Raw genomic sequence first — 115,343 nt, 5'->3', positions numbered from 1 at the left:
GTCCGGCCGCTGCGAATCGCCGCCCCGAAAATACCGATCGCCAGCCCGCCGAGGGTTGCCATCACCGTCAGTTGAATGGTGACCCACAGCCCTGCCAGCAGCGACGGCCAGTACGGCCAGAGCGCAGAGAAATGGAGTTGCTCTGTCATCGCCTTACACGCCCAGGCTTGCCGGCAACGGCGCTTTCAGCCACTGCTCAGAGAGGCTATTCAGGGTGCCGTCTTTAATTCCCTGCTCGATCACCGCATCAACTTTCGCTTTCAGCGCCGGTTCGTTTTTCTTCAGCCCGATAAAGCACGGCGAGTCCTTCAGCATAAAGCTCGGAACCGGGGCTTTGGCGGCGTTCTGGCGGGAAATCGCCGCCACGACCAGATTGCCTGTCGCCACGTACTGGACCTGACCGGACAGGTAAGCCGACAGGGTGGTGTTATTGTCTTCGTAGCGTTTGACGTCTGCATCTTTCGGCGCAAGGCTGGTCAGCACCATGTCCTCCACCGCGCCGCGCGTCACGCCAATGGTTTTTCCACTCAGCTGAGCAGCATCTTTCAGTTCAGCCCCTTTCGGGCCGAACACGCCGAGGAAGAACGGCGCATAGGCACGGCTAAAATCGATCACCTTTTCACGCTCGGCGTTTTTACCGAGGCTTGAGATCACCAGATCCACCTTATCGGTTTGCAGATACGGCACGCGGTTGGCACTGGTCACCGGCACCAGCTGCAGCTTGAGCTTCATCTGTTTTGCCAGATAGCGCGCCATGTCGATGTCGTAGCCCTGCGGCTGGAGATCGGTCCCGACTGAACCAAACGGAGGAAAATCCTGCGGGACGGCGATACGAAGAGTGCCGCGTTTCTCAATATCCTGAAGCTGGTCAGCTTTTGCTGGCAGGTTTGCAAACAGACAGACGGCCCCGGTCAGTGCAATCAATAACTTTTTCATGGTGCTTCCCCGTAACGTTAACATGAAACAAAAGATTCTTTGAATTAGATTTTGCAACTAATGTGCCAGATGAAGCGAAACGGTAAATTTTCTCTGAAGGCCTGATAAAACGAGAGCGGGGCGGAAAAGACCTCCCTTTTCCGCCCCGCTCTGTTGCACTATTTTAATGCAAAGCACCAGCCTGATGCCCCATTATCGCTGTTCCAGTTCGTCCAGTTGCTGATAAAGGGAGGCGATATCGTGGATCCGGGGGCGGCCTTTATCGAGGATTTCATGCAGGAAGGCATTAGCCAGCAGGTTGATCAGACTGTTGACCGACGAGTAGCTGTCGTACGCCGAGACGCTGTCCAGCGGGGCACAGAGCTGCCAGCTGGTCAGCGGAAACAGGCTGTGTGCCTGCGGCTCACACATCAGCAGAACCGGAATACCGCTGTGCTGAAGCTGCTGCAACAGCGGCCGTACGATCCGCGGGCGACGGCGAAACGCCATCATAATCACCAGATCGTCGGGCGTGAGATCGACCAGTTCCTCGCTCAGGCTCTGCCCCGGCTGCGGCAGCAGCAGCACCTGTCCGCGCGCCTGCAACAGCTGCTGGCGCAGGTGCAGCGCCGCCGGATAGGCGTTGCGCATCCCGATAATCACAATCCGCCGCGCCTTCACCATTGAGGCCATGGCCTCGGCAAACTGCTGAGCATCCAGAGCGTTGACCCACTGGGTGAGGTTTGCCATCTCCTGCTTATAATGCCGCGCCAGCAGAGTGTTGCCCTGCACCGCATCGCGGTTATCGGTCAGCGGCATGCCGCTCTGGCGCAGCGTGCGCAGTTCGTCGCGCATCTCTTTATACTTCTCATAGCCCAGACGCTTAAACAGACGGCTCACCGTGGCTTTCGACACCCCGCTCAACTGCGCCAGCTCGGCGCTGTTATAACTAATGAGGTCGTCGAAATGATCAAAAATAAAATCAGCCACCCGTTGCTCCTGCGGTGACAACGACGCGTATTGCGCTTTCAGACGTTCATCAAGCTGTTCCATAAAGCCTCTGTAACTTTTGTTTCACCTCACTATACCTTTCATTAAGCATGCCAGCTTCTTAAAACGTTATGTTACGACTGACGTGAAACTTTTCATTCATAACTGGAACAGCTTTTGCAGCACCTTGTGACTTTTGGGTTATGAGGACTCTCCATGCAAAGTAATGTCTCCGTACACGGAATGGCCGTGGCGCCCCACCATCTTGCCAGCCAGAGCGCCCTGGCCATTCTGCGCGAAGGCGGTAGCGCGATTGAGGCAATGGTCGCCGCCGCCGCAACCATTGCCGTGGTTTACCCGCACATGAACGGTCTCGGTGGGGACGGTTTCTGGCTTATCGTGCCGCCCGATGGCGAACCGGTTGCCATTGACGCCAGCGGCGCAGCTGGCTCACTGGCGACGCTTGCCGCCTATGACGATGTCTCTCAGATCCCCCATCGCGGGCCTCGTGCGGCGCTGACCGTGGCGGGAACGGTGAGCGGCTGGGACGAAGCACTGAAGGTTTCGCGCACGCTGACGGGCACCGCTCTTCCCCTGAATCGCCTGCTGGCAGACGCCATTGACTATGCCCGAAACGGCACGCCGGTGACCGCGTCTCAGGCCGCCGCCACGGCCAGTAAGCTGGATGAACTGAAGGACCTGCCCGGCTTCGCGGAGACCTGGCTGGCTGATGGCAAACCGCCGCAGGTCGGCAGCCGGTTTTATCAACCGGCGCTGGCCTCCACGCTCTCGCACCTCGCAGAAGACGGTCTGGACAGTTTTTATCGCGGCCCGATGGCGGAGCGTCTGGCCCGGGGCATGGCAACGCTGGGGCTGCCCATCACCCTGGCTGACCTAAACGCGCATGTCGCCCGGCGCACCGCGCCGCTGAAATTACAGCATCAGCAGGGCGAAGTGTGGAACCTCGCGCCGCCAACGCAGGGGCTGGTGTCGCTGGCGATCCTCGGGATAACCGACCGCCTGTCCATGGCCGATGCTGACGAAGCGACCACCGTTCACCGCATTGTAGAGGCCACCAAGCTGGCGTTTGGTCTGCGCGATGCCCATATCACCGACCCGCGCGAGCTGAAAACCGATATCCAGGGTCTGCTGGATCCTGCCGCACTGGCCGCCCTCGCCGACCAGGTCGATGATAACCAGGCCGCACCGTGGGGCTGCGGCAAAGGCCCTGGTGATACGGTCTGGATGGGGGTGATGGATAACAGCGGTCTTGCCGTGTCGTTTATCCAGAGCATTTATCACGAGTTCGGCAGCGGCGTGGTCCTGCCTGATACCGGCATCGTCTGGCAAAACCGGGGAGCCTCATTCAGCCTCAATCCCCGTCACCTGCTGGCGCTTGCGCCAGGAAAACAACCGTTCCACACCCTGAACCCGGCAGCCGCGCGTCTGCATGACGGACGCGTCATGGTCTACGGCTCGATGGGCGGTGACGGCCAGCCGCAAACCCAGGCCGCACTGTTTACCCGCTATGTGGTGCAGGGGGTACCACTGCAGGAGAGCATCGCCCGCCCGCGCTGGTTACTGGGGCGCACCTGGGGACAGACGTCCGACACCCTGAAGGTGGAAGGCCGCTTTACGCCGCAGACCGTCGCGCGCCTGCAGGCGCTGGGCCACGACGTGGAGTGCTTCCCGGCATTCAGCGAAGCCATGGGCCACGCGGGTGCGATTGTTCGCCATCCTAACGGGCTGTTTGAAGGGGCATTTGACCCGCGCAGCAACGGCGCCGCCGCCGGATTTTAAGGAGAGACTGATGAATACCACACAACCTGACTGGCATGCCTATCTGGCGCAAATGGAGTCCGTGCTGGGCGTTGAGCTGGATGACGCCCGCCGGGCAGAACTCCATGTGCAGTTCTGCCGTATCGCGGCGATGGCCGCCCCGCTGATGGCGCTGCCGTTTGATGACCGTCTGGAGATCGCAGGAGTATACAAAGCATGACGCTACACGAGATGAGTATCAGTGAGATCCAGCAGGCGCTGAGTGCAGGCGACCTGAGCGCCCATGACATCGCCCGCCAGACCCTGGAAGCCATTACGCGCATCAATCCCCATATCAACGCCTGGACCACCGTCACGGAAGAACGCATGTTGGCCGAAGCCGAGAATATCGACACCCTGCGTCGGGAGAAACGCCCTCTGCCGCCGCTGGCAGGTATTCCCTACGCGGTGAAAAACCTGTTCGACGTCGCCGGGCATACGACCCTTGCCGGTGCAGAGCTGTTCAGCCAGCGCCCCCCCGCCACCGCTGACAGCTTTGCGGTACGCCAGCTGCGCAGTGCCGGTGGCTTATTGTCGGGGATGGTCAACATGGATGCCTACGCCTACGGCTTTACGACGGAAAACACTTACTACGGCGCAACGCGTAACCCGCACGATGTGACACGCATTGCCGGAGGATCGTCCGGCGGCTCTGCCGCCGCGGTCGCTGCCGGACTGGTCCATTTTTCGCTCGGTACCGACACCAACGGGTCGATTCGCGTACCGGCCTCCCTGTGCGGAATATACGGTCTTAAGCCCACTTTTGGTCGTCTGTCACGCGCCGGCAGCCATCCGTTTGTCGCCAGTCTGGATCACATCGGGCCGTTTGCCCGTCGCGTGAGCGATCTGGCGTCGGTGTACGATGCACTGCAGGGTCGGGATACCAGCGACGAATTTCAGGCGGAGAGCTCCCGGGAGCAGACCCGGCCCCTGCTCGACCGCGGTCTGGATGGTTTGCGCTGCGCGGTGCTCGGCGGCTATTTCAGTACCTGGTGCGACAGCGACATGCGGGACGCCGTGGCGCGGGTGGCAAAAGCCCTCGACGTGCAGGAAACGTTGCAATTCCCCGATGCCGAACTGGCCCGCTCCGCGGCGTTTATCATCAGCGCCTCGGAAGGCGGAAATCAGTACCTGCCCGCGCTTCGCCGCGAGCCCGGGCGTTTTGAACCGCACTCCCGCGAGCGACTGCTGGCCGGCGCGATGATCCCTTCTGCCTGGTATATTCAGGCCCAGCGTTTTCGCACGCAGGCCCGACAGGCGTTTAAAGCGCTGTTTGCGCAGGCCGACGTGCTGATCGCCCCGGCCACGCCGCGCAGTGCAACGCGGATTGGCGAAGAGATCATGGAGATCAACGGCCAGCCGTTACCGGTTCGCGCCAGCATGGGCATGCTGACGCAGCCGATTTCGTTTTTAGGTTTACCCGTTACCACCGTCCCGCTGCGCACCGCTCAGGGCGCACCTGTTGGCCTGCAGTTGATCGCCGCACCGTTTAACGAGCAAGCCTGCCTGCGCGTGGCGCGGGTGCTGGAAGCAAGCGGAATAACCGATGCCCGGCCAGCGGAGATGGCACCATGATAAATCACGATGACATTAACCTTCCGTGGGTCGTTGCAGAAGTGACCGCAGCCTTTTACCGCTATGAAGACGCGCTGGTAAGCAACAACATTCCGGTGCTGGATGAGCTGTTCTGGCACGACAAAAACACGGTGCGTCTCGGTGCGGGCGAAAACCTGTACGGCATTGAGGAAATCCGCGCCTTTCGGGCGGCGCGCCCGTCCGCGGGTCTGCAAAGGACGTTGCGCCATACGGTAATCACCACCTTCGGAGAGGATTACGCCGTGTGTAGCACCGAATTCACCCGCGAAGGAACGGAGCGGATTGGCCGCCAGCAGCAGACATGGGTACGCTTCCCGTACGGCTGGCGGATTGTGGCGGCGCAGGTGAGCGTGATGGCGTAATGTTAATAACCCTGCCCGGTGGCGCTTTTCCCCTCAGATAAGCAGCAGGCCGGGACAGGCGTCACCGCCCGCCCGGCGCACTGCTGGATCGTTATTGTTGAAACGGGTGCACTTCACGCCAGTGATCGGCTATCTGCTGGCGGGTACAGACCCATACCCGATCGTGCTGCGCAAGGTAATCGAGGAACCGCTGCAGAGCACGAAAACGCCCCGGACGCCCCAGCAGACGGCAATGCATGCCGATGGACATCATCTTCGGCGCACGTTCCCCTTCTTCGTACAACACGTCAAAGCTGTCTTTCAGGTAGGTATAAAACTGCTCGGCGGTGTTGAACCCCTGCGCGGTCGCGAAGCGCATGTCGTTGGCATCCAGCGTATACGGCACAATCAGGTGGGGTTTGCGCGTGCCGTCGCTGCACGCCACTTGCGTCCAGAACGGTAAATCGTCGCCATAGTAGTCGCTGTCATAGTCAAAGCCCCCATGCTCCACTACCAGCTGGCGGGTGTTTGGGCTGTCACGCCCGGTGTACCAGCCGGCAGGCGGTTTGCCAAACAGGTCAGTCAGGACATGCACCGCCTTGTGCAGGTGCTCGCGCTCCTGGTTGATATCCATACTTTGATAGTGGATCCAGCGCCAGCCGTGGCTGACCACGTCATAATCAGCCGCTTTGATGGCGTCAACGATATCGGGATGTCGCGCCAGCGCCATTGCCACGCCAAAGACCGTCAGCGGCAGGCCACGCTTGCAGAATTCGTTATGGATCCGCCAGAACCCAGCGCGGCTGCCGTATTCATAGAGGGAGTCCATCGACATGTGTCTGTCCGGATAACTGGCCGCACCGATGATGTCCGAGAGGAATTGTTCTGAGCCGGCATCACCGTGCAGAACGTGGTTTTCCGCCCCTTCTTCGTAATTGAGTACAAACTGCACGGCGATGCGCGCCTGGTTCGGCCACTGCGCGTGCGGCGGCTTGCCTGCATAGCCGCGTAAGTCCCGCGGATAATCTTCGTTAAAAAGCGCCATTATCACCCCCTCAATTAAAATGGATTCAGTGCCTGAAAGTGTCCGCTCAACGCTTTTTTCTCCGGGAAAGCCAGGTCCCCGTGCTTGCTGGTTGACAGCCCCAGCGCCACCAGCGACTCGACCATTTTCACCGCCGCGCTGACGCCGTCGATCACCGGCACGTGCAGCTCGCGCGTCAGCTCCTGCGCCAGCGTCGCCATTCCACCGCAGCCGAGCACAATCGCGCCGCAGCCATCTTCTTTCAGCGCCTGGATGCAGCGCGCGCGCACCTTCTCCTGAGCAAGGCCGCTACCGTCTTCCAGTGCCAGCACCGGCAGATCGATGGCATGCAGGGCTGCACAGTGGTCCTGGAAACCATACTGGTGCAACAGATGACGGGCGATAATCCGCGTGCGCGGCAGCGTAGTCACAACGGAAAAGCGTGTTGCCACCAGCGTGGCCATATGCATCGCAGCTTCTGCGATACCGATGACCGGCCCCTGCGCCAGCTCGCGCGCCGCCAGCAGGCCGGGGTCACCAAAGCAGGCAATCACGTGTCCATCCACGCCCTGTTGCCGTCCGCGTTTTATCTGTTCGAGAACGCCCACGGCGGCGATGGCCTCATCAAAATGACCTTCTATCGAGGGCACACCTGCGCTCGGGCAGACGGCGAGGATCTCCGTTCCCGGTGCTGCTACCGCGCGGGCTGCGGCGCCGATGGTTTCCGTCATCGCGAGGCTGGTGTTGGGGTTAATCACTTGTATACAAACAGACGACATTACGACTCCTTGTGGCTGGCGAACAGCCGGGCAAAATCAGGCAGGCACTCACCGGCCCGTTCGAAACAGAGGCTGGCGACAATATGTTCAAAATGGTGCATTAAGGCCTCACTCAGGGGCTGGAGCGCCTTCTGGCGCAAGAGTTCCACCAGTTGCTCGTGGTCATTGCAGCGGCAGCCCTGACGCCACGGCGCGCCCCAGGCTGCGATCACCAGCGACGACCGCTGGCTCAGTCCGGTCACCATCTCTGTCAGCACCTGATTGCCTGAAATGGCCTGAAGCTGAATATGGAAATTGGCGGAGTGGCGGATTGCGGCGGGACCGTCATACGCTTCGTGCGCCTGCTGCTCCTGGCGAATAATCCCTTCCAGTGCAGCCAGATGCGGCGGCTGACAGTGGGCCAGCACGTCTGGCAGGTTAGCCACCTCAAGCAGAGCGCGCGTGCGGAAGATCTGCTGCGCCTCTTCTACCGTCGGGCTGGCCACGTGTGCACCACGTTTGGGCGTTAAGGTGACCATTTGCACAGCGGCGAGTCGTTGCAGCACCTTGCGAATACCGGTGCGGCTCACGCCGAAGACCTCAGCCAGCGCCTCTTCAGGCAATTTACTTCCCGGGAGCAACTGATGTTCGACTATCGCGGTCATCAGCGCCTGAAAGATGGATTCATCTTTGTCATGCAGGTCTGGCGCGGTCTGCAGGCTGTTTATGTTGTTCATTAACCACTCCGATTTTTACTTTTCGCTATCGAATCGTATACATAAAAATAAAATATTGCATACAAGATTTATTATTTTGGCCTGGATCCTGCAACACCGTCTGCACTCCCACTTAACGGGTTTTCATTCACAGGAGCAGGTTTCATGCCAAACAGACAAAACGCGCAGCACGGTACGGCCGCTGATTCCGGTGCGGTTTACAGCCCACGGCTTTGCAATGAGGATCTGGCACCGACGCGTGACCAGAACTGGAGCTGGTACAACATCTTTTCTTTCTGGATGTCGGACGTCCACAGCATGGGGGGTTATGTTGTTGCCGCGAGCTTCTTTACGCTCGGGCTGGCAAGCTGGCAGGTCTTGCTCTGCCTGCTGATAGGGATTTGCATTGTGCAGTTGTGTGCCAACCTGGTGGCGAAACCGAGTCAGATGGCAGGCGTACCCTACGCGGTGATTTGCCGTCAGGCATTTGGCGTTTTCGGGGCCAATATTCCGGCGGTGATCCGCGGGCTGATTGCTTTCGCATGGTACGGCATTCAGACCTACCTGGCCGCCAACGCGCTGATGCTGGTGGCGCTTAAGTTCTGGCCTTCACTCGCGACGCTCACCACCGGTTCGTTCCTGGGCCTGTCGCATCTTGGCTGGATCTGTTTCGCTATCATGTGGGTGCTGCAGGCGATGGTCTTCTGGCACGGCATGAGCGCCATTAAGCGCTTTATTGATATCGCCGGTCCGGCGGTCTACGTAGTGATGCTGGCGCTGGCGGGATGGATTGTATACAAGACCGGTTTTGACGGCATCTCCTTTACCCTCGCCAGCAAATCCCTGAGCGCCGGTGAGCAGACCTGGCAGATGATCACCGCCACGGCGCTGGTGGTCTCTTACTTCTCCGGCCCGCTGCTCAATTTTGGTGACTTCTCCCGCTACGGTAAAAGCATGGGAGAGATCCGCCGCGGTAACCGCTGGGGTCTGCCGTTTAACTTCCTGCTGTTCTCCATCGTTACCGTGGTGATTGTGTCGGGTACGCAATCGCTGTTTGGCCGCATGATCACTGACCCGATTGAAACCGTCAGCCGTGTGGGCAACGATCTGGCCGTGGCCATTGGCTTGCTGACCATGATCACCGCCACCATCGGGATCAACATCGTGGCGAACTTCGTCTCCCCGGCGTTTGATTTCTCTAACTGTTCACCGCAAAAAATCAGCTTCCGCACCGGGGGGATGATCGCCGCCGTCGGCTCTATCCTGTTAACCCCGTGGAACCTGTTTAACTCGCCGGAGCTTATCCACTACACTCTGGACGTGCTCGGGGCATTTATTGGCCCGCTGTTCGGGATTCTGATTGCCGATTTTTACCTGATTAAGCGCGGCAAGGTCTCCGTAGACGATCTGTTTGATGACACGCCAAAAGGCAAATACTGGTATCGCAACGGTTTCAACCCGAAAGCCATCGGCGCGCTGGTCCCATCCGTTGCCGTTGGACTGGTGATAAGCTTTATTCCCTCCCTGCATGAAGTGGCAAACTTTAGCTGGTTTATCGGCGTCTTCCTGGGCGGGGTCACCTACCGCTGGCTGGCGCGGGAAGAGCGTGAAGCGGCAGGCGCCTCGTCGTACAGCCCCCGCGTGGCAACGCAAAAAGAGTAACCCTTCCTCCGGGCCGCAGTTCCTCTGCGGCCTTTTTCATTCTGGCACCGTTTTTGCTCAGTCTCATCACCCCGCTACGCAAACACTAAGGCAGGAATCATGATGGACTACCAGACTGCGATCCGCTGTGCATTTTTTGATATTGCCCAGGTCTGCGACAGTGCAGACGTTATCGCCCAACAGGCGCGCTACCTTGAAGACGGGCTGTTGTTCATCCATAACGGCAAAATTCTGGCGCAGATGGCCTGGCAGGAGGGCGAGCAGTATCTTGATCCCTACAAAGGGTACACCGACCTGCGCGGCAAACTGCTGCTCCCGGGTTTTGTCGATACCCACGTCCATTACCCGCAGACGGAGATGATTGGCGCTTTTGGTGAGCAGCTGCTGGAGTGGCTGACCACCTACACGTTCCCGGTAGAAAGCCAGTTTGCCGATGAGGCCTATGCGAAAGAGATTGCGGCGTTTTTCATCAACCAACTGGTCAGCCACGGCACCACCACCGCGCTGGTGTTTTGTACGCTGCATCCTGAATCGGTCGAGGCGCTGTTCACCGAGGCCCTGCGCCTTAACATGCGCCTTATCGCCGGCAAGGTGATGATGGACCGCCACACGCCTGACTACCTGAGTGAAACCGCGAAAGAGAGCTACCGGCAGACGCGCGAGTTGATCCAGCGCTGGCACCACCGTGGACGGTTGGGCTACGCCATTACGCCACGCTTTGCCCCGACCTCCTCACCGGAACTGCTGGCCGCGGTCAGCCTGCTCAGAGAGGAGTTTCCCGACACGTGGATGCAGACCCATCTGAGCGAAAACCCAAATGAAGTGGCCTGGGTAAGCGATCTGTGGCCGGAACATGAACGTTATCTGGATGTGTATCATCATTACGGGCTGACCGGCGAACGCAGCGTGTTTGCCCATGGGATCCACCTCCATGAGAGCGAATGGCGCTGTCTGCACGATACCGGCTCGGCGGTGGCGTTTTGCCCCACCTCGAACCTGTTTCTTGGCAGCGGACTGTTCCGCTTACCCGCCTGCTGGCAACACCAGGTACGTATGGGCATTGGCACCGATGTGGGTGCCGGAACCACCTTCAGCATGCTGCGCACCCTCGGGGAGGCGTACAAGGTGGGTCAGCTGCAGAGCTACCGCCTGCGCGCCAGCGAAGCGTTTTATCACGCCACGCTGGGCGGCGCTCACGCCCTGAGGCTGGACGATAAAATTGGCAATTTCGCCCCCGGCAAAGAGGCCGATTTTATCGTCATCGACCCGGCCGTTACGCCGCTACAGCGCCTGCGTAACCGGCGCTGTCAGGACATTTATGAGCAGCTGTTTGTGCTGATGACCCTGGGCGACGAGCGCAATATTAGCGAGACCTGGGTCAACGGTGTGCAGGTGTGGTCAACTGCCGCGGTAGGTTGACCACCCGCCCGGCGCAATCACAAACGGCAGGTGGAAGTGCTCGTCTGCCGTTTCTCCCGTCACAAAATCGATCTGTGCGCAGGGGTAAAGCGTGTCGCGGCCGGTTTCGGTGAACCAAGCCCCTATCTCGGCCACCAGCCGGTAACGTCCTGCAGGCAGGAAAGGGATAAACGCGGTGATGCGCCCCTGGGCGTTAGTAAAAGCAGTGGCCAATACGACGCCGTCCTGCTCAAGATAAACCCTTACGCCCTGCGCCGGTTTTCCCGTCGAAATATCAAGAATATGCGTGCTTAACGTACTCATTCGTCAATGACTCCTTCCAGCCGAAGCAGCGTAATTTCCCGCAGCTGTTCCAGTGCGGCCTGTACCTCCCGCGCATCGCTGTTTTCCAGCCGGGCGTTGAGGGCGCGTAAAATCTCCTCACCGCTACGGCCTTTCGCGCGGATCAAAAACACGCGTCCAAAACGGGCCTCGTAGCGAGCGTTCCCTTCCTGCAGTGCCTGTGCCAGCTGCCTGTCGCGGTTGTCGACGGCGCCCTGCTCCTGGCGCGAAAGCATCGCCTCCGCCCGGGCTCCCGTCGGTTTCTCACCAATACGCGGGTGCGCATTCAGGGCCTGCGTAAGCGCCGTTTCATCCCAAGTTTGTGCCAGCGCCCGGGCGGCGTCGAACAGTGCTTTGCGGTGTAAATAGGGCCGCCCCTGCACCAGCGCATCGGCCCAGTCGGGCAACGCCACGCAGGGCTGCAAATGCGCGAGCGCCTCTTCGTGGCTCAGTTGATTAAAAGTTTGCAGTGCAATCATACTCGCTCCCGTCATATCGTCGTTTTCTCGCTTTGCACAAACTACGCCACTCTTGCCATCCCCCATGAAACAGTCGATTCTGGATCGCACAACAGGAAATTATTGATTCATAAAAAGGCATTCTCACCGCGTTTGCGCACCTTAGCAGTGCAAAACCGCTTCAAACAACGCGCTTTTCGCCACTCTGCAGCCTGGTACGCAAATTGCTCTTCCCTTTTTACACCCTGCAAAAGGAGAGAAGCATGAGAGCAATCGTTATTGGCGCGGGCATTGGCGGCCTGAGCGCTGCTGTAGCGCTGAAGAAGGCGGGAATCGACTGTACCGTGTTTGAGGCCGTGAAAGAGATGAAGCCCGTCGGTGCGGCCATCTCCATCTGGCCCAATGGGGTGAAATGCATGCAGCACCTCGGGATGGGCGACATCATCGAGACCTACGGCGGCCCTATGCGCTTTATGGCCTATAAGGATCACCGGCGCGGCGATACCCTCACCCGCTTTAGCCTTGCCCCGCTGGTCGAGCGCACGGGCGGTCGCCCCTGCCCCGTGTCGCGTACGGAACTGCAGCGCGAAATGCTGAACTTCTGGGGGCACGAGAACGTTCAGTTCGGCAAACGCGTTGAAAGCGTCCGTGAGGACGCGGCTGGCGTCACCGTCACCTTCACCGACGGTACTACCGCGACGGGGGATTTCCTGATTGCCGCCGATGGCAGTCACTCCGCGGTTCGCCCGTACGTGCTGGGCTATACGCCCGAGCGCCGCTACGCCGGTTACGTCAACTGGAACGGGCTGGTGAAGATTGATGAAGAGATTGCCCCTGCGCACCAGTGGACCACCTTCGTCGGCGAGGGCAAGCGCGTTTCGCTGATGCCCGTCGCCGGCGGACGCTTCTATTTCTTTTTTGATGTTCCGCTCCCCCTCGGGCTGGCGGAAGATCGCACTACCCTTCGCGCCGATCTCACGGGCTATTTCCGCGGCTGGGCGCCACCGGTACAGAAGCTCATCGCCGCGCTGGATCCCGAGACCACAAACCGTATCGAAATCCACGACATTGAACCGTTCGACACCCTGGTGCGCGGCAACGTGGCGCTTCTTGGCGATGCCGCGCACAGCACCACGCCGGATATCGGCCAGGGCGGATGCGCGGCGATGGAGGACGCCGTGGTGCTGGGTGACTGCCTGCGCGAGAACCACAACATCGCACTGGCGTTGCGGCAGTACGAAGCGCTGCGCTGTGACCGGGTCCGCGACCTGGTGCTTAAGGCCCGTAAACGCTGTGATATCACGCATGGCAAAGACATGGCATTGACCCGGGCCTGGTACCAGGAGCTCAAAGAGGAGACCGGAGAGCGCATCATTAACGGTCTGTGCGACACCATTCAGGCCGGGCCTTTAGGCTGAACGCGAGAGGGACAACCATGAAAATACAACCGACTCCACCCGCCCATTGTACGTTTGAGCCAGAGGACTGGCTGCGTCTGGCAAAATGCTGGCATCCGGTTGCTCGCGCCTGCGACATCGGCGCGGCACCGGTCAAAGCCACCCTGCTCGACGAACAACTGGTTATCTACCGCGTCAAAGACCAGGTTGTGGTCGCCCGGGACGTTTGCCCGCACCGCGGCGTACCGCTGACGCTGGGCTTTCACGATGAACACGGGATAATCTGCCCTTATCATGGCTTACGCTTTGGTGAAGATGGACGCTGCAACCGCATTCCGTCCAGCCCTGACCAGCCGGTTCCCGCGAAGCTTAACCTGATTAACTATGCCGTGGAGGAGCGCTTTGGGTTGATCTGGACCTGCCTGGCGTTTGATCCCGATAACCCAATGCCGCTGCCCACCATGCCGCACTGGGATAACGACGGATTTCAGCAGATCAACTGCCCGGCGTTTGAAGTGAATGGCTTCGCCGGCCGTCAGGTGGAAGGCTTTCTGGACGTGGCGCATTTTGCCTGGATCCACACTGACACCTTTGCTGACCCCAATAATCCGCTGGTACCCCATTATCAGCCCCAGGAGACGCCGTTTGGCTTTGTTGCCGATTACTGGAGCTCGGTGAGCAACTACCCCGCCAGCTCCGATGTCCAGGCCCCAGAAGGCTTCCAGTGGCTGCGTCATTTTGAAATGCATTTACCGTTTACCGCCACGCTGACGATCCATTTTCCGGGGGAAGCCAGGCTGGTGATCATGAACGCCGCCTCGCCCGTCTCTTCACGGGTAACCCGCATGTTCGCCCCTATCGCGCGCAACTTTGACCTGCATATTCCGGTAGAGGAAGTGCACGCCTTCAATTTGCGTATTTTTGAAGAAGACCGCCTGATGGTTGAGACGCAGCGCCCGGAAAGCCTGCCACTGGATCTGACTCTGGAAGCCCATATCCCTGCGGATAAAAGCTCGATTGCCTACCGCCGGGGGCTGAAAAAAATGGGCTTCGGCGAGTTTTTCCTGGTGTGACGGAGGAACGTGATGAGCGAAATGTTAAGCGTTATTGTCGACGGTCTCTGGCGTGAGGGGGATAAGAGTCTCGCCATCAGGCTGGTGTCAGAATACGGTGAAGCCCTGCCGGGCTGGCAGCCCGGGGCGCACATTGACGTGCATCTGCCCTGCGGGCTGGTTCGCCAGTATTCGCTGACCGGCGCAAGCGACAGCGAGAGCTATCTTATTTGCGTAGGACGTGAAACCGCCTCGCGCGGCGGGTCACGCTATGTTCACGAGACGCTACGTCCGGGGCAGAAACTGCTTATCTCCTCACCGCGCAATCTGTTTGCGCTGCACGAGGCTGAACGCTTCTTGCTGCTGGCGGCAGGGATAGGCATAACGCCCTTGTATGCGATGGCCCGGCAGCTGGAGGCTTCCGGCACCCCGTTTACGCTGCACTATTACGTTAAAGAGCATGGCAACGCGGCGTTTGCACGTGAACTCATGCAATTTAAACACGGCGAGTGTGTCATCCATACCATCAGCCCGCGCACTGCGCTGGCAGAGCACATGCCCACGCCAGCGCCCGGTTTCCACGCCTGGGTCTGCGGGCCGGCAGGTTTTATGGAGAAAGTGTATCAGGTCGCCCTCGCGAAAGGCTGGGCGGAGAGCAATCTTCACAGCGAAGCATTCCAGCCCGTTATGCCCGCCGACTGTAATGAAACGGGCGAGATTTTTACAGTCAAGCTGGCATCAACCGGCGAGCGCTGGCCGGTGCCGGCGGACAAAACTATCGCGCAGGTGCTGCTGGAAAACGGCGTGGCGGTACCGCTCTCCTGTGAAATGGGGATTTGCGGCGCCTGTCTGACGCCGGTTATCGACGGCGTAGTGGATCACCGGGATAGCGTGCAGTCGGAGGCGGAGAAAAGCGCGGCAGACCAGCAGGTGGCGCTGTGCTGCTCGCGAAGCCATTCAGGGGAACTGGTGATTGGGTTGTAGAACGAAAAAACCCTGCGATATTGCTATCGCAGGGTGTTTAAATTTGGCGGGATCCACGGATAGTCAAAACAAATGGCATACAGGGTTTCGGAGAAAAAAGCATGTCCATAATCACCGATATCACCCCAAAAAACAGCAGACCAGACGATAAAACGATCCCTCATGGCAGCATAACTGGCCTGACGCTTCATCATCCTGGCAAGCAGTGGTGCCTGCTCTGCCTGACAGGTACTGAGTAAGGCATTTAGCGTGCTCATCAGTACACCTCTCCGTCGTCACTGGACACGTCTGCCACCGGGTCTGACGATGCGACACCGGTGGTACTGAAGATGGTTTCCGGCAGACGGAAATTACGCAGCTTCAGCAGTGCCAGCGGGCCTTCTCCCGCTTCGGTACGCAGGGTGTAATTGAGCGAGCGACCATCCTGTGCTTTCCAGCTCAGGCTGTAGCTGCTGCCCACGCCCGGATAGGCTTTAACGCTGGCTTCATCGAGCAGACGGATTAGGCCCCAGCGCCCCGGTATATCCGCGTACTGACGGGTCCCGGCCTGAGTACTAATCCAGCTCAGGTTCGCGCCGGGGGCTTCCGTATCTGCAGGCCACGTGAAGCGCTTCCACACCGGCATTTGATTCACGTAGGTCAGTTTCTGGCTGTCAATAATCATGTCGGTCTGCATCACGCCATCAGCGGTGCCCGGACGAAGCTCAAAGTTCATGCCAGCATTGCCTTCCGTGAAGGCCACATCCGAGATGTGGCTCAGGGTGTTGATGGCATTGAGGAATGCTGGATTAAACACCAGCCCCTGCGAATTGATGCTGTCCGGTACCCAGTGGTTGCCCTCTTTATGCAGCACGCCCTTAAGACGGGTCTGCAGGAATTGGGCGATACGCCCGGAATCGGCATTCAGATATTTAGCCAGCAGCGGCAGAGAAACATCACTGCTGGAGTTATTAAACGGATAACGGCCCCCAAATGCACTGTTCCACTCCGCCACCACCGCCTGCTGCCATTGGGTATTGAGGCTGTCGGCTGCCGGGGTCAGCACCTGCTGCCAGGCCTGCTCCATCGGGTTTACAAACACCGAGCGACCGAAGCCACTCCATTCCTGGCCCAGACCGGCGGCCATCAGGCTGCCGTAGTCACGGGTTTCGGTGAGGTCCACGGCTTTACCCTGGAATACGGTCTGGGCAATGGTCTGGGTCATTGCCTGCGGGTCGGCGGCATTGGTCACCTGCTGCAGGCGCAGACGCACCTGCGTCACGCGGGTCAGGAAGGACTGCAGACTTTGCCCCTGTACACCTGAACGGTTCTTGTCCATCAGCGCCAGTACCGGGCCAAAGGTCGCATCCAGCGGACCATGAACGCCGGCACTCTGGTCAATGGCATCATTGTTATCACCGCCGAGCAGATTTTTGGCCGATTTCACCAGGGAATCCGAAATGGCTTCGCCCGTCTGCCCGGTACGCCCCTGCACATTCAGGGTGTTCATCAGCGCAACCAGAGGTGACTGACGCACATCGGCCATCAGGGTGAGCTGGTCAATTGAATCAGACAGCGTGGTGGCCCGGTTCCATCGCAGGCTGTTCAGAAATGCCAGCCAGGCTCCGCCAAAGTCAGCAAAGTACCGCTCCGTCAGGCGCTTTTTCAGTGCTTCCGGGGAGGTTTCGTCCTGCGTTTTCGCCTGACGCCTGCCGTCAGTGAGCACCCAGTCGAGTTCGTCCCGGCGGGCCTTCACCACCTTCTCGATGGCAGGCTGCACCGCCTGCTCCCAGGCCTGGCGGATAAACATCCCCGGCACGACTTCATGAGTGCTGAACAGACGGGATGCATCGGTATCGCCGGTCATGTCTTCGAGGCGCATATCGACATACAGGTGTGCCACCCCGGAGAGCATCTTCTGGTACAGAGCCGATTCGCTGTTACGTACTCCCATCAGGCGAACCAGCAGGGAGCGGGCCTGGCTGACCATGTTTTCATCGGCACGGAGTTTCCACTCCGGGTGCGCGACCAGCTGCGCGCCCCAGAACGACAACAGAGACGGAGCCATCCCCAGCCAGACACCGTCTTTCACACCGTTACGCTTCGGCCAGTCATTCAGCAAAGCAGAGCTGAACCAGGCGGCATCCATATGCTCCGGACGCGCCAGCATCAGGTAGAGTTTGAGCTGGTCATACGTGCTTTTTGCCATCTGTTCACGCAGCGGGCTACCCGGCGGCAACGCATTAAAGGCACTGACCTGCATCTGCAAATGGTCAGCAGCCGCATCCCGCAACAGCGGCAGAGCGCTGTCCTGATAACGTGGCCAGAGGGCTGCCAGCAGGGCGTTATTCTGGCTCAGCCCAGCCTGCTCGTACCACGGCACGCCGTGTTCAGACCGGTATTGCAGACGGGCCAGCGTTTTCTGTAGCTCAGACAGCGCGTGCAGACGCTGTTCCAGCGGCTGGTTTTGTCGTGCGGCAAGTGCAGCCTGGGCATTCGCACCGTCAATCTGGCTGCGGTTGGTCACGTACGCTGTCCCCATCCACGCCGCCCAGCCCACCATTGCCACGGCGACAGCAGATGCCAACAGCTTACGCCATGGAATGCCTGGCTTGCGCGGACGCAGTCCGGCAGGAAGTGTCCGGACTGACTCCGGCAGAACCTCCCAGCGATTATCCATGCCCCAGTGATGCGCCACTGCGCGCTCAGCCCCCGCAGAAGGCTGGCTGAACACCACACCGGCCAGCGGCAGCGGTCGGTACGGATTGAGCATCACCGACAGCGGTGTGGTCACGCTCTGTGGCTCACGAATGAGCTGGTCGGCAAGCGCCAGTAAGAAGTTATGTTTCACTTCACCGCAGGTCTGCTGCAGGCCCAGTGAGGTCAGTTCCGGCGCCAGGGCGGAGAGTTGCTCTGCCAGTCCTTCGGTGCGACAACCGGCAGGCAACAGACAGCCGGCTGCCTGTACAACCCGTCCTTCCGGCTTACCTGCTCGCGGGTGCAGGGACCAGACATACAGCGGGATCTGCCAGCCAAGCGCTTCCATACGTGCGCTGATGGCGTGAGACAGGGAATCCATGGTGCTTTCAGACGGTACCGGCAGCGGCAGCTCCAGCCCAGGTGCTGACAGCTGGTCAAAGGCCGAGGTGACCCACACCATGCCATCCACCGGACGGCAGCGCAGTTTGCGCAGTGCGGTCAGCCAGGCACTGTCTGCTGGCGTGTTGAGGTCACCGCCCCACAGCAACAGCGTGCCACGGTCTTCCTGCCAGAGCTGAACTGTGAGATCCGGAGTCAGTTTCTCCACCTCAGTGACGGTGCCAGTGACCAGCAGGATGCGTGTTTTACGGCCCCAGCGTGGACCGTAGAGGTTACGCATGGCGTCACGGATGGTATCAACGGTGACATTGCGTGGTGGAGTCCGGGCAACTCTTGATTCATCAGAAGGCAATGCATTGTTCTTCTGTTCCCGCCAGCGATGATATCTTTCCTTCATAAACCGGAACATGAACGGCGTATAGAAAACAATCAGCAGGACTATCCATACGGCAACGAATGCAAGCACTTGCATTGGTCGGGTATCAAGGCCATGCGAGGGGCCGAAATGAAGGATCAAGGCCACTATAATCGCTGAGATGCAGGCTATTATGCCAGCAAGCCCTCCTCTGCTCCATGTACTACCCGGCATCATTATTTTCACTCCCTGAAGTAACAGTACTGACAAAACGATCAGCACCTGAGGTAAACAACCCTAAAACAGGTTTGTTGCTGACGGACACGATGTCGGCCAGTAATGTGGCTAGAAGCCACGCACTCCCGCCCCCTGGAATTCCGTTATATTTTTCCAGTACATCAATTTCCTGGGGCACCCACGGTGTCAGATGTGATTGAGACGCGGTCATTAGATCAGCAAACCCGTCATTCCAGTGCCCGTAATCACAGAACACGTTTGACGTCTGGCAGGCGATCGTTTGTGTTTCGAGGAACAACCCCATATCAGCCCTGAAATTTGTCATGTCCAGCGGCATCGGTCGCAATATGCGGGCGGAGTGTGAAAGCTGGTATTTTTCAGCAACATCATCGCTGGTAAGTACCATCGCTGCGAGTGCATCGGAATACTGTTCAGCCCCCTGATTCTGCAATATCAGGATCAAATCAATATCGAAAACGGGATTTTTAAGGCGCTCCTCGATCCAGACAAAAGAAAGGGCTTCAAAATATGAGATCGAACCTGTTAGCTCACGCCCAGGATAAATTTTTCCCCATGATTTGTGAAACCGGGTCTCGAAATCTGACGAAATCATGTCGCTCACAATGGTGACGTTGAATGGTACTGTCGCAGGCAACATTGATATCACCTCTTGTACACCGGCCAGCCCCATTTCGAGCAAAGAGGTGGAATTCACCGATTGCGCATCAAAATGGCAGGTCAGTGAAAGAAATTGCGGCGCATCTGTAGCATCTGATTTAGCAATGGCGTCAGAGGTCACTCCGGAAGGTAGCAGTATGCTGCTTCCAAGGACGGCCAGATAACGTCCAGCCCAGGCTTCCCACTGTTGCTGTCCGTATTCAGCTTCCTTCTGCAAAAACTGATGTTCATTGACTGTTCTGCCCCACAGCCATCCCCGCAAACAAAACAGAAAAAACCAGCCAAGAACCGGGCTGGATGCCAGCCACCAGATATTGAATGCAGCCAGAGCCTTAATCATGCCTGACGCATGCAGGATAAACAGCAAAACCCCCACAACTGCGGCAACACCTCCTGCTAACAGCCATCCAATAAATGATGGCTCAGGAGGCAACTCCATTGTTGTTGCTTTCGTCCTTTCCCAGCCCATTGCTTATCCTATTGTGCTGTTCTGAGCACTTGAAATGACAGTACAACCGCACTGACATTTACAGCCATCGACGACAACAGCGCGACCGTTAAAGGTGCGGTGCGGTGATCCTTCCACGATAGGATTAGTTCCATGCCCATCTACCGGACAACTCACCATATCACCCACTAATGCGGCTTTTTTTCCGTCGACAGTAATGTTGGAAGAGGCGGAGATCACTTTTCCGCCGTGAGAAGTTTTGTCACCAAGCAAAACCAAGCCTTTTGTCATGTTGAATCCTCGAAAAAAATAAACAAAAATCATTTAACTTTCATTTTATCGTTCTTATCAAAATCAGGGAAAAACGTTCTTCCAGGAGCAACACTTCTATCCGTACAAATAACATTTAGATATTCACCTTTCATTTTCTTTTCTAACCCAACAAACCTTGCTATTTCCCCCTTATCTATTTAAGGGGGGCTCATTGAACTAACATCACCAACACGCAATGATAGAAAGTCTCTCTTACCAAATAGCGATAAGCCATCCCCCCTCAACTTTTCTCTTTATATAAGGATAATGTTTAGGGGATAAATCTACATCCTCAATGACAAAGGTAAATTATCCATTACGAGAAGCATAATTATCAAAGGCGAGAGTCACACCAACCACCGTGCCAGTAACAAGAACTTTGCCAAGAAGTATCGCATCTATATACTCGATACCGAAATTGACCACACTCAACGTCCATTTACATGAACCACCACCAGCCATAGCAACTTTTGCTATCAAAATATCCCCGCTATCTTGCCGCATGAAGCCCCCAATAACGTTATAGCTTGGCTCTGTGATACTTGAGCCATCAAATCCACTGATTCTTTTTTTCATGCATTCATGCGAGATGTATCTGACCTCAAGCGGAAACTGTTTAGTGTAATGAGAGGGATTGTGAATTTCTATGGCTATAAAATTGGCATCTACAGGCGGCAAGAGTACTCAATTGATCACTCGGCCGCCCCCTCCAACCATAAAAACTGCCAGAAGCAGCATCATTAACTTTATCTTAGTAAGCAAAATCACGTCTCCCTCAAAGAGGGAAAACAAAGTTGATCAGCAGATTATTTCCCACCAGATCCGTTGACTTTGCTAAAATCAGGTGTTGTGTTTTTTGATGAAATGACGCTCCCATCTGGATAGACAAAAGAGTACATAGCTTCTTTCCCCTTCTTATTAGGGAATATCATCAATACTTTTTTACTTTCGTCTATAGAGGGAGTGTAATTTATTAAAACATTTTCGTTAGGTTTATAGTCCAACTTCACTTTCCAAAACGCATCTTCCTTACCGAAAAGGTATAATTTATCCCGCATAGTAGACTGTGGGCTATCATTCCATTTTTTTATAAAAGGATAGTATTTTGGAGTGTAATTCAAATCATTCCCCGCCACTGTGTCAAATTGTCCATTCCGCGCAGCATCAGCATCAAAAGCAATAGTTACACCAACCGCAGTTCCAGGTACTAAATCATTCCCAAGATGTGTAGCATCTATATATTCAATACCCACATTAATTGCGCTTAAGCTCCATACACACTCCCCCCCGCCAGTAATAGCGACTGTACCTTTCCATTTATCACCATTCTGCTGTTGTAAAGGTACTTTAATAACGTTATAGCTTAATTCCGCATCCACAGAACCATCAAATCCGTTCACTCTTTTTTTCTGGCATTCACGTGAAATATATCTAACTTCAAGAGGAAATGGTCTTGTGTATTTTGAAGGATTACTAACCTCAACAGTCACCCATTTGGTATCCGCTGGAGGGGAAATTGCATTGCTTGTGGCATGACTACAACCTCCGACTATAAAAAAGACAAGCGGTAAAAAAATTAATTTGTTTTTATTAAGCATTTTCAATCACCTCATCACCATAAATGGCAAATCGAACTAGCGCATCATTCCCATAAGATTCAGACAGAGTAGGCGATAGTGATGCCTTCAATAACCCTTCTATGCCAAGGAATATCTCATTTCTTTCATATTCCTTTTCAGGAATTTCATCTTTATGTTCCGACATTTGCTCTTTAAAACGATCTACATTATATAGATGCTCAGTAAAATTCCGGTTCTCAACCAATCCTTCGTTATCTATTAGTTCCAATAACTTATTATTCATGTAAGGCATATACGACGTCATGAAATGATCGCCAAATGTTAAATCTGCTCCACGGTCGGGGTTTTGTCCTTCAGGAAAAATCTCTTCCAGCTTGCTAGCCGTTAGTGACCCTCTGAACTCCTTTTGTTTACGGCCTGCAGTTTGCATCTCTTGGTCCGACAAAGAAGGAACAAGATATAATTTAGCTTTTATCGGAAGAAGCCTTTTTAAATTTATGCAACCAGCAGGTACGGGCAAACTTGTTTTACATTCTTGCCACTCACGACTTTGTGTCGCAGTTAGAAATACAACTGGATTACCATGGTGCCAAAAGCAATCCCCCCAAGATATAGCTTGGTAAGCCAGAAGTTCTCCAATAGACCACAGCATCCCTAAAGTTTTCCCAAGTGGTCCCCAGAGGTTATATAACGCATTATCTAGACTCGCTTCGGGTGGAACTGCTGGAACGGGATCATTATCATTTACATGACGGAAATGGGTGATTTCGGATAACTGCTGAACTGCCTCCTTGGTAAAGGTACGGGGCATACCATATGTGTAGAGCAAAGGTTTTTCAGACTTTAGTGCAGCAGAGTAAATTAATGCAAGCGCTCCCCCCAAACTATGGCCGCAAACAAATAAATTTCGTGCTCTAATTAAAGTTAAGAGCTCATCAAACTCAGAAGAAAAAAGCCTTTCAGATCTACTATATCCACTTAGGAATCCATCGTGCACTTTTCCAGCAGGACTCAAGTTTGTGCACATAGTTTTATTTACATCACATACCTCAGTGCTAACAGGACTAAATGCCAGATCCGTTCCGACATCATACAACCCTGCAGTCCCTCTCCATGCGACAATGACTTTATCTGTATTGTAAACATAATACAGTTGAGTATCGCCTTCTGGTTTTGCTGAGTTCCCCCCTCCAGAGGTGCTGCCACTTTTATTATCAGTCTTCGAGGTGTCTCTAGAGGTATCCATGAAAACAGGAGGATTATATCGCTCGCTAAATGGTACATCCTGCACTAGTGTATTGTAACTAAAACCGCCTTTATGGAGCTGAGGTAAACGCGATAAATCTTGGCACTGGTTTATATAAAATCGTGTTATTGATTCCGGCCGGAGTGCTTTATCATCGGCATAAGCTAGAGAGGCACTTGCTCCGAGGTTGATGGCATTTGCCATTGAATATTCATCCTGGTGATGTAATACCAACTCCCATGCTCTAAAAGGGCAAATTTCAATAATATGCCGCTTTTCAAGTTCATTTGTCCGGACGGTAAGCCCTTTGAAAGACTTGTTAGATGGAAAATGGAAGGATGGTAAGGTTTCGCCTTTATGCAATTCGATATTAGGATAACCTGAACTAAGTTCACCGACTACGGCGTAATGCCAGATATGACCGGCATCTACTGCAGGCTGTCTAACTAAAGAATCGGTTTCTGCATCTCTACCTGGGCGAAGCGCTCTCTTCTCCATTTCATTTACTAAAGCAGTCGATTCTAATTTCAGAGCTAATTCAAGTCCATGCGGCATATCAATGCGAATAAGCCCATCTGAGTCACTTTGACCTGTATACGTAAAGTTATCGACTGGCCCGGAAACAGGGTGTGAACTTTCAGCAGTCCATGGCATATTCGCCACAGGTTCGCCCTGCTCATCAACCAGTTGAAATTCTACCCAGTAGGGCTTCTGCTCTTCGCATGGAGCATGGGGGTTTTTACGGCAGAGTGAGGATACAGCTGTAGTCATTTTATTCGCCCTCCTGGCTATCAGCTATATTTCGCGGATATTCGATTTTTAACTGCGATGGCATAGACGTAAATATTGGAGAAGTCTCTCCTTCTGCACCGGAAATGCCCTCATAAACCTCCCCTTCAGCCGTTGTAATTTTATATGTGGTGAAAGGCTTGACTGCTCCGCTGGCCGATGATGTTGTGATAAACCCTTCACTGTACCCTTTAGGAAAAGTTACAGGTGGTGTATCTAAACTGGCAGGACCGGTCTGATTAACATTGGCCGCTTTCAGCAAAATATTTCCCGGACATCCCAGTTCAATATTCCCGCCGCTAAGCTTTATATAAGCGCCCCCACAACTTAAAACCAGCTCCTGGCTGGCATTCACCTTTACACTTCCCTGGCCACTGGTGATGGTGATGTCCTGTAGCGCCGAGACATTCATGGCATCCGCCTGCGCCTGAATATCAACCTTCCCTGCCCCGGCATACATTTTCATTCCTGCAGCCTGTGCAAACAAACTTACAGCTTCGCTTGCCGCAACAGTGAATGATTGCCCGGCGCTGATATCTGTGTTTTTACCTGACATGAGGCTAATACTTGCCCCGCCTGAAGCAAGCCGGACAGCCTCAGGACTGAGAATGCCTATTCCAGCGGGAGCACTGGCCAGCAATCCCGGCATTTTTAGATATTTCAGTGAGCTGTTTAGCGTCTTTTGACTGTCGATGTCAGATACTGTCGCCTGTGCCCCTTTCGCAGCAGCCTGGAGGCTTCTTGCCAGCGTGAGTGCCTGCTCCAGTTGTTCTACAGCCCTGTCCATTTCAAGCATTTTACTGCCGACGTCAGGCTGAGCATCTGCAGTAAGCAGAATGCCCTTACCACCACGAACGCTGACCCAGTCGTTAGTGCGCAACTCTGCCCCTTCACCACGAAGAACCCTGGAAGCATTGACGTTGTGCCCTAAATTAAGTTGGGTCTTACCTCCGTATTCTGTACTGAGCTTGACGTGCTCTTCGCCGCGCTTGTCCTCCATCCGCAGTTTGTTCAGGCCAGCTGTGCGGATAACGTTACGCGTGCTGTTGGCTTCAGTGACGTGGTCAACGTGGCGGGAGTCGTGGAGGGCGTGAGCGATGTATGGACGGTCCGGGTCACCTTCATGGAACGCAATGGCGACTTCAGTACCCTGTATCAGCGGAAAGTGAAAACCGTACTTGTCGCCTCCATAAGGTTTGGCAAAGCGTACCGGCATACTTTCCATGCCCTGACGTTTGTCGTCGCGGTCAGCGTCGAATTTCACCCGGTACATACCTGATGCATCCTGCCAGGCGTAGATATCGTTCTCTTTGGCGCTGGTCACTCGTGCCGTCAGGGTGCCGCTGACCACCGGGCGCTTTTTAGCAGCAGGACGCCAGCAGCGGTTCTCGTAGTAAGGCATCGCTACCCATGCCACCTTCAGGGCATTCTTACGGCTGGCAGAGTAGCCAGTGCGGATAATAACAATACCGTTCTCCGTTTCGCGGGGCAGTGTTGGTGGGATAGCCATTTCGGTGATGGTCAGCACCTGCGCCGGCCCCAGGGTGTGGTCGGTGCTGCTGCCGGTTACCGTGGTCTGGGTGGACAGAAAGCGCTCATGCTCCAGGCGCGCCCAGAAGTTACCGGTTTCTGCCGCTGGCGTGATTTTATCGCCACGTTCAAGGTGACGTGGCCGGTAGTGATACACATCACCGTAAGTATTCCCCTCCCCGTCGCCGCGGGTCATGTCAGCCGGTACTGAAGTCAGGATGTTCTGGGCTTCACGGTGGTTATAGTCACTGGCCGTGACAGAACGCTCCACCACGTTCTGTTGAACGTTAACGCCCCACACCGATTCGGCAGCATTATCATTCATTCCTGACGGGCTGCTGAGAGGTAGCGATTTGCCAAACGTCCAGGCGCTCTGCTTGTCAGCAAAGTGCACCACTTCAGTTTGCGTGTCCGGCTGCAGAGTGAAGAAGTAGAAAATCCCAACCTCGGCCAGCAGGCGTTCGATAAACTCCAGGTCACTTTCCTGGTACTGGTTTATCTGTTCCCGTTTTGGGTAAGTTTGTTTAAGCTTGAACTCATACTCCCATCCCTTCAAACCATGCTCGCCAAGAATTTGCTCTACCACTTCCGGCACTGATTTGTTGACGAAGAAACGGTGAGTACGAAACTGATTGCCCAACAGCGCCAGAAACGGCTCCAGCACGATGCAGTACTGCGCTTCATCCGCTGAACCGCCCGTACGCTCGAAATGCGTCACTACTCCGTGAACCACCTTGCGCGCCGTCAGGGAAAGCAGATTACCCGCACCCATGGTCAGCGTCGCTGGCTTGCTCAGCATCTGCCGGGCATCAATGTTCTTGTCGGCACTGGTGAAGTTGATGGTGTACTTGTACAGTGAACTCATCGCTTCTGAGCCGCTGAAACCTTCCACGTCAATATTTGCCGCACACGACGGAATATCCAGTTGGTAACGGTTTAGCGGGGTATAGATTAAACTGCTCAGTGTATCTGTCAGACTCACGCTCTTGACTCCGTGTAATATTTCTACATCCTTAATGACCAGTGACGGAAAGAAAGGCAACGGTATAAGGTTTAAATTATTTTTATTTAGCTACTCCACCGTATAGCCACGTTGTCTCTATGCCTGTTGGTGGGACGTTGTAAATATCTTCCTGATTGATTTTCAGGGGATGACAAAACCGTAAGGTTATTCATCATAAACATATGTATAAGCAAACCGATATATAAGATAGCCTGCAAAAAATTCTGCTATCGAAAACATACCCCAGATGTATCTGGATTCGCTTGAAGATAAGAAAAAAAACCAAATAGTAAATGCAATACCAGAAACACCCAGCCCCATCCCTGCCCCGCGAATTAATCGGGAAAGGATTACCAGAAGAATCACCTTGATTTTCATAAGCCTCCAAAAAAGTATTCGCATACTTTATCAAACTCGGCAGGATTTCTGTCTCCTATTTCACAAGCTGTTTCAAAAGGCTAAACGATATCTTCAACAATAAAATAAAGAAGATCCTGGTCACCCAGACGTTGGAGTTTATTGTGCAAAACAGGATTTCTGTCTTCGAGGTCTCTTGATGTATAAATTGCTCTGGATGTTTCAGCACCAACAGATAACAATAAGCCAGCCAAACTTCCTGCAAAAAAAGCTGATACACCTCTGGATACTATTGCTTTGCCCAGCTTTACCCCCGTTAGTTCAGTAAACGCCATTTTCCCCATGAACGAACCGGAAACATTTTTCACGATAGAAGATATCTTTTCGGCGTGAATGCGTGAAATAAAATCTTCGAGAGAGGTCTTGATGATTTGCTCAATAACCTGATGATTAAATACACCCTTTTTAACTAATCGCGCCAGCCTGAACTTATCATCCAGATTATCTCTGCGATGCTCAGTATCAATGAAATCATACCCCAGATAGGCAAGACTGACTGGAAATGAAATAAACCCTTTTCCTATTGCCCCCCAAAAACCGGACCCATCAATATTAATGGCCTCAAGCATATCTCTGGCAATCTCTTTTGCGCTGTCCATATCACTACCCATCAATTACAGAACCAGAGCGCACATCAAACTCCAGCCCGATACCCTCTTCCTCACTCCAACCCATCGTCAGAGACGTTGGTTTCTGTTTCGCGGCCATGTGAGTCAGCAGTTGTTGACTCAACACAGGCAGAAGTTGTTGATTGAGCAGGCTGTCGACGTTACACGCGCCGGTATCCGGCAGCAGGCAGGCAGCAGTCAGAGCGTCATACAGGCTCTCTTCAATATTCGTGGACAAGCCGTCATGACGATGCAGGCGCTTGCTCACCTGAGCGAGCTTCATTTCCACGATGGTGCGCATGGCAGCCTCATGTAGCGGGCGGTAAATCACCGTCTGGAAACGGGCCAGCAGCGCTGGCTGGAAGTGGTCACGTAAAATCGCAGCAGCTCCTGCAGATCGCCTTCGGTGGCGTCCGGCTGTTCATCCAGCAGTTGCATCAGGTGGTCGCTGCCGGTTTACATCATTCGATGGAAATTAACTCCCGGAATTAATAGCGGGCGCATTCCATTCACCAGCATGTCGACACAATATTTTTGAGCATTTATCTGAAATGAAAAAATTTCGGATAAGACCCAATGGCCGGAGTGTAGGAACGTTCCCCACCCGATCGGAAATCAAAAAATGTAACAAAATGTTTCCCATAGAAATCCTGATAGCCAAAGATAATCTTTCTGATTTATAAGAATTTTCTTGCATACCCCTTTAACCCTTATGAAATAAGGGTGTACAGTAAGTGATCAATTTAATTTAGGGACAATTTTGTATAAAATCTCATCAATCACATGAAATATCTGATTTTGTACTTTTATCAAAAAATGAAAGGCAGAACGTGCCTGCCTGTGTGAAAAATTGGCGACATTTACTGGTCTTCACCATTTTTATTATTTATTTAAATGGGTCTGATTATTTTCATCAGAAAAACAAATATCGCAGGGGATTTTTGCATGCCTCGCCCCAGTACTCGTGATATGTACATCTCAGGTATCGTTCGAGGAGTGGGTACGACCTTGAACAACAACCTGTTCTGTGTAGTTTGAAAAAATTCGGAAGGGTGTCGATCGTTCCGTAAGTTATATGCATAAGGGCGTACCTGTGAAGCTGATTCCCTTAGATCGCGTGGCTACATTCGATAACCATGAAAATGTAACCAGACGACTGAATGCTCTCATTGATGAAAACAGGCATTGCAATCGTTATGAAGATGAGATATTTGCGATTAACTATTTTCAGAAGGGAACGACTCACGTCATTAAACGACCAGAACGGGTGGATAACCCCAATGACATCATCGCTGGCATTATCCTGGAACACCAGGAGCAAGATGTAACAGATGCCGGTTACTAATCCGTCCGATGAATTCTTAGCCCCACCGACACAAGCCAGACGGCAATGGCATACTGAAAACCGACAAAAACAAAAAAACCAGGTCGCATAACGACCTGGGTTTCAAATTTGGCGGAAGCGTAGAGATTCGAACTCTAGAACCCTTTCGGGTCGCCGGTTTTCAAGACCGGTGCCTTCAACCGCTCGGCCACGCTTCCAAAGTGAGGCGCACTATAAACATCTATTAGCGCCTTGTAAAGCAGGAATTTTTCTATTTTTTTCTGCGGGTGCTATCCATGCCCCTTAAAAGCAAAAAGCCCCGCGATATGACTATCGCAGGGCTTTTATGTCTGGCGGAAGCGCAGAGATTCGAACTCTGGAACCCTTTCGGGTCGCCGGTTTTCAAGACCGGTGCCTTCAACCGCTCGGCCACACTTCCTAAGTGAGGCGAACTATAAACACCTCTCCGCATGCTGTAAAGAGTGACCGCATTCGTTCGCTTTAAAAATAGCCAAAATGCGTTTAATCGGTTGAATAGACAACGTATCGGCCATTTTATCAGCACAAAATTCAGCGTTCATGCTCAGTGTTTTTTGATATACATGTCCCTGGTGAAATAGTACCCCAGCTTGTCCGGCGTGAATCCTCCCACCCACGGTTTGACCAGGTGCGTGCGGACATAGTGATAAACCGGAATGGCAGGCACATCGCGCGCCAGCAAATCTTCCGCCTGCTGATAGAACTTACCGCGCTCTGCCGGTGTTTTGGCTTTCGCGGCGTTCACCAGCGCCTGGTCATACTCCGGATTGCTGTACTGGCTGGTGTTTTCGCTGTCACCGGTACGGAAGTTGTTCAGGAAAGTGGCAGCATCGTCGTAATCGGCAATCCAGGCGTAGCGCACTGCGTCAAAGTCGTGGGTATGCATCGTATCGAGCATCGTTTTCCACTCCTGATTTTGCAGCTTCGCCTCCACCCCGAGGTTTTTCTTCCACATAGAGCTGGCGGCAATCGCGATGCGCTGGTGCGATTCAGAGGTGTTATAGAGCAGGTTAAAACGCAGCGGATGGCTGGCGTTAAAGCCGGCTTCGGCCAGCAGCTTTTTCGCTTCTTCGATACGTTTATCCATCGGCCAGTTGGCATAGTCCGGGTTCTGGAGCGTCACACCGCCAATATCTGGCTGGCTGATAAGCCACGCCGGACGCTGCCCCTGCCCTAATACCTTCCCGGCAATGATCTCTTTATCCAGCGCCATGTTCAGCGCCTTACGTACACGCGCGTCGTTGAACGGCGGCCGGGTGGTGTTGAATTCATAGTAATAGGTGGCAAGCTGCGGGGAGACATCCAGCTGGCTACCCAGGGTTTTCTTGAGCTGGGCAAACTGGTTGATCGGCACCGTATAAACAATATCGATTTCACCTGCTTTAAAACGGTTTACATCCGAGGCCTCGGAGGTGATCGGCAGATAGGTCACCTTATTGATAACGGTATGTGCGTTATCCCAGTAGCGCGCGTTACGCTCCGCCACGATGCGCTCGTTAACCACCCACTGCGACAGTTTATACGCTCCGCTGGTGACGATATGCTCCGGTTTGGTCCACTTATCACCAAACCGACCAATCAGCACCTTATCCACCGGCACCAGCGACGGATGGGCCAGCATGGCAAGGAATGCGGCATTAGGTTGAGTCAGCGTGACCTCAAGCGTAGTATCGTTAATGGCTTTTACACCCAGCGTATCCGGTGCTTTTTTCCCCTGAGCGATATCAGCGGCGTTAACAATATGCATGTTGCCCGGATAGCTGGCATACGGCGAGGCGGTTTTGGGGTCTGTCAGACGCTGCCAGCTCCAGACCACATCCTGCGCGGTAATCGCGGTGCCGTCACTCCATGTGATGCCTGGACGCAGATGAAAAGTCCAGACGGTGTTGTCTTTGTTCTCCCATTTTTCTGCCAGCCGTGGCTGTATTTCGCCAGTCGGAGAAACGCTAACCAGCCCTTCGAAGATATCGCTGATAATATTGAATTCGACATCGCTTTCGACTTTATGCGGGTCAAGTGAGGCCGGTTCATTACCGTTGTTTCTGACCAGTTCCTGTTTATCGGCCAGCTGTGTTCCTGCTGGCACGTTAGCCGCCCAGGTCGCCGTGCTGGCGCACAGGATCCCTGCCGTTAACAAAGAGAGTGTAAAGCGCGTGCGTGCTTGTGGTTTCATTTCCTTCGCCTTATTGTCTGTTTTTTGACGATCCGGAAATAACACTTAGCGCTCAACGTGTAATAACGCAATATTTTTCAGTAACCTATAAGAGCTTGATCTGAATAAATGAAGCAAACCGTTGTTCATTCTGCTGAAAAGGTTTTCTGAAGAATAAACAACCAGCTGTAACGCTAACGTCCTGAGTAAAGATGGGTAAAACCACTTTGAGACTGGCGCGCCGTTTCTTATTCTTTCCGCTAATTACATCTGTCATAAGAGAGTGACTCATGGATCGTATAATTACTTCTTCACGCGACCGCACATCGCTACTCAGTACCCACAAGGTGCTGCGCAATACCTATTTCATGCTCAGCCTGACGCTGGCATTCTCGGCGATGACCGCAACCGCCAGCACCGTGCTGATGCTGCCGTCACCGGGTCTGATCCTGACGCTGGTGGGGATGTATGGTCTGATGTTCCTGACCTACAAAACTGCTGATAAACCGGTGGGTATTCTGTCCGCGTTCGCCTTTACGGGTTTCCTGGGCTATATCCTGGGGCCCATCCTCAACGCATATCTGTCCGCCGGTATGGGCGACGTGATTGGCATGGCGCTGGGCGGTACCGCGCTGGTGTTCTTCTGCTGTTCGGCCTACGTGCTGACCACCCGTAAGGATATGTCCTTCCTCGGCGGTATGCTGATGGCAGGTATCGTGGTGGTGCTGGTAGGTATGGTGGCAAACATCTTCCTGCAGCTGCCTGCCCTGCACCTGGCGATCAGCGCCGTGTTTATTCTGATTTCTTCTGGCGCAATCCTGTATGAAACCAGCAACATCATTCACGGCGGTGAGACGAACTATATCCGCGCCACCGTGAGCCTGTATGTATCGCTGTACAACATCTTTGTCAGCCTGTTGAGCATCCTGGGCTTCGCCAGCCGCGATTAATCAACAATGCTGTGAACCAGAGCCCCGCTTATGCGGGGCTTTGTTTTTTGGTACACTGCTGCGGTTTTTGACTGACGCGTGAATGACTATGTTGAGTTTTGAAGGTAAAGAGATTGAAACTGATAACGACGGTTATCTGAAAGAGAGCAGCCAGTGGAGCGAGCCGCTGGCGGAAAAAATCGCCGAAAACGAAGGTATCGCCCTCTCCCCGGAACACTGGGAAGTGGTGCGTTTTGTGCGCGAATTCTATCTCGAATTCAACACCTCCCCGGCGATCCGCATGCTGGTCAAGGCAATGGCCAATAAATTCGGTGAAGAGAAAGGCAACAGCCGTTACCTGTATCGCCTGTTCCCGAAAGGCCCGGCAAAACAGGCCACCAAAATTGCCGGCCTGCCAAAACCGGTGAAATGCATTTAGTAGCGAATACCGAAGTTAACGTATTCCCGGCCGGGTTGATGGGGTTCGGTTAAAACCTTATCAACCCGCGCGCTGCGCGGCCCACCAGCTTTCAGCCATGCAACCAGCTTTTCAACCTGCTCCGCATCACCACAGGCAACGATCTCAACGCTGCCATCATCCCTGTTTCGCGCGTATCCCGTGAGCCCCAGCTGCATAGCTTCACGCTGCGTGCTGTAACGGAATCCGACGCCCTGAACCATGCCGTGTACCCAGGCAATTGTGCAGATTTTTGACATTTTTCTACTCCTTAACGTAGCGTTTTCGGCAAACAGCCATAATGTTGCCGGAAACGGGCAGTAAAACGAGAGCTGGAAAGATAACCACATTGTAATGCGATTTCGCCAATAGGTAACCGGGTTGACTGTAAGTGTGACAGCGCAACGGCCATCCTCACCTCCTCAACAATCTGGCGAAAACTCTGCGACTCTTCGCGTAACCGTCTGCGTAGCGTCGGCACGCTCAATGCCAGGCGGCTGGCAACATCCTGTGCAGTCCAGGCCCTGGCGGGCGACAGCATGATGAACTGCCGCACCTGCTCGGACTGGTGGCTATTACGCGCTATAAGCAACGGCCCTGCGACGCCGTCATGTAGCAATGCCAGCAAAAGGCCGAAAGCCTGATGCTTTTGTAACGCCTCCGGTAAATCCTGACGCACGGCATGCAGCAGGTTACTCCACATAAATGCCAGCCCCTCACTCAGGGGAGCACAGAGGGAATGTAATTCTGTTCGCGGCCAGGATTTCAGGTAATGCGTTTTAAACTCCGCCAGAAGCTCCGGTGACAACATCAATAAGTCAGAACGAAAGAGACCATTCGCGGGTTGATTTATGATCTCCAGCGGCGTATTGGCGGGAATAATGATCAGCGACGCTTTCGTCGCCACCAGGCGGTTATCGTCCTGAACAATCACTTTACTGCCGTGAGTGATATGGCAAATGGCAGGAAGAAAGAGTTTAACCTGGTGCAGGTGATGCATTTTACTGGCGCTCACTTCACCAGCCGTCAAATGTTTATGTTGAAACTGGACTCCCTGCACCATGCCATCCTTATCTGCTGTAGGTAACGGTTAAGCTGGCCTTCGCCAGGACGTGACTGTTAAGCATAAAACCCACCAGCGCGCCGCTGGCATTCCTGTCGACAGGCAATTTATCCACATCCAGCGCCCAGACGGTAAACTGATAACGGTGCGGCTTATCCCCTTTGGGCGGACATGCGCCGCCGAAACCAGAATAACCGAAATCATTACGCCCCTGCACAACCCCGGCCGGTAATGTCTCCCCCTTCGGGTTTCCGGCATCGGCGGGAAGCGTCAGCGTCTGGAGGGGAATATTGACCACCGTCCAGTGCCACCATCCACTTCCGGTAGGGGCATCAGGGTCAAATACCGTGACTGCGAAACTTTTCGTCCCGACAGGCGGATTTTTCCACGCCAGTTGTGGAGAGTGATTCCCACCGTGACACCCAAACCCGTCAAACACCTGCTGTTGCGACAACGGGCGTTCACTGGCCAGATCCTGACTGCTGATGGTGAAAGACGATGCCGCTAAAACATGAAAACTGACCACCGCCAGGGTGGTTACTGCTATCGCAAGGCGCTTTCTCATTTGTGTTTCCCTTTGCTGTACCGGAAACCCTACTGTAAAGCCCACTGCAGCGCAGCACTGTGCCTAAGCGATTTGATTTTGTGCCGAAACGCTCAAAGGCATCCGCAGATGATTGCGACTTGCTGAATGTGCTACTCTACGCGCCATTTCCCTGGAATCGACAGAATAGCAAATTATGAGTGTACGTTTAGTGTTAGCCAAAGGGCGCGAGAAGTCATTATTGCGCCGCCATCCCTGGGTCTTTTCCGGTGCAGTAGCCCGTATGGAAGGCAAAGCCAGCCTCGGAGAGACCATCGATATCGTTGACCATCAGGGGAAATGGTTAGCGCGAGGCGCATATTCGCCAGCATCCCAAATCCGCGCTCGCGTCTGGACCTTTGATAAAGATGAAACGATCGATATTGATTTCTTCGTTCGTCGTTTACAGCAGGCGCAGCAGTGGCGTGATTGGCTGGCAAAGCGTGACGGTCTGGACAGCTACCGTGTGATTGCCGGTGAGTCCGATGGTCTGCCTGGCGTGACGATCGACCGCTTCGGTAACTTCCTGGTACTGCAACTGTTAAGCGCAGGGGCTGAATATCAACGTGCCGCGCTGATCAGCGCGTTGCAATCGGTTTTCCCGGAATGCGCCATTTATGACCGCAGCGATGTGGCAGTGCGCAAAAAAGAGGGCATGGAGCTGACGCAAGGTCCGGTCACTGGTGAACTGCCGCCTGCCCTGTTGCCAATCGAAGAGCACGGTATGAAGCTGCTGGTGGATATCCAGGGCGGCCATAAAACGGGTTACTACCTGGACCAGCGTGACAGCCGCCTGGCCACTCGCCAGTATGTTGCCGACAAACGCGTGCTGAACTGCTTCTCCTATACCGGCGGTTTCGCCGTCTCGGCGCTGATGGGCGGCTGTGCCCAGGTTGTCAGCGTTGATACCTCTCAGGAAGCGCTGGACGTGGCGAAACAAAACGTCGAGCTGAACAAGCTGGATCTGAGCAAAGCCGAGTTTGTTCGCGATGACGTCTTCAAGCTGCTGCGTAAGTATCGCGATCAGGGCGAGAAATTCGACGTCATCGTGATGGATCCACCGAAGTTTGTGGAGAACAAAAGTCAGCTGATGGGTGCCTGCCGCGGCTATAAGGATATCAACATGCTGGCCATCCAGCTGCTGAACCCGGGTGGAGTGCTTCTCACCTTCTCCTGCTCCGGCCTGATGACCACAGATTTATTTCAGAAAATCATCGCTGATGCCGCAATAGATGCTGGTCGTGATGTACAATTTATAGAACAGTTCCGTCAGGCAGCCGATCACCCGGTGATCGCTACCTACCCGGAAGGGCTGTATCTGAAAGGGTTTGCCTGTCGCGTCATGTAACTTGAAAAGAGAAATATTGCCCGCACATAACGTGTAAGTAGTGTTTCCCGGGAGGTGACTATGATTGCCAGCAAATTCGGTATCGGCCAGCAGGTCCGCCACACTTTGCTAGGGTATTTGGGTGTGGTCGTGGATATCGACCCGGAGTATTCCCTTGATGAACCGTCAGCGGATGAGCTGGCGGTTAACGCAGAGCTTCGCGCCGCGCCCTGGTATCATGTGGTGTTGGAGGGGGATGATGGACAACCCGTTCACACCTACCTTGCTGAAGCGCAGCTGAGTAGCGAACTGCAGGATGAGCATCCAGAGCAACCCACGATGGATGAACTTGCTCAGACTATCCGCAAACAGTTACAGGCCCCGCGCCTGCGGAACTAAGCGTGTAAAAAAAGCCCGATAAACGGGCTTTTTTTTATGACTTCGCCAGCCCCAGACGGGGAATCTCAATCGCCGGACATCGGTCCATTACCACCGTCAGACCGGCTTCTCGCGCCAGCACCGCCGCCTGCTCGTTAATGACACCCAACTGCATCCACAGCGTTTTCGCGCCGATGGCGATGGCCTCTTGTGCCACTCCCCACGCTGCCTCGGAGTTGCGGAAAACATCCACCATGTCGACTTTTTCAGGTACCTCGTTCAGCGTGGCGTATCCCTGCTGACCGAGTAAGGTTTTACCGGCCACTTTCGGCGACACAGGGATGACGTGATAGCCCTGATCGAGAAGGTACTTCATCACCCGGTAGCTTGGGCGATCCGGTTTATCGCTTGCCCCTACCAGTGCAATCGTGCGCGTCGATGTCAGAATCTCGGCAATTTCGTTCTCTTTCATGGTTTTCCTCCAGGCTTTTTTATGAGTGTACGTCAAAGCGCACATCTCAACCATGCATCCCATGCAGATGCATGAGGGCAAAACGGCAGAATATGTCTATATGTTAGTAAACGTGATTATCGAAATATTTGGATACATTACCGCGGCCGAGTCATTTCAACAGGAGCCCTCTATGAAAACCGGCATTGCCACTGCTGTGATTGCGTTAGTGATGCCAGTTTGCGTCTTTGCGACCACGCTACGGCTTACAACGGATATTGATCTGCTGGTGCTGGACGGAAAAAAAGTGTCCAGTTCCTTGTTGCGCGGTGCGGACAGCATCGAACTTGATAATGGGCCACACCAGCTGGTATTGCGGGTAGAAAAAACCATCGGCCTCGCTAATCATGAACAACGCATGTATATCTCTGCGCCGCTGATTGTCAGCTTTAATACCCAGCGGGTCAGTCAGGTGAACATTACCCTCCCGCGTCTTGAAACCGAAAAAGAGTCGGCGGCCTTTGACGCCTCTCCGCGCCTTGAACTGCTGGACGGGGATTCAATGCCGATTCCGGTAAAACTCGATATTCTGGCGTTAACCTCGTCCCCGAAAGGCACCGATTACGAGGCCGCGACCGAAATCTATAACAAGGCGGGCAAACGCGCTTCCCTTCCACAGTTTGCCACCAGGATGGCCGACGACAGTACGCTGCTGTCCGGTGTCTCAGAGCTGGATGTTATTCCGCCACAGTCCCAGACGCTGACGGAACAGCGTCTTAAATTCTGGTTCCAGCAGGCCGATCCTGAGACCCGGGCCCGTTTTTTACAGTGGGTAAAGCAACAACCTTCATCATAAGCCACATTTTTTTCGCCTTTCTCTTGCAGCGTCAGGCGGTTCCCGTCATCGTGTAGTCAGTTAACCTGATGGATAAGATTATGGAACTGACAACACGCACGCTACCGGAACGCAAACACATTGCTCTGGTTGCGCACGATCACTGTAAACAAATGCTGCTTAACTGGGTTCGCCGCCATCAGCCATTGCTGGAAAAGCATGCTCTCTCAGCGACCGGGACAACCGGTAACCTGATCCACCGCGAAACGGGTCTGGAGGTCAATGCCATGCTGAGCGGCCCGATGGGCGGCGACCAGCAGGTCGGCGCTCAGATCTCTGAAGGGAAAATTGATGTACTGATTTTCTTCTGGGATCCGCTGAATGCGGTTCCGCACGACCCGGATGTCAAAGCCCTGCTGCGTCTGGCAACGGTATGGAATATTCCGGTGGCGACGAACCTGTCGACGGCAGATTTCATCATTGAATCACCACACTTCAACTCACCGGTTGAGATCCTGATCCCGGATTATCAGCGCTATCTTTCCGAAAGACTGAAGTAGTTTTTGCCCGGTGGCGACATGCTTACCGGGCCTGCAATATTACCGCTCCGCTATCCCGTTAAGGCTTCCTCACCACTGGCACATCAATACTCTTCAGAATATCGACAAACACCGACGGCTCCTCTTTGTTGAACAGCAGCCACACGCGATGACGCGCGCGGGTCATCGCCACGTACAGCAAACGCCGCTCTTCGGCGTCCGGAAAATCTTCCGGGACCGGCAGTAATGCCTGTTCCATTACCGACTCTCGTGCCGGAGCCGGGAAACCATCGCTCCCCTCTTTAAGCCCCATCACTATCACATAGTCGGCCTGCTGTCCTTTGCTGGCGTGGATGGTCATAAAATCGAGCTGCAGCTTCGGCCAGCGGGTCGCGGCTTTTTCCAGCGCCGCAGGCTTAAGATGGTGATAGCGTGCCAGCACCAGAATACGTTCATCCGGCTTCGCATAGCCGCTCAGTTTGTCCAGCAGCGGCTCCAGCTGATCGTCCGCCAGCAGGGTAACGGCTTTTTTGTCCCCGGCCCGGAGGCTATTTAGCGGTTTTGCCAGCTGATGCGGGTTCTGCTGGATAAAGCGGTTAGCAACTTCACCAATCCGGGAATTAAAGCGGTAGGTGGTATCCAGATCGCTGCGATCGCCTTCGCCAAAATAGTGATGGAATGCAGTCGTCAGGGAGAGCTGTGCCCCGCTGAAGCGATAGATAGCCTGCCAGTCATCGCCCACCGCAAACAGCGAGGTATGTTTATTTTGCGCCCTTAACGCCGAGAGCAGCGCGGCACGTTGCGGCGAGATATCCTGGAATTCATCCACCAGGATATGCTTCCACGGGCTGACAAAACGGCCCTTCTCAAGAATGATAATGGCCTGATGGATCAAACCGGAGAAATCGACGGCATTTTCCTCTTTCAGCGCGGTTTTCCAGGCTTTCAGCATCGGGGCCATCAGCTTAACCCGCTTCGAAAACAGGGCGCGGATCGTCTCCGGCGCGCTTTCAATCATCTCGGCTTGCGATCCGCCGTGCATCCGCATCAGGCTAACCCAGCGGTCGAGGCGAGAGCCCAGGCGACGAGCCAGTTTTTCATCCTGCCAGAAATTGCCTTCCGGTACGTCCCAGTTGAGTTCTTCTTCCAGCCACTGACGCCACCCTTTAGCCTGCGCCTTTTTCTCACTGCACTGCTGACGCCACGTTTTAATGAACAACGCCTGACGCGCCTGCGTGTCGTTTTCCAGCTTGCTGATGGCAGGCACTTTTTTACTGCCCTGCTGAATGATATGCAGCGCCAGGGCATGGAAGGTTCTGGCGGTAATATCCCGGGTATGCAGGCGTTCCTGTATGCGTTCGTCCATCTCCTCGGCTGCCTTACGGCCAAACGCCAGCAACAGTATCTGGTCGGCAACAGCCTCACCCGTTGTCAGTAGCCAACCCGCACGGGCCACCAGCACCGACGTTTTGCCGCTTCCGGCACCCGCCAGCACCAGCAGGGAGTGCTCGCCGTTAACCACGGCGCGCGCCTGTGCAGGGTTAAGCGGTGAAGATTCAACCGTGCTGAAAAAGTCGGCATAACGGGTCAGCATGGCATCTGTCCACGCCTGGTTGTGCGCCAGCCGGCTCTTGTCTGTATCGCCAAGCCAGGCCTGACACTGACGCCAGGCGTCACGGCAATTGTCGAACTCGTCAAGACGCGTCACGGATAACGGCAGTGCCGCCAGCGCCTGCCTAATCTTTTGCTGCAACCCGGCCGTCTGCTGGCGGGTGAGCCACGTTTGTTGCTCGTTACTTTGTGCAATATCGTTCAGTACCTGCTGCAGTACCTGAGCGGCAATCACGCTCATATCCTGGCTCCACTGCTGCCAGAGCATATTCAGGTGATGATGGAAGCGCTGGGTCTCAGCCCACTCGGTACCGTGAAGGCGCACGACTTTATCGTCAGGCAGGACAAACTCCAGTTCGCCCCAGACCAACCCGCGTTTACAGTGGATAGCCAGCAGTTGATTAAACGGAATGAGGTATTCGTGGCGTTCTCCGGAGACTTTCACTCCGGCATTAAGGAGGACAACCCTGTCGTAGGGGTGTTGCGCCAGGCGTCTGCCTAATGATGTTGCTTTCAGTTCCATGTCCAGCCGAATCCACGAAGAGATAATTTACCTGACAGTTTAACTGCCAGTTTTAAGGTGCTCCAGCCTAAAAAAACGTTACAATCACTGGGCGTTAATCATATCGAAAGGAACTGAGGGTTTATGCGTACTGTTCTGAATGTTTTGAATTTTGTGTTAGGCGGTTTTGCCACCACTCTTGCCTGGCTTTTTGCCACGCTGGTGAGCATCGTCCTTATTTTTACGCTCCCCCTGACCCGCTCCTGCTGGGAAATCACCAAACTCTCTTTCATCCCGTACGGGAATGAAGCCGTCCACGTTGACGAACTGAACCCGGAGAGCAAAAACGCACTGCTGAACACGGGAGGCACAGTTCTCAATATTCTGTGGCTGGTTTTCTTCGGCTGGTGGCTGTGTGTGATGCATATCTTTGCCGGTATTGCCCAGTGCATATCCATTATTGGTATTCCGGTGGGGATCGCGAACTTTAAGATTGCCGCCATCGCGCTTTGGCCAGTCGGGCGCAGGGTCGTTCCGGTAGAAGTGGCACAGGCGGCACGTGAAGCAAACGCGCGTCGTCGTTTTCAGTAAATAAGGACTGGCCGTGCTTATGCTAAGCCCACTGCTTCGCCGTTATACCTGGAACAGCATCTGGCTTTATAACGTCAGAATATTTATCGCACTTTGCGGCACGGTTGCCCTGCCGTGGTGGCTGAATGACGTAAAACTCACCATCCCGCTCACGCTGGGAGTGGTTGCGGGGGCGCTGGCGGATCTGGACGATCGCCTTGCCGGGCGCCTGCGTAATCTTGTGATTACGCTGGTCTGTTTTTTTATCGCGTCAGCCTCCGTGGAGCTGCTCTTCCCCTGGCCCTGGCTGTTTGCCATTGGCCTTACGCTCTCTACCAGCGGGTTTATTTTGCTTGGCGGCCTTGGGCAGCGCTATGCCACTATCGCCTTTGGTGCCCTGCTGATCGCCATTTACACCATGCTGGGTGTTTCCCTTTACGATCAATGGTACCAGCAACCCATACTGCTGCTGCTGGGGGCCATCTGGTATAACCTGCTGACGTTAACCGGGCATCTTATTTTTCCGGTTCGCCCTCTTCAGGACAATCTTGCCCGCAGCTTTGAGCAACTGGCCCACTATCTTGAGCTAAAATCCCGGCTCTTCGATCCGGATATCGAGGAGGAGAGCCAGTCTCCGCTCTACGATTTGGCTCTGGCCAACGGTCAACTGGTCGCCACGCTTAACCAGACGAAAGCCTCACTGCTTACCCGTCTGCGGGGCGATCGCGGTCAGCGCGGAACGCGAAGAACCTTGCACTACTATTTCGCGGCGCAGGATATACATGAGCGTGCCAGCTCCTCGCACGTTCAGTATGCTGCCCTGCGCGAGAAGTTCCGCTACAGCGACGTGATGTTCCGCTTCCAGCGCCTGCTGTCGATGCAGTCTCAGGCGTGCCAGCAGCTGGCACGCTCCATTTTGCTGCGTACGCCTTATCAACATGACCCGCGCTTCGAACGCGTATTTAGCCATCTTGATGCGGCGCTCGATCGCGTTCAGGCCAGTGGAACGTCGCCGGAACATATTAAAGCACTGGGATTTTTGCTGAATAACCTGCGGGCGATAGATGCTCAGCTGGCTACCATTGAATCCGAGCAGGCGATGGCGCTCCCCGATAAAGATGTGGAGAATCAGCTTGCTGATGACAGCGTGCATAGCTTCAGCGATATGTGGCTGCGACTGAGCCGCAACTTTACGCCGGAATCGGCACTGTTTCGCCATGCGGTGAGGATGTCACTGGTGCTGTGCGTGGGTTATGCCATCATTCAGATAACCGGGTTACATCACGGTTACTGGATCCTGCTGACCAGCCTGTTTGTTTGCCAGCCAAACTATAACGCCACCCGCCACCGCCTTGCGCTACGTATTATTGGTACGCTGGTGGGCGTCGCTATTGGGCTGCCGGTGCTCTATTTCGTGCCCTCTGTCGAAGGCCAGCTGATCCTGATCGTGATCACCGGTGTGTTGTTCTTCGCCTTCCGTAATGTGCAGTATGCGCATGCCACAATGTTCATCACGCTGCTGGTGCTACTCTGCTTTAACCTGCTGGGTGAAGGATTTGAAGTGGCCCTGCCCCGCGTGATAGATACGCTGATTGGCTGCGCTATCGCCTGGGCGGCGGTCAGTTTTATCTGGCCGGACTGGCGGTTCCGTAATTTACCGCGTGTGGTAGACAGGGCGATGAATGCGAACTGTCGATACCTTGATGCCATCCTTGAGCAGTATCATCAGGGTCGCGATAACCGTCTGGCTTATCGTATCGCACGCCGCGATGCGCATAACTGTGATGCTGAACTGGCTTCGGTGGTCTCTAACATGTCCACAGAGCCTCGCGCCACGGCAGAAATTCGGGAAACGGCTTTCCGCCTGCTCTGTCTGAACCATACCTTCACCAGCTATATTTCGACGCTGGGTGCCCACCGTGAGAAATTGACTCACCCGGCCATCCTCGCCCTGCTGGATGATGCCGTATGCTATGTCGATGACGCGCTTCATCACCGACCAGCCGATGAGCCTCGCGTTCAACACGCGCTGGATGAACTGGCTCAGCGTATTACGCATATTGACCCGGGAAGCGACAGCAAAGCACCGCTGGTTCTTCAGCAGATTGGCCTCCTTATCGCTCTGCTGCCAGAAATTTGCCGACTGCAACTGCAGATCGCTACCTGGAGGAGTGATTCTCCTGTGGCTCAGGCAGCGCATTAAACCACTCCGTTAACTCCCGGCGAATTCCCGCCGGGAGTGCCGCCTCATGAAGTCCGGCGATGGCCCCTTCCAGTGCGAAGAGCACTTTAATGCTAAGCGCTTTATTTTTCGCCCGCATCTTTAGCCAGCTCGCACGGGCACCCAGCTCCCGCAGCGTCTCTTCATCAGTGATTCCGGCTTCAAAGAGCAGCACTTCAAGCTGAAAGGTGAGATTGGGCAAGTCCTTGAGGCGGTTTCGCCGATCACGCTGCGAACGCTCTTTTCGTGCCGCATTGAGCGCGAACGAGGAGAGCTGAAGCAGCCGTTCTCTGTCCTGCCACAGTCCGTCATCGACACGATAATAATTGAGCAGCACCGGGCGACCCCGTTTCATCAGGGTTAAGAATGATGAGGCATTTTTTACACAGTATTTTGCACTTTCCTCACAGGCCCGGAGATACAGCTCCCCGTCGGAGACCATAGCGAAGACGGCATCATCTACGGCCAGGGTATACCCCCCGAACAGCGCACGATGGTGGATTTCACCTAAGGGTGAAAGGTATTCCTGGGATTTATAAATCCGTTCATAAGATATCTTTTTCATGATATTTCCCTTCAAAATCATAAAGTAACAACGAAATTTCTTACTAGCGGATCCGTTAGCAGGAAAATAGGCAACTTATCGTCGTTGAGCAAGATGATTTTTCCAGGCGCATCAATAATGAATGAATTTTGCGAGTCGCTTTCCGAAAATGAGGTTGATCTTTATGCATACAGGGGTTACTGTATATCCATACAGTAACTACAGGGCTGGAATGAATATGTACACTTCAGGCTATGCAAATCGCTCAACCTCTCTCTCTTCTTCCGCTGGCAATGTCACGCAGAATTCCACCGGGCGTGTTTCGACAGGGCTTATCAGTGAAGTGGTTTATCGTGAAGACCAGCCCCTGCTCACTCAACTTCTGCTGTTGCCGTTATTACAACAGCTTGGTCAGCAGTCGCGCTGGCAGCTTTGGCTGACGCCTCAACAAAAACTGAGCCGTGAATGGGTGCAGTCCGCGGGCCTCCCGCTGACAAAGGTCATGCAAATTAACCAACTCTCTCCCTGCGATACCGTGGAATCGATGATCCGGGCGTTACGTACGGGGAATTACAGCGTGGTGATTGGATGGTTATCAGACGAATTGACCGATGAGGAACATTTTCGACTGACTGAAGCGGCTGAAGAAGGTAGTGCGATCGGGTTGATCATGCGCCCGGTTCGACCAGATTCTTATCGCAGAGGACAACTTTCTGGCCTAAAAATTCACTCAAATTTGTATCATTGAGGAAAATTAAGATTATTCCTGGAATTTTTTTTGACCACAAGATGCGATTTTAGTTCCAGGCGCCAAAACTGCGGCAAGGCTTGTCTGGTGCGGTTCTCCTTAATTTTATTGCACAAAACTCGTTCGAAAAATGTTAAATAATCGGTATACGGAACTTTTTTTTTCATATGCCTGACGGACTTCACACTTGTAAGTTTTCAGCTACGTTGTAGACTTTACATCGCCAGGGGTGCTCGGCCTAAGCCGAAGATATCGGTAGATTTATATTTGACCACGCCCCCCCGGTGAAGGATTTAACCGTGAATCTCTATTGAGACCTTCATGGCGAATTTTGGATGATAACGAGGCGCAAAAAATGAAAAAGACAGCTATCGCGATTGCAGTGGCACTGGCTGGCTTCGCTACCGTAGCGCAGGCCGCTCCGAAAGATAATACCTGGTATGCAGGTGGTAAACTGGGCTGGTCTCAGTTCCATGACACCGGCTGGTACAACAGCAGCCTGAACAACGATGGCCCTACTCACGAGAGCCAGCTTGGTGCAGGTGCGTTCGGTGGCTATCAGGTTAACCCGTATGTTGGTTTTGAAATGGGTTACGACTGGTTAGGTCGTATGCCATACAAAGGCGACAACGTAAACGGCGCTTTTAAAGCTCAGGGCGTACAGCTGACCGCTAAACTGGGTTACCCAGTAACTGACGATCTGGACGTGTACACTCGTCTGGGCGGCATGGTATGGCGCGCTGACTCCAGCAACAGCATCGCTGGCGACGACCATGACACCGGTGTTTCCCCAGTATTCGCTGGTGGCGTTGAGTGGGCTATGACCCGTGATATCGCTACCCGTCTGGAATACCAGTGGGTTAACAACATCGGCGACGGCAACACCGTTGGTGTTCGTCCGGACAACGGCATGCTGAGCGTAGGTGTTTCCTACCGTTTCGGCCAGCAGGAAGATGCAGCGCCAATCGTTGCTCCAGCGCCGGCTCCAGCTCCAGAAGTACAGACCAAGCACTTCACTCTGAAGTCTGACGTTCTGTTCAACTTCAACAAAGCTACCCTGAAACCAGAAGGTCAGCAGGCACTGGATCAGCTGTACACCCAGCTGAGCAACCTGGATCCTAAAGACGGTTCTGTAGTGGTTCTGGGCTTCACCGACCGTATCGGTTCTGACGCTTACAACCAGAAACTGTCTGAGAAACGTGCTCAGTCTGTTGTTGATTACCTGATCTCTAAAGGTATCCCAGCTAACAAGATCTCCCCACGTGGTATGGGCGAAGCTAACCCAGTTACTGGCAACACCTGTGACAACGTTAAAGCTCGCGCTGCACTGATCGACTGCCTGGCTCCAGATCGTCGCGTAGAGATCGAAGTTAAAGGCATCAAAGACGTTGTAACTCAGCCAGCGGCATAAGTTATCGTCTTATAAAAAAACCCCGCACTGCGGGGTTTTTTATTATCTGAATCTGAAGAAAACAAAAATCTATTTCTTACCCAACAGAGCCTGAAGATCATTCTTCAGCGTCGACATCTGGTTGGCGTACTTCTCTTTATGCTCGGCATCTTCAATCAACTGCACTATCGTTTCTGACAGCGTTTTCCCACGCCGTTGCGCAAGCCCTGCCAGACGTTGCCAGACCATAAACTCCAGGTCGATGGATTTTTTGCGAGTGTGCTGATGCTCCGCATTAAAATGCCGCTTGCGACGCGCACGAATAGTTTGCTTCATCCGGTTTAACAACGCAGGATTAATGTGTTTCTCAATCCAGCCGTTAACCTGTACCGGTTCATTTTCGAGGGTCAGCAAAATATCCACGGCTTCTTGCGCTGCGCTGGCTTCGATGTAGCAGGTGATCAGCTCCCCTTCACGGTGCTTTTTGACCAGGTACTTCCATTTCCAGCCGCTTTCGAGATTTTCCAGTTGTTGATATTTCATTGCGATCTCAGTGTTACCACGTAACTCTGTTCAGAATATCAGTTTTTTGGCAATCTGCTGAAAAGAAATCATATCCTGTGAGTGAATGCAGCCAATCGCTCTGCCGAAATGCCCAATCCTGCTTGGGTAGAGCCCCCCGCTTACGGTATACTCCACGCTTTTACATCTAACTAAAAAACATCAACTTTGACCATTACGAAACTTGCATGGCGTGACCTCGTTCCGGATACCGAGAGCTATCAGGAACTGTTTGCACGACCCGATCTCGCAAAAGAACACGAATTGATCCTTAGCGATACGCAACCCCGTTTGCATTATGCGCTGGAGCAGGTGTTAAGCCCCTGGGCAACATCACCCTTCATGATGCTCAAGGCCCCGGAAGAAGCGGAATATCTGACGCTTCTGGGTGATGCCATGCGCCAGTTGCGACCGCAAGCGAACGCCGTCTTTGGCGGCCAATATCGTATCGCGGGACATGATGTCACATTCGAACCGGCAGAGCAGCCCGACGACCGCTTTGCTGCCAGGGGTGAAGTGATTACCGCTAACTGGGTCGAGGCTGAACAACTCTTTGGTTGTCTGCGCCAGTTTAACGGTGAGCTCTCGCTGCAACCTGGGCTGGTGCACCGCGCCAATGGCGGCGTACTGATCATCTCGTTGCGCACCCTCCTCTCACAACCTCTGCTGTGGATGCGCCTGAAAACGGTGGTTAATCAGCAGCGTTTTGACTGGGTTGGCTACGACGAGTCTCGTCCCCTGCCCGTCTCAGTTCCTTCAATGCCGCTGTCGCTGACCGTGGTGCTGACGGGTGATCGTGAATCGCTGGCTGACTTCCAGGAGATGGAGCCCGAACTGGCTGAGCAGGCGGTCTACAGCGAATACGAAGATAACATCCAGATTACCGATGCCGATGATATGGCACAGTGGTGCCAGTGGGTGTTGAGCGTTGCGGAACGTTTCGCACTGCCAACGCCGGCCGCCGACGCCTGGCCTGGTTTGATCCGCGAAGCGGTTCGCTACACCGGTGACCAGGAGACGCTGCCGCTCTGCCCGCTCTGGATCGGCAAGCAGTTACGTGAAGTGGGTGTCGTCAGCGGTAACGGCGCATTCACCGGTGAGCAGCTTACCCAGATGCTGGCGCAGCGTGAGTGGCGTGAAGGCTATCTTGCTGACCGTATGCAGGATGAAATTCTGCTGGAACAAATTCTGGTTGAGACCGAAGGCGAACGTATCGGGCAGATCAATGCCCTGTCGGTGATTGAATTCCCCGGCCACCCGCGCGCTTTCGGGGAACCTTCCCGCATCAGTTGCGTTGTGCATGTCGGTGACGGTGAGTTCACTGATATCGAACGCAAAGCCGAGTTGGGCGGCAACATTCACGCTAAAGGCATGATGATCATGCAGGCGTTCCTGATGTCAGAGCTGCAGCTTGAGCAGCAAATCCCCTTCTCCGCCTCGCTGACGTTTGAGCAATCATACAGTGAAGTCGATGGTGATAGCGCCTCTATGGCGGAGCTGTGCGCCTTAATCAGCGCCCTGGCAGAAGTGCCAGTTAATCAGAACATCGCGATCACCGGCTCGGTCGATCAGTTTGGTCGTGCGCAGCCAGTGGGTGGTCTGAACGAAAAGATTGAAGGCTTCTTCTCGATTTGTCAGCAGCGTGGGTTAAACGGCAAACAGGGGGTGATTATTCCTGCCCCTAACGCGCGCCATTTGAGCCTCAGCCAGGACATTCTGGATGCCGTGGAACAGGAACAATTCACCATCTGGGCCATCGAAGGCATTGATGATGCACTACCCTTACTGACAAACCTGGTATGGGACGGCGAAGGGCAAACAACCCTGATGCAGACTATCCAGGAGCGCATTGCTCAGGCGACGCAGCAGGATGCTCGTCATCGTTATCCCTGGCCGTTACGCTGGTTAGGCTGGTTTAGTTCAAACTGATCGGACTTGTTCAGCGTACACGTGTTAGCTATCCTGCGTCCTTCACTAAAATAAGGCTTACTGAGAACATGGTAGATAAACGCGAATCCTATACAAAAGAAGACCTTCTTGCCTCTGGTCGCGGTGAACTGTTTGGCGCTAACGGCCCACAGTTACCGGCCCCGAACATGCTGATGATGGACCGTGTCGTGAAAATGACCGAAACCGGCGGCAACTTCGATAAGGGTTACGTAGAAGCAGAACTCGATATCAATCCGGACCTGTGGTTCTTCGGTTGCCACTTTATTGGCGATCCGGTAATGCCTGGGTGTCTGGGTCTGGATGCAATGTGGCAGCTGGTTGGCTTCTATCTGGGCTGGCTGGGTGGTGAAGGTAAAGGCCGTGCGCTGGGTGTGGGCGAAGTGAAATTTACCGGACAGGTTCTGCCTACTGCGAAGAAAGTGACCTATCGTATTCACTTCAAACGCATCGTTAACCGGCGCCTGATTATGGGCCTGGCAGATGGCGAAGTGCTGGTAGACGGTCGTCAGATTTATACCGCAAACGACCTGAAAGTGGGTCTGTTCCAGGACACTTCCGCGTTCTGATTTCGCGTTGAGCGACCCCATAAAGGCGAAACCTCCGCAGTGCGGAGGTTTCTTTTTTTGAAAGAGACGTTATCAGGCTATGAGTGCCCTGTCGCCGATGGCTTCTCGCCAGCCTCCAAGCCATTGTGACCTTTGATTTATCGTCTGATAAGGACACATTTCTTTAGATCGTCCAGCGATGCCGGCCTGATAACCACGTTGATGAGCCCGTTCCAGGCGATCTCGTTTCTGTCTCTTCATGCCTCGTTTCCCTCATTCTTTTGTCTGGTGGAAAGAAAACAGTGTCTGCACAAACTTGCGCAGGCACAGATAACGAATACCCCGAATTAGTCGCAGCGTCAATGTTCAAAATTCATACGGGTGTCATATTTGTGAGCTACCTGGAAGATCATTTGTACAAAAATTGTGACCCGGCACAAGTAACGGTCTGAAGTGAAACTGAAAAAAAAACCGCAATCAGCAACAGGCCGACTGCGGTTTTTACCGATGAATTTTACTTATGGCAGCCGGGAAATCTCCCTGGCGATGCTGGCCGACTCTTGCGCCCACCCCTGGGCCAGCACTTTCACCATTTCATCGTAGCCATCTTTCTGCTGTTTCAGCTCAAGATGGAAAGGACGCTTAATCATCTGGCCCTGATGGTTCAGCAACCACTCTCCGCTAATCACCACCGCACCGTCATAACGGCCATGGAAACCCGTAACCGTGACGTTCAGCGTATCCTGGTCGTTACCCAGCGGCTGCGACGCGACAACCCAACCCGGAAGCTGGCTGCCCAAATTGGCCACCAGCGTGTTGCGCAGCTGCTGATCCAGCGGGCTGGCCCACAGGTTGTTTGTCGCAATCACGTATTTTACGTCGCTGGTCTGGTAGACCACGCCGTTGCCTGCCAGATAATCCGGCACGGCAACCTGCTCAACCCACAGCAGACGGTTTCCCTGACTGGCGGTACTTTGTACCCCGTTTTGCGCTGCAAGAGGCAACTGATAGTAGCTCTTGTTCTCCACGCCTGAACTGCACGCCGTTAACAGCAGAGCGCCAACCATTAATAGCCATTTATTCATTCTTTTGCCCTCTTAGGCTCAGGATCCTTTTTATCTTTCGCTTCGAACACCAGCGCGTTGCTCTTCTCATTGAGCGTTTTCAGAACCGGCTGCAGTTCACGCAAGACCTGATCAAGACGTTGCATATCTGCCACCATCTTGTTGTACGCCGCCGAGCCAGGCTGGAAGCCCTGCATACTGCGGTTAAGCTCACGCAGCGTTTTCTGCATATCCTGCGGCAGCTGCTGCATACTCTGGCTTGCGGTGATCTTGTTGATGTTATCCAGCGTAGTTTGCAGGCGACGCATCGTTGCCTGGCTTTCGCTGAGCGAACTGGTCGCGGCTTCAATCATCGGATTCAGTGGCAGATTGTTAATCTTATCCAGTGTCTCCATCAGACGCTGCTGGATCTGTGCCAGGCCGCTGCTCACCGTCGGGATGATCTTATAACCACCGAACTCCCGGATACCGGTAATCGGCGGGGCTTTTGGATAGAAGTCCATATCCACATACAGCGCACCGGTCACCAGGTTGCCCGTCTTCAACGACCCACGCAGACCCCGGTTCATCAGTTCGGTAATATGCGTACCAATATCCTGATTCTCGCCAATCTGGTTGAGCAGACGTTCCGGCTCAATGCGAATCAGCACCGGAATGCGGTAATCGTCATCCAGTACCTGCTGCAGACCCGGTACAAAGAACGGAACTTGCCCCACCGTACCCAGGCGAATGCCGCGGAATTCAACAGGGGCGCCCGGCTGAAGGCCGCGGACGGAATCTTTAAAGAACATCAGGAAGTCGATGTGATCGGTATAGAGTGCGTCCTGAATGCTGCGTTGATCGTCAAAGAGCCTGAACGCCGTTTTCTCTGCAACCGGCTGTCCCAAATCTTGCCCTTCCGGCACATCAAAGCTTACACCGCCACCAAACAGCGTGGTCAGGGAGCCCATCTCCACGCGCATTCCCGCTGACGTCAGATCAACCGCGATCCCGCTGTCCTTCCAGAAACGGACGTTGCTGGTGACCAGCCGATCGTTTGGCGCGTTGATGAACAGCTGATAGCTGATGGTGCGCTTTTGCGGATCAAAGGTACTTGTTTCAACCGATCCCACGCGATAACCACGGAACAGCACGGGATCGCCCGCCGTTAACTGGCCCGCTTTTTTACTGTCCAGGATCACGCGGATGCCTTTCGCATCTGGCGGCGCAAGCGGTGGTGAGTCAAGCAGTTGGTATTGCGCCGGCTGGCTTCCTTTTTTACCCGGCTGCAGTTCAATGTAGGCACCGGAGAGCAGCGTACCTAAGCCGCTGATCCCTTCACGTCCTACCTGCGGCTTGACCACCCAGAAAGCTGAATCACCGTGCAGCAGTTTTTCCATGCCCGCGTTCAGGCGTGCCTTGATTTCCACATGGGTTAAATCGTCGGTCAGGGTTGCGCTTTCAACCACGCCCACATCGACGCTGCGGCTTTTGATGGTCGTTTTACCGCCCTCAATCCCCTCGGCATTGGTGGTGATGAGCGTCACTTCCGGTCCCTGATGGCTGTAATGATAAAACAGGATCCATGCACCGATCAGCGCGGTCACGATGGGGAAAATCCACACCGGCGACCAGTTTTTGACCTTCTGCACTTTCGCCTCTCCACTCTTATTTTCCATGCTCTTACTGTTCCTCATGGCTTGATTCAGGCTCACGATCCCACGATAAACGAGGGTCGAAGGTCATGGCCGCGAACATGGTCATAATAACGACCAGCGCAAACATTAATGCCCCCATCGCGGGATAAATACTCATCAATCCGCCCATCCGCACCAGTGCAGAGAGAACGGCAATAACAAAAACATCAATCATTGACCAGCGTCCAACAAACTCGACGACTTCATAAATCAGGTGCATGCGTTCGCTGTCGCGTTTGCCATGGCCTTTCGCATCCCAGCAGAGCCAGGCAATAGCGATCATTTTTAACGTGGGTACCATAATACTGGCAATAAAGATCACCCCCGCAACGGGATAGGAGCCTTCACCCCACAGCAGTATTACCCCGGCAAGGATTGTCGAGGGCATTTTGTCACCGAGCAAATCGGTGATCATAATCGGCAGGATATTGGCCGGCAGGTACAACATGATGGAAGTCACCAGCAGCGCCATTGTCCACTGCAGGCTATTTTTACGTCGCACGTATCCTTTTGTTTCGCAGCGCGGGCACACATCCAGATCGGCTGGCAGCACAGCGGTGCAGCATGGGCAAGAACGAAGCCCCTGACGAATGCCTGGCACCCCCACCTTTACCGTCTGCACCAGCGTCGGTGCCGGCGCGATATCGTCCCACGCCCAGCGTCTGTCCACGCACTGGAAGGCGCGCAGTTGCAGCACGCAGTACAGACACCAGGGAACAAAGCTGCTGCCGATACCCACATCGCCATACGCCATCAGTTTGACGAAACTGACCAGGATTCCCGCCAGAAAGATTTCGGCCATACCCCAGCTTTTTAACTGGAACAGGATACGCGCGAGCCAGATTTTAAGCGCGAGGGGCATCGCAACGCGGTTCACCAGCAACAGAATGACGACCAGACAAAAAGCCGGGACGATCTGTACGAACAGGAGGAAAAAGGTGCCGAGGCTGGCATAGTCTTCCGAGAACATAACCCCCGGAATTTCAAGCAAATCGACCTGGCTGGTCATCCCTCCCACCTTCATATAAATGAAGGGGAAGAGATTGGAAAGCAGCAGCATGAACAACGCCGCCAGCGCATAAGCAGTGGGACGCTGCCTTGGTGCGTCCCACTCGGTTGTCAACGTCGTACCGCAACGGGGACACAGGGCTTTATGTCCGTGACCAAGCTCTGGCAACGCCACGAGCATATCGCATTGAGAGCATAATATATGCCTGTCGGCATGGTGCTGGTCACACATATTGTATCCCTGTTTATGCGCCGTTCTTCAGAGACTCAAGGTACTCCCAGCGCTCAAATGCTTCTTCCAGGGCTTTTTCAGCCGCGGACAGTTCTGCCAGTACTTTTTGAGTATAGTCATGCGATTGGGTAAAGAATGACGCATCAGCGACCTGCGCCTGCAGATCTTCAAGTGCGGCTTCCAGCTCTTCAAGACGCTGAGGGAGTCCTTCCAGTTCGCGCTGCAGGTTATAGCTTAGTTTAACCGAGGTTTTCTTGACAGTTTCTGCTTTTGTTACAGCAGGTTCGGAACTGGTTCTGGATTTAGCCTGTTTTAGCGCCTGAGACTGCGACTGCTGTCCTTTCGCATCGTGATAGCCGCCCACATACTGTCCGATTCGCCCTTCACCTTCGAAGATCCAGCACTCGGTCACGGTGTTATCGACGAACTGACGGTCGTGGCTTACCAGCATCACGGTTCCCTGATAGCCGTCGATCAGCTCTTCCAGCAGTTCGAGCGTTTCCACGTCCAGGTCGTTTGTTGGTTCATCGAGGATCAGCAGGTTACTTGGCTTCAGGAACAGACGTGCCAGCAGCAGACGATTTCGCTCACCGCCTGACAACGCGCGTACCGGCGTCAGCGCACGTTTCGGATGGAACAGGAAGTCCTGCAGGTAGCCCAGCACATGGCGCGGCTTACCGTTAACCATCACCTCTTGTTTACCTTCCGCCAGGTTATCCATCACCGTTCTGTCCGGATCCAGCTCCGCACGGTGCTGGTCGAAGTAAGCCACTTCGAGCTTAGTCCCGCAGTGAATGCGGCCGCTGTCAGGCTTCAGCTGATCCAGCATCAGCTTCAACAGCGTGGTTTTACCGCAGCCATTCGGCCCGATCAGCGCGATTTTATCCCCACGCTGAACCTGTGCGGAGAAGTCTTTCACCAGCACTTTGCCATCAACCTGATAGTTGACGTTTTCCATTTCGAAGACAATTTTGCCGGAACGGGAGGCCTCTTCAACCTGCATTCTGGCGCTGCCCATCACTTCGCGGCGCTCGCTGCGTTCACGACGCATCGCTTTCAGCGCGCGAACGCGGCCTTCGTTACGGGTACGACGTGCTTTGATGCCCTGACGGATCCAGACCTCTTCCTGCGCCAGCTTGCGGTCGAATTCAGCGTTCTGCAACTCTTCCACACGCAGGTTTTCTTCTTTCTCCAGCAGATAGGTATCGTAATCGCCAGGGTAGGTCACCAGCTTGCCGCGATCGAGATCGACAATACGCGTGGCCATATTGCGGATAAACGAACGGTCGTGGGAGATGAAGATAATGGTCCCGTTGAAGGTTTTGAGGAACCCTTCCAGCCAGTCTATCGCTTCGATGTCCAGGTGGTTCGTCGGTTCATCCAGCAGCAGCACTTTCGGCCCGCTGACCAGCGCGCGGCCAAGCGCGGCCTTACGCAGCCAGCCGCCTGAAAGCGCCGACAGCTCCATGTCCGGTTCCAGTCCGAGCTGCGCCAGCACTTCATTGATGCGGTTTTCGAGCTGCCACAGGCCGTGGTGATCGAGCATCTCCTGCACTTTCGCCAGTTCGTTAAGATTCTTGTCGCTCGGGTCGGTCATCACCAGGTGAGAAATCTCGTGATAACGCTTCAGGTATTCGGCCTGCTCAGAGATACCTTCGGCAACAAAATCGTAAACGCTGCCGGTCACGTGACGCGGCGGATCCTGCTGCAGGCGAGAGACGATAAGATCCTGCTCGTAAACAATACGCCCGTCGTCCAGGCCCTGTTCGCGGTTGAGGATTTTCATCAGCGTGGATTTACCCGCGCCGTTACGGCCGACCAGACAGACGCGCTCGTTGTCCTCGATGTGCAGTTCTGCATTGTCGAGAAGCGGCGAGTCGCTGAAAGAGAGCCACGCGCCGTGCATACTAATTAAAGACATGTATTATTCCTTTCAGACCGCGGAGATCAACCAGCAGTTATGGATCTGACGATTACGGGCAAAGTCCTGGGACAGCGTTTTTTGGCTAATTTCTTGTGCTTTCAGCCCCAGAGCAGCCAGCCCCTCATGATCCATGCGGAAGCCGCGTTTGTTATTCGAGAACATAATGGTACCGCCCTTACGCAGCAGGCGTTTCAGGTCGGTCATCAGGCGCAGGTGATCGCGTTGAACGTCAAAGCTATCTTCCATACGCTTGGAGTTAGAGAACGTTGGGGGATCGATGAAGATCAGATCAAATTGTTCGTTCGTTTCGCGTAGCCAGCCCAGCACGTCAGCCTGCATCAGACGATGCTGACGCCCGGTGAGACCGTTCAGGCGCAGGTTACGTTCTGCCCATTCCAGGTAAGTACGGGACATATCCACCGTGGTGGTACTGCGCGCGCCGCCAAGGCCAGCATGCACGCTGGCGCTGCCGGTATAGGAGAACAGGTTCAGGAAGTCTTTACCCTTGCTCATCTGGCCCAGCATGCGGCGGGCGATACGGTGGTCAAGGAACAGACCGGTATCCAGATAATCGGTCAGGTTAACCCACAGGCGCGCGTTGTATTCGCCCACCTCGATAAAGTCACCCTTCTCACCCATTTTCTGATACTGATTTTTCCCTTTCTGACGCTCACGGGTTTTCAGCACCAGTTTGTTAGGCGCAATGCCCAGCACCGAAATTGTTGCCGCAATCACGTCCAGCATACGCTGACGCGCTTTTTGTGCATCAATCGTTTTTGGCGGCGCATATTCCTGCACCACAACCCAGTCAGCGTAACGGTCAACCGCCACGTTGTACTCCGGCAGATCGGCATCATACAGGCGATAACATTCGATACCTTCCTGTTTCGCCCATTTTTCGAATTTCTTCAGATTCTTACGCAGGCGGTTAGCGTAATCTTCCGCCACACCCGATGGTTTACTGTCCGCCGCTTTCTCGGCCAGATGGTAGTTTTTCTGCACGCAGTCCAGCGGGCCGTTTTTCGCCTTAAACTGGCGTTCGGCACGCAGTTGCAGACAGCTCAGCAGTTCTGGCGAGGCGCTAAACAGCGACAGGTTCCAGCCGCCAAAGTCATTTTTCATATTACGGCCCAGCAGGCTGTGCAGGGCAATCAGCGCCGGTTCGCTATCAAGACGCTCGCCGTAAGGCGGGTTGCTGATAACGGTACCGTATGGGCCTTTTGGCAGCGGATTGGTCAGGTTCGCCACGTCTTTCACTTCGAAGGTGACCAGCTCGCCGATACCGGCACGGCGGGCGTTGCTGCGCGCACGCTCAATGACGCGTGAGTCGCTGTCAGAGCCGTAGAAATGGGAGGTGTACTCCGCCAGACCTTTACGTGCACGGGTCTGCGCTTCGTCTTTGACCTCTTTCCACAGCGCCTCATCGTGCTGCGCCCAGCCGCTGAAGCCCCAATGGCCGCGGTGCAGGCCCGGTGCGCGGTCGGTGGCCAGCATAGCGGCCTCAATCAGCAGCGTACCGGAGCCACACATCGGGTCGAGCAGCGGTGTGCCTGGCTGCCAGCCGGAACGCATCACGATGGCGGCGGCGAGAGTCTCTTTGATGGGCGCCATACCGGTACGATCGCGATAACCACGCAGGTGCAGACCCGCGCCGCTCAGATCCAGAGAGATACTGGCGGTGTCGCCGTTGAGCCAGACGTTGATCCGCAGATCGGGATTTTCACGATCGACGTTTGGGCGTTCCTTATTTTTACGCGTGAAGCAGTCCACAATGGCGTCTTTAACGCGCAGGGCACCGTACTGGCTGTTGCGGATTTCATCGTTCACGCCATTAAAGTGCACGGCAAAGGTGGCATTCGGGGAGAAGATCTCTGTCCAGTCGATCATCTGTACGCCGGTATAGAGGTCAAGGTCGCTGTAAACCTTGCACTCTTTCATCGGCAGCATGATGCGTGATGCCAGACGGCTCCACATCAGGCTCTGGTAAATAAGCCGTGTGTCGCCCTCAAAATGGACACCACCCTGAACCACCTGGCACTCTTGCGCGCCCAGGGTTTCCAGTTCAGTTTTTAACAGCTCTTCCAGCCCACGGGCCGTACTGGCAAACAGAGAATTCATATCGTCACTTTTACTCTTAGAAAATTGTCGCGCATTATAGCTAATATGGCGTGTATGTCATAAAGTTGAAGGCTTATTTTCATTCGAGGGGCTGTGCAGTGGCGACGTTATCCAGGCTTTTTATTCATCCGGTGAAATCCATGCGCGGGATCGGCGTTTCACACGCGCTGGCCGACATGAGCGGATTTGCCTTCGATCGTATCTTTATGGTCACCGAACCTGACGGTACGTTCATTACCGCACGCCAGTTCCCACAAATGGTTCGCTTTACCCCTTCCCCGCTTTATGACGGTTTGCATCTCACCGCGCCGGATGGCTCCAGCGTGGTGATCCGCTTTGCTGATTTTGCGCCTGTCGAAGCGCCAACGGAAGTGTGGGGCAATCATTTTACCGCGCGCATCGCCCCGGATGACATTAACCGCTGGCTGAGCGGCTTCTTCTCCCGGGATGTGCAGCTGCGCTGGGTCGGCCCGGCGCTGACGCGGCGCGTTAAGCGCCACGAGGCGGTCCCGCTCTCATTCGCGGACGGCTTCCCCTTCCTGTTGACTAACGACGCCTCCCTGCGCGACCTGCAGCGTCGCTGTAAAGCCAGCGTTCAGATGGAGCAGTTTCGTCCCAACCTGGTTGTTACAGGCGCTGACGCCTGGGAAGAGGATACCTGGAAAGTGATCCGTATCGGCAGCGTGGTATTTGATGTCGTGAAGCCCTGCAGCCGCTGTATCTTTACCACCGTCAGTCCCGAAAAAGGCCAGAAACACCCTTCCGGCGAGCCGTTAAAAACCCTGCAGTCATTCCGCACAGCGCAGGACAATGGCGATGTGGATTTCGGCCAGAACCTCATTCCGCGCTCAAGCGGCGTCATCCGCGTGGGCGACGAAGTCGAAATTCTCGCCCGTGGACCCGCAAGAGTGTACGGCGCAGGTCAGGAAGATGAGTTCGTCGACGTTGAGACGCCGGCCAGCTCGCCCGTAGACATTCACTGGCAGGGCACCGTTATCCGCGGCAACAATCAGCAGGTTTTACTTGAACAGCTGGAACAAGCGGGGATCCGCGTACCTTACTCCTGCCGGGCAGGCATCTGTGGGTGCTGTCGAATCAAGCTGGTCGAAGGGGAAGTCAGCGCGCTGAAAAAATCCGCGATTGGCGATGATGGTACAATTCTGTGCTGCAGCTGTATTCCGAAAACGTCGGTACAGCTGGAAGCTTAAACGGCCTGCTCGAGGCTGAAAGCGTCTACGCGTTGCTGCGGTTTCAGCCTGTCATTCATTACCTTAATGGCATCCCCCAGTTGCATCGTCCGCCCGGCAATGGTCACACCGGGCTGGGCCAGCAGACAGAGTGCGGCATTTTCGCCAGGCTCAACCACCAGCAGGCTCACCTCTTCAGCGGTATCGCTCAGGTTTACACTCGCCGCATCGCCGGTGGCGGGGGTCCAGTTCATGCTGTGCGGTAAAAAATGCCAGCTTTTCGGCATTTGCGGTTTCAGGAATCGAATAGCCACTAACGCATTTAATACCAGTTCGGCACGCTGCTCTTTAGAAAGCACCAGGTCGCGGCATTTTTCTTCAAAGGAGAAATAAAGCGCAGCGTCGTCAACACAAAAGCCTGACGGGGAGAAGGCGTCCGGGGTTAACATTCGGCGAGCAAAACGGGAACGAAACAACATACCATTGGCTAAATCGAGCATCATGCGATCATGCTCGTCACAAAAATACCAGCGCCAGTTATCGTCAGGTTTAATTCGCATGTTTCTCTCCCGTCCCCAAACTTCCTGTACTAAAAATGTCCTGTTCGCCGCTTCGTTTATAACACCATTAATAAAAGACTATAATGACTAAATAAGCAACAATGACGGAATATAAAACAACCAGGGCTGGAAATAAAGCCCTGGTTGTCTGATAAAGAGAAAAGATTAGATATGAGTAACGATTTCTTTAATCAGCTGCGGTCCTTTAAAAATAAAACCGGAATAGATTTGCACCAGTGAGGCACCCGCCGCCATCTTCTCGCGAGCCGCGATCACGGAGTCGATACCACCGACGCCAATAATCGGCAGTCGTCCTTTTAATTCTGCTGACAGGGCACGAATAATTTCTGTGCTTTTTAATTGTACCGGACGTCCACTTAACCCACCCGCTTCGTCACAGTTTTTCATTCCCTGAACGAGCGAGCGATCGAGTGTGGTATTGGTCGCAATCACCCCGTCAATATTATGGCGAACTAAACTGTCGGCAACCTGGATCAATTCTTCAGCAGAAAGATCCGGTGCGATCTTAACCGCGACCGGAACATATTTATGGTGGATCGCCTGGAGCTCATTTTGTTTATTTTTAATGGCACTCAGAAGATCGTCCAGTGCTTCGCCATATTGTAAAGAGCGCAGACCCGGGGTATTTGGTGAGGAAATATTCACCGCAATATACCCCGCGTAGGCATAGACTTTTTCCATACAAATCAGATAGTCATCTTTACCCTGCTCTACCGGCGTGTCTTTATTTTTGCCAATATTGATGCCTAATACACCATCAAAATGGGCTTTTTTTACGTTCTCAACAAGGTGATCAACGCCGAGGTTATTAAAGCCCATGCGGTTGATCAGCCCTTCGGCTTCGACCAGGCGGAACAGACGCGGCTTATCATTACCTGGCTGCGGACGCGGCGTGACGGTACCGATTTCGATGGAGCCAAAGCCCATCGCGCCCAGGGCATCAATGCACTCACCATTTTTATCCAGACCCGCCGCGAGACCCAGCGGATTTTTAAAGGTCAGGCCCATGCATTGCACAGGTTTTTCCGGCACGTTTTGACGCACCAGTGCGGCCAGCGGCGTTCCGGTAATACGACGTAACTGCTGGAATGTAAATTCATGAGCGCGCTCAGGATCGAGCTGGAAAAGGGCTTTACGAACGAAGGGGTAGTACATGAACTCTCCTGGATTCCCGGTGTGCAAACCGGGAGGGGATTATGTGCGATCCGGCCCGGAAAGGGAATTGACCTGTGGCAAAAAAAACACCGTTAGACGCAATCGTTTACCTCGCAGCCCCGTTCTTATGCGCTTTTTCGCATTTTAATTGCAGATAAATCATTTAGTGGAATAACCGAGCAGTGTCACACTCCTGAAAATTGTTATGAATGTTAGATAAAAGCAAACAATTAGTTATAAGGAGCATGCATGCGCGTCATAACCCTGGCCGGAAGTCCACGATTCCCCTCTCGCTCCAGCGCGCTGCTGGAATATGCCCGTGAAAAGCTCAATGCTCTGGATGTGGAAGTATGCCACTGGAATCTGCATAACTTCGACCCCGAGGATCTGCTCTACGCCCGTTTTGACAGTCCGGCGCTGCAAACGCTGACTGAACAGCTTAAAGGGGCTGATGGCTTAATCGTGGCGACGCCTATCTATAAAGCTTCGTTTTCCGGGGCCCTGAAAACCCTGCTCGATCTGCTGCCTGAACGTGCGCTGGACGGCAAAGTAGTCCTGCCACTGGCAACGGGCGGCACGGTGGCCCATTTACTGGCGGTGGATTATGCCCTCAAGCCGGTACTCAATGCGCTAAAAGCGCAGGAGATCCTCCACGGCGTCTTTGCCGACGACTCGCAGGTTATCGATTATCAACACAAGCCTCACTTCACGCCGAATCTGCAAACCCGTCTCGACAGCGCCCTGGAAACCTTCTGGCATGCCCTGCACCGCAAAGATATCCACGCCCCGGCGTTTAACCAATCACAGGGAGTCGCTCATGTTTAAAAGATTAACCCGTCTCGGACTGGCCGGGCTGTTGGCGCTCACCTCGCTGGCCCACGCGGCAGAGACGGCGCCTGAACATTTACGCATCGGCTATCAGAAAGGCAGCGTCAGTATGGTGCTGGCTAAAAGCCATCAGCTTCTGGAAAAACGCTTCCCGAAGACCACATTCTCCTGGATTGAGTTCCCTGCTGGCCCGCAAATGCTGGAAGCCCTGAATGTCGGAAGCATCGACCTCGGCAGCACCGGGGATATTCCGCCAATATTCGCGCAGGCGGCGGGGGCCGACCTGGTTTATGTCGGCGTTGAGCCGGCCAAGCCGAAGGCTGAGGTCATTCTGGTCCCTGAAAATAGCACCATTAAGACAGTCGCCGATCTCAAAGGCCACAAGGTTGCATTCCAGAAAGGCTCAAGCTCGCATAACCTGCTGCTGCGGGCCCTGCAGGAGGCGGGGCTTAAATTCACCGACATTCAACCCGTCTATTTGACGCCGGCTGATGCTCGCGCCGCTTTCCAGCAGGGCAATGTCGACGCATGGGCTATCTGGGATCCCTACTACTCCGCAGCTTTACTGCAGGGTGGCGTGCGGGTATTAAAAGATGGCACCACGCTGAAACAAACCGGCTCGTTCTATCTCGCCGCGCGCCCGTATGCGGAAAAGAATGGCGCTTTTATTCAGGATGTTCTCAACACCTTTACTCAGGCGGATGCGCTAACGCAAAGCCAACGTCAGGAAAGCATTACCCTGCTGGCGAAAACCATGGGCTTACCTGAGCCGGTGATCGCGAGCTATCTCGATCACCGTCCACAGACCACCATTACCCCGGTGGACGCACACGTCGCTGCGCTGCAGCAGCAAACCGCAGATCTCTTCTATCAAAATCGCCTTGTTCCAAAACAGGTGAATATTCGCGAACGCATCTGGCAACCCGCAGGCAAAGAAGGAACCAAATCATGAGTCTGAATCTTTTCTGGTTTTTACCCACCCACGGTGATGGACACTATCTTGGCACAGAAGAGGGTTCACGCCCGGTTGACCACGGCTATCTGCAGCAGATTGCGCAGGCAGCTGACCGAATCGGTTTTACCGGCGTACTGATCCCCACCGGACGCTCGTGCGAGGATGCGTGGCTGGTAGCCGCATCGATGATCCCCGTGACCCAACGCCTGAAGTTCCTCGTGGCACTGCGTCCGAGCGTGGTCTCCCCGACCGTCGCGGCGCGCCAGGCGGCAACGCTCGACAGGCTCTCTAACGGCCGGGCCCTGTTTAACCTGGTCACCGGAAGCGATCCGCAGGAGCTGGCGGGTGACGGCGTGTTCCTCGATCACACCGAACGCTATGAAGCGTCCGCCGAGTTCACCCGCGTCTGGCGACGTCTGCTGGAGGGGGAAACCGTCACCTTCGAAGGTAAACATATTCACGTTCGCGACGCCAGGCTCTACTTCCCGCCGGTGCAGCAGCCGCGCCCTCCTCTTTACTTCGGCGGCTCATCAGATGTGGCGCAGGATCTGGCGGCAGAACAGGTTGATCTCTACCTCACCTGGGGTGAGCCGCCCGAGCTGGTCAAAGAGAAAATTGCCCAGGTGCGCGCCAAAGCGGCAGCGCATGGTCGCAAGGTACGCTTTGGTATTCGCCTGCATGTGATTGTGCGTGAAACCAATGAAGAAGCCTGGCAGGCGGCCGACCGGCTGATCGCGCATCTGGATGATGAGACTATCGCTAAAGCTCAGGCGGCGTTTGCGAAAACCGACTCCGTCGGCCAGCACAGAATGGCGTCATTGCACAACGGTAAGCGCGAGAATCTGGAGATCAGCCCGAACCTGTGGGCGGGCGTCGGTCTGGTGCGCGGCGGTGCGGGTACCGCGCTGGTCGGCGACGGTCCAACTGTGGCTGCGCGGATCAATGAATACGCGGACCTGGGTATCGACAGTTTTATCCTCTCCGGTTATCCACACTTGGAAGAGGCCTACAAAGTGGGCGAGCTGTTATTCCCGCATCTGGATGTCGCCATCCCGGACGTACCGCAGCCCCGCCAGCTCCAGCTTCAGGGCGAAGCCGTGGCTAACGAGTTTATCCCGCGAAGAGCAGCACAAAGCTAAGGAGTTGCCATGAATGCCCCCTCACAAAAATGGTTGCTACGTGCCGCCCCATGGTTTTTACCCGTTGGCATTGTGCTTGTCTGGCAACTCGCGTCTTCTGCCGGCTGGCTGTCGAGCCGTATTCTGCCCTCTCCGGAGGGCGTAATAGAGGCATTCTGGTCGCTGAGCGTCAGCGGCGAACTCTGGCAGCATTTGGCCATCAGCTCATGGCGTGCGGTAATTGGTTTTTCGATTGGTGGAAGCATCGGCCTGGTACTGGGTCTGATCAGCGGGCTTTCTCGCTGGGGCGAGCGGCTGCTCGATACCTCCATTCAGATGCTGCGTAACGTGCCGCATCTGGCGCTGATTCCGCTGGTCATTTTATGGTTTGGTATTGATGAGAGCGCCAAAATTTTTCTCGTCGCGCTGGGCACGCTGTTCCCGATTTACATTAATACCTGGCATGGGATCCGCAACATCGATCGCGGACTGGTCGAAATGGCACGCAGTTACGGCCTGTCCGGTTTTGCCCTCTTTATCCATGTGATCCTGCCGGGCGCCCTGCCCTCCATAATGGTCGGCGTGCGCTTTGCGCTCGGCCTGATGTGGCTGACGCTGATTGTGGCAGAGACCATCTCTGCAAACTCAGGGATTGGCTATCTGGCGATGAACGCCCGCGAATTCCTGCAAACGGACGTGGTGGTGGTGGCCATTATCCTCTATGCCCTGCTCGGCAAACTTGCCGACGTCAGCGCCCAGTGGCTGGAACGCAGCTGGCTGCGCTGGAATCCAGCCTATATTTCACAGGAGGCTAAAGCATGAATACTGCCCGACTGACTCAGGGTACACCGCTGCTCCTTAACGGTGTCACGAAGCGCTATGGCGAAAACACGATTCTCAACGCGCTGGACCTGCATATTCCTGCCGGACAATTTGTCGCCATTGTGGGCCGCAGCGGCGGCGGCAAGAGTACGTTGTTACGCCTTTTAGCCGGGCTGGAATCCCCCAACGGCGGCGAAATTCTGGCAGGCGCGACACCGCTGGCCACTATTCAGGACGATACCCGCATGATGTTTCAGGACGCGCGCCTGCTGCCCTGGAAAACGGTGATTGATAATGTCGGACTGGGCCTCAACGGCAACTGGCGGGATGAAGCCCGCCAGGCGCTGGCCGCCGTAGGGCTGGAAAACCGTGCGGGTGAATGGCCTGCGGCGCTCTCCGGCGGGCAAAAGCAGCGCGTGGCGCTGGCGCGGGCGCTGATACATCGTCCGGGCTTGTTGCTGCTGGATGAACCACTCGGCGCACTCGACGCCCTGACGCGAATCGAAATGCAGGACCTGATTGCCGCACTCTGGCAAAAGCATGGCTTTACGGTACTTCTGGTGACGCATGACGTGAGCGAAGCCGTCGCGATGGCAGACCGCGTGCTGCTAATAGAAGAAGGGAAAATCGGTCTTGATGTCACGGTCGATATTGCGCGTCCGCGCCGCGTAGGGTCGGTAAGACTGGCAGAGCTGGAGGCGGAAGTGCTGAATCGGGTGATGAAGCGCGGGGTCAGCGAGCGAGCGTTAATGACGGCTCACGGGTGACATCCTCCCTCTCCCACGGGGAGAGGGAGGATGGGTCTTTCGATCAGGCCAGTGCCTTAGCGATCTTCTCGTACAGATCGCCAGACAGGTTTTCCAGCCCTTTCAGTTGCTCAAGCGCAGCACGCATTTTCGCCTGGCGCTGTGCATCATAGCGTTTCAGACGGATCAGCGGCTCAATCAGGCGTGACGCCACCTGTGGGTTACGGCTGTTCAGCTCGGTCAACATTTCCACCATAAACTGATAACCGCTGCCATCTTCCGCATGGAACGCCGCCGGGTTGCTGCTGGCAAACGCACCAATCAGGGAACGTACGCGGTTTGGGTTGCTCATGGTGAAGGAGCGATGCTTCAGCAGACTGCGTACATTGCTGAGGGCATCGGCCGCCGGGCTGGTGGCCTGCAGGATGAACCACTTGTCCATCACCAGACCATCCTGATGCCACTTGTCATCGTACTCCTGCATCAGCGCATCACGGCACGGCAGTTCGGCGGCAACACTTGCAGCCAGGGCGGCCAGCGCGTCGGTCATGTTGTCTGCTTCGTGATACTGCTTGCTCACCAGCGTGTTTGCCAGCTCGCGCTCACCAAAGGCCAGATAACGCAGGCAGGTGTTACGCAGGGAACGTTTACCGATGTCAGCATGTTCCACACGATAAGCGTCAAGCTTATTGGCGTTGTAGATTGCGAGGAATTCGTCTGCAAGCTCGTTCGCCAGCGTACGGGTCAGCGCTTCACGCACCGCCACAATGGCAATCGGATCGATGATGTCGAACAGTTCGGCGATTTCGCCTGCGGATGGCAACGTCAGAATTTCAGCCGCCAGCGCCGGGTCAATCTTCTCATCCAGCAGGACTGCGCGGAATGCGTCCGCAACGTGAACCGGCAGCGACAGCGGCTGGCCCTGCTGATGACGATTAACGTTCAGCTTGATGTAGGTCGCCAGCAGGCTTTGCGCCGCATCCCAGCGTGAGAAGTCATTGCGCGCATGGCGCATCAGGAACGTCAGTTGCTGGTCACTCCACTTATACTCCAGTTTCACGGGCGCAGAGAATTCACACAGCAGCGCGGGAACCGGCTGGAAATAGACGTTATCAAAGATAAAGGTTTGTTCCGCCTGGGTCACGTTCAGGACGTGGTGGACCGGATGACCGCCCTTCTGCAGCGGGATCACGTTACCCTCGTTGTCATACAGTTCAATACTGAACGGAATGTGCAGCGGGTGTTTTTCTTCCTGCTCTGCCGTTGGCGGCGTGCGCTGGCTGATGGTCAGGGTGTACTGCTCGGTTTCCGGATTGTAGTCGTCTTTGACGGTGACAATCGGCGTCCCGGCCTGGCTGTACCAGCGGCGGAAATGGGAAAGATCGACATTAGACGCATCCTCCATCGCTTGCACAAAATCGTCGCAGGTGGCTGCGCTGCCGTCATGACGCTCGAAGTAGAGCTGCATCCCTTTCTGGAAGTTCTCTTCACCCAGCAGGGTATGGATCATACGGATAATTTCCGCCCCTTTTTCGTACACCGTCAGGGTGTAGAAGTTATTCATCTCGATGACTTTATCGGGACGGATAGGGTGTGCCATTGGGCTGGCATCTTCCGCAAACTGCAGGCCACGCATGGTGCGCACGTTGTTAATGCGGTTCACCGCACGGGAACCCAGATCGGAACTGAACTCCTGGTCACGGAAGACGGTCAGGCCCTCTTTCAGGCTCAGCTGGAACCAGTCACGGCAGGTGACGCGGTTTCCGGTCCAGTTATGGAAATACTCGTGTCCGATGACGCGTTCAATATCCAGGTAATCTTTATCGGTCGCGGTATCGGTACGTGCCAGCACGTATTTGGAGTTAAAGACGTTAAGACCTTTATTCTCCATCGCGCCCATGTTGAAGAAGTCGACAGCAACGATCATATAGATGTCGAGGTCATACTCGAGGCCAAAGCGCTCTTCATCCCACTTCATGGAGTTGATAAGCGAGGTCATCGCCCATGGCGCGCGGTCCAGGTTGCCGCGGTCGACGAACAACTCCAGCGCGACGTCGCGGCCTGAACGGGTTTTGAACGTATCACGCAGCACGTCGAAATCACCCGCCACCAGCGCAAACAGGTAACACGGTTTCGGAAACGGATCCTGCCACTGTACCCAGTGGCGACCGTTTTCCAGCTCGCCTTCACCTACGCGGTTGCCGTTGGAAAGCAGGAACGGATAGAGGGTTTTATCGGCGATGATTTTCGTTGTAAAGCGTGCCAGCACGTCCGGGCGGTCAAGATACCAGGTAATGTGGCGGAAACCTTCGGCCTCACACTGGGTGCACAGGGCCACGCCAGACTGGTAAAGCCCTTCCAGCGCCGTGTTGGCAGCCGGGCTGATTTCATTCACGATGCGCAGCGTAAAGCGTTCCGGCAGGTTGTCGATAATCAGCTGGTTGCCTTCTATTTTATAGTCAGACCATGCTTGATCATTGATCTGCACGGAGACCAGCGTCAGGTCTTCACCATCCAGACGCAGCGGCACAGCCGTCGCGCTCTGGCGTGTGAGCTGGCTTACCGCCGTGACAACGGTTTTAGTGGCATCCAGGTCAAAAGTCAGATCGATATCGCTAATCAGGTAATCCGGCGCACGGTAGTCGTGGCGGTATTTGGCTTGTGGCTGTTGTGTCATAGAAAACCTTATGCATCGTTTGTCGAATAACGAATCCAGTCTATTCCTGTTGTGTAAAACGCGCTATGCAGAATGTTCATCTTTTCAGGTACAAACACCTTTTTCGCTACATTTGTATAACACGGGGCACAAAATGCCCTCGACCATAAAGAGCGCTTATGTTGTGATCGGGGTTCAATAAATCACTAAACAAGGTATACTCCGGAGTTGTTTATTGTACTAAACGCTCCTGTGAGAGGATGCTACTGCGCACCTATGACTCAATTCGCTTCTCCTGTTCTGCATACATTGCTGGATACCGACGCGTATAAACTGCATATGCAGCAAGCCGTTTTCCACCATTACTATGACGTCCATGTCGCGGCGGAATTCCGCTGCCGTGGTGACGACTTGCTCGGTATCTACGCAGACTCCATTCGTGAACAGGTCGATGCTATGCAGCATCTGACGCTGCAGGACGACGAATATCAGTGGCTCTCTGGCCTGCCCTTCTTTAAAGCTGACTACCTGAACTGGCTGCGCGATTTCCGCTATAAGCCGGAGCAGGTGACCGTGGTCAATGATAACGGCAAGCTGGATATTCGTCTTGAAGGCCCGTGGCGTGAAGTGATCATGTGGGAAGTTCCACTTCTCGCGGTGATCAGTGAACTGGCCCACCGCTACCGTTCGCCGGAAACCGGCGTTGAGCAGGCGGTCGCGTCGCTGGAAAATAAACTGGCCGCATTCTCAACGCTGACCGAAGGGCTGGATATGTCCCGCTTCCGCCTGATGGATTTTGGCACGCGTCGCCGTTTCTCTCGCGAAGTGCAGCAGGCTATTGTGAAGCGTCTGCAGCAGGAGCCGTGGTTCGTGGGCACCAGCAACTACGATCTGGCACGTCGTCTGGATCTGACCCCAATGGGTACCCAGGCGCATGAGTGGTTCCAGGCGCATCAGCAGATAAGCCCGGACCTGGCAAACAGCCAGCGTGCCGCACTGGCCGCGTGGCTGGAAGAATATCCCAATCAACTGGGCATCGCGCTTACCGACTGTATTACGATGGACGCGTTCCTGCGTGATTTTGGCCCTGAATTTGCCGAACGTTATCAGGGATTACGCCATGATTCCGGGGATCCGGTTGAATGGGGTGAAAAGGCCATTGCCCATTACGAAAAACTGGGCATTGACCCAATGAGCAAGGTGCTGGTCTTCTCTGATAACCTCGATCTGGCGAAAGCGGTCAATCTCTATCGTCATTTCACCTCCAGAATTAACCTAAGCTTTGGGATTGGCACCCGCCTGACCTGCGACATCCCTCAGGTAAAACCTCTGAACATCGTGATAAAACTGGTGGAATGTAACGGTAAGCCGGTAGCGAAGCTCTCCGATAGCCCCGGTAAAACCATCTGCCATGACAAAGCCTTTGTGCGCGCATTACGCAAAGCATTCGATCTGCCGCAGATCAAAAAAGCCAGTTAACCGCTTTCGGGAGCCTTTCAGGCTCCCCTCTCCTCAATTTATTTCTTAATTCTTCTCTTTTGACTGCGAAATCTGCTTGTCTGATGGCGGATGCCAGGTAACATAGATATCCCCCCCAGTAAGGGTGGACAAGTGTTTATTTTTTCCGACTATTAACAGAGAGAATATTATGAGCGTTGTGCCTGTAGCCGACGTACTCCAGGGCCGTGTCGCCGTTGACCAAGAAGTCATCGTGCGCGGATGGGTGCGTACTCGCCGAGATTCTAAAGCTGGCATCTCCTTCCTTGCCGTCTATGACGGTTCCTGCTTTGATCCTGTACAGGCCGTCATTAATAATTCTCTGCCCAATTACAATGATGACGTTCTGCGCCTGACAACGGGTTGTTCCGTTATCGTAACCGGTGTTGTTGTGGCATCACCTGGTCAGGGTCAGAGTTTCGAAATTCAGGCCTCAGCCATTGAAGTCACTGGCTGGGTTGAAGATCCCGACACCTACCCAATGGCGGCAAAACGTCACAGCATCGAATACCTGCGTGAAGTGGCGCACCTGCGTCCACGCACCAACCTGATTGGTGCGGTTGCCCGCGTGCGTCATACGCTGGCGCAGGCGCTGCATCGTTTCTTCGATGAGCAGGGTTATTTCTGGGTGTCTACTCCACTGATCACTGCGTCCGATACGGAAGGTGCGGGTGAAATGTTCCGCGTTTCTACGCTGGACATGGAAAACCTGCCGCGTACGCCAGAAGGTAAAGTGGACTATGACAAAGACTTCTTCGGTAAAGAGGCCTTCCTGACGGTTTCTGGTCAGCTCAACGGTGAAACTTACGCCTGCGCGCTGTCCAAAATCTACACCTTTGGTCCTACCTTCCGTGCAGAAAACTCCAACACCAGCCGTCACCTGGCGGAATTCTGGATGCTGGAGCCTGAAGTGGCGTTCGCAGATCTGGATGATGTCGCGGGTCTGGCAGAAGCGATGCTGAAATATGTCTTCAAAGCGGTGCTGGAAGAGCGTCCTGATGACATGAAATTCTTCGCAGAGCGTGTCGACAGCGATGCAGTCGCACGTCTGGAGCGTTTCGTCTCAGCAGATTTCGCGCAGGTGGACTACACCGACGCGGTGGCCATCCTCGAGAAATGCGGTGAGAAGTTTGAGAACCCGGTTTACTGGGGCGTTGACCTGGCGTCTGAGCACGAGCGTTACCTAGCCGAGAAGCACTTCAAAGCACCGGTTGTGGTGAAAAACTACCCGAAAGACATTAAGGCCTTCTATATGCGCCTTAACGAAGACGGTAAAACCGTTGCGGCGATGGACGTCCTGGCACCGGGCATTGGTGAAATCATCGGTGGTTCTCAGCGTGAAGAGCGTCTTGACGTACTGGACGCACGCATGGAAGAGATGGGCCTTAATCCTGCGGATTACAGCTGGTATCGCGATTTACGCCGTTACGGTACCGTCCCGCATGCCGGTTTTGGTCTGGGCTTTGAGCGTCTGATCGCCTATGTCACCGGTGTTCAGAACGTCCGTGACGTTATTCCATTCCCACGCACACCGCGTAACGCCAGTTTCTAATCGACTGAATAACAAATGGCCAGCAATTGCTGGCCATTATTTTATTCTGCATTGTCAGTTTTCGTCAGCGCAAAGTCAGCATTTTTAAACCACAACCCCGTTACAACCACTACCTGTTACGTTTTGTTTCCACGAAACATCTACGCACAAAAAATAAACCCTATTCTTATTGCGCTTATTGCAATCTGAAGCAATAGCACAAAATTCAACCAGTTTTACAGCCATCCAGAAGTCTTTTTCGGGTCATAAGAAAAAATGAGCCGTTTGGCTTCTGTTTATACGAATTGCCTTTATCTAAATTAATTATAAGCTTTTCATATAGATATCAAAGTATCTGCCGTTTAATTCGCCAGTGGACGCTGAAATTTGAGGTGGTTCACAAAGTTCCGAAAAATACACATTTAGTTACACATGATTTCTTTTTGTAACTTAATCTTGAGAATTGTAGCACTTTCAGGCTAGCGAAACGGTTCTATGAATGGAAAGATGCCTGTCAGATACATAAAGACACCTAACTCTCATCAATAGTTCCGGAAATATTTATTGACAGAATTTATTGACGGCAGTGGCGAGTGTCATAAAAAAACCAATGAGGGTAATAAATAATGATGAAGCGCAATATTCTGGCAGTGGTAATCCCTGCCCTGCTGGTAGCCGGTGCAGCTAACGCTGCAGAAATCTATAACAAAAGCGGCAACAAACTGGATCTGTACGGGAAAGTGGTTGGTGAGCACGACTTCGTTACCTCTGGTGACAACACTGACAGCAACGACGCTACCTATGCTCAGATCGGTTTCAAAGGCGAGACTCAAATTAACGACCAACTGACTGGTTTCGGTCAGTGGGAATACCGTGCTCTGGCAAGCCAGGCAGAAAGCAACCAGACTCAGCGTACCCGTCTGGCGTTCGCCGGTCTGAAAGCAGGTGATGCAGGTTCCATCGACTACGGCCGTAACTACGGTATCGTATACGACGTAGAATCTTACACCGATATGGCGCCATCTTTCTCAGGTATGACCTGGGCAAACTACTCTGACAACTTCATGACTGGCCGTAACTCTGGTCTCCTGACTTACCGCAACTCTGACTTCTTCGGTCTGGTTGACGGTCTGAGCCTGGGCCTGCAGTATCAGGGCAAAAACGAGCGTACTGACGTGAGAACCGCTAACGGTGACGGTTTCGGTACCTCTGTAGGTTATGAGTTCGGTGAAGGTTTCGGCCTGATCGGCGCATACAGCAACTCTGACCGTACTGACGGGCAATCCGCAGACGGCAAAGGCGAGAAAGCGGAAGCATGGGCTGTTGGTGCTAAATACGATGCGAACAACATCTACCTGGCAACCACCTATGCTGAAACGCGTAACATGACCCGTGAAGACGACGGTTCTTTCGCAAACAAAACGCAGAACTTCGAAGTTATCGCTCAGTACCAGTTCGACTTCGGTCTGCGCCCATCCGTGTCCTACGTGCAGTCTAAAGGTAAAAACCTTGCACAACGTGGCACCTTCGCTGGCGGCGATGCTGACCTGCAGAAATTCGTTGAACTGGGTGCAACTTACTACTTCAACAAAAACTTCAACATCTATGTTGATTACCAGCTGAACCTGATCGACGACACCGACTACTCTCGTAGCGTAGGTATCGTGAACGGTAAAGACGACCAGGTTGCAATGGCTGTGACCTACCAGTTCTAATCAGTACACCACTTTGTTATATGCTTAATGAACAGGGCTTCGGCCCTGTTTTTTTTATGTCTGATAGCAAAAAATGGCGACTTTTGAAAAGCCGCACGCTTTTTGTCGCAAACGGTTGGCATTTTGTAAATCTACCGTTAACCTGATAGCGGATTTCACTTCTGTAATCACAATGGAACTTCGTCATGTTTGAGAACATTACCGCCGCTCCTGCCGACCCTATTCTGGGCCTGGCCGATCTGTTTCGTGCCGACGACCGCCCTGGTAAAATCAACCTGGGTATTGGTGTATATAAAGATGAAACCGGCAAAACCCCGGTGCTGACCAGCGTTAAAAAAGCTGAGCAGTATCTGCTGGAAAATGAAACCACCAAAAATTACCTCGGTATTGATGGTATCCCTGAATTTGGTCGTTGCACTCAGGAACTGCTGTTCGGCAAAGGCAGTGCAATTGTGAGCGACAAGCGTGCGCGTACAGCACAGACCCCTGGCGGTACCGGCGCGCTGCGCGTCGCGGCGGATTTCCTTGCGAAAAACACCTCTGTTAAGCGTGTCTGGGTGAGCAACCCAAGCTGGCCAAACCACAAGAGCGTATTCAACTCTGCAGGCCTGGAAGTACGCGAATATGCTTACTACGACGCGGCTAACCACTCTCTGGACTTCGACGGTCTGCTGGCCAGCCTGAACGAGGCTCAGGCGGGTGATGTGGTGCTGTTCCACGGCTGCTGCCACAACCCAACCGGTATTGATCCAACACTGGAACAGTGGGAACAGCTGGCGAAGCTCTCCGTAGAAAAAGGCTGGCTGCCGCTGTTTGACTTTGCATACCAGGGCTTCGCCCGTGGTCTGGAAGAAGACGCGGAAGGCCTGCGCGCTTTTGCTGCCGTGCATCAGGAACTGATCGTGGCAAGCTCTTACTCCAAGAACTTCGGTCTTTACAATGAGCGTGTCGGTGCCTGTACGCTGGTTGCGGCGAACACTGAAACCGTTGATCGTGCATTCAGCCAGATGAAATCCGTGATCCGCGCTAACTACTCTAACCCGCCTGCACACGGTGCCTCTGTCGTTGCGACTATCCTGAGCAACGATGCACTGCGCGCTATCTGGGAACAAGAGCTGAACGATATGCGTCAGCGTATTCAGCGCATGCGTCTGCTGTTTGTGAACACCCTTGCGGAGAAAGGCGCTGACCGTGACTTCAGCTTTATTATTAAGCAGAACGGTATGTTCTCTTTCAGCGGCCTGACCAAAGAACAGGTTCTGCGTCTGCGTGAAGAGTTTGGCGTCTACGCCGTGGCGTCTGGCCGCGTCAACGTTGCAGGCATGACCCCAGACAATATGGCGCCGCTGTGCGAAGCCATCGTCGCCGTGCTGTAAATTGCACCCATAAAAAAAGCCTGCGTAATGCAGGCTTTTTTTTATTCTGGTTACCAGACAGGCATTTCGTCCTGAAGGAACGGGTTATGGAGTCGTTCATAACCCAGCGTCGACATCGGACCGTGTCCAGGGATAAACGTCACATCATCGCCCAGCGGCAACAACTTCTGTTTAATCGACTGAATCAGCTGTCCGTGGTCGCCACGTGGAAAATCGCTGCGTCCTACGCCACCTTTGAAAATCACATCGCCGGAAATCAGCAGACGGGACTGGTCATCAAAGAAGACAATATGGCCTGGCGTATGCCCAGGACAATGCAACACCTGCAAAGTCACATTCCCTACGTTAACGCGCTCTCCTTCATTTAGCCAGCGATCGGGCGTCAGGGGCAGACACTCATCAAGGCCAAACATGCGGCTCTGGGCTGGTAAACCCTGCAGCCAGAACTCATCTTCTTTTTCCGGACCGATCACAGGCACACCGAAGTGCTGTGCCAGCTCCGCCGCCGCACCAACATGATCAAGATGACCATGCGTCAGTAAAATCTGCATCAGCGTGACACCGCTATCAGCGACTTCCTGCTTGATTTTCTCAGCGTCACCGCCGGGATCGACAAGCGCGGCCAGTTTGGTTTGCTCACACCAGATTAATGAACAATTCTGGGAGAATGCAGTAACCGGAATAATACGATAGTTCATACTGCTCCTGTGTTTCGTTATTACCAGTGCCGGACCGGACCGGTATCAATATGCACAAAGTTGCTACTTGGGTAATATCCTACACCACCTGCGCGCATAGATAACGCAGCTTTGCGAATATTGGCTAACGAAACGCCTTCAATATGGAAATCCATTGCCTGTCCCTTCGTGTGATAGCTTTTTTTCGCTACCCCACGGCTGTGGGCGCGCAGTTCATTATTGGTATCAACAGAGCGATAACCAGAAATAAGCTGCACTGGCTTGCTGGTACCCAGCAGGCCCTGAAGGCGGAATAACTGATCAAACAGTCCTGGGTCGATGGCTTTTATTTTATTCGCGCGGAAATCACGGAAAAAATGGTTAAGTCTTGCTAATTCATCCTGAATATAGCCTCTGCCATCGAAGAACTCCGCTTTTAACGACTCACCGGTGTGGAGATTGTTGAGCGTTAAAACTCGCGGACGAGGTGTCGAGAGGGTGGCAAATGCTGGCGTCGGCAAGATGGCCGCTGCGCCGAGCGCAACACCACCTAACGCCAGCAGTTTGCGGCGATTAGCGTCAAATTTGTCCATGATAATCAGGTCTACAGGTCAATGTTTATCGTAAATATGCTTAGCGCACGAAGGGCACCTTAACTGGCAAAGCCGACTACGTCAAGGCACCCAACCCCAGTAAATACGCGGCCTCCAGCCATATAGCCCCGTATTCACCATTACTTACGACAACCTATTTTCCCGAACTGCTTCATTTACCTGATTAATTGTTCAGCTTTTGGCAAAATTTGTGCGCCGGATCGCGCCGTGAGATCATAATTGTAAATATCTGTACGATACTGCGTCCGCCCGTCCTCACCCACAAACGCCGTCAGATAATAAAGATTGACCGGAATATTATGGCGAATATTAACGTAACGCGTATCCCCCTGCTTCAGGGCGTCAGAGATGCGCGTATCGTTCCAGCCTGCATCCTGCAACAGCATATTAGCCAGCTCCGAGGCTTTATTGACACGCACACAGCCTGAACTCAGCGCGCGGGTGTCTTTCTGGAACAGATTGTGGTTCGGCGTATCGTGCAGATAGATAGCATCTGAACTCGGCATATTGAACTTGTAGCGTCCGAGCGAGTTATGCGCACCGGGTGCCTGCTGGAACCGGAATGGCAGATTAGACGCGGTAATGGTTGACCAGTCGACCATATAGGGGTCTATCGCCTCTTTGCTGTTCCAGCCGCGCATCACCGTATAGCCATGGCGTTCAAGGTAACCCGGATCGTTCCAGACCTTGGGCAGAATGTCTTTACGTGCCAGCGTCGGCGGTACGTTCCACGGCGGGTTAACCACCACGTTGTTCAGCGCACTGCTCATCATCGGCGTTTTGCGATCGGGACGTCCCACAATCACGCGTGACGCCAGCACTTCACTGCCGTTCTGGTAATAGACCAGCGAATACGCCGGAATATTCACCATGATGCCGGTAGAGAGGGTCCCTGGCAGCAAGCGTAAACGCTGGATATTGAGCGCCAGCACCCCTGCCCGCTGCGCAGGTGAGACGTTCAGCCAGTCGCGCGTTGACTGGCCAATCACGCCATCAGCACCCAGCCCCTGAGCAGCCTGAAACTGCTTAACCGCTGCAACCAGCTCCCGATCGTAGGCCGCGGGCTTATCACTCAGAACGGCGGCTTTTTTCTCTTTCACCGGGGCTGACGGGCTGACAACGACGCTTTGCGCATCGTCACCCGGCAGGGCAATTTTAGGCCCGCTATCCAGAATACCGGAGCGTTTGAGGATCTCACGCAGGGCAGGCACATCGCTGCTCCACTGTCCAGGACGCAGCGTCGCGGTACCACGCATCTGCGGCCATGGACGTGAATCCCCGACCAGTTCCAGAAGCGACTGATGCATGGTCGCGTATTGCGGATGTGCCGGCGAGAGGCTCGCAATAAAGCGCGGCAGATCGCCACTATCCAGTGCCAGTTGCCACTGGTTAATTACCGACAGGGCCGGAGTCGCCAGCTTGTAAGGCTTATCGCTGTACAACCAACGGTTACCATTGACCGGAATACCGGCCACAAACTGGAGATACCCCATCATGGCATCGGAAAGCACCACGTCCCGCGCCTGCCCGGTGACAGCAGGATCGGTTAAGAGCTCAACCCATTTTGTGAACTGCGGCTGGAACCCTGCAATGGCGACTTCTGCCAGCTGTTGCTGGAAGGCGCGCACCGCATCACGGTTTTCCCACATGGGTTTCATGTCACGCGCCGCATAGAGCAGCGTGAGCTGACTGGTATAGACAGGCGTGTAGCCTGCTGGCAGCCCAGACAGCAGCTGCTGGCGAAGCGATTCCGCGTCGATGCCTTCTGGCAACGGTTTAATACCGGCCATGATGGCCGTCGCAGGAGACTGCTCCAGCGGTTGAGACAGCGACGTTGGCTGTGTGCCAGTCGTTGCTGTGCTGTCAGTCGGCACAATTTCAGGCTCGTCGGCCTGAGCGGTTAACAGTGGAGCAAACGTCACTGCCAGGCATAAACTTAGCGCAGACAGCTGACGACCACATTTTTTCTTTAGCAACATCCCTTGCCCCCTGTTTTCACGACATGCCCATCACGTTGGGGCTTTCTTTTATTATAGGGTGACGGCAAACCTGTTGCCTTACCTTATGTAAAGAAGTTTAAAGATAACGCAGCCTTAAACACAAGTTAAGTGAAAAAAAAGCGGCGCTGCTGCGCCGCTCACGGTTGGAAAACGCCTCAAGACGCGTCTGCCGTTGTTTCCGGTAAGGATTCTGGCGGCTGCGGAGCAAAACCGCGTAACCCGACCACGTGAACGTGTTCGGTATTCTGGAATACCTTACGCACCAGTTTATACGTGGTGCCTTTCTCAGGACTGATGTTCTCCGGCGCTGCGATAATGAGCTGCATATCAAGACGCTCACAGAGTTCAAACAGTGTGGCAATTGAGCGGGCGTCAAGACGCGCCGCTTCATCCAGGAACAGCAGTCGACATGGGGAGATATCTTTGCCGCGCAGACGACGTGCTTCATCTTCCCAGCTCTGGACCACCATCACCAGAATCGACATCCCGGTACCGATAGCTTCACCGGTAGAGAGTGCACCGGACTCCGCACGGAGCCAGCCGTCTGAACCACGGTTAACCTCCACTTCCATTTCCAGGTAGTTACGGTAATCCAGGAGCTCTTCACCAATGGTTTGCGGCGTGCGTTGCCCCATGTCAATCTGCGGATTAAGACGCTGATACAGTTTCGCCAGCGCTTCGGAGAAGGTCAGACGGTTGCTGTTGAACAGATCCTGATGCTGTTCGTGCTGTTCAGACAACACTTCCAGCAGCGTCGAGTGCGCTTCACGCACGTTCACGTTCAGACGCACGCTGTTTACCTGACCAAACGATACGCTCTGCAAGCCCTGGTTCAGCTGGCGAATTCGGTTCTGCTCGCGCTGGATGGTTTTACGGATGATATTCGCCACGCTGCGGGAACTGATAGCCAGTTTCTGCTCGCGGGAGGTCAACTCTTCCGTCAGGCGGCCCAGTTCGATTTCCATCTGCTCAATGGCTTCGACCGGATCGTCGGTACGAATGATGTCCTGACGAATACGCTCACGCAGGTGCTGATAAACGGCCACGAAGAACTGGATCTTACGCTCAGGGCGTTTCGGATCTTCGGACATACGCAGCACATCGCGCAGGTGTTCGTTATCCGCCACCGCCAGACGCAAGGCACCCAGCGCCTTATCCGACATAGAGCGCAGTTCATCCGCAGAGAGATAGGCCAGCTCGCGACGATGCAGACGGCGTTCAACGTTATTGTCTTTCACCATCCGCATGACGGCGCACCAGCCCGCCTTCGCGGTCACGACCTGCTCACGCATTTCGTGATAATCACGCTCCAGCTTGCGCAGGCGACGAGTCAGGTTATCCATTTCCGCTTCACAGAAGGTCAGCGCTTTTTCCAACTGATTACGACGTGCGCGGTTATTACTGAGCTGCGCATGCAGTTCATCACGACGGATACGCGCCCGCTCTTCTGCTCCGCTGTCAGCACGGACGCCAATGTCCTGTAACTCTTTCTGAAGATCGTTTAACAGCTCTTTCTTGGTGTCGAAGGAGCTTTTCAGCGAGGCCAGGACCTGATTGTACTGGTTCAGCTGTGCCGAGTGGCTACGCATCGCGTCACGGGCGCGAGTACGTTCCGCTTCAGCCTGTTCAAGGCGCTGACGAAGCTTCTCATTGAGATCGCTGTTACCGCTCAGCATCTCCGCGGAATCGGAGTAGCCGAAGTGAGCCCGGCGCTGCACAACTTCAGTCAGGGCAAACGCCTGCTGGCGCGCTTCGCGCTGCACCTGCTGCGACCAGGCATAATCTTCTTTTAACTGCTCGAACTGCTCCGGATCGCTCTGCAACACGGAGACCATTGGTTCGAGCTTCGCCAGCTGATTACCGTACTGCTGAACAAAACGTGCCGCTTCCTGAGCTTCATCCAGACGTTCCTGAATCTCATCCACGCGGTCAGCCAGCGTGTCATCTGCCAGCAGATTCAGGCGAGGCAGGATGCGGTTAAGGGCCGCAACGCCCTCTTTTGCCTGTTCGAACTGAACGCGGCTTTGCTGGTTGTCATTTTCATGGTTTGAGATCGCACGCTCAAGCTCGCCGCGACGGGTGTTGAGCTTGCGAATTTCGGCTTCCGGGTCAGCTTCAAACGCCACGCCCAGATGGCTGCCGATAAAGCGGCTGAACGCCTGATGCAGACGTTGGGTTTTCTGCACGTCAAACGACAGGGTCGCAAAACGTTCAGACAACGTCTCACGCTCGGCGTGCAGACTTTCAATCCGGTTTTCACGCGCTGCGCGACCAAACAGCGGAAGCTCAGGGAAGCGAGAATAACGCCACTGACGATCGGCGATTTTGACGACAACCGCTTTTTCCAGCTCATCGACGCTGAATACGCTGTCATCGAACGACTGCGGATCCCCTTCGATTAAATAGAGGTCTTCCGGGCAATCTTCCAGCCCTGCCAGCTGGTCAGCAATCAGCGACAGATCCGGGACCACAATCGCGTTACGTGATGGGCCATACAGGGCTGAGAAGTACGGCGCATCGTCCAGACCGACATCGTCATAGATTTCGGACAACAGCACGCCGCCAAAACGTTCAGCCAGAGCGTTCAGACGCGAATCTTCCGAACCACCAGGCTGGCTTAAGCGCTCAATCTCTTCATCGATCTCGCGTTTACGGGCGCCGACTTCATCGCGCTCAACAATCGCCTCGCGCTCGCGCTCCAGCAGCTGTTGCAGATATTCGGTCACGTCCTGGCTGGACTCAAACTGTTCGCCGCACTGTTCACTGAGCTGGTTCAGGCTGCTTTGGGCAGCCAGCCAGACTGGGGCACGCTGCAGCAGCACCTTAGAACGGGACTGCAGCTGTTCCATCTCCTGGCGCAGCGTCATGCGCTGTTCACTGGCGTTGGATACGGAATCGGAAAGCGCAGCAATACGCGCTTCGAGCTCCTGATGCAGAGCTTCAAGATCGTCGAAATCGTAATTTTTGCCCTGGCGCTTACAGAACTCCGCCAGCATACGCTCGGCTTCCTGCTGTTCGCGAAGACGCTGTTCCAGTTCGTTCAGGCGCATACGCAGCGGCTGAACCTGCTCGGCCAGATGGCGCTGATTCACACCGTCGCGCAGCAGTTCACGGGCAACTTCCCACGCTTCGTTACGCGCAAGCGGGCCGTTAATTGCCACAACCAGCTGGTACGCTTGCTCAAACTGACTGTGCGCCGTTTGCGCGACGCTCATCTTCTGTTCAAGCGAGAGCAGTTTCTCGGTCGCTTCCTGCTCTTTGGCCTGGAAGGTATCCAGCCACTGGTCAGCGCTTTCCGGGGTGAGGTCAGGCAGATGACACAGCTCTTTTGCACGCTGTAACGCCTGAAGTGCCTGGGTATACTGAATTGCACGCGTCTGCTGCACGTCTAGCGCCTGCTGGTAATCGGCCAGCTGATTTTTCAGCTCATCCACTTCCAGCTCGGCGGCCTCAGCACGTGCTTCGTTCTCTTCCTGCATGTCGGCAGCTTCCGCCACCACTTCATTTTGCTCTTCGAGACGAATTTGCAGCTCATCGAGATCCGCTTCGTAGCGCTCGATCTTCTCCTGCTGACGCAGGGCGGTCTGCACCAGGTTCAGGTGATCGCTGGCAGCCTGGTAATCGGCTTCCAGATCGCCTTCGGCACCGTTGTGCTCGCCCAGTTCACGCGCCATTTCGACGTGCTTATACTGCTCAGCCACCAGCTGTTTACGGGAGGTAAACAGCTCGCGGCGGTACTCTAACGCCTGATCGAGATGGACACGACGTTCATTGGCGTGACGCATATAGTCCGCCGCCACGTAGTTGGTGGCCTCGCTAATCAGGTGCTTAAACAGGTCACGGTCAGACTGCGTCACGCGAATGGCTTCGAGCGTCATGCGGTTTTCACGCAGTGCGGCTTCCATATCCTGGAAGGCCTTACGCACGCCGCTGTTTTCCGGCAACAGATAGTCGCGCAGGGAGCGGGTAATGGCGCTGGAGATACCACCGTACAACGATGCTTCGATCAAACGGTAGTATTTGCTACGGTCAGACGCGCTGCGCAGACGACGGGCCACAACGCCCAGATCGAACATCAGGGAGTGGTAATCCGTAATGGAGTTGAACTGCTTGAACTGCACGCCTTCGATGGTTTCGAGCTTATCTTTCAACTCCTGCAACGTCAGCACGCGCGCCTGGCGCTCATTAAGGGTTTCCGTCAGCAGCGCTGTGGGCTGCATGGAGGTTGGCAGACCCTGGATGGCAAACGGTTTAATGTCCACTTTACGGTCACGGCCTGCGACCTGCTGCAGACGTACCCCCACCACCACACGCTGATGTCGGGAGTTAATGACGTCCAGTACCGAATAACAGACGCCTGCTTTGAGTTTGCCGTGCAGGCCTTTATCGCGAGAGCCGCTGGTCGCCCCCGCTTCGGTGGTGTTACGGAAATGGAGCAGCGTCAGATCGGGGATCAGTGCCGTAACAAACGCCGCCATGGTGGTGGATTTACCCGCACCATTACCACCGGAGAGCGTCGTAACCAGTTCATCCAGATCGAACGTCCGGGCAAAGAAGCCGTTCCAGTTAATCAGCGTTAGTGAGCGAAATTTACCGCGTTCAATCATTACTCTTCCTCCCCGCTATCCGGCAGATTCTCTTCATGCTCATCATCGAGCTGCAAATGGTTTTCCACCGGCATCGCTTCACCGTCGCGGATCATGCGAAGCTGCGCTTCACGCGCATCGTCGCCCGCACGCACATCGGCGCCGAAGCGGAAGACAGATTCCGTGATGCGGAATTTGCTGCTGTCATGGCCCATAAACCAGACCATGCCCAGACGACGCAGACGGTTAAGGGAAGAGCGAACTTTTTCCTGCAATTTCTGGCGGTCAAGATCCGAGCCCGTGGAGCGGTTGTTCACCAGCTTAAGCAGCTTGCTCTCATCCGCCAGCGCCAGCAGCTCGTCGTAAAGCTCCTGCTGGGTGAAGATGCCTTCATTTGCCAGACGCTCCGGGCTGAGATAGAGGTAGCAAAGAATTTTGCCGACCATCATATCCAGCTCAGAGAGCACGGAACGCGGAATCAGGGTTGTGGAACGTGGACGCAGGTAGAAAAACCCTTCCGGTGCGCGGATAAGCTCCACGTTATAGCGGGCGTAAAACTCCTCCAGGTACTCCTGGAAGTCCATCAAAAAGGCGTGATTGTCCAGCTCGTCTAAGCCAATGTGACGACCGGCACGCAGTTGGCTGTCCAGCGCCGGAAACAACGGATTCGCCAGCGCCTGTGCCAGCTTAACTGGCATCACTTGTTCAATATTTGTCAATGACATGCGCCTGTACCTTGGCTCCGTAATCGTTAATCGGCTGCCACTTCGGCGGCAGCCCGGTGAAATCTGCTTGCGCGACGCCCAGACGCACGGCCTGGTCTACCACGATGCGGGCGATGTCGAAGTGGCGCGCGCGAGGATATTGCGCCAGATAGTCGCGCACCACGAGCCCAAGATCCAGCGGCACTTGTCTGGTTTTGTAGACAGCGAGCTGTTCTTCGATCATCGCCGCAAGTTGCTCACGAATTTCGTTGAACTCTTCATATTCCAGATCCGGTGGCAGTTCACCGGTCACTTCTTCATCGCGCAGGGCCATCTCTTCGTCGCGCATATCCAGCAGACGATCGGCGCTGGCGTAAGTCAGCGCCCATGGCGCATCGAAATAGGTCTGTACCGACTGGCGCAGACGCTGAGCAAAGACGCGGTTTTTATCCATATCGATCGCGGTACGGATAAATTTATGCACGTGACGGTCATAACCGATCCACAGGTCAATCGACTGCTGACCCCAGCTGATAATACGATCGAGTTTGCTCTGCAGATCGAACACCAGACGGTCAATAAAATGCAGATCGTCATGGGCCATGGTCGCATCCTGGATGCGCAGGAGGTTCGCCTGAAGCTTATCCCCTGCCGCTTCCAGCGTATCCTGCAGTTCACGCAGCGTACCCGAGGTTTCCGACAGCAACATTTCACAGCTGGAGATGGCCGCACGCCAGTCTTTATTCAGCAACTGCGCGATATCGTCTTTTACCTGTTGCTGCTGTTCATCCATCAGACGCTGGGTCAGATCGATGCTGTCGAAAATCTCTGCCACCGAATATTTCAGCGGCGCATAGACGTTACGGTGCCAGTGGAATTCGTCACCGTTTTCATCCGCTGCATCGGCAGCGCGCTTAAGTTCACCCGCCACAATCGAGAGCTGCATGGAAAGACGCAGCGTGGAAAATTCACGCTGGCGGATGTAGTAATCGGTGATGCCGATACCCAGTGGCGTCAGACGATAGATGGCGTTTCCTTCCGCCTGCTCGCTGGTAAAGCGGTTCAGCAGACGTTGACGCACCATATCGTTGATTGCGTTGTTGGCACGCACGCTAATGGTTTCGCTGGTTTGCTCAAACGCATCACTGACATGGCGGAACGCATCCACCAGTTCACCCTCGCTCATTTCACCATCCAGCCGTTCGCCGTTCAGCGTGGCAACCGCCAGCAGGAAAGAGAGTCTGTCTACCGGCAGCGAGATGGAGAAATCGTTTTTCCTGGCCCAGGCAACCAGTTCGGGGACTGTCTGGGAAAATTCACTCATAGGTTATCCTTGCATCTGCGGCTTGTGCGCGGTGACGTGAATATAGCGGCCAAGACTGACAAAAGGTTCCTGACGGCAATACCGCGTTTCCAATTCTGTTAAGGTGTCAAAACAGTCACGCTGTTTGTGTTTTTCACGCAGATAATCATGAAACACCCTGACGCCCGTTTTCCCGGTTATCTGCCAGCCAATCTCTTCCAGCCAGCCATACACCTGCTGCGGATCGCGCGGATAATCCGGGGAAAGCGTGCGTTTTTTCTTTTTTGGCATCCCGACCTGAACATAGTCGAAGTTACCCGCAACCATGTTGTGCATCAGGAAGCCGTTAGCATTGTAGAACATCAGTGACAGCGTACCGCCCGGGCGCAACATCGACCACAGGGTGCGTAACACGCTTTGCGGATCGGCAACCCACTCCAGCACTGCATGAAACAATATCAGATCAACCTGGGTTTCCAAATGCTGTGCGATGTCCTGAGCGGCGCATTGTATAAAATGCATGTTGTCGCTCACACCTTTCTCTTCTGCGGCACGCGTCGCACGCGCGATCATCTCAGCAGAAAGATCGCAAAGCGTTACGTGATGACCGCGCTGGGCCATTTTGATAGCCGTCTGCCCTTCACCGCCGCCAGCGTCCAGCACGCGCAACGTTTGCCCCTCAAACGAGGCCAGGATGTTGTCCAGATCCTGCCAGAGGATCGTCTGACGCAACTGCCCTTTCGTGGTGCCATAAATGTTGCGCGAAAACTTTTCCGCGATGTCATCAAAATTGCGATCCCGCATTGGGAGAGTTCCACTCGCTAACTGCAAAACCGCTATTTTGTCACACCCGCGCGGAGAATGAACCTCTCTGGTGTAATATCACGAGTAATCACCTGCTATATGGTTAAAAAAGGAACCAAAAAGGATGCTTTTTACCCTGAAGAAATACATTGGGGGGATGATGCTTCCCCTTCCACTGCTGCTTATCATCATTGCGCTGGGGCTGGCGCTGGTGTGGTTTAGTCGCTTTCAGAAAAGTGGCAAAACGCTTATTACCGTCGGCTGGCTGGTCCTGCTGTTGCTGAGCCTACAGCCGGTTGCGGATAGCCTGTTACGTCCTGTCGAAAACAGGTACCCGACATGGCAGGGTCATCAGGAGGTAAAGTATATCGTGGTGCTGGGTGGGGGTTACACCTGGGATCCGAACTGGGCGCCCAGTTCAAACCTGATTAACAACAGCCTGCCTCGACTGAACGAAGGCATTCGCCTGTGGCTGGCGAATCCGGGATCGAAAATGATCTTTACCGGTGCGGCGGCAAAAACAAACCCGGTCAGCACGGCCGAAGCCGGAGCCAGAGTGGCTGAATCGCTGGGTGTACCGCGTTCCGCTATCATCACGCTGGACAGCCCAAAAGACACCGAAGAAGAAGCTGCCGCCGTGAAGCAGGCGATTGGCGATGCCCCGTTCCTGCTGGTTACGTCCGCCTCGCACCTGCCGCGGGCGATGATTTTCTTCGAAAGAGTTGGCCTGCATCCCCTCCCCGCGCCGGCTAACCAGATGGCCATCGACGCGCCGCTTAACCCGTGGGAACGGGCGATCCCGTCCCCGATGTGGCTGATGCACAGCGATCGTGTCGGTTACGAAACGCTTGGACGCCTCTGGCAATGGCTAAAAGGCGCGTCAGGCGAGCCAGGGCAGGAGTGATTTCGTGGCGAGATCGAAGTTGGCGCGATTAAAACGGCCAGTATTGACCAGTTGCGCCACTTCATCCCAGAGCAGATAGAGCCAGCGGCGCCAGAGAAACGCTTCTGCAACCGGCGCGCGCTGGAGATAATACCAGAGTAACCCCTCTGCGGCCCCGCTGTCGCTGAGCCTGAACAACTCGTACTCGCGCGGTGCCCAGAGCATGATCCCTGGCCCTACCATTGCCAGAAGCTGGTCGCTGCGAGGGTCTTTCAGCATGCTGCGCAGGGTAAAATTGCCGTGAACCAGCACGCAGTTGTCGTTAAAGCCGTCAAACAGCGCGGGCAAACACTCCCGGGTGCGGAACAAAATACGTTTGTCCTGCATGGTCAAACCGGTGTTATTAAACTGGTTAAGGGTGCCCCACAACACTTCGACCCGCTGGCGGTACCACAGTGGCCACAGGTTTTCCTGGGTGCTGTCTACCGGCCCGACGAGCCCACCGCTGTCTTGTCTGTGCCAACCCAGTAGCGCCTCGACAATCTGATCTTTCAGCTGTTCCCAGCGTTCCGGTGAACGAGCCGGCGCTTCCACAGGCACGCCACGTAACCGCTCAATCAGCAGGACATCGGGGCCGGGGTGTTCTTCATGCGTCATCACGCCATACACCGTCGGCATGCGGACGGTCCCTTGTCGCGCAAGCATCGACATTTTCCAGGCCAACTGCCTGGCAACGCCCGGCGAGGTAAAACTTCGGGCCATCAGCGGCATTGGGTTTCCCTGGCTGTCATATAACGACCAGAGTGCGGTATCTGCCTTTTCGTTCACACACTCAACCCTGCTTAACTTCTCACCCAGCAGATGGCTCAGTTCAGCACGCAGCTGTTCCATATGAGATTACCCCCATTAAGACTACTGCTTTTATAATGAGCGCGCGGACAGAAGATGTCACCCGACAGAGATCAATTATGGAAAAGAAAGGGAAAATAACCGGGAGAGAACATCCCCCCGTAAGGAGGGATGCGGGCGCTATTAACGTAATTCGGCGCGGACGCGCTCAAGATCTTCCGGGGTGTCAACACCCGTACCTGGCACTTCCTGTGCAACGGCAACGTGGATTTTTTCCCCGTACCAGAGCACGCGGAGCTGCTCCAGCATTTCGATATGCTCCAGCGGGCTGGGTGCCCAGGTGACATAACGACGAATAAAGCCAGCGCGGTAGCCGTAGATCCCCAGATGACGCAGGAATGAATCACCAATGGTCTCTTTTGAAACCGCAAAACGATCACGATCCCAGGGAATAGTGGCGCGAGAGAAATAGAGCGCATAGCCCTCGGCATCCATCACCACTTTCACCGCGTTCGGATTAAACGCCTCTTCAGCGTGGAGCACAGGTACCGCGAGCGTAGCCATACCGACCTGGCGCTGCGCCAGGTTTTCCGCCACCTGGCGAATAATGACCGCCGGGATCATCGGCTCGTCGCCCTGTACGTTAACGATGACCGTATCATCACTGAAACCGCATTTCTCAACCACTTCTGCCAGGCGCTCTGTGCCGGACTGGTGATCGGCGCGGGTCATGCACACTTCTCCGCCAGCCGCCTCAACCGCACGGGCAACGTCCGGATGATCGGTTGCCACGATAACGCGCTCAGCACCGGACTCACGCGCACGTTCAAGGACATGCACAATCATCGGTTTGCCGTTGATATCCACCAGCGGTTTACCCGGCAGACGGGTTGATGCATAACGCGCAGGAATAATGACAACAAAACTCATGGTTTGCTCTCTTCTGCCACCAGGGAGCGGGCTTCGTTTTCCAGCAATACCGGAATACCGTCGCGCAGCGGGAATGCCAGACTGTCCAGCTTGCAAATCAGCTCTTGTTTGTCCTGGCTGTAGTAAAGTTTGCCGTTGCACACCGGGCAGGCAATAATTTCAAGTAAACGGTGATCCATAGTTCCTCCGTATGGGTAATCGCTAAAGCTTAACACATTCCTTTTTCAGGGAGTGTCTGTTTCCCAGCCACGTCGACAGGTGCTAAACAACCCGTCAGGCACCCGACCCAGCGCCACGTCGTGGGCCCCCTGCCAGCGTGCGAATTCGCTAATGGCGGAGGTTAATCCTTTTTCCAGCGCCGCGGTGGTCTTGATCCCCTCTTCAAGATAGAGCGCGATAATCTCCAGCGTGCCGGTTTTGCGGTGCATTTTGGCGTCCATTCGACCGACCAGTTGCCCTTTGTGCAGCAGAGGCAACACAAAGTAGCCGTACTGACGCTTTGGCGCGGGGGTGTAACACTCGAGCCGATAGCTGAAATTAAAGAGCTGTTCGGCCCGTTTTCTGTCCCACACGACCGGATCGAAAGGCGATAACACCGCGCTGTGGGTTGCCTGAAGCTTACTTTCCAGAGCCTGGGGTAAGAGCGGGAGGAGATCCGAATGCAGCCACATGTCCCCGAGGGTTTCTACCGTGACGGGGATAACACGATGTTCACGCTGCCACATTTCCAGCAGCGGTTTCAGGGCCGGCTGGCGAAGGCGATAGTAATCCGCCAGCCACTGCGGCCGGAAAATGCCCAGACTGCGGGCGCTGTTCTCCAGCATGATGGCTTCCGCTGCCTCCTGGGTGAGTAAGTCACGCTCATCGTCCCAGTGGGGCATCACGCGGTGCGTCAGGTCATACACGCGCTGAAAATTACGCCGTTCAATCACCATGACTTTGCCGGACGTAAACAGTCCTTCAAGGTGGCGTTTGTGCGGCTTCCACTCCCACCAGCCGCTGGTCCCTTTTCTCGGATGTTCAAAATCGGCGGAACGTACAGGACCGTTTTGCTGAATATGCTCGATAAGCTGTGCTATTTCAGTCGCGTGCTCCTGCATCCATTCCTGGCGGTATTTCCAGCCCATCTTTTCGGGGGCCAGCATGCGATGGCGAACCAGAGCAAAATCGCTGCGCGGCAGGAAACAGGCCTCGTGCGCCCAGTACTCCATTAAGTCCCCCTTACTGAGCGCGTCATCCAGCCACTGAGGCGGATAATTCCCCAGTCGACTAAACAGCACAAGGTAAGGGCTACGGGCCACAATATTAATGGTGTCAATTTGAAGGAGCGACATGCGCTGAACGGTAGAGAGAATATCGGCGGGCTGCGCGCGGCGGCGGGGCTTTTTGAGTAGCCCCTGTGCGGCAAGGTGCAAATGACGTGCGGCTGAAAGCGAGAGTTGCGGTAAAGACATGCGTTTTCCTGTCAGTCAAAGCGCCACCAGAACCGCGTAAGCCATTACTGCACTAACGCAATCAGTTCCTTGAGCAATTGTTCCGGTTGCTCACCGCTGAGTTCAGCGTCAACCGGCAGATACCACCAGTTATCCTTCGCAAAGGCACGGCATTTCACCGCATCTTTTTCAGTCATGATTAGCGTCTGCCCCGGCGCAGTCAGGGCCGCGACCTGATCTGGCACCAGCGCCTGATGATCGGCCAGCGGAACGCGTTTTTCAAGCCGGGCACCACACTGTTCCAGCGTCGCGAAGAAACGCGGAGGATGACCGATACCCGCCATGGCCACCAGCGCGGGTAACAACGAGACAGCACGGCGCTCTCCGGTCAACAGATTCACCGCCATTCCCGGCCTGAGATGCATAGGGATCTCACCCGGTTTAGCCTCTCCACCGTTAACAATCACCGCATCAACGGACCTGAGACGCGAAGCGCGTTCGCGCATTGGTCCTGCGGGTAGCCACCAGCCGTTACCGAACCGGCGAACCCCGTCAATGACCACAATCTCTTTATCACGCGCCAGCGCGTAATGCTGCAGACCATCGTCAGTAATAATAATGTCTACCGTGTGTTCGGCAAGAAGTGCCTGAACGGCATCACTGCGTACCGGGGAAACCGCAACAGGTGCACCTGTACGCTGGTATATCAATACTGGCTCATCACCCGCTTCAGCGGTCGTAGTTTCCGCGGTCAACAACAGGGGATACTGCGCCGCTTTTCCGCCATATCCACGCGATACCACGCCTGGGCGTATACCGCGTTTTTGCAGTTGCTCCACCAGCCAGATCACCACCGGTGTTTTACCGTTGCCGCCAGCCGTCAGGTTACCCACCACGACAACCGGCACCGGCGCGCGCCATGCTCGCTTTAACCCCAGACGGTAAAGCAGACGAATGACGCCGCTCACCAGGCCATAAAGCCAGGAAAGCGGCAGAAACAGTAGCCACAGCGGTGATTCACCGGACCAGATGCGTGCAATCATTCGCCGAATTGCATCTTATGCAGTTGGGCGTAAACGCCGCGGTGCGCCAGCAAATCAGAGTGGCTTCCGCGTTCGACAATCACGCCATCTTCAACAACAACTATTTCGTCAGCCTGCTCGATAGTCGACAGACGGTGCGCAATCACCAGCGACGTACGGTTCTTTTGCAGCTCATCCAGCGCAGACTGAATGGCACGTTCAGATTCCGTATCCAGCGCAGAGGTTGCTTCATCCAGAATCAGAATCGGGCTATCACGCAACAGCGCACGAGCAATGGCGATACGCTGGCGCTGGCCACCGGAGAGCAGTACACCGTTCTCACCGATAATGGTATCCAGACCGTTATCCATCTTGTTGATAAAGTCCATCGCATAGGCCATACGAGCGGCCTTTTCAATCTCTGCACGGCTGTACTCTTCTGTACGCGCATAGGCAATGTTATTTGCCACAGTATCGTTGAAGAGATGCACATTCTGGGAGACCAGCGCCACCTGATTACGCAGCGACTGCAGGGTATACTCCCGCAGGTCATGGCCATCCAGCAGGATTTCACCCTCGTCGATATCATAGAAACGGGTAATCAGGCTGGCGATGGTGGATTTACCTGAGCCAGAGCGGCCTACCAGCGCAACGGTTTTACCCGCGGGAATGGACAGGTTGATATTACGCAAAGCCGGCGTTTCGCGGCCAGGATAGGTGAAAGTCACATTGCGGAATTCAACATCGCCGTGGGCGCGTTCAATCTCGCGTTTACCTTCATCTTTCTCCTGTTCGGTATCCAGAATGCTGAACAGAGTCTGGCAGGCAGCCATCCCGCGCTGGAACTGAGCGTTGACGTTCGTCAGTGATTTCAGCGGACGCATCAGGGCAATCATCGATGAGAAGACCACGGTGATGGTACCTGCCGTCAGCGTCTCCATCACGCTCGGGAAGCTGGCCGCATACAGAACAAAGGCCAGCGCCAGAGAAGCGATCAGCTGAATGATAGGGTCAGAAATTGAAGAGGCCGAAACCATTTTCATCCCCTGCAGACGCATTTTGTTGCTGACTTTATCAAAGCGTTTGGTTTCGACTTCCTGCCCGCCGAAAATCAACACCTCTTTATGCCCTTTCAGCATCTGCTCTGCGCTGGTCGTAACCTGGCCCATCGTGTTCTGCATATTCTTACTGATGTTGCGAAAACGCTTTGAAACGACGCGAATAGCAATAGAGACAACCGGTGCCAGCACGATAAGGATCAGTGACAGCTGCCAGCTGTAATAGAACATCATGATGAACAGACCGATAATCGATGCACCTTCACGCACCACGGTAATCAGCGCGTTGGACGACGATGATGCCACCTGCTCGGAGTCGTAGGTAATACGTGACAGCAAGGTACCGGTAGACTGCTTATCAAAGAACGCTACTGGCATGCCCATCATGTGGCCAAACAGCCGACGGCGCATGGTCATAACGACTTTCCCGGAAACCCAGGAGATACAGTAGCTCGAAATGTAGCTGGTGATACCGCGTAAGATCATCAGTCCAATAACCACCAGTGGCATCCATATCAGCACTGAGCGATCTGTTTTACCAAAACCGTCATCCAGTAACGGTTTGAGAAGCGATAACATAAACGTATCGCTGGCTGCGTTGAGGACTAACGCTACACCCGCCACGATCAAGCCTGCTTTAAAAGGTGCAATCATCGGCCAGAGTCGGCGGAAGGTTTGCCACGTGGAGAGATCTTTGTCGTTATGCATTCAAAAAACCAGCATCTGTTGAAATAGCCGCATATTCTACCCGTTATCTACGGGCGCGCCAAACCACTGATGATACCAACGCGGTAAATATTCATCACGTACGCGTTGTATTTGCCATCGATGTTGCGAGAATGTCACCGATATTTGTCCAGAATGGGGGGTATCGTGCCAGATATAGCCCTCTTTTCGATAACGTCTGATAACTTTTGCCGACGGAAAATGCCATGCGTTATAGCGGGCCGCAGAATCGAGCGCGATCCTCCCCTCTACCCGCTGCACCAGTGGCAATGATGAAGACGTATTGCTGCCATGATGGGGTACCTGTATCACAGTGGACGTCAGATGACGCCAGTAATGGCTAAGCATAGTCTGTTCCGCTTGCGCTTCAATATCCCCCGTAAGCAACGCACTCTGCTCACCATCGTCGATTTTTACCACACAGGAGCGATTGTTCCCCCTTTCGGAATAGCCCTCAGGTGGCCAGTGGACGGTGAAGGTTAACCCCTCCCATATCCATCTCTGCCCGCGAAAACAAGGCCGATGCTCCCCCCGGCCTAACGGGCTTCTTATCCATAACGTGGGCCATGTTTTTTGCATCGTCGCCAGGCCGCCCGCATGGTCGAGATGCTCATGACTGAGAATGACGCCTTCTGGTTGCAAATGGTGCCAGCGTAGCCACGGAATGATTAACTGCCGGGCGCTATCACCACCCGGCCAGGCGAGCCCGGTATCATAAAGAAGGGCTTTACCATGGCGTTCAATGACCATTGCCAGCCCCTGCCCCACATCCAGCATATGCAGTGTCCAGCCCTCACTCCTCACCGTTCGCCAGAGTGGAAATGCCAGTAAGACACTCCCTGCCAGACAAACTGCAGGAACAGATTTCCAGGCATGAAAGCGCCAGCCGATAATGGCAAGCCAGGGCAATAACGTCAGGTATTGCCATCGTTCATCTACATTCTGCCAGCCATCCGGCAGGCGCATCAGCATCCAGAACAACCCCCCCAGGGATTTATCGGCTGCAAACCAGAGGGCACTTTCCAGCGCCGTCAGCGGCAACAGATGAAGCAACATTCCGGCCAGGATCAGCGGTACGCAGACAAAAGTGACCAGGGGGACGGCAAAGAGATTAGCCACCAGGGAAGAGAAGCTAAACCCATGAAAAATCAGCACCTGTAATGGCATGAGCAGAAGCAACATGCCGGTTTGCAGATAAAGCAGATTCAACAGAGGCTGTAACCAGCGAACCCGGTGCCCGCGAGGAAGAGGCAGCCACTGAAACCAGAAAATCAGCGCGGCGACGGCAAAAGCTGAAAGGGCCAGACTTTGAGAAAGCACGGCTAAGGGATCGCTTATCAGGATTGCCGCGATACAGCAACACCACACCTGCCAGGGAGACCACTGACGGGCGCCAATGCGCAATGCCGCCAGCACGGCAAGTGCGATAACCGTTCGCAATGCGGGCGGTTGCAGCCCGGTAAGCCAGGCGTAGAAAGCGGCAAAGAACAACCCGGCCAGGAGAGGAATCTGCCAGTGGATCCAGTGGCCCGGCATTAAAAACTGAAGCCCTCGCGTAAGTAACCAGACGATGGATGCGGCCAGCGCAATATGCAGACCCGAAATTGCCATCAGGTGCAGCGTGCCGGTGTCGCGCATCAGATCTTTAATTTCCCGGGGCACCTCCAGACGTTCTCCCATCCCCAGCCCAAGCATAACCGCGCCCCAGTGAAAAGCAGAAAGCCGGTGTTGCAGTGACATCAGGTACTGAGCACGCAAGCTACAGTTTTCATCGACGATTTTCGCCTGCGTAAAACGTCCGCTGAGCGTCTGGTGTCGGGCAAAGGCGCTTCGCTGGGGATCATATCCCCCGTCGTTTAGCTCGCCATGCACAGGCCGGAGCCTGAGCGTCATGGCCCAGCGCTGACCGGCACATACCTTTTGCGGCAGGTAATTGCCATACAGCGTCACGCCCGTGGGTGCCCACCAGCGCTGACCATCGACACGCAGAATGTTGCCCTGATGCATTGTTGCACCATCGGTGGCCGTGATTTCTATCTCTGCCTGCACTGCTCCCGTCGTTAAATGTTGCATCGGCCAGACGCTTTCCTGCGCAGCAAGAAGACCCCAGGCACAAAATAACACCACGATCCCCATATACTTCAGGACGTTGTTTCGCTGGGCGGCCAGCGCTATCCCACCGGCTATCATTACCCACACGGTATGACGTTCAGGCAGGACGGGTAACCAGAGTAACGGCATGATCGCCAGAATGGCGCAAAGACTTATCGCGGGAATGCCCATTACTACCTCCCTGTTTGAGGGTGACAGTATGGAAGCAGGCAGGGTGAGTCGTCAGCCAGAAGAAACGCGGTTTACAGCGGGCGCTGAAACATTTTTATCCGTTTGCAGAAAACAAAAGGAAAATTGCGCGGCATCTTCAGAATAAAAGCGGCAGGCACAAAAAAAGCACCCGCAGGTGCTTTCTTTCGAACCCAGTTTAGCGCTGATGGCTAAACTCAGTTGCCGTAAATGTTGGCGCGATCGCGCAGTTCTTTACCCGGCTTAAAGTGTGGAACGTACTTACCTTCCAGTTCGACTTTATCGCCAGTTTTCGGGTTACGCCCGGTACGTGGAGCACGATAGTGCAGAGAAAAACTACCGAAACCGCGGATTTCAATGCGCTCGCCCTGGGCAAGAGTGGAGGCCATATGCTCCAGCATCTCTTTTACGGCATCCTCCACTGCTTTCGCAGGGATATGCGGTTGCTGACTGGCAAGTCTTTCAATCAATTCTGACTTGGTCATGATTCCTCCGGTTCCTTTCAAACCAATTAGCTGAACAGCTCATTAAACAAGGGCGGCCGTAGCCGCCCTTTGTTATTGATTACAGGACGAATCCTCTAATCTGTCAAGATTGCTCCTCATCCTTCTCGCTGTAAATGCGTTACAGCTCAAAATGATGCGGACAACCTGATATTACTCGCCTTTAGCTGCTTTGAAAGCTTCAGCCATTGCGTTGTTAGAGAAGTTTGCATCTTCCTGTTTGTTAACAGTGGCGATTGCATCTTTCTCATCAGCTTCGTCTTTAGCACGAACAGACAGGCTGATTGCACGGTTCTTACGGTCAACACCGGTGAACTTAGCTTCAACGTCGTCACCAACGTTCAGAACCAGAGTGGCATCTTCAACGCGGTCACGTGAAGCTTCAGAAGCGCGCAGGTAACCTTCAACGCCGTCAGCCAGTTCTACAGTTGCGCCTTTAGCGTCAACTGCAGTGACTTTACCGTTTACGATTGCGCCTTTCTTGTTCAGTGCAACCCAGTTGTTGAACGGATCTTCTGCGAGCTGTTTAACGCCCAGGGAGATACGTTCACGCTCTGCGTCAACCTGCAGAACAACTGCAGCGATTTCGTCGCCTTTTTTGTATTCACGAACTGCTTCTTCGCCTGCAACGTTCCAGGAGATGTCAGACAGGTGAACCAGGCCATCGATGCCGCCGTCCAGGCCGATGAAGATACCGAAGTCAGTGATAGACTTGATTTTACCTTCAACACGGTCACCCTTGTTGTGGGTTTCCGCGAACTGCTGCCATGGGTTGTTTTTGCACTGTTTCAGGCCCAGGGAGATACGACGACGTTCTTCGTCGATATCCAGAACCATAACTTCCACTACATCACCAACGTTAACAACTTTGGATGGGTGGATGTTTTTGTTGGTCCAGTCCATTTCGGAAACGTGCACCAGGCCTTCAACGCCTTCTTCGATTTCAACGAAGCAGCCGTAGTCAGTCAGGTTGGTAACGCGACCAGTCAGTTTAGTACCTTCTGGGTAACGTTTAGCGATAGCTACCCATGGATCTTCGCCCAGCTGCTTCAGGCCGAGGGATACACGAGTACGCTCGCGGTCGAACTTAAGCACTTTAACAGTGATTTCGTCGCCCACGTTCACGATTTCGCTTGGGTGCTTAACGCGTTTCCACGCCATGTCGGTGATGTGCAGCAGGCCATCAACGCCGCCCAGGTCAACGAATGCGCCGTAGTCAGTGAGGTTCTTAACGATACCTTTGACTTCCATGCCTTCCTGCAGGTTTTCCAGCAGCTGATCGCGTTCTGCGCTGTTTTCGGATTCGATAACGGCACGACGGGATACAACAACGTTGTTACGCTTCTGGTCCAGCTTGATTACTTTGAACTCAAGCTCTTTGCCTTCGAGGTGCAGGGTGTCACGGACTGGACGAACGTCTACCAGAGAACCTGGCAGGAACGCACGAATACCATTCAGCTCAACAGTGAAGCCACCTTTAACTTTGCCGTTGATAACACCGACCACAGTTTCAGCTTCTTCGTAAGCTTTTTCCAGCGTGATCCAAGCTTCGTGACGTTTAGCTTTTTCACGGGAAAGCAGGGTTTCGCCGAAGCCGTCTTCTACTGCATCCAGAGCAACGTCAACTTCGTCACCAACCTGGATTTCCAGCTCGCCCTGGGCGTTTTTGAACTGCTCTGCCGGAATGGCGGACTCAGATTTCAGACCGGCGTCAACCAGTACTACGTCTTTGTCGATAGCAACAACAACACCACGAACGATGGAACCCGGACGGGTTTCGATTGTTTTTAAGGATTCTTCAAATAGTTGAGCAAAAGATTCAGTCATGTTTAATCTTCAGGTTAATATAACGTCCACCTGGCTCCGTGCCGGATGGGGTTGTTTCACATACCCGCCGTCAATCCATTGCAGCGGGGGTACTGCTAAATCGGTCGCAATTACGCGAGTGCCAGTTTTTGGCGCGCATATTGTAGCGCTTTTTCAATCACTTGCTCAATAGTTAAACTGGTTGAATCCAGAACTAATGCATCTTCTGCAGGAACAAGTGGGGCGACGGCGCGGTTACGATCGCGGTCATCGCGCTCTTTTATCTCGGACAAAAGGCGATCAAAGTTAACACTAAACCCCTTTTCCTGCAACTGAAGCATGCGGCGTTGAGCCCGTTCTTCCGAGGAGGCGTCGAGGAAAATTTTCACTGGCGCATCAGGGAAGACAACGGTTCCCATGTCACGCCCGTCAGCAATCAGGCCAGGCAGTTCACGGAAGGCGCGTTGACGGCGCAGCAGTGCTTCACGCACACGCGGGAAAGCGGCAACCTGTGAAGCGGCATTCGCCACGTCCTGAGTCCGAATTTCACCGCTGACATCTTCACCTTCGAGAATCACTTCCAGATTTCCGTTGGTTGAGATAAAGCGAACATCAAGATGGGTAGCCAGCGGAACCAGCGCGTCTTCGGAGGCCACATCAACATGGTGATGCAGCGCCGCAAGCGCTAACACGCGGTAAATAGCACCAGAGTCCAGCAGATGCCATTGCAATGCTTCCGCCATTGCCTTGCACAAGGTGCCCTTTCCTGCACCGCTTGGGCCATCAATGGTTATGACCGGGGCAATTGCCGTCATCTTTATCTCCTTAAACAGGCATACCGTTAACGTAAACGCCGCGCATTATACGCGCCAATGCCCACAATCGTTAACGTTGTGTGCAAAAACGCGAATTACAGGTATTTAGATGAAGAATTATTGCGCAATGATACTTCTACATCGTTCGCGTTGCTTGCAGGCGGCAGGCGCACATCTTCAGAAGTGTAGATCATCACGTCAATGAGTGGGAACGGTGTAAGCGCGCCAGCACAGAGGCTGGCGCGAAGGCAAATCAGGCAGGGGTACTGATACGCGCCAATTGCTCGAAGTAGTCCGGGAAGGTTTTCGCCGTACATTTCGGGTCGAGAATGGTCACCGGCGTATCGGAGAGCGCCACCAGCGAGAAGCACATTGCCATGCGGTGATCGTTATAGGTGCCGATTTCCGCAAACTGCAGTTTTGCCGGAGGCGTGACGCGGATGTAGTCTTCGCCCTCCTCCACTTCGGCGCCCACTTTACGCAGTTCGGTCGCCATCGCGAACAGACGGTCAGTCTCTTTTACGCGCCAGTTGTAAATGTTACGCAGCGTCGTGGTGCCTTTTGCGAAGAGCGCCGCCGTGGCAATGGTCATCGCCGCATCCGGGATATGGTTCATGTCCATATCGATAGCGTTCAGCTCGCCATGGGTGCAGGAGATGAAATCATCGCCCCAGGTAATCGTAGCGCCCATTTTTTCCAGCACGTCAGCAAAACGGATATCGCCCTGAACGCTGTTACGGCCAATGCCGGTCACTTTCACCGTACCGCCCTTAATTGCCCCTGCCGCCAGGAAATAGGAGGCAGACGAAGCATCACCTTCCACAAGGTAATGACCCGGAGACTGGTACTGCTGCGCACCGCGAACCACAAATTGCTGATAAGCGCGGTTTTCCACCTCAACCCCGAAGGTTTTCATCAGGTGCAGCGTAATATCAATGTACGGTTTAGAGACCAGGTCGCCTTTGATGGTGATGACCGTATCCTGTGATGCCAGCGGCGCAGTCATCAGCAGAGCCGTCAGGAACTGGCTGGAGACGCTGCCATCCACCTCGACGTTACCGCCATTGAAACCACCGCGCAGACGCAGAGGCGGGTAATTTTCCTGCTCCAGATACTCAATCTGCGCGCCGCCCTGACGAAGGGCATCTACCAGATGGCCAATGGGACGCTCTTTCATGCGCGGCTCACCGGTCAGCACAATATTGTTGCTGCCCAGGCACAGGGCCGCCGCCAGCGGGCGCATCGCCGTCCCCGCATTACCCAGAAACAGTTCACGCTCTTCAGCCGAGCGTAACGCGCCGCCGTTGCCGGTCACTTCACAGCGGGTGCGATCGTCAGACAGCGTGTAATGAACTCCCAACGCTTTCAGCGCATTGAGCATATGGCGCACGTCATCGCTGTCCAGCAGGTTTGTGAGGACGGTGGTGCCGTTTGCCAGAGCTGCCAGCAGCAGAGCGCGGTTCGAGACACTTTTTGAACCAGGCAGATTAATGGTGCCATCTACCCGCGCGATAGGTTGTAACGTCAGGGATTCCATGAAACTTAACTCTCAACTCAACATAATAAAAACCCCGCAGCAGGGCTACGGGGGTGAAAACAACGTGATTAACCGTGGCGACGTTCGAAGTCGATCATGAAATCGGTCAGGGTTTTAACCCCTTCCAGCGGCATCGCGTTATAGATAGAGGCACGCATACCGCCTACAACACGGTGGCCTTTCAGCGCATGCAGGCCTGCAGCGAAGGACGCTTCAAGGAAGACTTTATCCAGGTTGCTGTCCGCCAGCTGGAACGGCACATTCATACGCGAACGGTTAGCTTTCGCGACATCGTTACGGTAGAAATCGCTCTTATCGATCACGCCATACAGCAGGTCGGCTTTCTGCTGATTGATTTTGTCCATCTGCGCCACGCCGCCGTTTTGCTTGAGCCATTTAAAGACCAGGCCAGAGAGGTACCAGGCAAACGTAGGGGGGGTGTTGAACATGGAGTCGTTATCGTTGAGGACCGTATAATCCAGAATAGACGGGCAAGACTGATGGGCTTTACCCAGCAAATCTTCGCGCACGATGACGATCGTCAAACCCGCCGGGCCGATATTTTTCTGCGCACCCGCATAGATAACACCGTAACGGCTGACGTCAATTGGCGCGGACAAAATGGTAGAGGAGAAATCGGCAGCAACCACGACGTCTTTACCGAAGTTCGGGGTCTCGTCGATGGCAATCCCGTCGATGGTTTCATTTGGGCAATAGTGCAGGTACGCAGCGTTATCAGAGAGCTGCCATTCGCTCATCGGCTTCACGGCACGCAGGCCATCAACGGTAATTTTGGCGTCGATAACATTTGGCGAGCAGTACTTTTTGGCTTCTTTAACCGCACTTGCCGCCCAGTAACCCGCATCAACGTAGTCTGCCGTGGTTTTGTCGCCGAGGATATTCAGCGGGACGCCAGCAAACTGACCGCGGCCACCGCCGTGGCAGAACAAAACTTTGTAGTTTGAGGGAATGTTCAGCAGATCGCGAAAATCCTTTTCTGCCTCTTCCGCCACCTGAATAAACTCTTTACCACGGTGGCTGATTTCCATCACCGACGTACCCAGACCGTTCCAGTCACAAAGTTCCTGTTGAGCCTGTTTAAGCACGTCTGCCGGCAACATCGCCGGACCTGAACTGAAATTAAAGACTTGAGCCATTTCCCCTCACCACGCTAAAAGCAATAAGTTATAACTGTGGATATCGGTTTTATCATTCAGTGACACGCGCCGCAATGTCTAAAACTTATGACCGGTGAAATGTGTCCCGCGTCACACAATACAATCTGCCACCTCTCTGCGGCAAAACCGACAATATGGCTGTCAGGTAAGGCGTTTGGCCCGGCTAACCTTCGTCCATTCCGGATTTGTACAGCGGGGACATAATTGATGATCGCCCGGCTGCATCGCCACAACATGGCTACATCTTATACAGGCATATTCGCCTGACTCAGGCACGGTCGTGAAACGCTCAATAAGCATATCCGGCAGAATACAGAGCCCCGGCTTCACCTCGTCGTCAGCATAGTAATAGACGCTGATTTGTCCGTTCGTTTCCATGATTGCCAGCCGTACCTGCCCGAGTTGTTCAACGCTATTCAGACGCAGTTCCATAAAAAACTCGAACTCGGTCATGTTGGCACTCTGTACATTTTCCCAGGCCAGCCGCCCGTTCTCGACGATAACCACCGGCTTCCCTTCGAGAAGATCTTCCAGCTTTTCACTTTTCGACATCAGCCACATGACAAGCCGGTAAAGTAGCGCCAGTGAGACAAAAACGATAAAGACCGGCACCATCGGCACATCGTCGTAAAAGGCGACATCCCCCGCCGCTGAACCCAGCGTCAGAATAATCAGCACCTCAAAGAGGGACATCTGCCGGACGCCACGCCGCCCGGTGATTTTGAGAAACAGAAAGACCAATACAAAGGTATACAGGCTGCGCAGGGCCACTTCGCCCAAAAATTCGGGAGGAACTTTATCAAACGCCATCCGCTGGAGATCAAATGCTTTCATTTTTCTATGCCTTAACAGTAAGTTACTGTCTGTAAGCATAGTCGAGTCTTTTATTTTCGCCGAAGATAGCACCTGTCACGCAAAACCCGTATCATTGCGCGCTTTACGTACGATAAAAGTGAACGCCATGACTCAAACGTTTATCCCCGGCAAAGACGCCGCTCTGGAAGATTCCATCGCTCGCTTCCAGCAGAAACTGACCGACCTGGGCTTTAATATCGAAGAAGCCTCCTGGCTCAACCCGGTGCCTCATGTCTGGTCCGTGCATATTCGCGATAAAGAGTGTGCCCTGTGCTTTACCAATGGTAAAGGCGCGACAAAAAAAGCGGCACTGGCCTCTGCGCTGGGTGAGTATTTTGAACGTCTGTCGACCAACTATTTCTTCGCCGATTTCTGGCTGGGTGAAACCATCGCCAACGGCCCGTTTGTGCACTATCCGAACGAAAAATGGTTCCCGCTGCCTGAAGACGACGCGCTGCCGGAAGGCATTCTCGACGCGCGTCTGCGTGCGTTCTACGATCCGGAAAACGAACTGACCGCCAGCATGCTGATCGATCTGCAGTCCGGCAATGAGGATCGTGGTATCTGCGCCCTGCCGTTCACGCGTCTGTCTGATGAGCAGACCGTCTATATCCCGATGAACATCGTTGGCAACCTGTATGTGTCCAACGGTATGTCTGCCGGTAATACCCGTAATGAAGCGCGCGTACAGGGGCTGTCTGAAGTCTTCGAACGCCACATTAAAAACCGCATCATTGCCGAATCCATCAGCCTGCCTGAAATTCCGGCTGACGTGCTGGCGCGCTACCCGGGCGTGGTGGAATCCATTGCCAGGCTGGAAGTGGAAGGTTTCCCAATCTTTGCCTATGACGGCTCGCTGGGCGGTAAATACCCGGTTATCTGTGTGGTGCTGTTTAATCCTGAAAACGGAACCTGCTTCGCCTCCTTCGGCGCGCACCCTGACTTTGGCGTAGCGCTGGAGCGTACCGTCACCGAGTTACTGCAGGGCCGTGGCCTGAAAGATCTGGACGTGTTTACGCCACCGACCTTTGACGATGAAGAAGTGGCCGAGCACACCAACCTTGAAACCCACTTCATCGACTCCAGCGGTTTGATCTCCTGGGATCTGTTTAAGCAGGACGCGGACTATCCGTTCGTCGACTGGAGCTTTGCAGGTACCACCGAAGAAGAGTTCGCCACGCTGATGGCTATCTTTAAGGCGGAAGATAAAGAAGTCTACATCGCTGACTACGAACACCTAGGCGTGTACGCCTGCCGCATTCTGGTGCCGGGCATGTCCGACATCTATCCGGCAGAAGATCTGTGGCTGGCGAACAACAGCATGGGCGCGCACCTGCGTGAAACCCTGCTGGCCTTGCCGGGCAGCGAATGGGAAAAAGAAGATTACCTGAACCTGATCGCGCAACTGGACGAAGAAGGCCATGATGACTTCACCCGCGTACGCGAGCTGCTGGGTCTGGCGACCGGTAAAGATAACGGCTGGTATACCCTGCGTATTGGTGAGCTGAAAGCAATGCTGGCTCTGGCTGGCGGCGATCTGGATCAGGCTCTGGCCTGGACCGAGTGGACTATGGAGTTTAACCAGTCTGTCTTCTCTGCCGAGCGCACTAACTACTATCGCTGCCTGCAAACCCTGCTGCTTCTCGCGCAGGAAGAAGATCGTCAGCCGCTGCAATACCTGAATGCGTTTGTTCGCATGTACGGTGCTGACGCCGTTGAAGCCGCCAGCGCAGCGCTGAGCGGTGAAGCGCCGTTCTATGGTCTTCAGGCTGTGGATAGTGACCTGAAAGCCTTCCCGGCACATCAGTCTCTGCTGAAAGCGTATGAAAAATTGCAGAAGGCGAAATCCGCTTACTGGTCAAAATAAGCGCATATAACATTATCAGCTGTAGGCGTATTCAATCGTCTGGGCTATATTACGGGGCAATTTCATTGCCCCGTTTTTTATTTTTTCGGCAATGACTGTTGATTGTAATAATAAAGTTAAATATGGGTAAATATAATAATATTTACCTGGGCTTTACTGTTACTTTTTATGGTAATTACTCCATATTAATTAACTGTTGCAGAGGTGGCCGAAAGAAATAATTCAACTCTTTTCATAACTTTTAAAATTTATTTTTATACGGATAATCAAATACTTACTCCGCTTTTGCTGTAAATCCATACACATTGCGGGCCTATAAGCCAGGCGAGATATGATCTATATCAATTTCTCTTCTATAATGCTTTGTTAGTATCTCGTCGCCGACTTAATAAAGAGAGAGTTAGTGTGAAAGCTGACAACCCTTTTGATCTTTTACTCCCAGCTGCTATGGCCAAAGTTGCCGAAGAAGCGGGTGTCTATAAAGCAACGAAACACCCGATGAAGACGTTCTATCTGGCGATCACGGCTGGTGTGTTCATCTCTATCGCGTTTGTCTTCTACATCACTGCCACCACCGGTACTGCCGCCATGCCTTTCGGCATGGCGAAACTGATTGGCGGTATTTGCTTCTCACTGGGACTGATTCTTTGCGTCATCTGCGGCGCCGACCTCTTCACTTCTACAGTGTTGATTGTCGTGGCAAAAGCCAGCGGAAGAATTACCTGGGGTCAACTGGCGCGCAACTGGCTTAATGTCTATGTTGGCAACCTGATTGGCTGTCTGCTCTTTGTTCTGTTGATGTGGCTCTCTGGCGAGTATATGACCGCCAACGGTGGCTGGGGACTCAACGTCCTGCAGACCGCAGACCACAAAATGCACCACACATTTATCGAAGCCGTTGCTCTCGGCATCCTCGCTAACCTGATGGTCTGCCTGGCTGTCTGGATGAGCTACTCGGGTCGTAGCCTGATGGATAAAGCCATGATTATGGTTCTGCCGGTTGCGATGTTTGTTGCCAGCGGCTTCGAGCACAGTATTGCGAACATGTTTATGATCCCCATGGGAATTGTAATCCGCAACTTTGCAAGCCCGGAGTTCTGGACTGCTGTTGGTTCAACCCCGGAAAGTTTCTCTCACCTGACTATTATGAATTTCATTACTGATAACCTGATCCCTGTCACTATCGGGAACATTATCGGTGGGGGTCTATTAGTTGGGTTGACATACTGGGTCATTTACCTGCGTGGCGACGACCATCATTGATGGTTATCTCAGGCAGTAAATAAAAAATCCACTTAAGAAGGTAGGTGTTACATGTCCGAGCTTAATGAAAAGTTAGCCACAGCCTGGGAAGGTTTTGCGAAAGGTGACTGGCAGAATGAAGTAAACGTACGTGACTTCATTCAGAAAAACTATACCCCGTATGAAGGTGACGAATCCTTCCTGGCTGGTGCAACTGACGCGACCACCAAGCTGTGGGACAGCGTAATGGAAGGCGTAAAACTGGAAAACCGCACTCACGCGCCAGTTGATTTTGACACCTCCGTTGCTTCTACCATCACTTCTCACGATGCTGGCTACATTAACAAAGCCCTTGAGAAAATCGTTGGTCTGCAAACTGAAGCACCACTGAAACGTGCGATCATCCCGTTCGGTGGTATCAAAATGGTTGAAGGTTCCTGCAAAGCGTATAACCGCGAGCTGGACCCAATGCTGAAAAAAATCTTCACCGAATACCGTAAAACCCACAACCAGGGTGTATTCGATGTTTACACCAAAGACATTCTGAACTGCCGTAAATCTGGCGTTCTGACTGGTCTGCCAGATGCCTATGGCCGTGGCCGTATCATCGGTGACTACCGTCGCGTTGCGCTGTACGGTATCGACTTCCTGATGAAAGACAAATACGCGCAGTTTGTTTCCCTGCAGTCTGATCTGGAAAACGGTGTAAACCTGGAAGCGACTATCCGTCTGCGTGAAGAAATCGCTGAACAGCATCGCGCGCTGGGTCAGATCAAAGAAATGGCGGCTAAATATGGCTGCGATATCTCTGGTCCTGCAACCAACGCTCAGGAAGCTATCCAGTGGACCTACTTCGGCTACCTGGCCGCTGTTAAGTCTCAGAACGGTGCAGCAATGTCCTTCGGTCGTGTATCCACCTTCCTGGATGCTTACATCGAACGTGATATGAAAGCGGGCAAAATCACCGAGCAAGACGCTCAGGAAATGATTGACCACCTGGTCATGAAACTGCGTATGGTTCGCTTCCTGCGTACCCCTGAATACGATGAGCTGTTCTCTGGTGACCCAATCTGGGCAACGGAATCTATCGGTGGTATGGGTGTTGATGGCCGTACTCTGGTTACCAAAAACAGCTTCCGCTTCCTGAACACCCTGTACACCATGGGTCCTTCTCCGGAGCCGAACATCACCGTTCTGTGGTCTGAAAAACTGCCTCTGAACTTCAAGAAATTCGCCGCTAAAGTGTCCATCGACACCTCTTCTCTGCAGTACGAGAACGATGACCTGATGCGTCCGGACTTCAACAACGATGACTACGCTATCGCATGCTGCGTAAGCCCAATGGTTGTTGGTAAACAAATGCAGTTCTTCGGTGCGCGTGCAAACCTGGCGAAAACCATGCTGTACGCAATCAACGGCGGCGTTGATGAAAAACTGAAAATGCAGGTTGGTCCTAAGTCTGAACCAATCAAAGGCGACGTTCTGAACTTCGATGAAGTCATGGAGCGTATGGATCACTTCATGGACTGGCTGGCTAAACAGTACGTCACTGCCCTGAACGTTATCCACTACATGCACGACAAGTACAGCTACGAAGCCTCTCTGATGGCGCTGCATGACCGTGACGTTATCCGCACCATGGCGTGTGGTATCGCAGGTCTGTCCGTTGCGGCTGACTCCCTGTCTGCAATCAAATATGCGAAAGTTAAACCAATTCGTGACGAAGACGGTCTGGCTGTTGACTTCGAAATCGAAGGCGAATATCCGCAGTTTGGTAACAACGACTCTCGCGTTGATGACATGGCGGTTGACCTGGTTGAACGTTTCATGAAGAAAATTCAGAAACTGACCACTTACCGTAACGCTATCCCGACTCAGTCTGTTCTGACCATCACGTCTAACGTTGTGTATGGTAAGAAAACCGGTAACACCCCAGACGGTCGTCGCGCAGGTGCGCCATTCGGCCCAGGTGCTAACCCAATGCACGGTCGTGACCAGAAAGGTGCTGTTGCCTCTCTGACCTCCGTTGCTAAACTGCCGTTTGCTTACGCGAAAGATGGTATCTCTTACACCTTCTCTATCGTGCCAAATGCGCTGGGTAAAGACGACGAAGTACGTAAAACTAACCTCGCGGGTCTGATGGATGGTTACTTCCACCACGAAGCGTCCATTGAAGGTGGTCAGCACCTGAACGTGAACGTAATGAACCGTGAAATGCTGCTTGATGCGATGGAACACCCTGAGAAATATCCTCAGCTGACCATCCGTGTATCCGGCTACGCAGTACGTTTTAACTCCCTGACGAAAGAACAGCAGCAGGACGTTATCACCCGTACTTTCACTCAGTCCATGTAAGTGGAATTGGCTGAAATCACGCGTTAAAAGGCGTACAATAAAGGCTCCACATACGTGGGGCCTTTTTAACACTCTCTCCATCACAGTCTCTTTTGTCCGCTATCTATACTCTATGGATAACAGCCAAAACAGACTTAAACACAGCCGGTTTTGAGCTGTGCATACACAGGCCCCGGACGGGCCGATGCTGGAGATATCACCGCAATGTCAATTATTGGTCGCATTCACTCCTTTGAATCCTGTGGCACTGTCGATGGCCCGGGTATCCGCTTTATCACCTTTTTCCAGGGCTGCCTGATGCGCTGCCTTTACTGCCATAACCGTGACACCTGGGATACGCACGGTGGCAAAGAAGTGACCGTCGAAGAACTGATGAAAGAGGTGGTGACCTATCGTCACTTTATGAACGCATCCGGCGGCGGCGTAACCGCTTCCGGCGGTGAAGCCATTCTGCAGGCCGAATTCGTGCGCGACTGGTTCCGCGCCTGCCGCAAAGAAGGCATTCATACCTGTCTCGATACAAACGGTTTTGTCCGCCGCTACGATCCGGTCATTGATGAACTGCTCGACGTCACCGACCTGGTGATGCTCGATCTCAAACAGATGAACGATGAGATCCACCAGAATCTGGTGGGTGTTTCCAACCACCGTACGCTGGAGTTCGCCAAATACATCTCCGGGAAATGCATCAAAACCTGGATCCGCTATGTTGTTGTACCTGGCTGGTCAGATGATGACGATTCCGCGCATCGGCTGGGAGAATTTACCCGCGATATGGGCAACGTTGAGAAAATTGAGCTTCTGCCCTACCACGAACTGGGTAAACACAAGTGGGTCGCCATGGGCGAAGAATATAAACTCGATGGCGTTAAGCCGCCGAAGAAAGAGACGATGGAACGCGTGAAAGGTATTCTTGAACAGTACGGCCACAAGGTAATGTATTAAGAAAAGGCCCGGTGAGAACCGGGCCTTTTTTATATTATCTGAAGACGCCATTAATAATGGTGGTCACAACCGCAGTACTCAGCGCAATTAAGACCAGATCGTCACCGACGACACGCCATTCATAGCCAGGATAGGAAGGAAGCTGGCCCAGCATAGAAGCCGGCACGGTTTTCTTCGCAATGCCCGGAGGGAGCGGTTTACCGCGTGCAAGGTTTTTCGCAATACCCGGAGGCAGTGACTCATAACCTGTTAAGCCGTAATTGAGTGCCAGGTGACGGGCATGATCGAAGCTCACACGGGCGTCGACATCGTCACTGACGCTTTTATTCGATTTACCTGGATTTTCCTGACCGTTATTTTGTTTATTACCGTGGGTACCGGAATTTCCGTTGCCATGACTACCGGAATTGCCGTGACTGCCGCCATTACCTTGTCCGCCACTGTTCCCGTGACCACTGCCATTCCCGTTACCCGGGTTAGCCATGACCGGAGCTGCAGCAAACGTTAAAGACAACACTACTGCCAGAGCGGTAGTGGTAAAACGACGAGTAGACATGATTGTTGCCTTTTAGTGATATAACTCACCTGAATTATCGCCTGGTGCAATAAACAAACAATACGTAAAAGTCTTATATGTGATGGGGACAAAAAAGCCAGTCATCGACTGGCTTTTTATTAATCAGGCATGCGCCACAGGCGTCGGGTGTTCTCCCACTTTGCGCAGCAGCATTAAGAGATAAATAAACGATACGCTGGCGATCATAATAAACAGCAAATTGTCGGAGTAATTCTGCATCAGCATCGCGGTAAAGGTCGGTCCCAGCAGGCTGCCGATGGTATAGCTCAGTAACAACGCCTGGTTCATTGCCACTAACTGGTGGTGTTCAACTTTCTCACAGGCCCAGGCCATCGCGACCGGATAGAGCGTAAAACCTGCGGCACCCAGAATAAACAGCGCAGGCGCCATCGCCGCATTGCTGAGCATGGCGAGACAGCCCATGATCACCACGAAAACCTGAACACGCAGCACCAGCAGGCGACCAAAGCGATCGGCCAGGCGTCCAATCGGCCACTGACCGACAATCCCCGCACTCACCATCACCGCCATCCAGAACCCAATCCCGGAATCGCTGACGCCCTGATGGTTCAGATAAAGCGGCATCAGGCCATACAGTGAACCAAGCACAATTCCGGAGATAATACAGCCGTTAACCCCAAGGCGCGCCTGACGCAGTCTCAGCATTGGCCAGACGTGGGTTGCTTCCTGGTGTTCGCTGTTCTGGCTCACAATGCGCGTAAAGAGCAGCGGCAGGATTGCCGCCAGCACCATTCCCGTCACCCACGGCAGAACGCTCATCAGGTCGGTTGGCAGTTTGCTCACCATCAGTTGACCAAGCACGGTACCGATGTAATAAACCATCATATAGGCTGCCAGCAGGCGTCCGCGGTTACGTGACGTGCCGCTGCACATCAGCGCGCTTTCAACCACCACCCAAATCATCGCGCAACCCACTCCGGCGATAAAGCGCCATACCATCCAGCTCCAGAAGCCGACCATCAGGCCCAGCCCGGCACATCCGACAGCGAAGAGCAGCGAGGCCAGATAATAGCTGCGGTTAAAACCAAAGCGTTTAATCAGGCTTCCTGTAACCAGCGTACCCAGCAGGTTGCCGGTAAAAAAGGACGAGCTGACCATACCCACCTGCCAGGTCGGTAAGTTTTCATGAGCGAGCCACAGCGGGACGAGCGTATTTAACACTGCGATCGCCAGGGTCAGCAGAAGCAGGCCACAGAGCAATAAAAGCACTGGCCGGGTATAGATGGTCATGGATTAAAAACCGTGAGGAAGTTCAGATTTCGTGCGCATCATGCCACTGGCAAAAACAAAGTCAATCCACTGATTTCACCGCCACGCACGATATGTTCCCTGTCGATTTAAAAAACTTATCCTGCTAATGCAACGCCTGCTATAGATATGAATTATGTATCTGTTTTTATTTATTAATGCCCGAAGTGAAAACAAAACGTCAGTCGAAAAATTTCATGATTAAAATAAAAAAAGCCGGGCGCTCCGTCCCGGCTTTATCTCACCCACGGCAACGTTAACTGGCGACGGCCATACCTACGGTCATATGCAAACCGTAGAACACACCGCGGCCGATCAGTTCACCTGCGAGGACCAGCACAAAAGCCAGTGACAGGAGCGGCAACGCGGGTTGATACCCCTTAAGCTGAGGCACAATCCAGCACACCAGTGCCGCCACCAGCAGGACCACGCGCCAGGCCATCAGCGAGCCGTATGCCGGCACCAGGGCAGACGCCTGCTGAACAGAGCTGTGAATGGTTGCCAGCTCCGCGCCCTGCATCAGGGTGACGACTGCGCTCACCACCAGCGCCAGCAGTGAAACGACAGGCAGCAAACGCATCGCCCAACCGTCAACACCCGCGACGCGCAGCAGCATGAAGCCAAGAAGCGGCCCACCAATAAACAGCGTCAGGAAGAAGCTCATCGGCGTCCAGATGCTGTACCAGGTCGGCACGGTGTCGATGGTGTTATAGACCCGCACCATCATCCACACAAACACCACGCCCAGCACCATCGTGACAATCAGCCACACGCTGCGCAGCCCTGCCGGCAATTTCTTCAGTGCTGCCAGCAGCCAACCCAGCCCACCCACAGCAAAGAAGATCGCACCGCTGGCGATTTCATTACTGAGTGACGACGCGCCCACCCGGTTCAGGGAGTTGAACGCGCGCATTGGCGAGCCGAGGTGCAGCGTAGAGGCAATAAAGCCAATTCCCATCAGCACCCACAGGCCAAACATACTCAACACTAAACGTTGTTGTTGCTCAGCAGTGAGATTCCCTTTCAGCAGCGCCAGCGCGAGGACAATAAAACCGCCCGCCACACACTGCCCAAAGACCGTGAAGATCATCAGCGGCCATTCATGCCATCCACTTCCCATCTCACACCTCCTTCGGGTTTGCCAGGTAGCCGGTGGTATCCCCTGTCGGGCGGCTGTTGGCGTTAGGTTTAATCACGATGCTCGGCTTCGTGAAGTGCGCGGACGGCAGCGGCGCGACGGCCGCCAGCTGACCATGTTTTTTACGCAGCTCGTCGATAGGACCGAAGTCCAGCGCACGCAGCGGACAGGACTCCACGCAGATCGGCTTTTTGCCGTCTGCTACGCGGGTGTGGCAGCCGTCGCACTTGGTCATATGCCCTTTGGCGGCGTTGTACTGCGGGGCACCGTACGGACAGGCCATGTGGCAGTAGCGACAGCCGATGCAGACATCTTCATCCACCACCACAAACCCGTCGTCACGCTTGTGCATCGCCCCGCTCGGGCAGACCTTGGTGCAGGCCGGGTCTTCGCAGTGGTTGCAGGCAATCGACAGGTAGTAGGCAAACACGTTCTGGTGCCAGACACCGTTGTCTTCCTGCCAGTCACCGCCCGCGTATTCGTAAATACGGCGGAAGCTGACGTCCGGGGTTAAATCTTTGTAATCCTTGCAGGCGAGCTCGCAGGTTTTGCACCCGGTGCAGCGGCTGGAATCAATAAAAAATCCATACTGGGTTGTCATCGGTTACTCCTTACACCTTTTCAACCTGAACAAGGTTCGTGTGGGACGGGTTGCCCTTCGCCAGTGGCGACGGACGCTGCGTGGTCAGTACGTTAATACTGCCTGCCTGGTCGATGCGATTCGCATCCGGGCTATACCAGGCCCCTTCCCCCAGCGCGACAACGCCAGGCATCATGCGCGGAGTCACCTTGGCTTCAATGTGTACCTCACCGCGACCGTTAAAGATGCGCACGCGGTCGCCATTGCTGATCCCACGGGCTTTGGCATCCATCGGGTTAATCCACATCTCCTGACGGCAGGCAGCTTTCAGTACGTCGACGTTGCCATAGGTAGAGTGAACACGCGCTTTGTAGTGGAAGCCGGTCAACTGCAGCGGGAATTTCGCGGTCAGCGGATCGTTGTAGTTTTCAAAGCCCGGCGTGTAGATCGGCAGCGGATCGATAACATCCCCTTCCGGCAACTCCCAGGTTGAGGCAATTTTTGCCAGCTCTTCTGAGTAAATTTCAATTTTGCCCGATGGCGTGGTCAGCGGATTGGCCTGCGGATCGTCACGGAAAGCTTTGTACGCCACGTGGTGGCCTTCCGGATCACGCTGTTTGTACATCCCCTGCTCACGGAAGGTATCGAAATCCGGGAGGTCAGGGATCGCTTTGCGGGAGAGTTCATGCAGATGGCGCATCCACCCTTCCTGCGTGCGCCCCTCGGTAAATTGCTGCTCAACGCCAAGACGTTTCGCCAGCTCAGAGGTCATCTCATAGATGGTTTTGCACTCAAAGCGAGGTTTAATGGCCTGATCGGTAAAGATGACGTAGGACATGTTGCCGCAGGAGGCATCCAGCGCGAAATCCATCTGCTCAGAGGCCGTGCAGTCCGGGAGAATAATATCGGCATATTTTGCCGAAGATGTCATGTGGCAGTCGATCACCACAATCATCTCGCACTTCTTGTCATCCTGCAGGATTTCATGGGTGCGGTTAATTTCAGAGTGCTGGTTGATGAGACAGTTTCCGGCGTAGTTCCAGATCATCTTGATCGGGACATCCAGTTTGTCCTTACCCCGCACGCCGTCACGCAGCGCAGTCATTTCCGGGCCGCGTTCAATGGCATCAGTCCACATAAACATGGAGATACTGGTCTGAACCGGGTTTTCCAGCGTCGGCATACGTTCAAACGGCACTTCATAGGAGCCTTCACGCGCACCCGTGTTACCGCCATGAATGCCTACGTTACCCGTCAGAATGGCGAGCATCGAAATGGCACGGGTGGCAATTTCACCGTTCGCATGACGCTGTGGACCCCAGCCCTGACTAATATAGGCCGGTTTAGCCGAGCCAATCTCGCGTGCCAGTTGAACAATACGGTCTACCGGAATTCCCGTGATGGTGGACGCCCATTCCGGCGTTTTGGCAATACCGTCGCTGCCCTGACCGAGAATATAGGCCTTATAGTGGCCATTAGCCGGCGCGCTGGCTGGCAATGTTTTCTCGTCATAACCGACGCAGTATTTATCGAGGAACGGCTGATCGACCAGATTTTCAGTGATCATCACCCACGCCAGCGCGGAGACCAGCGCAGCATCGGTGCCAGGACGAATCGGGATCCACTCATCTTCACGCCCTGCTCCGGTGTCGGTATAGCGCGGGTCGATAATAATCATGCGGGCATTCGATTTGGCGCGCGCCTGTTCGAGGTAGTACGTTACCCCGCCACCGCTCATGCGCGTTTCACCCGGGTTGTTGCCGAACAGCACCACCAGCTTACTGTTTTCGATATCAGACGGGCTGTTACCGTCTGCCCAGCCACCGTAGGTGTAGTTCAGACCGGCGGCAATCTGCGCCGAAGAGTAGTCGCCATAATGGTTCAGATAACCGCCGCAGCAGTTCATCAGACGGGCCACCAGCGTTTTTCCCGGTGGCCAGGAGCGGGTCAGCGTGCCGCCGAGCGTCCCGGTGCCATAGTTCAGATAGATGGATTCGTTGCCGTAGTCTTTGATCAGACGCTGCATGTTCGTCGCGATGATGTCGTAGGCTTCATCCCAGCTAATGCGCTCGAACTTCCCTTCTCCACGCTTGCCAACGCGTTTCATCGGGTACTTCAGGCGGTCCGGGTTATAAACGCGACGACGCATTGAACGGCCGCGCAGGCAGGCGCGGACCTGATGTAACCCCTCGTAGTTATCGTCCCCGGTATTATCGGTTTCGACATATTTAATCTCACCATCCACCACATGCATACGCAGTGGACAACGGCTACCGCAGTTTACGGTACAGGCACTCCACACCACTTTTTCCGGGGTGGTCGGGGACAGTGCATCCGCCGCCGACACCAGACGAGAAAAAGGGAGCGTAAAGGCGCTGCTGGCAACGGCCAGACCACCAATTGCCGTGGTTTTCATCAACCCACGGCGAGTGACCTCGGCAGCCATTAACGCTTCAGGCGCTTTGATTTTCATAGAGACTCACTTTGGTTGCTCACAAAGAAAAGAGAGGCGGCATATGCCGCTATATAGTTTTATATATAACGAATAACTTCGTTATTGGTTTTTTATGCTGACTTTCATTCGGAGGAGTATTACTACTTTGGAGGGAGGGGTTATTGCGTCGTATCAATTCTAAGGTATAAAAAAAGCGCCCTGAGGCGCTTTTTTGTTTCACGTCAAATCATTAACCGATGTACTGCTGACCTTTCATGTACGGACGCAGCACTTCAGGGATCTCAATACGACCGTCCGCCTGCTGATAGTTTTCCAGCACAGCAACCAGTGTACGACCGACAGCCAGACCAGAACCGTTCAGGGTATGCACCAGACGGGTTTTCTTGTCAGACTTGCTGCGGCAACGTGCCTGCATACGACGCGCCTGGAAATCCCAGACGTTAGAGCAGGAGGAGATTTCACGGTAGGTATTCTGCGCAGGAACCCAGACTTCCAGGTCGAAGGTTTTGCAGGCACCAAAGCCCATATCACCGGTGCACAACGCCATACGACGGTACGGCAGACCCAGCAGCTCCAGCACTTTCTCAGCGTGGCCGGTCATCTCTTCCAGCGCGTCCATCGACTCTTCCGGGCGGACAATCTGCACCATCTCTACTTTGTCGAACTGGTGCATACGGATCAGACCACGGGTGTCGCGACCGTAAGAACCCGCTTCAGAACGGAAGCACGGAGAGTGTGCTGTCAGTTTGATTGGCAGGTCGTCTTCGTCGATGATCTCATCACGCACGAGGTTAGTCAGCGGCACTTCCGCAGTTGGGATCAGCGCGTAGTTGCTGCTGTCAGCTTCCTCGTCCAGCGGACGGGTGTGGAACAGATCGCCGGCAAATTTTGGCAGCTGGCCAGTACCGTACAGCGTATCGTGGTTAACCAGATACGGGACGTAGGTTTCGCTGTAGCCGTGCTGCTCGGTGTGCAGATCCAGCATAAACTGCGCCAGAGCGCGATGCAGATGAGCAATCTGGCCTTTCATCACAACGAAGCGAGAACCGGTCAGCTTAACTGCGGCCGCAAAGTCCAGGCCGGCATGCATTTCGCCCAGGGTCACATGATCGCGAACCTCGAAGTCGAACTCGCGAGGCGTGCCCCAGCGTTTCACTTCAACGTTGTCGTTTTCATCTTTACCGACAGGTACGCTATCGTCAGGAATGTTCGGGATCGCCAGCGCGATATCACGGATCTCGGCCTGAAGCACGTCCAGCTCCGCTTTCGCCTGATCCAGCTCTTCACCCAGTTTGTTCACTTCCAGGCGTAATGGCTCAATGTCTTCCCCGCGCGCTTTCGCCTGGCCGATGGATTTCGATCGAGAATTACGCTCTGCCTGCAGATTTTCAGTTTGTACCTGCAGAACTTTACGACGCTCTTCAAGAGCGCGCAGCTTATCTACATCCAGCTTAAAGCCCCGGCGTGCCAGTTTTTCAGCGACTGCGTCTGGCTCATTACGCAGCAGATTGGGATCGAGCATGCTTATCCTGTGCTTATCGAATTAAAATAGGAAAATGTGACCACAGCCTGCGGCCACAGGGATACATTGCCAACATTACCGCAACGATCGCACTAACGGTAGCGTTTTATAGGGCTATTTTGATCCTGTTCGGCGAGCCAGGCGAGCTTTTCGCCAATCTTGCCTTCAAGACCTCTGTTTGTGGGGTGATAATAGCGGGTTTGTGCCATCTCCTGCGGGAAATATTCCTCCCCGGCGGCGTAGGCATTGGGTTCGTCGTGGGCGTAGCGGTATTCCTGCCCATACCCCATCTCTTTCATCAGTTTGGTCGGCGCATTGCGCAGATGAACCGGCACGTCATAATCCGGACGTTCACGAGCGTCGGACATGGCCGCTTTAAAGGCGGTATAGACAGCGTTACTTTTCGGTGCGCAGGCCAGATAAACAATCGCCTGAGCGATAGCACGCTCGCCTTCAGCAGGCCCGACGCGGGTAAAGCAGTCCCAGGCCGAAATAGCCACCTGCATGGCGCGCGGGTCGGCATTCCCGACATCTTCAGAGGCAATCGCCAGGCAGCGACGGGCCACATACAGCGGATCGCCACCGGCGGTGATAATGCGGGCATACCAGTAAAGCGCCGCATCGGGCGCGCTGCCGCGCACGGACTTATGCAGTGCCGAAATTAGATCGTAAAACCGATCGCCTTTATTGTCGAAACGCGCGCTGCGCTCCCCGGCGATTTCGGTGAGCAACGCCGGTTTCAGTACCCGTTTGCCGGACGCATCCAGTTCGGCCATATCGGCCATCATTTCCAGCGTATTGAGTGCCCGGCGGGCGTCGCCGTTAACCAGTTCAGCGATCGCCCGGCGCGTGTCGTCAGGCAGAACGATATCCTGCCCGCCGTAGCCGCGCGCGTTATCGTTCATCGCCTGCGTGAGAACCTGTTCAATATCCTCCACGGTCAGGGATTTGAGCAGGTAAACACGTGCACGGGAAAGCAGTGCGGAATTGAGCTCAAACGACGGGTTTTCGGTGGTGGCACCGATGAAGAAAATGGTGCCGTCTTCAATGTGCGGCAGGAAAGCATCCTGCTGGCTTTTATTGAAACGGTGAACTTCGTCGACAAAGAGAATGGTACGTCGCCCGGCATTGCGGTTTTGCCGCGCACGTTCAATCGCCTCGCGGATCTCCTTCACGCCGGACGTGACCGCCGAGATGCGCTCGACATCCGCGTTAGCATAGCGGGCGATAACTTCCGCGAGCGTGGTTTTGCCTGTACCGGGTGGGCCCCAGAGGATCATGGAGTGCAGATGCCCGGCCTCAATAGCACGCGGCAAGGGTTTCCCCGCAGCCAGCAGGTGTTGCTGGCCGATGTACTGCGCTAAATTTTCTGGCCGCATACGAGCGGCCAGAGGTTGAAACGCATTCTCAGAAAAATCGAGCGACAGATTGCTCACTCATGCCTCTTACTTGTTGCGCTGATCGTCCACCGTTACGCCCTGCGGCGGGGTAAAGGTGAATTTAGACGCGTCAACCGCGCCGTTTTGCTGGGTCTTGAGCTGGTAGCTGCTACGCTGGTCGTCCTGCTCAACCGCACCAAACTGATTGATGGTTCCGTTGGTGCTCACGTTGATGGTGAACTGTTTCAGGTTGCCATTGCTGCCTTTCGGCGTCAGAACAAACTCATCACCATTCTGTTTGATATTGTACTGCTGCCAGTCGCTGGACTGGTTACGCGCAATCAGCATGAAAGGCGTATTGCTGGTCGCGTCTTTCAGCCAGGTCGCGGTAGCCTGCTCGACAAACGGGTTGTAGAACCACAGGGTCTTACCGTCAGAAACCAGGATGCTCTCATCCGGCTGAGTCATATGCCAGTTAAACAGATTCGGGCGTTTTACCCACAAATCCCCCTGACCTTCCTGCACCGCATTGCCACTGCCGTCAGTCACTTTTTGCGTGAAGCTGGCGTGGAAACTGCTCACTTTATCCAGTCGGCTTTTAAGGTCGCTTGCCGCATCAGCCCAGACGCTGCTGGCGACAAAACTGGTGAGTAATGCACAGGCGATTGCGATTTTTTTCATTGTTATTCCTTAAAATACGTCATCCCGATATGGGGTTCTGCCCTCTATTGTGTACCTGCCCGAAGGCAGGCGACAGAAGAAAATGCTTAATTTTGGCTGATTTACCCTT

General features: G+C 54.2%; 97 protein-coding genes, 2 tRNA genes and 4 pseudogenes (1 of these 103 only partly in view). 37 read left to right on the top strand and 66 right to left on the bottom strand.

Going from position 1 to position 115,343, the window contains the following annotated elements; all coding sequences use genetic code 11:
- The 3 genes from BH714_RS03995 to hpxU form a co-directional block, all read right to left on the bottom strand.
- A protein-coding gene (locus BH714_RS03995; protein ID WP_040017102.1) for an amino acid ABC transporter permease crosses the window boundary here: on the bottom strand, positions 1-149 show its 5' portion. It extends 517 nt beyond the left edge of the window; 149 of the gene's 666 nt are visible here — the first part of the coding sequence; the start codon lies at positions 147-149; the stop codon falls past the left edge of the window.
- 4 nt (positions 150-153) lie between these two features.
- Positions 154-936, bottom strand: a complete 783-nt coding sequence (locus tag BH714_RS03990; RefSeq protein ID WP_020884739.1) for a transporter substrate-binding domain-containing protein — start codon at positions 934-936, stop codon at positions 154-156.
- Between the two features lie 192 nt (positions 937-1,128).
- Complete coding sequence (gene hpxU / locus BH714_RS03985) at positions 1,129-1,968, bottom strand: MurR/RpiR family transcriptional regulator HpxU (protein WP_020884740.1); 840 nt, start codon at positions 1,966-1,968, stop codon at positions 1,129-1,131.
- Positions 1,969-2,121: 153 nt separating this feature from the next.
- Here hpxU and hpxW point away from each other — a divergent pair, with 153 nt between their 5' ends.
- The 4 genes from hpxW to hpxZ are packed head-to-tail and all read left to right on the top strand — an operon-like array spanning position 2,122 to position 5,681.
- The gene (hpxW, locus tag BH714_RS03980; protein ID WP_040017101.1) at positions 2,122-3,705 is read left to right on the top strand and encodes an oxamate amidohydrolase; all 1,584 of its coding nucleotides are present in this window, start codon (positions 2,122-2,124) and stop codon (positions 3,703-3,705) included.
- Positions 3,706-3,715: 10 nt separating this feature from the next.
- On the top strand, positions 3,716-3,904 hold the full coding sequence (gene hpxX, locus BH714_RS03975) for an oxalurate catabolism protein HpxX (protein WP_020884742.1): 189 nt from the start codon (positions 3,716-3,718) through the stop codon (positions 3,902-3,904).
- Positions 3,901-5,298: an AtzE family amidohydrolase gene (locus BH714_RS03970; protein ID WP_040017100.1), complete on the top strand. Its 1,398-nt coding sequence runs from the start codon at positions 3,901-3,903 to the stop codon at positions 5,296-5,298. The genes hpxX and BH714_RS03970 overlap by 4 nt, the downstream gene beginning before the upstream one ends.
- On the top strand, positions 5,295-5,681 hold the full coding sequence (hpxZ, locus tag BH714_RS03965) for an oxalurate catabolism protein HpxZ (RefSeq protein WP_032677834.1): 387 nt from the start codon (positions 5,295-5,297) through the stop codon (positions 5,679-5,681). Before BH714_RS03970 ends, hpxZ begins: the two co-directional genes overlap by 4 nt.
- 91 nt (positions 5,682-5,772) lie before the next feature.
- On the opposite strand, the pseudogene puuE reads toward hpxZ, so the two are convergent.
- From puuE to BH714_RS03950, 3 genes and pseudogenes are all read right to left on the bottom strand, one after another.
- Positions 5,773-6,690, bottom strand: a pseudogene (puuE, locus tag BH714_RS03960) (allantoinase PuuE); the annotation flags it as partial.
- Positions 6,593-7,463: pseudogene (locus BH714_RS03955) on the bottom strand (aspartate/glutamate racemase family protein); the annotation flags it as partial. The pseudogenes puuE and BH714_RS03955, both read right to left, overlap by 98 nt.
- Positions 7,463-8,179 (bottom strand): GntR family transcriptional regulator, encoded by a 717-nt coding sequence (locus BH714_RS03950; protein WP_020884746.1) that lies wholly within the window; start codon positions 8,177-8,179, stop codon positions 7,463-7,465. The pseudogene BH714_RS03955 and the gene BH714_RS03950, both read right to left, overlap by 1 nt.
- Before the next feature lie 144 nt (positions 8,180-8,323).
- Between BH714_RS03950 and BH714_RS03945 the strand changes: the two genes are divergently transcribed.
- Positions 8,324-9,820, top strand: coding sequence for an NCS1 family nucleobase:cation symporter-1 (locus tag BH714_RS03945; RefSeq protein WP_020884747.1), 1,497 nt, complete (start codon positions 8,324-8,326; stop codon positions 9,818-9,820).
- A gap of 99 nt (positions 9,821-9,919) precedes the next feature.
- Positions 9,920-11,239 (top strand): guanine deaminase, encoded by a 1,320-nt coding sequence (gene guaD / locus BH714_RS03940; RefSeq protein WP_040017098.1) that lies wholly within the window; start codon positions 9,920-9,922, stop codon positions 11,237-11,239.
- Here the strand turns inward: guaD and uraH are convergent.
- Together uraH and uraD are read right to left on the bottom strand one after the other, a co-directional pair.
- Positions 11,219-11,542, bottom strand: coding sequence for a hydroxyisourate hydrolase (gene uraH / locus BH714_RS03935; RefSeq protein WP_014169459.1), 324 nt, complete (start codon positions 11,540-11,542; stop codon positions 11,219-11,221). The genes guaD and uraH overlap by 21 nt on opposite strands.
- Positions 11,539-12,039, bottom strand: coding sequence for a 2-oxo-4-hydroxy-4-carboxy-5-ureidoimidazoline decarboxylase (gene uraD, locus BH714_RS03930; protein WP_040017097.1), 501 nt, complete (start codon positions 12,037-12,039; stop codon positions 11,539-11,541). Before uraD ends, uraH begins: the two co-directional genes overlap by 4 nt.
- A 242-nt stretch (positions 12,040-12,281) precedes the next feature.
- Here uraD and hpxO point away from each other — a divergent pair, with 242 nt between their 5' ends.
- From hpxO to BH714_RS03915, 3 genes are read left to right on the top strand one after another with little or no spacing between them, the layout of a single operon-like run.
- Positions 12,282-13,436: an FAD-dependent urate hydroxylase HpxO gene (hpxO, locus tag BH714_RS03925; protein ID WP_040017096.1), complete on the top strand. Its 1,155-nt coding sequence runs from the start codon at positions 12,282-12,284 to the stop codon at positions 13,434-13,436.
- Between the two features lie 17 nt (positions 13,437-13,453).
- Complete coding sequence (gene hpxD / locus BH714_RS03920) at positions 13,454-14,488, top strand: molybdenum cofactor-independent xanthine hydroxylase subunit HpxD (protein ID WP_032677828.1); 1,035 nt, start codon at positions 13,454-13,456, stop codon at positions 14,486-14,488.
- A 12-nt stretch (positions 14,489-14,500) separates the two neighbouring features.
- A complete protein-coding gene (locus BH714_RS03915) occupies positions 14,501-15,451 on the top strand; it encodes a PDR/VanB family oxidoreductase (RefSeq protein WP_040017095.1) in 951 nt (316 codons plus the stop codon).
- 23 nt (positions 15,452-15,474) lie between these two features.
- Here BH714_RS03915 and BH714_RS03910 read toward each other — a convergent pair whose 3' ends face one another.
- The 11 genes and pseudogenes from BH714_RS03910 to BH714_RS03865 all read right to left on the bottom strand — a co-directional run.
- Positions 15,475-15,708 carry a hypothetical protein gene (locus BH714_RS03910; RefSeq protein WP_040017094.1) on the bottom strand — a complete coding sequence of 78 codons (234 nt, stop codon included), beginning with the start codon at positions 15,706-15,708 and terminating at the stop codon, positions 15,475-15,477.
- Positions 15,708-19,121: an ImcF-related family protein gene (locus BH714_RS03905; protein WP_040017093.1), complete on the bottom strand. Its 3,414-nt coding sequence runs from the start codon at positions 19,119-19,121 to the stop codon at positions 15,708-15,710. Before BH714_RS03905 ends, BH714_RS03910 begins: the two co-directional genes overlap by 1 nt.
- Positions 19,108-20,268: a hypothetical protein gene (locus BH714_RS03900; RefSeq protein ID WP_040017092.1), complete on the bottom strand. Its 1,161-nt coding sequence runs from the start codon at positions 20,266-20,268 to the stop codon at positions 19,108-19,110. Before BH714_RS03900 ends, BH714_RS03905 begins: the two co-directional genes overlap by 14 nt.
- A gap of 3 nt (positions 20,269-20,271) precedes the next feature.
- Positions 20,272-20,538, bottom strand: a complete 267-nt coding sequence (locus BH714_RS23425) for a PAAR domain-containing protein (protein ID WP_072040331.1) — start codon at positions 20,536-20,538, stop codon at positions 20,272-20,274.
- Positions 20,539-20,868: 330 nt separating this feature from the next.
- Entirely contained in the window at positions 20,869-21,135 is a 267-nt protein-coding gene (locus BH714_RS24255) for a hypothetical protein (RefSeq protein ID WP_052445442.1), read from the bottom strand.
- 230 nt (positions 21,136-21,365) lie between these two features.
- Positions 21,366-22,157 (bottom strand): hypothetical protein, encoded by a 792-nt coding sequence (locus BH714_RS03890; protein ID WP_040017091.1) that lies wholly within the window; start codon positions 22,155-22,157, stop codon positions 21,366-21,368.
- Positions 22,150-24,156 carry a lipase family protein gene (locus BH714_RS03885; RefSeq protein ID WP_040017090.1) on the bottom strand — a complete coding sequence of 669 codons (2,007 nt, stop codon included), beginning with the start codon at positions 24,154-24,156 and terminating at the stop codon, positions 22,150-22,152. Before BH714_RS03885 ends, BH714_RS03890 begins: the two co-directional genes overlap by 8 nt.
- Before the next feature lies 1 nt (position 24,157).
- Entirely contained in the window at positions 24,158-26,686 is a 2,529-nt protein-coding gene (locus tag BH714_RS03880) for a type VI secretion system Vgr family protein (RefSeq protein ID WP_040017089.1), read from the bottom strand.
- A 186-nt stretch (positions 26,687-26,872) separates the two neighbouring features.
- On the bottom strand, positions 26,873-27,085 hold the full coding sequence (locus tag BH714_RS03875; protein ID WP_052445441.1) for a hypothetical protein: 213 nt from the start codon (positions 27,083-27,085) through the stop codon (positions 26,873-26,875).
- Positions 27,082-27,723, bottom strand: a pseudogene (locus BH714_RS03870) (hypothetical protein). The gene BH714_RS03875 and the pseudogene BH714_RS03870 overlap by 4 nt, the downstream one beginning before the upstream one ends.
- A gap of 4 nt (positions 27,724-27,727) precedes the next feature.
- Positions 27,728-28,185, bottom strand: a pseudogene (locus BH714_RS03865) (type VI secretion system ATPase TssH); the annotation flags it as partial.
- Between the two features lie 640 nt (positions 28,186-28,825).
- Between BH714_RS03865 and BH714_RS03860 the strand changes: the two are divergent.
- Entirely contained in the window at positions 28,826-29,077 is a 252-nt protein-coding gene (locus BH714_RS03860; RefSeq protein WP_335671953.1) for a DUF4942 domain-containing protein, read from the top strand.
- Positions 29,078-29,186: 109 nt separating this feature from the next.
- Here the strand turns inward: BH714_RS03860 and BH714_RS03855 are convergent.
- The 3 genes from BH714_RS03855 to BH714_RS03845 all read right to left on the bottom strand — a co-directional run bounded on the left by BH714_RS03855 (position 29,187) and on the right by BH714_RS03845 (position 31,268).
- Positions 29,187-29,274, bottom strand: a tRNA-Ser gene (locus BH714_RS03855).
- Positions 29,275-29,407: 133 nt separating this feature from the next.
- Positions 29,408-29,495, bottom strand: a tRNA-Ser gene (locus tag BH714_RS03850).
- A 144-nt stretch (positions 29,496-29,639) separates the two neighbouring features.
- Positions 29,640-31,268: an ABC transporter substrate-binding protein gene (locus BH714_RS03845; protein WP_040017086.1), complete on the bottom strand. Its 1,629-nt coding sequence runs from the start codon at positions 31,266-31,268 to the stop codon at positions 29,640-29,642.
- A 269-nt stretch (positions 31,269-31,537) separates the two neighbouring features.
- On the opposite strand from BH714_RS03845, the gene yccA reads away from it, so the two are divergent.
- Together yccA and tusE are read left to right on the top strand one after the other, a co-directional pair.
- Positions 31,538-32,197, top strand: coding sequence for an FtsH protease modulator YccA (gene yccA, locus BH714_RS03835; protein WP_014169445.1), 660 nt, complete (start codon positions 31,538-31,540; stop codon positions 32,195-32,197).
- Positions 32,198-32,285: 88 nt separating this feature from the next.
- Entirely contained in the window at positions 32,286-32,615 is a 330-nt protein-coding gene (gene tusE, locus BH714_RS03830) for a sulfurtransferase TusE (RefSeq protein WP_020884782.1), read from the top strand.
- Here tusE and yccX read toward each other — a convergent pair.
- Genes yccX through BH714_RS03815 form a run of 3 tightly spaced genes read right to left on the bottom strand, consistent with a single transcriptional unit; the run spans position 32,612 to position 34,261 of the window.
- Complete coding sequence (gene yccX / locus BH714_RS03825) at positions 32,612-32,893, bottom strand: acylphosphatase (RefSeq protein ID WP_040017084.1); 282 nt, start codon at positions 32,891-32,893, stop codon at positions 32,612-32,614. The genes tusE and yccX overlap by 4 nt on opposite strands.
- 11 nt (positions 32,894-32,904) lie before the next feature.
- On the bottom strand, positions 32,905-33,696 hold the full coding sequence (locus tag BH714_RS03820) for a helix-turn-helix transcriptional regulator (RefSeq protein ID WP_040017083.1): 792 nt from the start codon (positions 33,694-33,696) through the stop codon (positions 32,905-32,907).
- 7 nt (positions 33,697-33,703) lie between these two features.
- Positions 33,704-34,261 carry a kinase inhibitor gene (locus BH714_RS03815; RefSeq protein ID WP_040017082.1) on the bottom strand — a complete coding sequence of 186 codons (558 nt, stop codon included), beginning with the start codon at positions 34,259-34,261 and terminating at the stop codon, positions 33,704-33,706.
- A 175-nt stretch (positions 34,262-34,436) separates the two neighbouring features.
- On the opposite strand from BH714_RS03815, the gene rlmI reads away from it, so the two are divergent.
- Both rlmI and hspQ read left to right on the top strand, forming a co-directional pair.
- A complete protein-coding gene (rlmI, locus tag BH714_RS03810; RefSeq protein ID WP_040017081.1) occupies positions 34,437-35,627 on the top strand; it encodes a 23S rRNA (cytosine(1962)-C(5))-methyltransferase RlmI in 1,191 nt (396 codons plus the stop codon).
- Between the two features lie 60 nt (positions 35,628-35,687).
- Positions 35,688-36,005, top strand: a complete 318-nt coding sequence (gene hspQ, locus BH714_RS03805) for a heat shock protein HspQ (protein WP_040017077.1) — start codon at positions 35,688-35,690, stop codon at positions 36,003-36,005.
- Positions 36,006-36,039: 34 nt separating this feature from the next.
- Here hspQ and BH714_RS03800 read toward each other — a convergent pair whose 3' ends face one another.
- Positions 36,040-36,456 (bottom strand): CoA-binding protein, encoded by a 417-nt coding sequence (locus BH714_RS03800; protein WP_025204532.1) that lies wholly within the window; start codon positions 36,454-36,456, stop codon positions 36,040-36,042.
- A gap of 172 nt (positions 36,457-36,628) precedes the next feature.
- On the opposite strand from BH714_RS03800, the gene csgI reads away from it, so the two are divergent.
- Together csgI and mgsA are read left to right on the top strand one after the other, a co-directional pair.
- Complete coding sequence (csgI, locus tag BH714_RS03795; protein ID WP_032679662.1) at positions 36,629-37,291, top strand: curli synthesis inhibitor; 663 nt, start codon at positions 36,629-36,631, stop codon at positions 37,289-37,291.
- A gap of 80 nt (positions 37,292-37,371) precedes the next feature.
- The gene (mgsA, locus tag BH714_RS03790; protein WP_020884788.1) at positions 37,372-37,830 is read left to right on the top strand and encodes a methylglyoxal synthase; all 459 of its coding nucleotides are present in this window, start codon (positions 37,372-37,374) and stop codon (positions 37,828-37,830) included.
- A 58-nt stretch (positions 37,831-37,888) separates the two neighbouring features.
- On the opposite strand, the gene helD is transcribed toward mgsA, so the two are convergent.
- Complete coding sequence (gene helD, locus BH714_RS03785; RefSeq protein WP_040017075.1) at positions 37,889-39,943, bottom strand: DNA helicase IV; 2,055 nt, start codon at positions 39,941-39,943, stop codon at positions 37,889-37,891.
- 123 nt (positions 39,944-40,066) lie between these two features.
- Here helD and BH714_RS03780 point away from each other — a divergent pair, with 123 nt between their 5' ends.
- Positions 40,067-40,513 (top strand): YccF domain-containing protein, encoded by a 447-nt coding sequence (locus BH714_RS03780; RefSeq protein WP_025204535.1) that lies wholly within the window; start codon positions 40,067-40,069, stop codon positions 40,511-40,513.
- 19 nt (positions 40,514-40,532) lie between these two features.
- Positions 40,533-42,695: a YccS family putative transporter gene (gene yccS / locus BH714_RS03775; RefSeq protein ID WP_020884791.1), complete on the top strand. Its 2,163-nt coding sequence runs from the start codon at positions 40,533-40,535 to the stop codon at positions 42,693-42,695.
- Here yccS and BH714_RS03770 read toward each other — a convergent pair.
- Complete coding sequence (locus BH714_RS03770; RefSeq protein WP_020884792.1) at positions 42,652-43,278, bottom strand: TfoX/Sxy family DNA transformation protein; 627 nt, start codon at positions 43,276-43,278, stop codon at positions 42,652-42,654. The genes yccS and BH714_RS03770 overlap by 44 nt on opposite strands.
- Before the next feature lie 217 nt (positions 43,279-43,495).
- Here BH714_RS03770 and sulA point away from each other — a divergent pair, with 217 nt between their 5' ends.
- Both sulA and ompA read left to right on the top strand, forming a co-directional pair.
- The gene (gene sulA, locus BH714_RS03765; protein ID WP_032677816.1) at positions 43,496-44,005 is read left to right on the top strand and encodes an SOS-induced cell division inhibitor SulA; all 510 of its coding nucleotides are present in this window, start codon (positions 43,496-43,498) and stop codon (positions 44,003-44,005) included.
- 355 nt (positions 44,006-44,360) lie between these two features.
- Positions 44,361-45,416: a porin OmpA gene (gene ompA, locus BH714_RS03760; RefSeq protein WP_020884794.1), complete on the top strand. Its 1,056-nt coding sequence runs from the start codon at positions 44,361-44,363 to the stop codon at positions 45,414-45,416.
- A gap of 69 nt (positions 45,417-45,485) precedes the next feature.
- Here ompA and matP read toward each other — a convergent pair whose 3' ends face one another.
- Complete coding sequence (gene matP, locus BH714_RS03755) at positions 45,486-45,938, bottom strand: macrodomain Ter protein MatP (protein ID WP_014169429.1); 453 nt, start codon at positions 45,936-45,938, stop codon at positions 45,486-45,488.
- 186 nt (positions 45,939-46,124) lie between these two features.
- Here matP and BH714_RS03750 point away from each other — a divergent pair, with 186 nt between their 5' ends.
- Both BH714_RS03750 and fabA read left to right on the top strand, forming a co-directional pair.
- Positions 46,125-47,885, top strand: a complete 1,761-nt coding sequence (locus tag BH714_RS03750) for an AAA family ATPase (protein ID WP_040017074.1) — start codon at positions 46,125-46,127, stop codon at positions 47,883-47,885.
- A 68-nt stretch (positions 47,886-47,953) separates the two neighbouring features.
- Positions 47,954-48,472 carry a bifunctional 3-hydroxydecanoyl-ACP dehydratase/trans-2-decenoyl-ACP isomerase gene (fabA, locus tag BH714_RS03745; protein WP_014169427.1) on the top strand — a complete coding sequence of 173 codons (519 nt, stop codon included), beginning with the start codon at positions 47,954-47,956 and terminating at the stop codon, positions 48,470-48,472.
- 72 nt (positions 48,473-48,544) lie between these two features.
- Here the strand turns inward: fabA and rmf are convergent, their stop codons facing one another.
- The 6 genes from rmf to rlmKL all read right to left on the bottom strand — a co-directional run bounded on the left by rmf (position 48,545) and on the right by rlmKL (position 56,473).
- Positions 48,545-48,712 (bottom strand): ribosome modulation factor, encoded by a 168-nt coding sequence (rmf, locus tag BH714_RS03740; protein WP_013097261.1) that lies wholly within the window; start codon positions 48,710-48,712, stop codon positions 48,545-48,547.
- 257 nt (positions 48,713-48,969) lie between these two features.
- The gene (gene pqiC / locus BH714_RS03735; protein WP_025204538.1) at positions 48,970-49,536 is read right to left on the bottom strand and encodes a membrane integrity-associated transporter subunit PqiC; all 567 of its coding nucleotides are present in this window, start codon (positions 49,534-49,536) and stop codon (positions 48,970-48,972) included.
- Complete coding sequence (gene pqiB / locus BH714_RS03730; RefSeq protein ID WP_020884796.1) at positions 49,533-51,173, bottom strand: intermembrane transport protein PqiB; 1,641 nt, start codon at positions 51,171-51,173, stop codon at positions 49,533-49,535. Before pqiB ends, pqiC begins: the two co-directional genes overlap by 4 nt.
- Before the next feature lie 4 nt (positions 51,174-51,177).
- Positions 51,178-52,431 carry a membrane integrity-associated transporter subunit PqiA gene (gene pqiA, locus BH714_RS03725; protein WP_020884797.1) on the bottom strand — a complete coding sequence of 418 codons (1,254 nt, stop codon included), beginning with the start codon at positions 52,429-52,431 and terminating at the stop codon, positions 51,178-51,180.
- 13 nt (positions 52,432-52,444) lie between these two features.
- The gene (locus BH714_RS03720; RefSeq protein WP_014169423.1) at positions 52,445-54,352 is read right to left on the bottom strand and encodes an ABC transporter ATP-binding protein; all 1,908 of its coding nucleotides are present in this window, start codon (positions 54,350-54,352) and stop codon (positions 52,445-52,447) included.
- A 12-nt stretch (positions 54,353-54,364) separates the two neighbouring features.
- Positions 54,365-56,473: a bifunctional 23S rRNA (guanine(2069)-N(7))-methyltransferase RlmK/23S rRNA (guanine(2445)-N(2))-methyltransferase RlmL gene (gene rlmKL / locus BH714_RS03715; RefSeq protein ID WP_040017073.1), complete on the bottom strand. Its 2,109-nt coding sequence runs from the start codon at positions 56,471-56,473 to the stop codon at positions 54,365-54,367.
- Positions 56,474-56,571: 98 nt separating this feature from the next.
- On the opposite strand from rlmKL, the gene BH714_RS03710 reads away from it, so the two are divergent.
- Positions 56,572-57,681, top strand: coding sequence for a YcbX family protein (locus tag BH714_RS03710; RefSeq protein WP_040017072.1), 1,110 nt, complete (start codon positions 56,572-56,574; stop codon positions 57,679-57,681).
- Here the strand turns inward: BH714_RS03710 and zapC are convergent.
- Together zapC and pyrD are read right to left on the bottom strand one after the other, a co-directional pair.
- Positions 57,678-58,220, bottom strand: a complete 543-nt coding sequence (gene zapC, locus BH714_RS03705; RefSeq protein WP_025204541.1) for a cell division protein ZapC — start codon at positions 58,218-58,220, stop codon at positions 57,678-57,680. The two genes, BH714_RS03710 and zapC, sit on opposite strands and share 4 nt — an antisense overlap.
- 165 nt (positions 58,221-58,385) lie before the next feature.
- The gene (pyrD, locus tag BH714_RS03700; RefSeq protein WP_020884800.1) at positions 58,386-59,396 is read right to left on the bottom strand and encodes a quinone-dependent dihydroorotate dehydrogenase; all 1,011 of its coding nucleotides are present in this window, start codon (positions 59,394-59,396) and stop codon (positions 58,386-58,388) included.
- A 249-nt stretch (positions 59,397-59,645) separates the two neighbouring features.
- Here pyrD and ssuE point away from each other — a divergent pair, with 249 nt between their 5' ends.
- From ssuE to ssuB, 5 genes are read left to right on the top strand one after another with little or no spacing between them, the layout of a single operon-like run.
- On the top strand, positions 59,646-60,221 hold the full coding sequence (gene ssuE, locus BH714_RS03695) for an NADPH-dependent FMN reductase (protein WP_040017071.1): 576 nt from the start codon (positions 59,646-59,648) through the stop codon (positions 60,219-60,221).
- A complete protein-coding gene (locus tag BH714_RS03690) occupies positions 60,214-61,176 on the top strand; it encodes a sulfonate ABC transporter substrate-binding protein (protein ID WP_020884802.1) in 963 nt (320 codons plus the stop codon). The genes ssuE and BH714_RS03690 overlap by 8 nt, the downstream gene beginning before the upstream one ends.
- A complete protein-coding gene (gene ssuD / locus BH714_RS03685) occupies positions 61,173-62,318 on the top strand; it encodes an FMNH2-dependent alkanesulfonate monooxygenase (protein ID WP_014169416.1) in 1,146 nt (381 codons plus the stop codon). Before BH714_RS03690 ends, ssuD begins: the two co-directional genes overlap by 4 nt.
- A gap of 9 nt (positions 62,319-62,327) precedes the next feature.
- Positions 62,328-63,119 carry an aliphatic sulfonate ABC transporter permease SsuC gene (gene ssuC / locus BH714_RS03680; protein WP_040017070.1) on the top strand — a complete coding sequence of 264 codons (792 nt, stop codon included), beginning with the start codon at positions 62,328-62,330 and terminating at the stop codon, positions 63,117-63,119.
- Complete coding sequence (gene ssuB, locus BH714_RS03675) at positions 63,116-63,886, top strand: aliphatic sulfonates ABC transporter ATP-binding protein (RefSeq protein ID WP_040017069.1); 771 nt, start codon at positions 63,116-63,118, stop codon at positions 63,884-63,886. Before ssuC ends, ssuB begins: the two co-directional genes overlap by 4 nt.
- Positions 63,887-63,929: 43 nt before the next feature.
- On the opposite strand, the gene pepN is transcribed toward ssuB, so the two are convergent.
- On the bottom strand, positions 63,930-66,542 hold the full coding sequence (gene pepN, locus BH714_RS03670) for an aminopeptidase N (RefSeq protein WP_040017068.1): 2,613 nt from the start codon (positions 66,540-66,542) through the stop codon (positions 63,930-63,932).
- A gap of 255 nt (positions 66,543-66,797) precedes the next feature.
- Between pepN and pncB the strand changes: the two genes are divergently transcribed.
- The 4 genes from pncB (at position 66,798) to aspC (ending at position 72,640) form a co-directional block, all read left to right on the top strand.
- Entirely contained in the window at positions 66,798-68,000 is a 1,203-nt protein-coding gene (gene pncB, locus BH714_RS03665) for a nicotinate phosphoribosyltransferase (RefSeq protein WP_040017066.1), read from the top strand.
- A 169-nt stretch (positions 68,001-68,169) separates the two neighbouring features.
- Complete coding sequence (gene asnS, locus BH714_RS03660; RefSeq protein ID WP_040017065.1) at positions 68,170-69,570, top strand: asparagine--tRNA ligase; 1,401 nt, start codon at positions 68,170-68,172, stop codon at positions 69,568-69,570.
- Positions 69,571-70,175: 605 nt separating this feature from the next.
- A complete protein-coding gene (locus BH714_RS03655; RefSeq protein ID WP_020884808.1) occupies positions 70,176-71,264 on the top strand; it encodes a porin in 1,089 nt (362 codons plus the stop codon).
- A 185-nt stretch (positions 71,265-71,449) separates the two neighbouring features.
- A complete protein-coding gene (gene aspC, locus BH714_RS03650) occupies positions 71,450-72,640 on the top strand; it encodes an aspartate transaminase (protein ID WP_020884809.1) in 1,191 nt (396 codons plus the stop codon).
- A 50-nt stretch (positions 72,641-72,690) separates the two neighbouring features.
- Here the strand turns inward: aspC and BH714_RS03645 are convergent, their stop codons facing one another.
- The 7 genes from BH714_RS03645 to cmoM form a co-directional block, all read right to left on the bottom strand.
- Positions 72,691-73,338: an MBL fold metallo-hydrolase gene (locus BH714_RS03645; protein ID WP_020884810.1), complete on the bottom strand. Its 648-nt coding sequence runs from the start codon at positions 73,336-73,338 to the stop codon at positions 72,691-72,693.
- Between the two features lie 20 nt (positions 73,339-73,358).
- Positions 73,359-73,910, bottom strand: coding sequence for a peptidoglycan L,D-endopeptidase MepK (locus tag BH714_RS03640; protein ID WP_014169403.1), 552 nt, complete (start codon positions 73,908-73,910; stop codon positions 73,359-73,361).
- 176 nt (positions 73,911-74,086) lie between these two features.
- Entirely contained in the window at positions 74,087-75,910 is a 1,824-nt protein-coding gene (ldtD, locus tag BH714_RS03635; protein ID WP_040017062.1) for a L,D-transpeptidase, read from the bottom strand.
- A 176-nt stretch (positions 75,911-76,086) separates the two neighbouring features.
- Positions 76,087-80,538 (bottom strand): chromosome partition protein MukB, encoded by a 4,452-nt coding sequence (gene mukB, locus BH714_RS03630; protein ID WP_014169401.1) that lies wholly within the window; start codon positions 80,536-80,538, stop codon positions 76,087-76,089.
- Positions 80,538-81,242, bottom strand: a complete 705-nt coding sequence (gene mukE, locus BH714_RS03625; protein ID WP_014169400.1) for a chromosome partition protein MukE — start codon at positions 81,240-81,242, stop codon at positions 80,538-80,540. Before mukE ends, mukB begins: the two co-directional genes overlap by 1 nt.
- On the bottom strand, positions 81,223-82,545 hold the full coding sequence (mukF, locus tag BH714_RS03620) for a chromosome partition protein MukF (RefSeq protein ID WP_014169399.1): 1,323 nt from the start codon (positions 82,543-82,545) through the stop codon (positions 81,223-81,225). The genes mukE and mukF overlap by 20 nt, the downstream gene beginning before the upstream one ends.
- 3 nt (positions 82,546-82,548) lie before the next feature.
- Positions 82,549-83,328 carry a tRNA uridine 5-oxyacetic acid(34) methyltransferase CmoM gene (cmoM, locus tag BH714_RS03615; RefSeq protein ID WP_032677804.1) on the bottom strand — a complete coding sequence of 260 codons (780 nt, stop codon included), beginning with the start codon at positions 83,326-83,328 and terminating at the stop codon, positions 82,549-82,551.
- Between the two features lie 124 nt (positions 83,329-83,452).
- Between cmoM and elyC the strand changes: the two genes are divergently transcribed.
- Positions 83,453-84,232: an envelope biogenesis factor ElyC gene (gene elyC / locus BH714_RS03610; RefSeq protein WP_040017061.1), complete on the top strand. Its 780-nt coding sequence runs from the start codon at positions 83,453-83,455 to the stop codon at positions 84,230-84,232.
- On the opposite strand, the gene BH714_RS03605 is transcribed toward elyC, so the two are convergent.
- The 13 genes from BH714_RS03605 to BH714_RS03545 all read right to left on the bottom strand — a co-directional run bounded on the left by BH714_RS03605 (position 84,209) and on the right by BH714_RS03545 (position 99,203).
- Complete coding sequence (locus BH714_RS03605) at positions 84,209-85,102, bottom strand: YcbJ family phosphotransferase (protein WP_040017059.1); 894 nt, start codon at positions 85,100-85,102, stop codon at positions 84,209-84,211. The two genes, elyC and BH714_RS03605, sit on opposite strands and share 24 nt — an antisense overlap.
- Before the next feature lie 141 nt (positions 85,103-85,243).
- Entirely contained in the window at positions 85,244-85,990 is a 747-nt protein-coding gene (gene kdsB / locus BH714_RS03600; RefSeq protein ID WP_014169394.1) for a 3-deoxy-manno-octulosonate cytidylyltransferase, read from the bottom strand.
- Positions 85,987-86,169: a protein YcaR gene (ycaR, locus tag BH714_RS03595; protein ID WP_006174474.1), complete on the bottom strand. Its 183-nt coding sequence runs from the start codon at positions 86,167-86,169 to the stop codon at positions 85,987-85,989. The genes kdsB and ycaR overlap by 4 nt, the downstream gene beginning before the upstream one ends.
- 45 nt (positions 86,170-86,214) lie before the next feature.
- Positions 86,215-87,444: a winged helix-turn-helix domain-containing protein gene (locus BH714_RS03590; protein WP_040017058.1), complete on the bottom strand. Its 1,230-nt coding sequence runs from the start codon at positions 87,442-87,444 to the stop codon at positions 86,215-86,217.
- Between the two features lie 44 nt (positions 87,445-87,488).
- Positions 87,489-88,466, bottom strand: coding sequence for a tetraacyldisaccharide 4'-kinase (gene lpxK / locus BH714_RS03585; protein ID WP_040017057.1), 978 nt, complete (start codon positions 88,464-88,466; stop codon positions 87,489-87,491).
- Positions 88,463-90,211, bottom strand: a complete 1,749-nt coding sequence (gene msbA / locus BH714_RS03580) for a lipid A ABC transporter ATP-binding protein/permease MsbA (RefSeq protein ID WP_020884816.1) — start codon at positions 90,209-90,211, stop codon at positions 88,463-88,465. The genes lpxK and msbA overlap by 4 nt, the downstream gene beginning before the upstream one ends.
- 36 nt (positions 90,212-90,247) lie before the next feature.
- On the bottom strand, positions 90,248-92,512 hold the full coding sequence (locus BH714_RS03575) for a ComEC family protein (protein ID WP_040017054.1): 2,265 nt from the start codon (positions 92,510-92,512) through the stop codon (positions 90,248-90,250).
- Positions 92,513-92,727: 215 nt separating this feature from the next.
- Positions 92,728-93,015, bottom strand: coding sequence for an integration host factor subunit beta (gene ihfB / locus BH714_RS03570; RefSeq protein ID WP_008499965.1), 288 nt, complete (start codon positions 93,013-93,015; stop codon positions 92,728-92,730).
- Between the two features lie 171 nt (positions 93,016-93,186).
- Positions 93,187-94,860, bottom strand: a complete 1,674-nt coding sequence (rpsA, locus tag BH714_RS03565) for a 30S ribosomal protein S1 (RefSeq protein WP_014169387.1) — start codon at positions 94,858-94,860, stop codon at positions 93,187-93,189.
- Positions 94,861-94,970: 110 nt separating this feature from the next.
- Entirely contained in the window at positions 94,971-95,654 is a 684-nt protein-coding gene (cmk, locus tag BH714_RS03560; RefSeq protein WP_014169386.1) for a (d)CMP kinase, read from the bottom strand.
- Positions 95,655-95,907: 253 nt separating this feature from the next.
- A complete protein-coding gene (gene aroA / locus BH714_RS03555; RefSeq protein ID WP_040017053.1) occupies positions 95,908-97,191 on the bottom strand; it encodes a 3-phosphoshikimate 1-carboxyvinyltransferase in 1,284 nt (427 codons plus the stop codon).
- A gap of 68 nt (positions 97,192-97,259) precedes the next feature.
- Entirely contained in the window at positions 97,260-98,348 is a 1,089-nt protein-coding gene (gene serC, locus BH714_RS03550; RefSeq protein WP_025204554.1) for a 3-phosphoserine/phosphohydroxythreonine transaminase, read from the bottom strand.
- A gap of 162 nt (positions 98,349-98,510) precedes the next feature.
- Positions 98,511-99,203, bottom strand: a complete 693-nt coding sequence (locus tag BH714_RS03545) for a DUF421 domain-containing protein (RefSeq protein WP_020884820.1) — start codon at positions 99,201-99,203, stop codon at positions 98,511-98,513.
- 127 nt (positions 99,204-99,330) lie between these two features.
- Here BH714_RS03545 and ycaO point away from each other — a divergent pair, with 127 nt between their 5' ends.
- The 4 genes from ycaO (at position 99,331) to pflA (ending at position 105,633) form a co-directional block, all read left to right on the top strand.
- Positions 99,331-101,091 (top strand): 30S ribosomal protein S12 methylthiotransferase accessory factor YcaO, encoded by a 1,761-nt coding sequence (gene ycaO, locus BH714_RS03540; protein ID WP_040017051.1) that lies wholly within the window; start codon positions 99,331-99,333, stop codon positions 101,089-101,091.
- Between the two features lie 405 nt (positions 101,092-101,496).
- The gene (gene focA, locus BH714_RS23970) at positions 101,497-102,354 is read left to right on the top strand and encodes a formate transporter FocA (protein ID WP_025204555.1); all 858 of its coding nucleotides are present in this window, start codon (positions 101,497-101,499) and stop codon (positions 102,352-102,354) included.
- Between the two features lie 51 nt (positions 102,355-102,405).
- On the top strand, positions 102,406-104,688 hold the full coding sequence (pflB, locus tag BH714_RS03530) for a formate C-acetyltransferase (RefSeq protein ID WP_014169380.1): 2,283 nt from the start codon (positions 102,406-102,408) through the stop codon (positions 104,686-104,688).
- Positions 104,689-104,892: 204 nt separating this feature from the next.
- The gene (gene pflA / locus BH714_RS03525; protein ID WP_040017050.1) at positions 104,893-105,633 is read left to right on the top strand and encodes a pyruvate formate lyase 1-activating protein; all 741 of its coding nucleotides are present in this window, start codon (positions 104,893-104,895) and stop codon (positions 105,631-105,633) included.
- A 34-nt stretch (positions 105,634-105,667) separates the two neighbouring features.
- On the opposite strand, the gene BH714_RS03520 is transcribed toward pflA, so the two are convergent.
- From BH714_RS03520 to lolA, 8 genes are all read right to left on the bottom strand, one after another.
- Complete coding sequence (locus BH714_RS03520) at positions 105,668-106,189, bottom strand: anti-virulence regulator CigR family protein (protein ID WP_020884824.1); 522 nt, start codon at positions 106,187-106,189, stop codon at positions 105,668-105,670.
- Positions 106,190-106,312: 123 nt separating this feature from the next.
- Entirely contained in the window at positions 106,313-107,461 is a 1,149-nt protein-coding gene (locus BH714_RS03515) for an MFS transporter (protein ID WP_040017049.1), read from the bottom strand.
- A gap of 274 nt (positions 107,462-107,735) precedes the next feature.
- Positions 107,736-108,599 carry a dimethyl sulfoxide reductase anchor subunit family protein gene (locus BH714_RS03510; RefSeq protein ID WP_014169375.1) on the bottom strand — a complete coding sequence of 288 codons (864 nt, stop codon included), beginning with the start codon at positions 108,597-108,599 and terminating at the stop codon, positions 107,736-107,738.
- 1 nt (position 108,600) lies between these two features.
- Positions 108,601-109,218 carry a DMSO/selenate family reductase complex B subunit gene (locus tag BH714_RS03505; protein ID WP_014169373.1) on the bottom strand — a complete coding sequence of 206 codons (618 nt, stop codon included), beginning with the start codon at positions 109,216-109,218 and terminating at the stop codon, positions 108,601-108,603.
- Between the two features lie 10 nt (positions 109,219-109,228).
- Complete coding sequence (gene dmsA / locus BH714_RS03500; RefSeq protein WP_040017048.1) at positions 109,229-111,670, bottom strand: dimethylsulfoxide reductase subunit A; 2,442 nt, start codon at positions 111,668-111,670, stop codon at positions 109,229-109,231.
- Between the two features lie 211 nt (positions 111,671-111,881).
- On the bottom strand, positions 111,882-113,174 hold the full coding sequence (gene serS, locus BH714_RS03495; RefSeq protein WP_008499983.1) for a serine--tRNA ligase: 1,293 nt from the start codon (positions 113,172-113,174) through the stop codon (positions 111,882-111,884).
- A 92-nt stretch (positions 113,175-113,266) separates the two neighbouring features.
- Positions 113,267-114,610, bottom strand: coding sequence for a replication-associated recombination protein RarA (rarA, locus tag BH714_RS03490; protein WP_040017047.1), 1,344 nt, complete (start codon positions 114,608-114,610; stop codon positions 113,267-113,269).
- 9 nt (positions 114,611-114,619) lie between these two features.
- Entirely contained in the window at positions 114,620-115,234 is a 615-nt protein-coding gene (lolA, locus tag BH714_RS03485) for an outer membrane lipoprotein periplasmic chaperone LolA (RefSeq protein WP_014169368.1), read from the bottom strand.
- Between the last annotated feature and the right edge of the window lie 109 nt (positions 115,235-115,343).

The sequence above is a fragment of the Enterobacter ludwigii genome, from assembly GCF_001750725.1.
Classification (GTDB): domain Bacteria; phylum Pseudomonadota; class Gammaproteobacteria; order Enterobacterales; family Enterobacteriaceae; genus Enterobacter; species Enterobacter ludwigii.
Note: the sequence above shows the minus strand (reverse complement) of the source record. Positions and strands in the feature narration are given on the sequence as shown.

Bases quoted from the DNA above. Each gene is read 5' to 3' on its own strand.
- ycaO (WP_040017051.1), top strand. From the start codon at position 99,331: ATGACTCAAACGTTTATCCCCGGCAAAGACGCCGCTCTGGAAGATTCC.
- BH714_RS03910 (WP_040017094.1), bottom strand. From the start codon at position 15,708: ATGAGCACGCTAAATGCCTTACTCAGTACCTGTCAGGCAGAGCAGGCA.
- BH714_RS03945 (WP_020884747.1), top strand. From the start codon at position 8,324: ATGCCAAACAGACAAAACGCGCAGCACGGTACGGCCGCTGATTCCGGT.
- BH714_RS03815 (WP_040017082.1), bottom strand. From the start codon at position 34,261: ATGAGAAAGCGCCTTGCGATAGCAGTAACCACCCTGGCGGTGGTCAGT.
- BH714_RS03505 (WP_014169373.1), bottom strand. From the start codon at position 109,218: ATGACAACCCAGTATGGATTTTTTATTGATTCCAGCCGCTGCACCGGG.
- BH714_RS03820 (WP_040017083.1), bottom strand. From the start codon at position 33,696: ATGGTGCAGGGAGTCCAGTTTCAACATAAACATTTGACGGCTGGTGAA.
- asnS (WP_040017065.1), top strand. From the start codon at position 68,170: ATGAGCGTTGTGCCTGTAGCCGACGTACTCCAGGGCCGTGTCGCCGTT.
- elyC (WP_040017061.1), top strand. From the start codon at position 83,453: ATGCTTTTTACCCTGAAGAAATACATTGGGGGGATGATGCTTCCCCTT.
- rpsA (WP_014169387.1), bottom strand. From the start codon at position 94,860: ATGACTGAATCTTTTGCTCAACTATTTGAAGAATCCTTAAAAACAATC.
- BH714_RS23425 (WP_072040331.1), bottom strand. From the start codon at position 20,538: ATGACAAAAGGCTTGGTTTTGCTTGGTGACAAAACTTCTCACGGCGGA.
- yccX (WP_040017084.1), bottom strand. From the start codon at position 32,893: ATGTCAAAAATCTGCACAATTGCCTGGGTACACGGCATGGTTCAGGGC.
- BH714_RS03800 (WP_025204532.1), bottom strand. From the start codon at position 36,456: ATGAAAGAGAACGAAATTGCCGAGATTCTGACATCGACGCGCACGATT.
- mgsA (WP_020884788.1), top strand. From the start codon at position 37,372: ATGGAACTGACAACACGCACGCTACCGGAACGCAAACACATTGCTCTG.
- BH714_RS03770 (WP_020884792.1), bottom strand. From the start codon at position 43,278: ATGAAAAAGATATCTTATGAACGGATTTATAAATCCCAGGAATACCTT.
- ompA (WP_020884794.1), top strand. From the start codon at position 44,361: ATGAAAAAGACAGCTATCGCGATTGCAGTGGCACTGGCTGGCTTCGCT.
- zapC (WP_025204541.1), bottom strand. From the start codon at position 58,220: ATGCGAATTAAACCTGACGATAACTGGCGCTGGTATTTTTGTGACGAG.
- ssuE (WP_040017071.1), top strand. From the start codon at position 59,646: ATGCGCGTCATAACCCTGGCCGGAAGTCCACGATTCCCCTCTCGCTCC.
- serC (WP_025204554.1), bottom strand. From the start codon at position 98,348: ATGGCTCAAGTCTTTAATTTCAGTTCAGGTCCGGCGATGTTGCCGGCA.
- pflA (WP_040017050.1), top strand. From the start codon at position 104,893: ATGTCAATTATTGGTCGCATTCACTCCTTTGAATCCTGTGGCACTGTC.
- BH714_RS03520 (WP_020884824.1), bottom strand. From the start codon at position 106,189: ATGTCTACTCGTCGTTTTACCACTACCGCTCTGGCAGTAGTGTTGTCT.
- hpxW (WP_040017101.1), top strand. From the start codon at position 2,122: ATGCAAAGTAATGTCTCCGTACACGGAATGGCCGTGGCGCCCCACCAT.
- ldtD (WP_040017062.1), bottom strand. From the start codon at position 75,910: ATGTTGCTAAAGAAAAAATGTGGTCGTCAGCTGTCTGCGCTAAGTTTA.
- pqiA (WP_020884797.1), bottom strand. From the start codon at position 52,431: ATGTGTGACCAGCACCATGCCGACAGGCATATATTATGCTCTCAATGC.
- BH714_RS03545 (WP_020884820.1), bottom strand. From the start codon at position 99,203: ATGAAAGCATTTGATCTCCAGCGGATGGCGTTTGATAAAGTTCCTCCC.
- BH714_RS03575 (WP_040017054.1), bottom strand. From the start codon at position 92,512: ATGGGCATTCCCGCGATAAGTCTTTGCGCCATTCTGGCGATCATGCCG.
- BH714_RS03780 (WP_025204535.1), top strand. From the start codon at position 40,067: ATGCGTACTGTTCTGAATGTTTTGAATTTTGTGTTAGGCGGTTTTGCC.
- pqiB (WP_020884796.1), bottom strand. From the start codon at position 51,173: ATGGAAAATAAGAGTGGAGAGGCGAAAGTGCAGAAGGTCAAAAACTGG.
- yccS (WP_020884791.1), top strand. From the start codon at position 40,533: ATGCTAAGCCCACTGCTTCGCCGTTATACCTGGAACAGCATCTGGCTT.
- pepN (WP_040017068.1), bottom strand. From the start codon at position 66,542: ATGACACAACAGCCACAAGCCAAATACCGCCACGACTACCGTGCGCCG.
- BH714_RS03510 (WP_014169375.1), bottom strand. From the start codon at position 108,599: ATGGGAAGTGGATGGCATGAATGGCCGCTGATGATCTTCACGGTCTTT.
- BH714_RS03655 (WP_020884808.1), top strand. From the start codon at position 70,176: ATGATGAAGCGCAATATTCTGGCAGTGGTAATCCCTGCCCTGCTGGTA.
- BH714_RS03690 (WP_020884802.1), top strand. From the start codon at position 60,214: ATGTTTAAAAGATTAACCCGTCTCGGACTGGCCGGGCTGTTGGCGCTC.
- hpxU (WP_020884740.1), bottom strand. From the start codon at position 1,968: ATGGAACAGCTTGATGAACGTCTGAAAGCGCAATACGCGTCGTTGTCA.
- BH714_RS03645 (WP_020884810.1), bottom strand. From the start codon at position 73,338: ATGAACTATCGTATTATTCCGGTTACTGCATTCTCCCAGAATTGTTCA.
- BH714_RS03950 (WP_020884746.1), bottom strand. From the start codon at position 8,179: ATGAACAACATAAACAGCCTGCAGACCGCGCCAGACCTGCATGACAAA.
- matP (WP_014169429.1), bottom strand. From the start codon at position 45,938: ATGAAATATCAACAACTGGAAAATCTCGAAAGCGGCTGGAAATGGAAG.
- fabA (WP_014169427.1), top strand. From the start codon at position 47,954: ATGGTAGATAAACGCGAATCCTATACAAAAGAAGACCTTCTTGCCTCT.
- BH714_RS03590 (WP_040017058.1), bottom strand. From the start codon at position 87,444: ATGTCTTTACCGCAACTCTCGCTTTCAGCCGCACGTCATTTGCACCTT.
- pyrD (WP_020884800.1), bottom strand. From the start codon at position 59,396: ATGTACTACCCCTTCGTTCGTAAAGCCCTTTTCCAGCTCGATCCTGAG.
- BH714_RS24255 (WP_052445442.1), bottom strand. From the start codon at position 21,135: ATGAAAAAAAGAATCAGTGGATTTGATGGCTCAAGTATCACAGAGCCA.
- guaD (WP_040017098.1), top strand. From the start codon at position 9,920: ATGATGGACTACCAGACTGCGATCCGCTGTGCATTTTTTGATATTGCC.
- hpxD (WP_032677828.1), top strand. From the start codon at position 13,454: ATGAAAATACAACCGACTCCACCCGCCCATTGTACGTTTGAGCCAGAG.
- rmf (WP_013097261.1), bottom strand. From the start codon at position 48,712: ATGAAGAGACAGAAACGAGATCGCCTGGAACGGGCTCATCAACGTGGT.
- BH714_RS03515 (WP_040017049.1), bottom strand. From the start codon at position 107,461: ATGACCATCTATACCCGGCCAGTGCTTTTATTGCTCTGTGGCCTGCTT.
- mukB (WP_014169401.1), bottom strand. From the start codon at position 80,538: ATGATTGAACGCGGTAAATTTCGCTCACTAACGCTGATTAACTGGAAC.
- rlmI (WP_040017081.1), top strand. From the start codon at position 34,437: ATGAGTGTACGTTTAGTGTTAGCCAAAGGGCGCGAGAAGTCATTATTG.
- aroA (WP_040017053.1), bottom strand. From the start codon at position 97,191: ATGGAATCCCTGACGTTACAACCTATCGCGCGGGTAGATGGCACCATT.
- lpxK (WP_040017057.1), bottom strand. From the start codon at position 88,466: ATGATTGCACGCATCTGGTCCGGTGAATCACCGCTGTGGCTACTGTTT.
- cmoM (WP_032677804.1), bottom strand. From the start codon at position 83,328: ATGCGGGATCGCAATTTTGATGACATCGCGGAAAAGTTTTCGCGCAAC.
- ihfB (WP_008499965.1), bottom strand. From the start codon at position 93,015: ATGACCAAGTCAGAATTGATTGAAAGACTTGCCAGTCAGCAACCGCAT.
- ssuD (WP_014169416.1), top strand. From the start codon at position 61,173: ATGAGTCTGAATCTTTTCTGGTTTTTACCCACCCACGGTGATGGACAC.
- ssuC (WP_040017070.1), top strand. From the start codon at position 62,328: ATGAATGCCCCCTCACAAAAATGGTTGCTACGTGCCGCCCCATGGTTT.
- ycaR (WP_006174474.1), bottom strand. From the start codon at position 86,169: ATGGATCACCGTTTACTTGAAATTATTGCCTGCCCGGTGTGCAACGGC.
- mukE (WP_014169400.1), bottom strand. From the start codon at position 81,242: ATGTCATTGACAAATATTGAACAAGTGATGCCAGTTAAGCTGGCACAG.
- sulA (WP_032677816.1), top strand. From the start codon at position 43,496: ATGTACACTTCAGGCTATGCAAATCGCTCAACCTCTCTCTCTTCTTCC.
- BH714_RS03900 (WP_040017092.1), bottom strand. From the start codon at position 20,268: ATGGGCTGGGAAAGGACGAAAGCAACAACAATGGAGTTGCCTCCTGAG.
- pncB (WP_040017066.1), top strand. From the start codon at position 66,798: ATGACTCAATTCGCTTCTCCTGTTCTGCATACATTGCTGGATACCGAC.
- hpxO (WP_040017096.1), top strand. From the start codon at position 12,282: ATGAGAGCAATCGTTATTGGCGCGGGCATTGGCGGCCTGAGCGCTGCT.
- cmk (WP_014169386.1), bottom strand. From the start codon at position 95,654: ATGACGGCAATTGCCCCGGTCATAACCATTGATGGCCCAAGCGGTGCA.
- kdsB (WP_014169394.1), bottom strand. From the start codon at position 85,990: ATGAGTTTTGTTGTCATTATTCCTGCGCGTTATGCATCAACCCGTCTG.
- BH714_RS03915 (WP_040017095.1), top strand. From the start codon at position 14,501: ATGAGCGAAATGTTAAGCGTTATTGTCGACGGTCTCTGGCGTGAGGGG.
- mukF (WP_014169399.1), bottom strand. From the start codon at position 82,545: ATGAGTGAATTTTCCCAGACAGTCCCCGAACTGGTTGCCTGGGCCAGG.
- BH714_RS03640 (WP_014169403.1), bottom strand. From the start codon at position 73,910: ATGGACAAATTTGACGCTAATCGCCGCAAACTGCTGGCGTTAGGTGGT.
- BH714_RS03875 (WP_052445441.1), bottom strand. From the start codon at position 27,085: ATGAAAATCAAGGTGATTCTTCTGGTAATCCTTTCCCGATTAATTCGC.
- uraD (WP_040017097.1), bottom strand. From the start codon at position 12,039: ATGATTGCACTGCAAACTTTTAATCAACTGAGCCACGAAGAGGCGCTC.
- tusE (WP_020884782.1), top strand. From the start codon at position 32,286: ATGTTGAGTTTTGAAGGTAAAGAGATTGAAACTGATAACGACGGTTAT.
- BH714_RS03905 (WP_040017093.1), bottom strand. From the start codon at position 19,121: ATGATGCCGGGTAGTACATGGAGCAGAGGAGGGCTTGCTGGCATAATA.
- aspC (WP_020884809.1), top strand. From the start codon at position 71,450: ATGTTTGAGAACATTACCGCCGCTCCTGCCGACCCTATTCTGGGCCTG.
- BH714_RS03720 (WP_014169423.1), bottom strand. From the start codon at position 54,352: ATGTCTTTAATTAGTATGCACGGCGCGTGGCTCTCTTTCAGCGACTCG.
- BH714_RS03845 (WP_040017086.1), bottom strand. From the start codon at position 31,268: ATGAAACCACAAGCACGCACGCGCTTTACACTCTCTTTGTTAACGGCA.
- lolA (WP_014169368.1), bottom strand. From the start codon at position 115,234: ATGAAAAAAATCGCAATCGCCTGTGCATTACTCACCAGTTTTGTCGCC.
- pflB (WP_014169380.1), top strand. From the start codon at position 102,406: ATGTCCGAGCTTAATGAAAAGTTAGCCACAGCCTGGGAAGGTTTTGCG.
- yccA (WP_014169445.1), top strand. From the start codon at position 31,538: ATGGATCGTATAATTACTTCTTCACGCGACCGCACATCGCTACTCAGT.
- hpxX (WP_020884742.1), top strand. From the start codon at position 3,716: ATGAATACCACACAACCTGACTGGCATGCCTATCTGGCGCAAATGGAG.
- serS (WP_008499983.1), bottom strand. From the start codon at position 113,174: ATGCTCGATCCCAATCTGCTGCGTAATGAGCCAGACGCAGTCGCTGAA.
- helD (WP_040017075.1), bottom strand. From the start codon at position 39,943: ATGGAACTGAAAGCAACATCATTAGGCAGACGCCTGGCGCAACACCCC.
- rlmKL (WP_040017073.1), bottom strand. From the start codon at position 56,473: ATGAATTCTCTGTTTGCCAGTACGGCCCGTGGGCTGGAAGAGCTGTTA.
- uraH (WP_014169459.1), bottom strand. From the start codon at position 11,542: ATGAGTACGTTAAGCACGCATATTCTTGATATTTCGACGGGAAAACCG.
- BH714_RS03605 (WP_040017059.1), bottom strand. From the start codon at position 85,102: ATGGAACAGCTGCGTGCTGAACTGAGCCATCTGCTGGGTGAGAAGTTA.
- msbA (WP_020884816.1), bottom strand. From the start codon at position 90,211: ATGCATAACGACAAAGATCTCTCCACGTGGCAAACCTTCCGCCGACTC.
- BH714_RS03990 (WP_020884739.1), bottom strand. From the start codon at position 936: ATGAAAAAGTTATTGATTGCACTGACCGGGGCCGTCTGTCTGTTTGCA.
- BH714_RS03885 (WP_040017090.1), bottom strand. From the start codon at position 24,156: ATGACTACAGCTGTATCCTCACTCTGCCGTAAAAACCCCCATGCTCCA.
- BH714_RS03890 (WP_040017091.1), bottom strand. From the start codon at position 22,157: ATGCTTAATAAAAACAAATTAATTTTTTTACCGCTTGTCTTTTTTATA.
- hpxZ (WP_032677834.1), top strand. From the start codon at position 5,295: ATGATAAATCACGATGACATTAACCTTCCGTGGGTCGTTGCAGAAGTG.
- hspQ (WP_040017077.1), top strand. From the start codon at position 35,688: ATGATTGCCAGCAAATTCGGTATCGGCCAGCAGGTCCGCCACACTTTG.
- ssuB (WP_040017069.1), top strand. From the start codon at position 63,116: ATGAATACTGCCCGACTGACTCAGGGTACACCGCTGCTCCTTAACGGT.
- pqiC (WP_025204538.1), bottom strand. From the start codon at position 49,536: ATGAATAAATGGCTATTAATGGTTGGCGCTCTGCTGTTAACGGCGTGC.
- BH714_RS03970 (WP_040017100.1), top strand. From the start codon at position 3,901: ATGACGCTACACGAGATGAGTATCAGTGAGATCCAGCAGGCGCTGAGT.
- dmsA (WP_040017048.1), bottom strand. From the start codon at position 111,670: ATGAAAATCAAAGCGCCTGAAGCGTTAATGGCTGCCGAGGTCACTCGC.
- csgI (WP_032679662.1), top strand. From the start codon at position 36,629: ATGAAAACCGGCATTGCCACTGCTGTGATTGCGTTAGTGATGCCAGTT.